A 115,343-nucleotide genomic window follows, 5' to 3' on the forward strand; every position below is an offset into this window, starting at 1 on the left:
ATTTACTATCCATTCCTTAAAGTCTATGATGAACAAATTCTTGAAGAAGAACGTTCAGGTAAGTCTAATGATGAATTGAAAGAAAAAGTTGCTGCAAACTTCAACACTGCAAAAGCAGATGCTATTCTTGAAAAAGCAGGTGTAGAAGCAGCTCAAAATACAATTACAAAGGAAACAAATGTCTTGGTTCTTTGTGCAGGTGGAGGGACAAGTGGACTTCTTGCGAATGCTTTGAATAAGGCAGCTGCAGAATACAATGTTCCTGTGAAAGCAGCAGCAGGTGGCTATGGTGCTCACCGTGAAATGTTGCCAGAGTTTGATCTTGTTATCCTTGCTCCTCAAGTGGCTTCAAACTTTGAAGATATGAAAGCAGAAACCGATAAACTCGGTATTAAACTTGCCAAGACAGAAGGCGCTCAATACATCAAATTAACCCGTGATGGAAAAGGTGCTCTTGCATTTGTACAAGCTCAATTCGATTAACGATAGGGACTGTGAAACAGTCTCCTCTCGTTACGGAAATCGCTATGGCGGATTTCCTAATCGCCTTGTTAATTCGTCGGTAAAAAGATATCGTTTTTACCTCCTCATGTCACAATTTGGTGACTCGGTACAAGAAGTGAGATGGAGAAGGATGGCTCACTGACTCCTCTCCTCTCACTTTTACTTTATTTAAATCATGAAATAGGTGAAAAAAATGACAAAAACACTTCCCAAAGACTTTATTTTTGGTGGCGCAACAGCTGCCTATCAGGCAGAAGGTGCTACACATACTGATGGTAAAGGACCAGTAGCGTGGGATAAATATCTTGAAGATAACTATTGGTACACTGCAGAACCAGCCAGTGATTTTTACAATCGATATCCAGTTGACCTCAAGCTAGCAGAAGAGTATGGTGTCAATGGTATTCGAATTTCTATTGCTTGGTCACGTATTTTCCCAACAGGCTACGGTCAAGTAAATCAAAAGGGTGTTGAGTTTTATCATAATTTATTTGCAGAGTGTCACAAACGTCATGTTGAGCCCTTTGTAACTCTTCATCACTTTGATACGCCAGAAGCTCTCCACTCAAATGGAGACTTCTTAAACCGTGAAAATATTGAACACTTTGTAGACTACGCTGCCTTCTGTTTTGAAGAATTCCCAGAAGTAAACTATTGGACAACCTTTAATGAAATTGGGCCAATTGGTGATGGTCAATACTTGGTTGGAAAATTCCCTCCAGGTATTCAGTACGACCTTGCCAAAGTTTTCCAATCGCACCACAATATGATGGTTTCTCATGCGCGTGCAGTCAAGCTATATAAAGATAAAGGCTATAAAGGTGAAATTGGTGTTGTTCATGCTTTGCTAACCAAGTATCCTTTAGATCCTAAAAATCCAGCAGATGTTCGTGCAGCTGAGTTGGAAGATATTATTCACAATAAATTTATTTTGGATGCAACTTATCTAGGTCGCTATTCAGATGAAACGATGGAAGGTGTTAACCATATCTTATCAGTCAATGGTGGTAGCTTGGATCTTCGTGAAGAAGATTTCACAGCATTAGAAGCTGCAAAAGACTTGAATGATTTCCTAGGAATCAACTACTATATGAGTGACTGGATGGAAGCATTTGATGGAGAAACTGAAATTATCCATAATGGTAAGGGTGAGAAAGGAAGCTCTAAGTACCAAATCAAAGGTGTTGGTCGTCGTGTAGCTCCTGATTATGTACCACGTACAGACTGGGATTGGATTATCTACCCTCAAGGTTTGTATGACCAAATCATGCGTGTGAAGAAAGATTATCCTAACTACAAGAAGATTTACATCACTGAAAATGGTCTAGGGTATAAAGATGAGTTCGTTGATAACACTGTTTATGATGATGGCCGTATTGATTATGTCAAACAACACTTAGAGGTCTTATCTGATGCGATTGCTGATGGTGCAAACGTCAAAGGATACTTCATCTGGTCATTGATGGATGTCTTCTCTTGGTCAAACGGTTATGAAAAACGCTACGGTCTCTTTTATGTAGACTTTGAAACTCAAGAACGTTATCCTAAGAAATCAGCTCACTGGTACAAGAAAATAGCTGAAAGTCAGATTATAGACTAGTAGAATGAGTAATTAGATATAGAATTCTAGTGAGGCAAAAGATGTTCAAAGATTTTATCCAATCAATTTATGAAAAAGTTTATATTATCAATTTTGATAAATGTTCTCAAATACCTCGTTTGACTAATGAGGAGCTGAAAAATCTTGGGAAATGGTATATCTCTACCGGTAAAGAATGGATTTGCCATTCAGACTATGAGCTAGAAGAATTTAAAAATATCTTTTTAAGTTTTATCAGTCCTGAAGAACGGGATAATATCTCCTTTGATTCAGATTTTATGCCGTTTCAACAATCATAAAGAATCTAGGAAACTCTTTGTAAAAATCTTCATCCAAAAATGCGTCATATCAAGATTCTTATTTTCTTGATATGACGCATTTTATTTTTTATCAATCCTCAGTTTTATGGTTTAGAAAGAATAATTTTTGTTTGTTTTGAAAGTTGTTCAAACGTTTCTTTGCTCAGTTTAGAATCTGAAACGATGGTATCAATATCAGAGATATTGTAGAAGGTATAGAAATCAAATTTATTGAACTTACTATGGTCAGCTAGTAAGTATTTTTTATTGGAATTATTGAGGGCGATGCGTTGAGATTCACCTTCCTCTTCACTAAAGGTCGCAATCGCATTGTCTTTAATACCATTACAGCTAACGAAAGCTTTAGAAAATTGGAGATTGGCTAGGTTTTGCAAGGTTAGTGTTCCGACAAAGGCTCCAGTGATAGAGCGGTAGTTTCCACCAATTAAAATCAAATCTGTTAGTTTTCGTTCGTTTAGAATGAGAAAGACTGGTAAACTGTTTGTTACAACACGAATATTATCAATTGGAAGTTCACGAGCAAAAGATTCCAAGGTTGTCCCTGGCCCAATAAAAATGGTTTCACCCTCATCAATTAAATGGCCTGCAAAACGGCTGATTTCTTGTTTTTCTGCGATTTGTAAGCCTTGTTTTTCAATATTGGAACGCTCATTATTTAAAATAGAACCTGTGCGAATTTTCTCAGCTCCACCGTGAACTCGAACAAGTAAATCCTTGTCTGCCAACTCTTGCAAGTAGCGTCTAGCAGTCATATCTGACACATCCAAGCGAGTCATGATTTCTTTTACAGTAATAGTTCCCTTTGTATTTACCGTTTCTAGAATATTATCTAGTTTTTCCTGCTTTAACATCGTTATCACCTCTATTTCTATTACTATTTTATCATAAAGTATTCAATCAATCAATTTAAAAAACAAAAGAAAACAAAAACAAAAATATCATGGTTGTTTTAAACAAGCCATGATATTTGTTATCAGTTCTGGGATAATTGAATTAGTCTAAACCGTAGTTATAGTCATCGTCTTGCATGGCTTCAACTTCGCCAAGAAGGTAACCATTTCCGACTTGAGAGAAGAAGTCATGGTTGGAAGTTCCTGTTGAAATACCGTTCATAACGATTGGGTTGACATCTTCAGCTGAATCTGGGAAAAGTGGATCTTGTCCCATGTTCATGAGAGCTTTATTGGCATTGTAGCGAAGGAAGGTTTTAACCTCTTCAGTCCAACCAACACCGTCATAAAGACTCTCTGTGTAGCCTTCTTCATTTTCATAAAGAGTATAGAGTAGGTCGTACATCCATTCTTTGAGTTTTTCTTGCTCTTCTTCAGGCAATTCATTGAAACCAAGTTGGAATTTGTAACCAATGTAGGTTCCGTGAACAGACTCGTCACGAATAATCAATTTAATGATTTCTGCAACGTTGGCTAGTTTGTTGTTACCGAGATAGTAGAGGGGAGTGAAGAAACCAGAGTAGAAGAGGAAGGTTTCGAGGAAGACGCTGGCAACTTTCTTTTCAAGTGGGCTGCCGTTTAGGTAGATTTCGTTGACAATCTCAGCCTTCTTTTGTAGGTAAGGATTGGTATTGGTCCATTCGAAAATTTCTTCAATCTCAGCCTTAGTATTTAAGGTAGAAAAGATTGATGAGTAAGATTTAGCGTGGACAGATTCCATAAATTGGATGTTATTGAAAACAGCTTCCTCATGTGGTGTACGGATGTCTGCGCGAAGGGCTTCAACCCCAGTTTCAGATTGCATAGTGTCAAGAAGGGTTAAACCACCAAAAACTTTTCCGACCAAGTCTTTCTCTTTGTTAGATAGCTTTCTCCAGTCATCCAAGTCGTTTGATAAGGGAATACGTGTATCGAGCCAAAATTGCTCCGTCAGTTTTTCCCAAGTTGATTTGTCGATGACATCTTCGATGGCATTCCAGTTAATGGCTTTGTAGTAAGTTTCCATTTAAAATCTCTTTCTGTGTTTAGTATTGCGAACTCACAATTATTTCTACTTTACCATAATTCTATAGGAGTATCGCACAAAAAGTCGGAAGCCCGACTTTTAAAATGTTACATAAATTATGTTATGACCTAGTAGATTTGATTTTATCAGTGCTGCTTAGGGGAAAAATAATGTTTCTATGCTAGAAACTAAATCACACAGCTTTCACATTGGTTGGCGCCGACTTCTCCACCGTCATCAGTAAAGGTACGGACGTAGTAGATAGACTTGATTCCCTTGTTAAAGGCATAGTTACGAAGGATGGACAAGTCACGTGTCGTTTGTTTATTTTCCCTCTTCCATTCGTAAAGGCCTTTTGGAATGTCACTACGCATGAAGAGGGTGAGTGAAAGTCCTTGATCCACGTGTTCAGTCGCAGCAGCGTAAACATCGATGACTTTACGCATATCCATATCGTAGGCAGAAGTGTAGTAAGGAATGGTTTCTGTAGACAAGCCAGCAGCAGGGTAGTAGATTTTACCAATTTTCTTCTCTTGGCGTTCTTCGATACGTTGCGTAATCGGGTGGATAGAAGCAGAAACGTCGTTGATATAGCTGATAGAACCATTTGGTGCTACAGCAAGGCGGTTTTGGTGGTAAAGACCATCTGCTTGAACCTTGTCGCGAAGTTCAGCCCAGTCAGCAGCACTTGGGATAAAGACATCTTTGAAGAGTTCTTTAACATGTTCTGATTTTGGAACAAACTCGCCTGTAATATACTTGTCGAAGTAGCTTCCGTTAGCATAGTCTGATTTTTCAAAATTGTGGAAGGTGATACCACGTTCACGCGCGATATTGTTTGACTCAACCAAAGTCCAGTAGTTCATAAGCATAAAGTAGATGCTTGTAAAGTCAACAGACTCAGGCGATCCATACTCAATCAGTTGTTGGGCAAGGTAGCTGTGAAGTCCCATGGCACCAAGACCAAAAGTATGAGCTTGGCTATTTCCATGGTCAATCGTAGGTACAGCCACGATGTGCGAACTATCTGTAACGAAAGTAAGGGCACGAACCATAGCACGGATTGAGCGACCAAAGTCAGGTGAAGTCATCATGTTGACTACGTTGGTTGAACCAAGGTTACATGAAACGTCCGTTCCCATTTGAAGGAATTCTTGAGCATCGTTGATCAAGCTTGGTTCTTGGACTTGAAGAATTTCAGAACACAAGTTACTCATGATAATCTTACCATCAACAGGATTTGCACGGTTAGCCGTATCAATGTTGACTACATAAGGGTAGCCAGACTCTTGTTGCAATTTAGAGATTTCAGTTTCCAAATCACGCGCCTTGATTTTTGTCTTGCGAATATTTGGATTTGCGACCAATTCATCGTATTTTTCAGTGATGTCGATGTAGTTGAATGGCACACCGTATTCTTTTTCTACAGAGTAAGGACTGAAGAGGTACATTTCTTCATTTTTACGAGCCAATTCGTAGAATTTATCTGGTACTACAACACCAAGTGATAGGGTTTTGACACGAACTTTTTCATCGGCATTTTCTTTCTTAGTTGAAAGGAAGGCGATGATGTCTGGGTGAAAGACATTGAGGTAAACCACCCCAGCACCTTGACGTTGACCCAATTGGTTAGAGTAAGAGAAACTGTCTTCGAAAAGCTTCATAACAGGAACGACACCTGAAGCAGCTCCTTCATAACCCTTGATAGGTGCACCAGCTTCACGAAGGTTGCTGAGGGTAATTCCCACACCACCACCAATACGTGAAAGTTGAAGAGCTGAGTTGATAGAACGTCCGATAGAGTTCATATCATCCGTCACTTGGATTAGGAAGCAAGATACCAACTCCCCACGACGAGCACGTCCAGCATTCAAGAAGGAAGGAGTAGCAGGTTGGTAGCGTTGGTGGATGATTTCATTGGCAATATCGATTGCAACAGCTTCATTCCCATCAGCGAAATAAAGGGCGTTAAAGAAGACACGGTCTTCCATATTTTCAAGATAGTATTCACCGTCATTAGTCTTTAAGGCATATTGATTGTAAAATTTATAAGCTGCCATGAATGACTTGAATTGGAAGTTTTGGTCTTTGATAAATTGAGCCAATTCTTCCAAGAACTCTGGACGGTATTTCTTGATAAAGGCTGTTTCGATGTAGTTGTGTTCAATGAGGTAATTGATTTTGTCTTTGATTGAATCAAAAACCATAGTGTTTGGAACTACATTTTCTTTAAAGAAGGCATCCAAGGCTTCCTTATCTTTATGAAGCATGATTTGTCCATTAACAGGACGGTTAATTTCGTTATTAAGACGGAAGTAAGTCACGTCTTCAAGATGTTTTAATCCCATAAAATTTCCCTTATCTAATTACAAAAGAAAGGCTTCTAAGTTAGCCCTAAAAGCAGTTTCTTCTGGATGATGTACTAAGATTATGCTAATTGTTTCAGTTTTCCTGGTTGGAAACCTGAAAAGACTTCAGTTGGTGTTTGAATAATAGGAGCTGCGCTAAAACCGAGTTCTTTGACTTGATCGATGTACTCAGGCTGCTCATCAAGATTGATTTCTTTATATTCAACGTTATTACTGTCCAAGAAACGCTTGGTCATTTTACATTGGACACAATTGTTTTTAGAATAAACGGTTACCATTGTGTAACTCCTCTTTAAAATTTAATTCTATCCTAGTATATCAGAAAATAAAATTTTGTCAATGATTTGAACTAAATATAGTGGTCTTTTTTTCTAGTCAAGCTCACAAAACACAATATGTAGTGTTTGTTTTATAAAACAGCAATGATTATCCTAGAAGTAGTTTTTTGGAAAACTATATCCTGTGTTTTGTTATCTAGAATAGAAGATTTTCAGCAAGTTATCTGAAAGGAAATCGAATAAATCCCATAAAATGCTTGAAAAAAATCCTAGAAGATGGTATAATACCAAATTGTAAGGGTTATCACATATAACTCAAAAAAGAAAGAACAAAAGGAGAGTCAAACTATGGCTTCTAAAGATTTCCACGTAGTGGCAGAAACAGGTATTCACGCACGTCCAGCAACATTGTTGGTACAAACTGCAAGCAAATTTGCTTCAGATATCACTCTTGAGTACAAAGGTAAATCAGTTAACCTTAAATCAATCATGGGTGTTATGAGTCTTGGTGTTGGCCAAGGTGCTGATGTAACTATCTCAGCTGAAGGTGCAGATGCAGATGACGCTATCGCTGCAATCTCAGAAACAATGGAAAAAGAAGGATTGGCATAAGGAAAATGACAGAAATGCTTAAAGGAATCGCAGCATCTGACGGTGTTGCAGTTGCAAAAGCATATCTACTCGTTCAACCGGATTTGTCATTCGAGACTGTTTCAGTCGAAGATACAAACGCAGAAGAGGCTCGTTTGGATGTAGCTCTTGAAGCTTCTCAAAACGAGCTTTCTCTTATCCGTGAGAAAGCTGTAGGTACGCTTGGTGAAGAAGCGGCTCAAGTTTTTGACGCTCATTTGATGGTTCTTGCTGACCCAGAATTGATTGGTCAGATTAAAGAAACAATCCGTGCTAAGAAAGTCAATGCAGAAGCAGGTCTTAAAGAAGTGACTGACATGTTCATCACTATCTTTGAAGGCATGGAAGATAACCCATATATGCAAGAACGTGCAGCGGATATCCGCGACGTGACAAAACGTGTATTGGCAAATCTTCTTGGTAAGAAATTGCCAAACCCAGCTTCTATCAATGAAGAAGTAATCGTGATTGCGCATGACTTGACACCATCTGATACAGCTCAATTGGACAAAAACTTTGTAAAAGCTTTTGTAACAAATATCGGTGGACGTACAAGCCACTCAGCTATCATGGCACGTACACTTGAAATTGCAGCTGTATTGGGAACAAATAACATCACTGAAGTGGTGAAAGACGGTGATATCCTTGCCGTTAACGGAATTACTGGTGAAGTGATTATCAACCCAACAGATGAACAAGCGGCAGAATTTAAAGCAGCTGGTGAAGCTTATGCTAAACAAAAAGCTGAATGGGCACTTTTGAAAGATGCTCAAACAGTGACTGCTGACGGTAAATACTTCGAGTTGGCTGCTAACATCGGTACTCCAAAAGACGTGGAAGGTGTTAACAACAACGGTGCAGAAGCGGTTGGACTTTACCGTACAGAGTTCTTGTACATGGATTCTCAAGATTTCCCAACTGAAGATGAGCAGTATGAAGCATACAAAGCTGTTCTTGAGGGAATGAATGGTAAACCAGTGGTTGTTCGTACAATGGATATCGGTGGAGATAAGGAACTTCCTTACTTCGATATGCCACATGAAATGAACCCATTCCTTGGATTCCGTGCCCTTCGTATCTCTATTTCTGAAACTGGAGATGCAATGTTCCGTACACAAATCCGTGCCCTTCTTCGTGCTTCTGTTCATGGTCAATTGCGTATCATGTTCCCAATGGTTGCCCTTTTGAAAGAATTCCGTGCAGCCAAAGCAGTTTATGAAGAAGAAAAAGCAAACCTTCTTTCTGAAGGAGTTGCAGTTGCGGATGACATCCAAGTTGGTATCATGATTGAAATCCCTGCAGCAGCAATGCTTGCAGACCAATTTGCAAAAGAAGTAGACTTCATGTCAATTGGAACAAACGACTTGATCCAATACTCAATGGCAGCAGACCGTATGAACGAGCAAGTTTCATACCTTTACCAACCATATAACCCATCAATCCTTCGCTTGATCAACAACGTTATCAAGGCAGCTCACGCTGAAGGTAAATGGGCTGGTATGTGTGGTGAGATGGCTGGTGACCAAAAAGCTGTTCCACTTCTTGTCGGAATGGGCTTGGATGAGTTCTCTATGTCAGCAACATCAGTCCTTCGTACACGTAGCTTGATGAAGAAATTGGACACTGCTAAGATGGAAGAGTACGCTAACCGTGCCCTTACAGAGTGTTCAACAATGGAAGAAGTCCTTGAACTTCAAAAAGAATACGTTAACTTCGATTAATGTCATTAACCTAGTTGCAAGGTTTTTTGATACATTTGGGAATAGTATAGTCTTGTGAAGTCCACTTTTCAATGATGAAGAGGCATGATATAATAGGAGAAACAAATAGAATAAGAGAGAAATCATGTCTAAAGAAATTGATATTGAGTATTACCACCAGCTAGCCTTGCAAAAGCAAAAGGAGCACCGTAAAATTTTAGCCAATTTAAAGAAAAAACCACCAAAAAATCTGGATAAGATAGCCCAACAGATTCACCAAGAAGTTTTTGCGGAGATTGATTGTACGGCCTGTGCTAACTGTTGCAAGACATTGGGGCCTGACTTTAAAGAAGCGGATATTACACGAATCGCCAAGTATTTTAAGATGAAATTACCTGCTTTTGAAGCGGAGTTTCTGCAGGTAGATGAAGATGGGGATAAGGTTTTTAAATCCATGCCTTGTCCCTTTCTAGGAGGAGATAATCTCTGTTCCATCTATGATGTTCGTCCAAAGGCGTGTCGTGAATTTCCCCATACAGACAGGAAAAAAATCCATCAAATCAACCATTTGACGATTAAGAATACCTTGACCTGTCCAGCAGCCTATCTCTTTGTTGAGAAATTAAAGGATAAGTTATAGAGATTTAAAGGATAAAAAATTTCTAATAATAACTAGTAATATGAAGGGAGAACTCTGTGCCTAGACCGAAAACAAAAGAGGAGCTAATGCTGGCCTCTAAGGAAAACTATGAAAAGCTCAATCGTTTCATCTCCCAACTAAGTGAAGATGAGCTACAGATTCCATTTGATTTTTCAAGAGACCCAAAGAAAAAAGAAGCTCACTGGAAAAGGGATAAAAATCTACGGGATGTCTTGATCCATCTTTATGAATGGCAGCAGTTACTTTTGACTTGGGTACATTCCAATCAAAAAGGTCACGAAAGACCTTTTCTCCCTGAATCTTATAATTGGAAAACTTATGGAGAAATGAATGTCGCTTTTTGGAAGAAGCACCAGAAAACCTCCTTAGAAGAAGCGACTAGACTCCTAGAACAATCACATAGGAAGGTTTTAGAGTTGATAGAAGTTTTTAGCAATGACGAACTCTTTACCAAAGGTGTCTATAAGTGGACTGGCGGAACAAGTCTAGGTTCCTACTTTGTCAGTAGCACGTCAAGCCACTATGATTGGGCTATGAAAAAACTCAAAGCTCATCGGAAGAATTGTAAGGGATAGATGGCCTATTTGAAATGGCAAGAATGAGTTCTTTTAAACGTAAGATAAAAGCAAAGGGCTATCAAGTGATGTAGCCCTTTTGAGTTATACAAGCAAATTACCATGCAAAAGCTGTCGTTGGAGCATTGAGCGCTTCTAACCACTGTTTATTTTTTACGGGGCAAAGAGTTACGGATATACCTGCCATATCTAGGCTGGTCATAAATGTTCCTGATTTTATAAAAGTAATAGTGACTCCTTCAATTTCTAAGAGTTGAAGGAGATCATTGATAAATATGCCCATTTCTAAGTTGCTGGTAGTGCCTAGATTATTTACAAGCAATATAAATTGATCACCCTTTTTCCAATGATAGTGCAATCTTAATTTACTTATAATTTCATTTGCAAGGATTTCCGATGATTGGAATAGGACGATACGATAGCCTTCTTCGCCATGTATCCCAATACCATAAGAAATATTTCCTTCTTCCAAGTTAAATAGTGGAAGGGTGGCTTGGGGGAGACTAGCAGCTTTCGTTGCAAAGCCAATTGTTGCGATTTCGGGAGCAAGTTCATGACCTAAATCAGTTAGTTGCTCTATGTCGGCATCATTTTGAGCTGCAAATCCTAGGATTTTATGAAGTAAGATAGTCCCTGCAAGTCCTCTCCCTCTAATTTGAAATCTATTGTGAGGTTCAATTGAAATATCGTCGTGCGCCAGACTATAGCCGACCTTAATTCCTTCTTTTCTAGCAGTATTAATGGCCCAGCTAAATTCTTTGATGTCTGCTTCGAAATTTTTTACAATGATGAAGACACCGTGACCATTGTTTAAAAAACGAATGGACTCTAAGATTTCAGTTCTTGTAGGTGGAGTAAATAATTGGCCATAGATAGCAGCGGTAAGCATTCCTTCTCCCACATATCCAATATGAGCAGGTTCGTGTCCTGAACCTCCACCCGCCAATATTGGAATCTGATGAGGATTGCGTTTTTTTTGATAGACTAATGGTAAGGTAGGGTGTTTTTCTAATTCAGGATGACTGCTGACAGTTGCCGAAATGTAACTTGAAATAATTTTCTGTTTATGATTTGAAATAAATGTCATTGTGGTCTCTTTCCAATAATGGTCATGATTAGAAAGTCTGGTTGTGGAACTGGACTTTTTTTATTGACGTAAGCCTTCACGATTTCTGCTAGAGCATGTGAATGATAGTCTAACAAAAAACAAGTATAAGCAGATGAATCGATATCAATCTGACCGTATTCACTTAAAATTTTTGATACAAGCAAGCGACAGTAGCTGATAAATTGGTCATAGAAGTTATTTTGCCCTTGAATATCAAAAAGTTGAATATAAAAGTCACGCTCTTGTTCGAAATAAAGAAATAATTCTTGTAATAGTTTTTGGCCTGAAATGAAGTCCAAGTTATTGGTGATATACTCGGTTAAGTCATTTTCAAATATCCAGTCTAGCAGTTCATATTTGTCAAGAAAGTGATTATAAAAAGTCTGTCTACGAATGCCAGCTGATTCCATGATCTCTACAATAGAGATTTTATCAAATTCTCTAGTAGCTAATAGGTCTCTAAATGCCTTGGCAATCCGTTTTTTTGTAATAAGTGATGATGCCATAGGAAGCCTTTCTGTTACTTACTTCATTTTACCAAAAAAATGTTTTAAACGGGTTTAAAAGGGGACAAATAATAGAATCTGTCCCTTATCATCCAGCAATAAAAAATATATAATGAAAGCGAAAACAAAGGTAAATGCCGAAAGGAGTTTCTCATGAAAAAAATTATAAATGAACCGACACAAGTTGTTGATGAAATGTTGCAGGGATTGTCATTCATGCATGATGACTTGGTAGAACGCATAGATGGTTTTGATGTCATTGTTAGAAAGGCAGAAAAGACAGGAAAAGTTGGACTCATTTCAGGTGGAGGTTCAGGACATGAACCAAGTCATGCTGGATTTGTAGGAGATGGAATGTTGTCTGCTGCCATTTGTGGAGCAGTCTTCACTTCACCTACTCCGGACCAAATTTTAGAAGCCATCAAGGCGGCTGATGAAGGTGCTGGAGTTTTCATGGTCATCAAGAACTATTCTGGTGACATTATGAACTTTGAAATTGCACAAGAACTTGCTGAAATGGAAGGTATTGATATAGCAAGTGTTGTAGTCGATGATGATATTGCGGTTGAAAATAGTCTCTATACCCAAGGTCGTCGAGGTGTCGCAGGTACTATATTAGTCCATAAAATTTTGGGTGCTGCAGCTCGTTCTGGTAAATCATTATCTGAAATAAAGGACTTGGCCGACAAACTTGTCTTAGAAATTAAAACAATTGGGCTAGCCTTGTCTGGAGCAACCGTTCCTGAAGTTGGGAAACCAGGTTTTGTTCTAGAAGATGATGAATTTGAATATGGAGTTGGTATCCACGGTGAGCCAGGATATAAGAAAGAGAAAATGCAACCTTCAGCACAATTGGCCTCAGAATTGATTGAAAAATTATCTGAAGGTTTCCAACTTAAGGCTGGAGAACGCTATGGCCTTCTCATTAATGGTTTAGGAAGCACTCCTCTTATGGAACAATACGTATTTGCAAATGATGTGGCTAAATTACTCCATGAAAAAGGTGTTGACTTGGCGTTTAAGAAAATTGGAAACTATATGACATCGATTGATATGGCTGGCTTGTCATTAACATTGATTCGATTGGCAGATGATGAATGGTTGGATGCTCTAAATGCACCTGTTACTACCCCAGCTTGGTAAAACTCAAGGAGGAAATGTCGCATGAATGCTGAACAAGCTCTTGAATGGATGAAGATTTTTAATGAAAAGATTCAAGAACAGAAAGATTACCTTAGTGAGCTAGACACTCCTATAGGAGATGGAGACCACGGTGGAAATATGGCGCGTGGCATGGCTGCAGTTATGGAGAACTTAGAAGGAAAGCAATTTGAGACCAGCAGTGATGTTTTTAAACTTGTCTCAATACAACTACTGAGTAAGGTAGGAGGTGCTTCTGGTCCCTTGTATGGCTCTGCTTTTATGGGCATGGCCAAGGCTGATTCTAATTCGAAAATAGAAGAAATCTTGCAAAGTGGTTTGGATATGATTGTCAAACGTGGGAAAGCAGAAGTTGGAGAAAAGACAATGGTTGATGTTTGGACTCCTGTTATTGCGGCCTTGTCTGATGGCCAGTTGACTCAAGAGGTTATTGATAAGGTAGTGAATGCTACCAAAGATTTACTTGCAACTAAAGGAAGGGCATCTTATGTAGGAGAACGTTCTCTTGGACATATTGATCCTGGATCATTTTCATCAGGTTTACTCTTTACTGCTCTTTTAGAGACTGGGGTGGTTTAATGGGAAGTATTGGTCTTGTTATCGTTTCACATTCCAAACACATTGCAGAAGGTGTTGTTGAACTGATTAGTGAAGTAGCTAAAGATGTTCCGATTACTTATGTAGGAGGAACCGAAGATGGAGGAATTGGAACAAGTTTTGATCAAGTAGATAGGGTTGTTTCCGAAAATCCAGCAGATACTTTATTAGCCTTTTTTGACCTAGGTTCTGCTAAAATGAACTTAGAAATGGTGGCTGATTTCAGTGATAAAAGTATCGTCATCAATAGGGTTCCAATTGTAGAAGGTGCCTATACTGCAGCTGCTCTTCTTCAGGCTGGTGCAGAACTGTCAGTTATTCAAACACAGTTGTCGGAGATTGAAATCAATAAATAAGGAATCTTCCTATCATTCCTTTTATAGGTGAGTTATTGATTATCTCAACTATCAAATTTTAAGTAAATGATTTCAAAATCAGAAAGGGATTGCTTGGGCAGTTCCTTTTTATTTTAACAGGAGTAAAGCTATAGTGTTTCTAAATTGTGAATCAATCAAAACTGATTGTGATGGGACTATTCTAGCTTTAGAATTCTTTAAAAATTAAAATTTAAGGCAATCAATGACTTAGAATAGTGAGAAAACATTTAGTTTATAGGAATTCTAGGCCTAGAATTGCATAAATATTTATGAAGTTAGGATGTTCGATAGATAGAATTGTTCTATTCTGAAAGATTTTGACAATCAAAAGTCTAGAAGAGTGATTTATAAGTATACTTGTAGCCTTTAGTTGTGATAATTGTATGTCAAATAGATGGAATAAATTGATATGGCTTTCTTACTTTATGCTATAATATTCATAACGCTTTTTCAGAAAGGAAAACTCTCAAATTGTCCTACAAATTTCTACTTTTCGATCTCGACCACACCTTGCTTGATTTTGATGCTGCTGAGGATGTGGCTTTAACGCAACTTCTAAAAGAAGAAGGAGTTGCAGATATTCAGGCTTATAAAGACTATTATGTTCCGATGAACAAGGCTCTCTGGAAGGACTTAGAGCAAAAGAAAATCAGTAAACAAGAGCTGGTTAACACGCGCTTTTCTCGTTTATTTTCTCATTTTGGACAGGAAAAAGACGGTAGTTTTCTAGCCCAGCGTTACCAATTTTACCTAGCACAACAGGGACAAACGATTTCAGGCGCTCATGAACTTTTGGACAGTCTCATCGATCGTGATTATGACTTGTATGCTGCGACAAATGGCATTATTGCCATTCAGACAGGTCGTTTGGGACAATCTGGTCTGGCTCCCTATTTCAACCAAGTCTTTATCTCTGAACAGTTGCAAACACAAAAGCCGGATGCTCTTTTTTATGAAAAAATTGGTCAACAGATTGCAGGTTTTAGCAAAGAAAAGACGCTGATGATTGGAGACTCTCTAACCGCCGACATTCAAGGTGGCAATAATGCTGGGATTGATACTATTTGGTACAATCCCCATCATCTGGAAAATAAGACACAAGCCCAGCCAACCTACGAAGTTCATTCTTATCAAGACTTGCTGGATTATTTAGATAAACTGTAAAAAGTGGTTTAGAAAGCCACTTTTTGCTATAATAGAGGCAGTAAAAACGAAGGAGTCGGCTATGGAACATTCGTCTTGGCATGCTTTGATTAAGGAGCAATTACCTGAGGGTTATTTCGGGAAAATCAATCAGTTTATGAATCAGGTCTATGCTCAGGGGACTATTTATCCACCCAAGGAAAAGATTTTTCAGGCTCTCTTGACCACACCCCTAGAAGACGTTAAGGTGGTGATTCTAGGGCAAGATCCCTATCACGGGCCAGGTCAAGCGCAGGGCTTGAGTTTTTCTGTACCGGACTCTATTCCAGCTCCGCCATCCCTGCAAAATATCTTGAAGGAATTGTCAGACGATATCGGGGTTAAGAAATCTCATGATTTGACAGCTTGGGCTGAGCAAGGGGTCTTGCTTCTTAATGCTTGTTTGACTGTTCCTGCTGGACGGGCCAATGGTCATGCTGGTCAGATATGGGAGCCTTTTACGGATGCTGTAATTCAGGTGGTCAATCATCTAGATAGACCAGTCGTTTTTGTACTCTGGGGAGCTTATGCACGTAAGAAGAAGGCCTTGGTTACCAATCCTCATCACTTGATTATCGAATCAGCCCATCCAAGTCCTTTGTCAGTTTATAGAGGATTTTGGGGTTCCAAGCCTTTTTCCAAGGCCAATGCATTCTTAAAAGAGACAGGACAAGAGCCAATCGATTGGCTTAGATAAGGAGAAAATATGCCTCAGTTAGCGACGATTTGCTACATTGATAACGGGAAAGAACTGCTCATGCTCCATCGTAATAAGAAGCCAAATGATGTCCATGAAGGAAAATGGATTGGTGTGGGTGGTAAGCTAGAGCGAGGAGAGACGCCTCAGGAATGCGCGGCGCGTGAAATCCTTGAAGAAACAGGGCTCAAAGCCAAGCCAGTTCTAAAAGGTGTCATCACTTTTCCTGAATTCACACCAGATTTAGACTGGTACACCTATGTTTTTAAGGTGACGGAGTTCGAGGGTGACTTGGTTGACTGCAATGAGGGAACGCTAGAATGGGTTCCCTATGATGAGGTTTTGAGTAAGCCGACTTGGGAAGGTGACCATACCTTTGTTGGGTGGCTTTTAGAAGATAAACCCTTCTTTTCAGCCAAGTTTGTTTATGATGGGGATAAATTGTTGGATACCCAAGTTGATTTCTATGAATAAAGGAGAAAGCAGATGCTACTAATCAAAAACGGTCGTGTAATGGATCCCAAGTCTGGTTTGGATCAAGTGTGCGATGTCTTAGTCCAAGATGGGAAAATTGTCAAAATTGCAACTGAGATTACGGAAGAAGGAGCAGAATCGATTGATGCTACTGGTCTTGTAGTTGCTCCTGGCTTGGTCGATATTCATGTTCATTTCCGTGAACCTGGTCAAACACATAAAGAAGACATTCATACCGGTGCCCTAGCAGCCGCTGCAGGTGGTTTTACAACTGTTGTCATGATGGCTAATACTAGTCCAACCATTTCAGACGTTGAGACTTTGAAAGATGTTCTTCAATCTGCTGCCAAGGAAAAAATCAATGTTAAGACGGTTGCGACCATTACTAAGAATTTTAATGGGCAAGATTTGACTGACTTTAAAGCACTTTTAGAAGCTGGAGCTGTTGGTTTCTCAGACGACGGTATCCCGCTTGAAAGTAGTAAAGTTGTTAAGGAAGCCATGGAGGAAGCTAAAAAGCTTAATACCTTTATTAGTCTTCATGAGGAAGATCCAGGTTTGAACGGTATTCTTGGCTTTAATGAAAATATCGCTAAAGATCATTTCCATATCTGTGGTGCAACTGGGGTAGCTGAGTATGCTATGATGGCGCGTGATGTCATGATTGCCTATGCAACTAAGGCCCATGTTCACATCCAGCATTTGTCTAAGGAAGAAAGTGTTAAAGTAGTTGAGTTTGCTCAGGGGCTAGGTGCACAAGTCACAGCAGAAGTAGCGCCACAGCATTTTTCTAAGACCGAAGCGCTCCTTTTGACACAAGGAAGCAATGCTAAGATGAATCCGCCACTTCGTTTGGAATCAGACCGTCGTGCCGTTATCGAAGGTCTCAAGTCAGGTGTTATCACAGTTATCGCAACTGATCACGCGCCTCACCATGCGGATGAAAAAAATGTCGAGGATATTACCAAAGCGCCATCTGGTATGACTGGTTTGGAAACATCTCTTTCTCTCGGTTTAACTTATTTGGTAGAAGCTGGGGAATTGACCTTGATGGAATTGCTTGAAAAGATGACCTACAACCCAGCCAAACTTTACAACTTTGAAGCAGGTTACTTGGCTGAGAATGGTCCAGCAGATATCACTATTTTTGATGCTAAGGCTGACCGCCTTGTGGACTCCCATTTTGCTTCGAAAGCAGCTAATTCACCATTCATCGGTGAAACCTTAAAAGGGCAGGTTAAATATACCATCTGTAAGGGACAAATCGTCTATCAAAACTAGGGGGAGTCTGCTCTGTAAACAAAAAGAATAGAGAGCCTATATGTACCAAACCCATCATTTCAAAGACAAGTTTATCTTATTTTTAAAGATATTTTTCCCTATCCTGATTTATCAATTTGCCAATTATTCTGCCTCCTTTGTTGATACGACTATGACAGGTCAATACAATACCATGGACTTGGCTGGTGTATCTATGGCAACCAGTATCTGGAATCCTTTCTTTACCTTCCTAACAGGGATTGTGTCAGCCTTGGTGCCCATCATTGGTCACCATCTTGGGAGAGGGAAAAAGGAAGAGGTTGCGTCTGATTTTTACCAATTCATCTATCTGGCCTTGGGGTTATCTGTGGTCTTGCTGGGACTGGTAGTTTTCCTGGCACCACCCGTTTTAAATCATATCGGACTAGAAGCACCAGTGGCAGCAGTAGCGGTTCGCTATCTCTGGTTTTTATCTATCGGGATTATCCCCTTGTTGCTCTTTAGTGTCATTCGTTCCTTGCTGGATTCGCTGGGGTTGACCAAACTGTCCATGTACCTCATGCTTTTGTTACTTCCTCTCAATAGTGGATTTAACTATCTCTTGATTTTCGGAGCCTTTGGTGTTCCAGAATTAGGGGGTGCGGGCTCTGGTTTAGGTACTTCATTGGCTTATTGGGTCTTGCTGGGAATTTCTGTTCTGGTTTTATTTAAACAGGAGAAGCTTAAAGCCTTGCATTTTGAGAAACGCATTCCGCTTAATATGGATAAAATCAGGGAAGGAGTTCGTTTAGGTCTGCCTATTGGGGGAACTGTCTTTGCGGAAGTGGCTATCTTTTCCGTGGTTGGTTTGATTATGGCTAAGTTCTCATCCTTGATTATCGCTAGTCACCAGTCAGCTATGAATTTTTCAACTCTCATGTACGCCTTTCCTATGAGTATTTCATCGGCTATGGCTATTGTCGTTTCCTATGAAGTGGGAGCCAAGCGATTTGATGATGCGAAAACCTATATTGGTCTAGGAAGATGGACAGCTCTCATTTTTGCGGCCTTCACCTTAACCTTCCTTTACATTTTTAGGGGAAATGTGGCTAGTCTTTATGGTAACGATCCAGAATTTATCGATTTGACAGCGCGCTTTTTAACTTATAGTCTTTTCTTTCAGTTAGCAGATACCTTTGCGGCACCGCTCCAGGGAATTTTACGGGGCTATAAGGATACCGTTATTCCTTTTTACCTTGGTTTGCTTGGTTATTGGGGCGTAACAATCCCAGTGGCTATGCTATTTGATTCCCTAACAGATTTTGGAGCTTATTCTTACTGGATCGGCTTGATTATTAGTTTGGTTGTGAGTGGAGTTCTCTACCGTTGGCGTTTAACTGTGATTATGAAGAGATTTGAATCTTTAGAAAAATATAAACACTAAAAAGTTTGTGAAAAAATATTCTTGATAAGGAAATCCCTTATTCCAATGGGGTTTTCTTTTTTATTTTGTGAAATTTTCTTTAGAAAAACTTTGACAGTATTTGTCAAAAACGGTAAAATAGTAAGGTAAGAAGAAACTTAGAAAGGCAAGAAGATGTCAATTTTAGATAAAAATCTTTTGCTAGAGATGTTACGTAAGATGGAAGAAATCCGTCGTATTGACTTAAAAATTGCGCAATTAGTAAAGAAAGGGAAAGTGCCAGGAATGACGCACTTTTCTGTTGGAGAAGAGGCAGCTAACGTGGGTGCTATGTTGGCTCTCAACCCAGACGATTTGATCACATCAAACCACCGTGGTCACGGGCAAGCTATTGCCAAAGGAATTGACCTCAATGGAATGATGGCTGAAATCCTCGGTAAATATACTGGAACCTGTAAAGGTAAAGGTGGATCTATGCATATTGCTGACCTTGATGCTGGTAACCTTGGTGCCAATGGTATCGTAGGTGGTGGTATGGGAATCGCTGTCGGTGCGGCCCTCAGTCAACAAATGCAAAATACTGGTAAAATCGTTGTCTGCTTCTTTGGAGATGGTGCGACCAACGAAGGTGTTTTCCACGAAGCAGTAAATATGGCTTCTATCTGGAACCTGCCAGTCATTTTCTATTGCATTAACAACGGTTACGGTATCTCTGCGGATATCAAGAAAATGACTAATGTAGAACATATCCATCAACGTAGCGCTGCTTATGGAATTCCTGGAATGTTCATCGAAGACGGTAACAATGTCATCGACGTCTATGAAGGATTTAAGAAAGCCGTAGATCATGTTCGCAGTGGTAATGGTCCAGTCTTGATTGAAAGTGTCACTTATCGTTGGCTCGGTCACTCATCATCTGACCCTGGTAAATATCGTACGCGTGAAGAAGTGGAGTTGTGGAAACAAAAAGACCCGATCGAAAACCTTCGCAAGTACCTCATTGAAAACACTATTGCAAGTGCCGAAGAATTGGAAGAAATCCAAGCGCAAGTCAAGGAAGCAGTAGAAGCTTCTGTTAAATTTGCGGAAGAAAGTCCATTCCCACCACTTGAATCAGCATTTGAAGATATTTACGCAGACTAAGGAGAAAGAGATAAAATGGAAACAAAAACAATGTCCTTCCGTGACACCATTATCCTTGCTATGTCTGAGGAAATGCGTCGCGATGAAAATGTGTTCTTGATGGGAGAAGACGTCGGTGTCTTCGGAGGAGACTTCGGAACTTCTGTTGGAATGCTTGAAGAATTTGGTCCAGAACGTGTCCGTGACTGTCCGATTTCTGAAGCTGCCATCTCTGGAGCAGCAGCAGGAGCAGCCATGACAGGCCTTCGTCCAATCGTTGATATGACCTTTATGGACTTCTCGGTCATTGCCATGGACAATATCGTCAACCAAGCTGCTAAAACACGCTATATGTTTGGTGGTAAGGGACAGGTTCCAATGACTGTTCGATGCGCTGCTGGTAATGGAGTTGGTTCTGCAGCCCAGCACTCGCAATCACTAGAGTCTTGGTTTACTCACATTCCTGGTCTTAAGGTTGTGGCACCAGGTACACCTGCGGACATGAAAGGATTGCTTAAGTCTTCTATCCGTGATAATAACCCTGTTATCATTCTTGAGTACAAGTCAGAATTTAACCAAAAAGGGGAAGTACCAGTTGATCCAGACTATACGATTCCACTTGGAGTTGGGGAAATCAAACGTGAAGGTACGGATGTAACAGTTGTTACTTATGGAAAAATGCTTCGCCGTGTGGTTCAAGCAGCTGAAGAATTAGCAGAAGAAGGAATTTCTGTTGAGATTGTTGACCCACGCACCCTTGTTCCGCTTGATAAGGAGATTATCATTAACTCAGTTAAGAAGACTGGTAAAGTTGTTCTGGTTAACGATGCCCATAAAACAAGCGGCTATATCGGAGAGATTTCAGCTATTATTTCAGAATCGGAAGCATTTGACTATCTAGATGCACCAATCCGTCGTTGCGCAGGAGAAGATGTGCCAATGCCTTATGCACAAAACCTAGAAAATGCAATGATTCCAACCGTTGAAAGCATCAAAGATGCCATCCGTAAAACATATAATAAAGAATAGAATTACATAAATTGAATTATGTAAAACCTTTGCTGTTTTTAACTTTAGTAACTTGAGATACATTTTGTATCCAAATGATTTGAAGAGTTGCGACATGAGTGAGTCGAATCGATAATATTCGACGAATGAATTAGTAAGTCTACAAGGTTGACCGCCAAATAGCGGCAACCGTAGTAACTTGAGACGCGTTTCGTGTCCAAGTTACTTGTAGAGTTGAACACGGGCTAAAAGCTCGGAAAAAAGATAAATCTCCTTGGCTTCATCGAATCCATCGTCGATTTCCTATTTTTCAGTCGCTTTTAACGCCCTTAGTATCATTTAATTGAATTCGGACGGAGGTCTTCGAAAAAAAGATAGATTTCCTTGTGTTCATCGAACACATCGTCAATCTCCTATTTTTTCATTGCCCTCTTCGTCCTTAATATCTTAGTATAGAATTGGAGAGGTCATGGCTGATGACAAGCTAAGAGCGACTCCTGCAGCTAGAAAGTTAGCGGATGATTTAGGGATCAACCTCTACGACGTTTCTGGCTCAGGTGCAAACGGTCGTGTCCACAAAGAAGACGTGGAAACTTATAAAGACACAAACGTGGTTCGCATTTCGCCACTTGCAAAACGAATTGCCCTCGAACATAATATTGCTTGGCAGGAAATCCAAGGAACCGGTCATCGTGGTAAAATCATGAAGAAGGATGTTTTGGCCTTGCTTCCTGAAAATATCGAAAACGATACCATCAAGTCTCCTGCTCAGATTGAAAAAGTGGAAGAAGTTCCTGATAACGTAACACCATACGGTGAAATCGAGCGTATTCCAATGACACCAATGCGTAAGGTTATTGCCCAACGTATGGTTGAATCTTACTTAACTGCGCCAACCTTCACCCTCAACTATGAAGTTGATATGACTGAAATGTTGGCTCTTCGTAAGAAGGTTCTTGAGCCAATCATGGAAGCAACTGGGAAGAAGACTACTGTAACAGACCTTCTTTCACTTGCAGTTGTTAAGACTCTTATGAAACACCCATACATCAACGCTTCATTGACAGAAGATGGCAAGACCATTATCACTCACAACTATGTCAATCTTGCCATGGCAGTTGGGATGGATAATGGATTGATGACACCTGTTGTTTACAATGCTGAGAAGATGAGTCTTTCAGAACTGGTTGTAGCCTTCAAGGATGTCATCGGTCGTACCTTGGATGGTAAATTGGCTCCAAGTGAACTGCAAAATTCAACCTTCACAATCAGTAATTTGGGAATGTTTGGTGTTCAGTCCTTTGGTCCTATCATTAACCAACCAAACTCAGCTATCCTTGGTGTGAGTTCGACAATCGAGAAGCCAGTTGTAGTCAATGGTGAAATTGTGATTCGCCCAATCATGAGCCTTGGTTTAACAATTGACCACCGTGTCGTAGATGGTATGGCTGGTGCTAAGTTTATGAAAGACTTGAAAGAATTGATTGAAAATCCAATCTCAATGTTGATTTAAGTACAAGAGTATTCATTTTTAAGATATAGATAAAGGAAGGAAGACATGGCCTTAGAAGTAATTATGCCAAAAGCCGGCGTGGATATGACAGAAGGACAAATCGTCCAATGGAATAAAAAAGTCGGAGAATTTGTAAAAGAAGGAGAAATCCTTTTGGAAATCATGACTGATAAAGTCAGCATGGAATTGGAAGCCGAAGAAGATGGGTACTTGATTGCTATCCTCAAAGGGGACGGTGAAACAGTCCCTGTAACGGAAGTTATCGGTTACCTTGGCGAAGAAGGGGAAAATATCCCAACAGCTGGAGCAGCAGCGCCAGAAGCTAGCCCTGTACCTACAGCAAGTGCTTCAAACGATGATGGTAAGAGCGATGATGCTTTTGATATCGTTGTGATTGGTGGAGGTCCTGCTGGTTATGTTGCAGCCATTAAAGCTGCCCAACTCGGTGGGAAGGTTGCCCTTGTTGAGAAATCTGAACTCGGTGGAACCTGCTTGAACCGTGGATGTATCCCAACTAAAACCTACCTACATAACGCTGAAATTATTGAAAATATCGGTCATGCTGCAAATCGTGGTATTGTGATTGAAAATCCTAACTTCACTGTTGATATGGACAAACTCCTTGAAACCAAGTCTAAGGTAGTCAATACTTTGGTTGGTGGAGTTGCTGGTCTTCTTCGTAGCTACGGAGTTACTGTTCATAAAGGAATTGGTACCATTACTAAAGACAAGAACGTCTTGGTAAATGGCTCTGAATTACTTGAAACCAAGAAAATCATCCTTGCTGGTGGTTCAAAAGTCAGCAAGATCAACATCCCTGGTATGGAATCTCCACTTGTCATGACCAGCGACGACATCCTTGAAATGAACGAAGTACCAGAAAGTCTTGTTATCATCGGTGGTGGTGTTGTCGGTATCGAGCTCGGTCAGGCCTTCATGACATTTGGTTCAAAAGTGACTGTTATCGAAATGATGGATCGTATCGTGCCAGCTATGGATTCAGAAGTTTCTAAGAACCTTCGCTTGATCCTTGAACGTAAAGGAATGACCATCTTGACTGGTACTAAACTGCAAGAAATCATCGAAGAAAATGGTCAACTTCGTATTAAAGTTGAAGGAAAAGACGATATCATTGCAAATAAAGCTCTTCTTTCAATCGGTCGTGTGCCAGACCTTGAAGGTATTGGAGAGGTTGAGTTTGAATTGGATCGTGGTCGTATCAAGGTCAACGAATACATGGAAACTTCTGTTCCAGGTATCTACGCACCAGGTGATATTAATGGTACTAAGATGTTGGCTCACGCAGCTTTCCGTATGGGTGAAGTTGCCGCTGAAAATGCCCTTAAAGGAAATCATGCTGTTGCCAAATTGAATTTGACTCCTGCAGCTATCTACACTCTTCCTGAAGTAGCAGCAGTAGGTTTGACAGAAGAACAAGCCCGTGAGAAATACGATGTAGCCATCGGTAAGTTCAACTTTGCTGCTAACGGTCGTGCTATTGCATCGGATGCAGCTCAAGGTTTCGTTAAAGTTATTGCGGATAAGAAATACGGAGAAATCCTTGGTGTTCATATCATCGGTCCTGCAGCTGCAGAATTGATCAATGAAGCATCGAGCATTATCGAAATGGAAATTACTGTTGAAGAAATGCTGAAGACTATCCACGGACACCCAACCTACTCTGAAGTGATGTACGAAGCATTTGCGGATGTTTTAGGAATGGCCATCCATTCACCTAAGAAAAAATAAAAGAAAGATAGATTAGACTGGAAAGGTGTTTTCCAGTCTCTATCGTATAAAGGGATATCATGAAATACATTATCAATCATTCAAACGACACTGCCTTTAATATTGCCTTGGAAGAATACGCCTTTAAACACCTTTTGGATGAGGATCAAATTTTCCTACTTTGGATTAACAAGCCATCTATCATTGTTGGTCGTCACCAGAATACCATCGAAGAAATCAACCGTGATTATGTTCGCGAAAATGGCATCGAGGTAGTTCGCCGTATCAGCGGTGGTGGAGCTGTTTACCACGATTTAAATAACCTCAACTACACGATCATCTCAAAAGAAGATGAAAACAAAGCTTTTGACTTCAAGAGTTTTTCAACTCCAGTTATCAATACTTTGGCTCAACTTGGGGTTAAAGCTGAGTTCACAGGCCGTAATGACCTTGAGATTGATGGAAAGAAATTCTGTGGCAATGCTCAAGCCTATATCAACGGTCGTATCATGCACCATGGTTGCTTGCTCTTTGACGTTGATTTGTCAGTCCTAGCAAATGCCCTTAAGGTTTCAAAAGATAAATTTGAATCAAAAGGTGTGAAATCGGTTCGTGCTCGTGTAACCAATATTATCAATGAATTACCAGAAAAAATCACAGTCGAAGAATTCCGTGACTTACTCTTGGAATACATGAAAAAAGAGTATCCAGAGATGACAGAATACGTTTTTTCTGAGGAAGAACTAGCTGAAATTAACCGTATCAAAGATACTAAGTTTGGAACTTGGGACTGGAACTATGGTAAATCACCTGAATTTAACGTCCGTCGTGGAACAAAATTCACTAGTGGTAAGGTGGAAGTCTTTGCTAATGTTCTCGAATCAAAAATCCAAGACATCAAGATTTACGGTGACTTCTTTGGTATTGAAGATGTTGCTGCAGTAGAAGATGTCCTTCGTGGGGTGAAATACGAACGCGAAGATGTCCTTAAGGCGTTAGAAACCATTGATATCACACGCTATTTCGCTGGTATTAGCCGTGAAGAAATCGCTGAAGCGGTAGTTGGATAAATCAAAAAGAAGTTGGTTGTAGGACCAGCTTCTTTTTTAAAAACCATATATTACATAATTTATTTTATGTATTTTATAAACTGTCTAGAGCATTCTTTTGTTCATCATTAACGATATGGGTATAGAGGTCAGTGACTTGTGTGCTGGCATGTCCTAGCTGGTGACTGACCAAAACTTGCGATTTAGTGGCATCATAGAGCCTGGTTGCTAGGGTATGTCGTAGTTTATGGGGTGTTACACGGACTTTGAAGTCCTCAGAGTACTTAGCAACCATTTTCTCAACGCTGGAAGCATCGATACGATTAGGAACTCCTCTGTAGAGAGTCAAAAAAAGGGCTGTATCTGTTTTTTCTGTCTTATAGCGTTGATTACGAATGGCTAGATAATTCTCTAAATAAGGCTTAGCAAAAGCAGCGACATTGACCGAGTCACGTTTGCCCCCTTTTCGAGTGACATCGATAACCATCATTTTTAGATTGAGATCTCTTAGATCCAGATTAACAGCTTCAGATAAGCGGACACCAGACGCTAAGAGAAGGGCAATAATGGCCAAATCACGTTCTTTATTTTTGTTAAAAGATGAGAGAGCACGATTTGAGAGCTGTTGCGGGTACTCTTGGTCGATATAAGTTAGAAAACCTTCTGTTTCATCACCTAGAAAGAGTTTTTGCTTGATGTTTTCAGCTCTGGCAGCGAGCGTTTCTTTCTTTTTCTTTGTTGAAACTTTCTTCATTACATTACGATAAAAATAAGGCTCTCCCTGATCGTTTTCAACCTCCTCGGTCAGATACTTGTAAAGACTAGAAAGTGCTGATAAGGTCCGATTTATAGTGGTCTGTGAAACTCCTTGTTTGGTTGTATTAGAATTCAGCAAAGGACGTTCACGTAGGTAAAGGATAAAGGATTCCATGTCTTTCTTAGACATATTTTCCAAGACAGATAAAGGAATATCAGCCATTTTATCGGCGTTTGAAATACCAGACTCCAAAACCCAGTTAAAAAATCGATCGTATTCCTTGAGGTATTCGTACAGGGTTGTAAAACTGTAGGGCACAGCCAGCTTAGATTGGTAGTATTCCAGAACATACCAGGGCATGATTTGTTTTAATTTGTCGATTCGTTCTAGTAAAATCTCACGTTTCATGTGTTTTCTCCATTAATAAGTCTACTAGTAGTATAGCATAGACTCATATATTTTTCAAGAAAATTATAGTTTTTCGGAAAGAAATTATAGAGTTTTTAAAAAAGACTTAGATAAGTCTTCGGAGTTTCTATTGTGAATCATTAGCTAGTGCTTTTTCTAGTTTCCAAATACTAAACCAGAATGAAATAGTCAACAGAATAAAGAAAATAATAAAGAACTCACCCACTAAACTTCTGTTAATACTACACAACTGAAGAGCTATATAAGGAGCTATGAGATACAAAATACATTGTATAATTGCTATTGTTTTCTTTTTCATGATTTTAATCTTACTGTACAGATTTGATACAGTAAACTCCTTTCTATCTTTATGCATTATCATTTCTAACTTAATTATAATCTTATTTTTACCAAAGTTCAGTTACTTGTACGTGAGATATCTTGTAAGTAAAAAATAACCGATCTCATTGCTGAGAATCGGTTTTCTAATATATTTAATTAATTAAGAAGTTTATTTTTTACATAACATAAATTATGTAAAAACTCCTACAACAACAAATCTTTGACTTTCCCAATTTCACTTTTTGGAATAACTAGGTGAATCATATCTCCGAGATACATTCTGGTTGAACCGTTAACGGTTTGACTTTTACCGTTATGGACTTGGGTGGTGATGAGGATATTATGTGGTAGGTTGAGTTCATGAACCTGTTTTCCAGCGATTTTGTCAGAAACAGGGATTTCAATGAGAGTGACTTCTCCTTCATCTGTCGCTTCTTCTGGCAACATTTTTTCTAGCATGGCCTCATAGACTGGAGCACCCTTGAGTAAATCCATGATGATGTAGGCAACTAGGGTCACTAGTCCGAGTGGCATGAGATTGCGAATATCTCCTACCATTTCGGTTACCAGAATCATAGCAGTTAAGGGAGCCTTGGATATTGCTCCAAAATAACCACTCATTCCTAGAATGACAAATATAGGGAATTGCTCCTGACTGACAAGTCCAAGATTGACACAAATAACACCAACTAGAGCTCCAAGTAAGGAGCCAAGCGCCAAAATTGGTAGGAAAATACCTCCTGGAAGGCCACTTCCATAACTAATCATGCTCCAAACAAAGCGAATCAAAAAGTAAACTAATAGAACTTGGAAACTAAAATCTTGCTCAGTTAAGGAAAGAACCAGCTGATTCCCACCACCAAGGATTTGTGGTAAGAAAATCCCCACTGGTATGATGAGAATGAAAGCCAGAATTGGATAATAAGCTCTATCCAAATGGATTTTTTGACCAATCCAATCATAAACACTGCCAACATTAAGTACAGCTTTCTCATAGAGAAAACCAGATAGTCCAAGAAAAACTCCCATAAGGAGGTAAATCCAATACTGGTCTAGAGTCATGAGTGGGATATTGTCTGGCATATCCAGTACGGGTGTTAGGCCAAATATGAGTAAAGAAACAAAGTTTGCTACGAGACTAGCTGCGAGAGTAGATACCCAGAAAAAGCGAGAAAAGTGATGATAGACTTCTTCTACGACAAAGAGAAGACCTGCAATTGGTGCATTAAAGGCTGCAGCTAGACCAGCGGCAGCTCCACTCGCAATTAGGGAACGTTCCTCTACTGGACTGGATTTGAGCCATTTGGCAATTCCTTTACCGCCGACCGCTCCGAGTTGAATGCTTGGTCCTTCACGCCCCAGCATAAGACCGCTAGCAATAGCAAGAATTCCTAAAATATATTTTTTCCAAAGTACGCCCCACCAGTTGAGGGTCATGAGTCCCTTTAATTCGGCTTCGACTTGAGGAATTCCTGAACCCTTGATATCTTTTTCTGATCGAGTTAATTTCGCACTGAGCCAACAAACTATTAAATAAAATAGACCAATGATAAAAAGATTGCGCACTAAGTGCGCTTGTTCTTGATAAAGTCCTTGTATCAGGTGGAAGCCTTTTTCGATTGAAAACCGAAAGGATCCGACGATGAGCCCGACAACGAGTCCCACAATGATTCCTCGTCCAACTTGGGATAGTATGGTGCTTGAGGCAAAGGCAAATTCTTTCTTGGAACTGAGTGTTTCTGACTGTTCCTCCATAATCATTCCTTCTAACTTAACTTTCTTTTTCTCCTGAAACCAGTGATTTAACTGGTTCAAAACTGATTCGGTGAATCGGGGTAACTCCTAATTTTTCAAGTCCTTCTAGGTGTTTAGCAGTTCCATATCCTGCATTAGTAGCAAAATCATAGCCAGGGAACCGCTGGTCGTATTCCTTCATCAATTCATCACGTGTCACCTTGGCTACTATTGAAGCCGCTGCAATCGAGAGGGAATTGGCATCTCCTTTGATGATAGATGTTTGTGAAATGGGCAACTCCAGTTTCATGGCATCAATTAAGAGGTGTTCAGGTTGCGGACTGAGCTGGGAGATTGCTTCCTGCATAGCCAGTTTGGTTGCTTCATAGATATTGACTTGGTCAATGACCTGATTATCCATGATACCGATTCCGATTGACAAGGCTTGGTTTTGAACGGCTTGGAAAATTTCCAGATGTTTCTTTTTAGGAATTTTCTTGCTGTCGTTGAGACCTCTAATCTTACAATTTTTAGGTAAGATGACGGCTGCAGCAACTACAGGCCCAGCTAGAGGACCGCGGCCGACTTCATCAACACCTGCTATCAAGGTCAACCCTTGATTGAAAAGTTCTTTTTCGTAGGAAAGCATGGATTCCAAACGAAGATCCTCATCCAATTCTGCCTGAATGGCTTTTTTACGCTTGCTGATTTCCTTTTGAACTCCAGAGCGATTATCCTTTTCAAGTTCTAAAAAAATAGGGCTTTCTAACTCCTTGACTGTTGCAAGGAGTTCTTTGATTTCTTTAATCGTCGCCATCGAGGTCTTCCAATGTATCTAAGGTATAGTTACCGAGTTTGCCATCGCGGACTTCCTTCACGAAGAGACTGTAAAAACGATCATAGTCGTCACGGAAACCGAGAGCACGGGTCATATCCATAATAATAACAGGCGCTTCTTCTTCAATTTTCATTTGTTTGAAGCGTTCAGCCAGCTTTTCTGGATAATGTTCTTTGAAATAATTGATACCAAAAATGGTCACCTCATCCATAGGAAGCAACTGGTCTTTGATAGCTCCAGTCAAGGCCAGTTTCAGTGCAACAGTTTCATCCTCAAATTTAGGCCAAAGAATCCCTGGCGTATCTAAGATTTCCAAGTCTTTGTTGGTTTTAAGCCATTGTTGCCCCTTGGTAACACCTGGTTTGTTGCCGACAACGGCAATCTTCTTACCAGCTAAACGGTTCATGAGAGTTGATTTACCAGCGTTTGGAATCCCAATAATCATGGTACGCAAGGTTTCAATCTTGATACCACGTTCCTTCTGACGAGCAATCTTATCAGCCATGAGCTTTTTAGCCGCGTCTGTTACAACTTTTACAGTCACTTGCTCTTTGGAGTTGATAGCCAGCGTCTGGATTCCCTGTGATTCAAAATACTGACGCCATTCCTTGGTCATTGCTGGATCAGCCAAGTCCGCCTTGTTTAAAATCAAGAGTTTTGGTTTATCACCAACAATCTTTGTCAACATAGGATTTTGACTAGATAGAGGTAAACGAGCATCCACCAAAATCGTTACAAAATCAACAAATTTTAAATTTTCCTGCACCTGTCGACGCGCTTTAGACATGTGACCAGGAAACCATTGAATAGTAGCCATAATATATCTCCTTCGGGTTGAAAAAATTGTAAAAACGTTTTCTTTCTTGCCTTATATTCTATCATAAATTACTCTTTTTTGCATAAGCTTTTGTCTAGAAAAGCTACTTTATTAAGAAAAATTGAATGCAATCTCATTTTTTGATATATTAACCTCCGACAAATAGCCATCTCTAATCCATGAGATTATTAAATATAAACTTAGTTGTATTCCCTTGTAATTAAGTTAATTATTCTGCTGATAAAATAGCTTTTAGAAGTACTATTAAAATAGCCTAGCCATAATTTTATTTATGAAACTAACGTGTGATAATCTGATAGAAATAAAATTAGAGAAGACATTCATGTCCTCTCCATCAACTTTTAATCACTCATCAAATAACTTTTCCAACTGTCTGGTTGCAGATTCGATCTCGTAGCCATTTTCATCTATTAGCTGTTTCACCTTTTCTGTATCAAGTTCCCGATTATTTCTGACTGACAAAATTTTATCCGCCCATTCTTCAAGAGAGTCTTTCAAAGACAGGCTGTTATCGTAGTTATCTAGTATTCTTGCATCTGGTAAATGATTTGCAGTTACAACAGGTAATCCATTTGCTTGTGCTTCAATGAGTACAATTGGCAATCCTTCAAAATTAGATGGGAAGAAGAACACATCTAATAAATTTAGCATTTTTCCGACATTAGTGGTCAATCCTGTAAAAATGACTTTATCTTCTACACCATATTCTTTTGCCACATTTTCTAAAAATGCAGTATCACCTCTTCCGATAAAAACTAAACGGGAATTTGGTTCTTTTTTGACGATTTCAGAAAAGACCTTAATACAGAAACTTTGATTTTTTTGTTTCTCATTTAAGCGGGAAACTTGCCCAATGACCAAACAATTTTCAGGGATCTGATACTCCTTTCGAAGTTGGGTTTGCATTTCTTGATCATATAAAAACTTCTCAACTTCAATGGCATTATGAATAACCAAGGCTTTTTTTCTTTCTTGACCATGATAAAAATGATTCAATGCTTCTGTTCCACAGGCCCAAAAATCTGTTGCATATTTTCCGACAAAAAGTCGATTAATTGGGTGAATAAAACGATAAAATTTATCTGCTGTCGCACAATGTCCATGAACGATTCTTTTTTCTATCCCATATTTCTTTGCTAATTTTAAAAATTCTAGATGAGTCAGGCCGTTTTGATTGGACCATAAAATATCATAACGATGAGCATTCTTCTTAAAAAAATCATCCCATTCTTTTAAGGCTTGCTGGATATGAGGTCTTAACTTGGGGATTCTATGAACGACTAGAGGATTGCGACAAAGCTTTTTAAAATGATCACTAAATTCAACATCTTCAGGACCTTGTAGTAAAAATTCCAGTTCAAATTCAGAGGTATCAATATGGTTATAAAAATCTAGAACAATTTTTTCCAAGCCACCAACATCTGGAACCAGACCACAAACCAATATTCTTTTCATTGATTTCTCCTTATTTTTTTAACTTTAATACTTTTTGAATCATCAGTATGATTTGTCTACCGCCTTCATGATTTCTAAATAGGAAAACGTAGACACCCAATACTATCAAATAAAGGACGATTTTGATGATCAAACCGAAAATGAAATCTAGCTGAGTTAAGAGGTAGTTATCCAGCAAACTCAAAAGTAGAAAGCTTATCCCTGCGACAGTGAAATCTTGTAACAATGTTTTAAAAAAATCCTTTGAGGAAGCTTTCAATCCATACTTAAAGGCGCTATAGGGTTCATACCATGTACAGGTCAAGACTGTTGAACAAATCGTACCCAATAAAATTCCAGATACCCCTAAATCTAAAATCACTAAAAAGTAGAGTGAAAGGGAAATATTTAATAAAATCTCGACGATAACTTTTTTATTTTGCTCATAACTTAATCCATAAACTGAAATCAACGTTAGAATCGGTCTTCTATAAAAAGTTAGGAAAAAATGAAGGACGATCAAAATCTCAATCGTATAATTAAATGAAAAACTCTCACCTAACCAGATAGTCATAAATGGATGAATGAACATTAAATAACCTAAGCTAGCAAAATAAATCAGGCTAAAAGTAATAAACTGGAATTTTTTTAGGAATTTAACCATATCTGCTACTGTCGTAGACTCCGAATGGACTAAGTTACCTACGGAAGAAACAACTGAATTAATCACAGTATTTAAAATCAGTGAAAGAAATCCTAAAACATAGGTATAATTCCCGTAAATACCTATAGCTGCTAAGCTGACAAAACTTGCCATTAGAATACTATCTGTTTGAAAAACAATCGTTTCTCCAATACTACCGACTATATTTCCTTTGATATTTCGGATAAATTTTCCTTTTTCCTCCTGATTAATGGGTGTTATCTCATTCTTAAACAAGTAACCATACAATCTGTCTACAATCCGCGACATGATGATATTCCCTATAAAATTCATGATGATACTGATCAATAGATAAAAGATATAATTTTTGGTAAAGAATAAAATTCCGATTTGCAAGCATACGCGAAGAGTATTTAATCCAAAGTCAATCAAAGTCATCATATAATTACGCTGATCGACATAAAGCAAGGTTCGTTTATAGGAGAAAAAATAGCTAGAAGCAGAATTAAAAACAAAGAGGAAAAAAATCAAATATACTTCACTGTTTACCGTATAATCCTTTATCATATAAGGAAGAAATAAAGAAAGTATAGCGCCCAGTATAAAAATAGAAAAGCCAATGATTCTATATAATTTTTTGAAGAGAATCATAAAGGCATTGATTTTTCCATGTTCTTCTCTGTCTAAGGGTCCATATAGTGCATAGCTCATGGCTCCAGCAACCCCTAATTCTGCCAAAGACAGAATGGAAACTAAGCTAGACAAATAATTGTTTAATCCTAGATAGGTTACCCCAAGTAAATTGATAAAAATAGTTCGATTGATAAAGCCAAGAAGGACTTGAAAAGGTTGCAATGCCAGAGCAATACTCGTATTTAAGGTGGCAAATTCGGTTCTACTTTTTTTCGTGTATTTCATCTATTCCTTTAATTTTCCTTGTAAAAGTTGATCGAGATAACTTCCTGGAAGGACTTCTTCTTTCTTGATTTTATAAGTCGTTTTCAAAATCGGTGTTGTTTTTAACACTTCTTCCCATTCCTTTTCATCAAAAAGATCATGAGCATGGTCTCTTAAAAACCAAACACGCTCAGCTGGTGCTAGAATAGGTAATCTATCCACTAAGTTTTCAAAATAAGGACTGCACTTATATTCGGACAAAATAAAATAATCCATCATCAGGTAATGAATAAAAACTGGATATTTACGAACATAGTAAAGATATAAATCCCGAATATGTTTAAAATAAGGCTTGCCTTTTTTTCCTGCCAGAAAGAAACCTGCCCATTTAAAGTCACCAACAGTTCGTTCTATTTGTTCAGATCGTATAGGTGGATGATTCAAACTAAAAAAGTCCCCTTCAAACATTTCTAAAGTTGCATAGGGAGATACAAATAAGGTTGTATCCATCCAAATGCCACCGTATTGGCATAAGAGACTAAAACGAATAATATCTGAATAATGCGCAGCTGATAATTCTTTTTTCTTGTATTTTTCGGTGATGTCTGCTGGAATATTGATGAAATTCGCCAGATTTTCATCTGTCAACAAATAGAATTCACAATCATTTCTTTTGGCGAAGTCTTTTATGGTCTTTATTGAAGTCTGGACTGTCTCAGGCATTTGAGCTTCTCCCTGTTGCCACATTGTCCAAATTATTTTCGGAAATTCTGTTGTTTCTTCTTCTTTTTCATTACTCGAATCAACTAGTTGTGCTTCTTTTCTTAATTTTAGTACAAAATCCAAAAGAATCTTTCTACGAAAATCATAAAACATCTTGTCAGATTTTTGTGCAAGAAAGTAAACACATGTTAGTTTAAGGCCATAATATTTTAAAATTTGACGATAGCGAGCCATTTTTTTTGTAAGATTTGTAGTTTCATAAACTCTACAAATTCCTTTCACATTTTTCTAAAGCTGTTTTTAGAAAATATCCGTTACGAAGTTTCTCTCCTACTATTTTACTATTTTTAATCAGCTCTTGAAAATCTTCTTCATCAATCGAGTTTAAACAATCTGCAATTTCAAATAATGAATCAACAAGTATTCCACAATGGTTTTTTCGTACAAACTCAGCTAAAGCAGATTGTCTCCACACGATGATTGGAAAACCTGATGCTAAATATAAAGAGGCTTTATGTGGGTTATTCATCTTTAAATATTCTCCATACATCCCACTACAAGTATGGGGGCTATCTCCATCCCAGACTAAGCCAAAACCACCATGCAAGTGATTAGAAAGTTCATCAGGAGAAAAAGCACCTTGATAATGAACGTTGTGAGGAAGATTCTCCTCTTCAAAGTTAATGCCATAAATAGAAAAATCTGGTTTTTCGGGTAATTGTCTTGCGTATTTTGTTTTCCGAATATCGAAATTTCCAGCTAACAAAATAGTTTCTTTTTCATAAGCTTTCTTCTCTTCATAATTTGGAATTAAATAATCAAATATCTCTAAGGAAACAATCTTCTCTTCCGGTATTCCCAATCGAACAAGTTCACTTTTCATCTTTTCGTTATGAGCGATAATACCATCGACTTTTTCAAGGACTGTTTTATTCTGTAAAAAATGGATAATGGAATGTTTAAAATCTGTAAATGACCTGATTTTTTTGTTTCTCAAGGACTCGATATCGTGAATCAGCAAATAAGCTTTGAATGTTCTATTTTTCAAAAATCTCGTTAAAATTTGTTTTTTTAAGGAATCCCATAATAACGGAAATTGAAGAACTAACACATCATTTTTTGTCAAAGTGATGGGATTTGAATCATTATTTAGGGAAAAAGGTTGATATCCTGCTTCTAGCATTATTTTTTCAGCATCTAATCTTGCTTTAGATCCTGCATGTTTGGCTTCTGCGTAAAATTCTTTTAAGTAATAATTCATACTACTTCAACCCTCTCCAAAATCTTTTTACAATATATTTTTCAAATCTCCATTGAATGGCTCCAACAACTCTTGAAATGAAGACAATCTTTTGAGGGAATAATCGATAGGCTCTCATTAAAAATGAGCGACTTGAACTTTTAGCGTAACGATTCAGGTACTCGACATATTTTTCTTGATAGGGATTTCCCTCAAATATACGATAGTCGACAAGGTGCATCAAAACTAAATGGAATAAGCGACGTTGTACGTATGGGAGTGAGTCAGCATTTCCTTCATATAGTTGCTCCACTTTATCACAAATCGTAAACAAATCCAAATTTTTCAAACTAAATTCGCGATTCATAATACTACCAGAACGCACGCGATAATAGTATCCTATATAATCAATTTTTACCATTTTATGTATCTGTTTTAAGATTCCCATTCCGCCATACACATCTTCATAAAATAAACCTTCTAAAAATGGAAAATTGACAATCACTTGTCTTCGAAAAAGTTTAGCAACTGCATTCAAACGGACAATATTATCTTTACATAAAGAGACTAAAGCTTCTTGGGCATTTCCTTGAAAAATAATTTTTACATTTTCTGGTGAAGGGATTGCTAATTCTTCTTGATCATTCGTATACCAACACTCTACAATATCAATATCATCTGAGGTAACCTGTTTTATCAATTGTTCCAACATATCTTCTTTAAGAACATCATCACTGTCTACAAAAGTGATCAATTCGCCTTTAGATTCAGTCATACCACGATTACGAGCGCCACTTAATCCTTTATTTTCTTGATTGATTAAGTGAAAACGAGAATCTTGTTGACAATAGCGCTCACAAATTTCTTTTGAGCCATCTCTTGAACCATCATTGACTAGGATCACTTCTATATCGGTATAAGTTTGATGTTGATATTTAAACATTCTTCCAGATACTCTTCAACATTATAAACAGGTACAATGACACTAATCATAAATAGGCTCCTATTAAATTTTCCATTTTTTTCGAATGTCTAAATATCTTAAATACAGAGGATAATATAAACTAAAAAAATATTTTGATGAATAACTATACCATCTTAATAGTTTACTAGAATTGAAAATATCTGATGATTTCTTAGCTATTTTGGCATATTTATTAATCTCATCAATATATAACTGATAATATGGATGTCCAACTCTTATGTTATACTTTTTAAAATGTCCAATACCGACTAAAAATAACATATTCCCTACATAAGGTAACCAATTATCTTCTCTAAATTCCTCTAATAATTTTTCGCCAACTTTAAAAATATCAAGATTCTTTTCTGAATATTTCTGATTCATCGTACTAGAAGTATGATATCGATAATAATAACCAATATAGTTAATTTTTCTCATTTTATGAATATATTTTAAAGAGACGATTCCAGTATAAAAATCTTCATAAATTAAATTTTCTAAAAACGGAACTTTCTCCACTATTTCACGACGATAGAGTTTTGCGACTGGACTCCAACTTACTCCATGATTAAAACATTCATATAAGGCTTCATTTGAATCTAATTCTTTAACACCAATTTCTTTTCCTTCGGAATTTAAACAATGAATATCCTCGGTTATATTACATTCTACAATATCAATTCCATCAGACATATACTTCATTAGTTGTTCTAACAGACCAAGACTTACAACATCATCACTATCGACAAACATGATGTATTCGCCAAGGGATTCTTTCACACCACGATTTCTGGCTACGCTTTGACCTTGGTTTTTTTGATTGATCAATCGGAAACGCTTATCCATTTGGCAATAACGCTCACAAATCGCTTGTGAGCCATCTGTAGAACCATCATTGACTAAAATGACTTCTATATCTTGATAGGTTTGCTTTCGAATACTTTCTAGACATTCTTCCAGATATTCTTCCACGTTATAAACTGGAACGATTATACTAATCATTTTTGTTCATAAGCTCCTTCATTTGTCTTTTGTGAGTCAACTTTCTAAATTTACTCCATCCTTTATACAGAAACTGATACACTGGATGAGTAATCGTTAAAAAATATTTTGGCGCTATGAAATACATTCTTAGTAAACGGTATTTTCGAACAACTTCTTGAGATTGCTTCGCAATAAAAGCAGACTCCTTTATAAAATTCTCATACAAACTAACACAAGGACTCTTCTTCGTAATGCCATCTCTGTAATAATGACTAACCCCTAGATAAAACATAAAGTATCCAATATACGGTAATAAATATGCATCATCTTGGAAGGATGCTATTAATTGATTTCCAACTTTAAAAATATCTAAATTTTTCTCATTAAAAGAAGTTGTCATAGTACTATTCGGACTAAATCGGTAATAATACCCAGTTAAATCAACAACTACCATTTTTCGAATATTTTTTAAAAAATTAATTCCTGTATAAACATCCTCGTAAATAACACCTTCTAAAAATGGAACTTTTTCAATAATTTCTCTTCTATATAATTTTGCACATGGGGAATAATTCACTTCTTTAAGTGCTATACATTTAATAATGGTTGCCGTTGAATTACCTTCGAAAATAACTCGAATCGGTTTATTTTTATGCAATTCTTCTTGATTGCGAACAAGACTACATTCTACTAAATCCACATCCGCCTTCATATAGGATAGTAATACGTCTAGTATATTTGCTTTAATGACATCATCACTATCGACAAACATGATATATTCACCAAGGGATTCTTTTACGCCATGATTTCTGGCTACACTTTGACCTTGATTTTTTTGATTGATCAATCGGAAACGCTTATCTGTTTGGCAAAAATACTCACAAATAGCTTGGGAGCCATCTGTTGAACCATCATTGACTAAAATGACTTCTATATCTTGATAGGTTTGCTTTCGAATACTTTCTAGACATTCTTCCAGATATTCTTCCACGTTATAAACTGGAACGATTAAGCTAATCATAAAACAGCTTCCTTCTCATTCATTTTTATTCATCTGAATTTACTTTCTAATTCCATTTTTTAGTTTCCACAAAAAATGATAAACAGGGAAAATGATCGAATTATAATATTTTGGACAAATATTATAGAGGCGAATCATACGCGAACTTTTTGCAAGCTCAGGATTTTTCTTGGTGATAGTTACATAGTCGGCTAATTTCTGATTATAGACATCTGCATATGGATTTCCTTTTTGGATATAGTCTTGATAATGCATGGTTGCTACATGAACTAGGAAGCTGCCAATGTAAGGAAGAAGTTCTTCCCTATCAGAATATAAGTCTATTAATTGGTCACTGACTGTAAAGATATCTAAATTTTTAGGAGTAAAGGTTCGATGCATGATACTAGCTTGATGTTGTCGATAATAATAACCTTTATAATCAATCTTAATGATTTTTCGAATATATTTTAACATTCCAATTCCACAATAAACATCTTCAAAAATCACCCCATCTATATAAGGAACAGCTTCAACAATTGATCTTCTATAAAGTTTTGTAACTGCATTAACATTTAAAACATGTTTAGGGAAAATTTTTACTGCTTCTTGAGAGTTCCCTTCGAATAGAATACTTGGTTCTTTAAAACTTTTAGCAAGAAATTCCTCGTTAGATACGGTAAACTGACTTTCCACAATATCTACGTCTTCACGCATATAGTGCATTAAGGTTTCTAAATAGTTCGCTAGAATCATGTCATCACTATCCACAAATACAATAAACTCTCCTCTTGAAGCTGCTACACCAGTATTTCGTGCAGCGCTCAATCCTTGATTTTCTTGATTCAACAAGTGAAAGCGACGATTCTCTTTACAATAACGTTCACAAATAGCTTTTGATCCATCTGTTGAACCATCATTGACTAAAAGGACTTCAAAGTCTGTGTAGGTTTGGTTTTGAATGCTGTCTAAACATTCTTCCAGATAAGTTTCTACATTATAAACAGGTACGATTACACTAATCATTCTTTATCCTAACCTTATTTCCTTAATCCAATTTCATCCAAAAGTGTCTTTGTAAAATCTTTTTGAATGGCATTTACCTTGTTATTGACTTTTTTTCGTTCGTCAATATAAGGATCTTCAGATTTCATGACATTCTCTAGAAAGTCTAATAAGTCATGCGAATCACGAATGACACTTCCCACCATTAAACTCTTCACATCTTCAAACACAAAGCCTCTTTTTTCCTTGTATTCCTCATAATCATTAATCGTAAATGCAACTGGCCTATTTAATAAATAATAATCTAAAAATACTGAAGAATAATCTGTAATCAATGCACTGGTTGTTCCTAAAAAGGTATATAAAGTCCCATATTGCTCACTAATGATATCTTCTGTCAATAGATGAATCGTCGAAGCATTCATTTCAAATTTCAACTGAGATTCCTCAAGAGGATGGAGTTTAATATAAAGTTGATAGCCATAGTTTGAGAGTAGTTCTTCAATGTTTTTAAAATCCTCTTCTTCTAATGAAAAAATCAATGCTGCTTGGCTATCATGATAGTTTTTAGAATTACGGTAGGTTGGCATCCAGATAATTTTCTTCTCTTCTTTCTCTTTAAAGAGTTCATCATTTCGAATATTACCAACAAGAAGCATCTGCTCGTCTTTAGCATTAAAGGCTGCTTTCATAATTGGAGTAAATAAATCTGAAGAAGAGACTAATTTTGTAAAGAAATTATAGTCAATCTTTTCCATGCCAACTTCAAGATTGCCAATTTTTTTCAAGGGCATTCCATGCCACAAGTTGACAACCATCTGCTTTGAAGCAGGCTTTACAGGATACTTGCCAAAAGAATAGAAAAAATATTTAGATGTTAAAAAATAAAAGAAACCTCGATAAATTGAAACATACTTTATATCATTCTCTTTTTCTAAATGATAAAAATCATTTGAAGCACAAACGATCTCATATGTTTCCTGATAGTCATTATCCACTAAATAGTGATAAAGTGTTCTAAGATTATCTCTGAACCCCCAATTAGAATAGAGAACAATTCTGTTCCTTTTCTTGGGAATCATTTTATTTATTTTATAAGTAAAATCACTTACTTTGAACAGTAAGGGTTTTAAATAGTTGATCATTCTCTTTTTAAACCTTGCTTATAAATTTCTTTTAAATTTTGAACATTTTCTTCAATATCAAACTGCTTTAGGTGTTCATTTAGCTGTCGTTGTTTCTTCTTGATAGGCGCCTTTTTTATGTAGTTTACCCATTTAGCCTTATCTAGAGGCATGGCTGTGCAAAGTTCACTAACGATCTGAGTTGTTGGATCAATCGTTTCATTCATGAGAATATCGACTCCAGAACACTGAGCCTCTACCAGCACGATTGGGAAACCTTCATACAAAGAAGGAAAGGCAAAGATATCAAAGGCTGAATAAAACTTATGAACATCTTCTCTTTTTCCTGTAAAGATGATATTCTTCACTTCCTTACTTTTCTCTTCTAAAATGGCACGATCTGGACCTTCACCAACAAAGACAAAGGTAACGTCAGGTAATTCTTTAGCAACTTCAATCAAAAAACTCTGATTCTTGAAAGGATTTAAAATACCAATCATCCCTACTACTTTTTGATGTTCAGCTATATGAAACTCTTTGCGAATCTCTTCTCGAAAAGTCGGAGAAAAGCGATACTTATCGATGTCAATTGCATTTGGAAGGATTTGAAAGGATTTCTTTCCAAATATCTTCAGTCCAGCTAATTGGCCACAAGAGACACGATGGGTCGCATTTTTCAAAGCCAAAAAGACCAAAAATCGATTGCGAATACTTTTCAACCAAGTATCTGAAAATTGGCTACTATGATTGTGGTAAATCCTAACTGGGACACCATTTTTTCGAGCATAGTAATTATGTATAAAAGCGGTTATAGGATTATGGACATGGAGAATGTCAATCTTATTCCTTTCATAAAATTGTCGGCACTCTCTCGCATAGGCAAATAGTTTAGAAATCTGTAGGGCAGGAAATACAATGCGTTTGATTTCTTTTTCATCTAGGTATTGATTAAATGGGAAATGAGCGTCGCCATTTGACTCGCCAACCATATATTCAAATTCTTGATCATCAGTTGGGATATGATTCTTTATAAAACTTTGTACCCCGCTCATGGTATTCCTTACACCACCTGTTACATGTATGACTTGATATTTCATCCTAGTTTCCTTGATTCAAATCATTCTTTATCTTAGAGGTTGAAATTTCTTTTGTTCGTGGTAGGTAAACAACCTCTATCCCCATATCACTTAAATAATCAAACTTGCCCTGCCAATCATCTCCAATGACAAAGACATCAGCATGATACTTTTCGATGTCTGAGATTTTTTGATCCCAATTTTCTTCTGGTATGACAAGATCCACATATCTGATAGCCTCTAATAGCGATTTTCTTTTTTCGTAATCGAAATAACATTCTTTATTTTTTTCTAGTCTATTAAATTCATTGGTGGATAATCCTACAATCAAATAATCTCCCAAAGCTTTTGCCCTTTTTAAGAGATTAATATGACCATAATGCAATAAATCAAATGTTCCGTATGTAATGACTCTCTTCATATCTTCCTAACCACCTCTACATCTTCTCTCATTTTTTTCCTATAGACCCATTTCCTAACTGAATTCGGAAGAATTCGAACCGCATTACGAAGGAAAATATTTCTAAGAAATTCTACTAGACTAATGTCTCTTCTACGATAAAAATCTAATTGGAGCATAAAGTCCGTCTTTACATACAAGAAACCGCCTCTACGCAGATAGCTAGAATCGTTAGTCTGCATGACAACCAAGGGATCCTGGATATTCAAAAAATCCTTGGTTGGATTATCGTGTAACAATCTCATTGTGAGGTCATAATCCTCTAGATAGCGGAACTTACGATAATTACCAGCCTTCAAGATATATTTTTTTTTCATCATACTCGATGGATTATTAAAGGGATTTCTCATTTTCGAATATTGACGAATTTCGGCTGTAGTTTCTGGTACTTTCTTTAAGGCGGTAAACTCTGTATTTTTCTCTAGGATATTGGAACCAACCATGATGAGGTTGGGATTTTTTTCAAAGGCTACTGCTTGCTTTTCAAACCTTGTTTCTAGAGAATAATCATCACTGTCCATTCTAGCAATGAATTCTGTTTGGCATTGATTGACTCCAAAGAGAGAGGCTGGTCCTGAGCCTAAATTTTCAGGTAAATGAAAAACTTTTAAAATCGGAATCTCTCTCTGCAACTTTTGGATTTCTATTTCTAACTCTTCAGTCAATTCGCCATCACAAACTAAAATGATTTCTGTCGGTTTAAGGGTCTGCTGATAAGAACTTAGTAAACTTTTCCTTAAATTGCTAGGAGTCTCTTTTTTTATAGACTGTCGTTAGAACTGAAAATTTCATTTTATAACTCCTAAACCTAATTTCCAAATAACCAATCTACAATAACTGAACGGTAGGTAACGACATGGTACCAGTCAGCTTTAAAATAAACAATGACTAGAAAGATTGAAGCGTAAACCAATATCATCAAATAAAATAAAATCCATTGAACTTTTTTGTCACCTATTTTAGATAAAATCATAGGGATATATAGGCAAATAAAGGGGGTAAAATAGTGTGCGAATCTGCCAAAAAGACTTGTTTGCAAAGTTGACGCAGTAAATAAAAAGGAGATAAAGAACAAAGTTCTTATAAATTCTTCTTCAGTCGATAACTTCTGTTTTCTAATCACTAATTCACCAAAGATCAGAACGATACCATACCAAATTGTTAAAAATACAGGTGCCCATTTATTGCTTTCCAAAAACCATGATGACTCCAGATAGGAAGTATACTGGGGAAAGAAAGAAATAAAGATAGTTGCAATTTGTTTGATAAAAGGTAAGATGATTAGAAATACAAGAAACACAAATTGATATATTCTTTTGTTTAAAACGATTTTTTTAAGAGGGAAAAACAAGAGGCAGACGATACCAGATGTATGAAATAAGGGAGTTAGTAAGATAAATACCCATGCTAAAATCTTCTTGTTTTTTACTACGTAGTGAAACCCTAAAAAACTTAAAGCGATTGCTAGACCTTGCCTGATATTTGATAAAGAATAAAAAAAGAGTCCTAACGAGCTGAAGTAAATCAGTAAACTCATGTAAACATTTTTAGAATGCTTATAAAGCACAAGAAACCAGGCAATTAAAGTTATAAAGGCATAAGAAAATAATAAAAATGGATAGTGCTCACTAAAGTTTCTTAGAAAAATATTACTTACTAAATAACCAAGTTCAAATCGAGAACGAAATAGATTTGATAAATCCGGAAGTTGTAAATGATTCGATTCAAAAATATGGATATAAGTTCCTAAGTCTCCTCCGACGCTAGAAGTACGAAAACCCGCAATGATTAAAAAAAAGAAAAAAGTCGGAAGAACAAGGAAACCTAATTCTTTTGCTTTATCCTCATATTTCAATGAGAAAAAGGCAAGAAAAGAGACATAGACGAACATTAAAAGATAGATTGTCATTTTTTCTCTCCTGCCTTTCAAATAGTTAGTTTAATAATAGTAATAATAGGTGTCTTTATGTGAATCCATTTTATTCATTATCACACCAAGTAGTCTAGCTCCAACATGGTCTAATCTTCTTTTTGCTTCTATTATTTGTCGTCGTTTTGATTTTTTGATATCTACTACCAGAAGGGTAGCATCCGAAATACTGGCTAAAACTTGGGCATCAGTTGCTGCTAGCAAGGGAGGTGTATCGATAATGACATAGTCATAAAAATCTTCAAATGCTTTAAGTGTTTCATCCATCGAAGAACTAGCTAACATCTCAGAAGGATTAGGCGGAACAGGTCCTGAAGTCAGTACATCTAAATTCACATCATTTATCGTTAGATGATTAATGGAATCTACACCAGATCTTTTTAATAAGAAGGTGCTGAGACCCTCGGTATTACTTACCTCTGTTAATTTATGTTGGGTTGGTTTACGCATATCTGCGTCTATGATAATCACTTTTTTCCCTTGTTGAGCCAATGAGGCAGCAAGATTGATACTGACTTCACTCTTTCCTTCATTTGGGTTGGCACTTGTAACGACAATGATTTTAATATTTTTTCCAAATTCTGAGAACTGAAGATTACTCCTTAAAGTTCTAAAGGACTCAGCTACGATGGATTTACTGTTATGAATAACTTCGATATGCATGTCACTCACCTCTTCTCTTTCTCTCTATAGTCGGAATCATCCCGAGAACAGGTGTTCCCACTAACTCTTCCAAGTCTTCGTAAGAATCAATCGAATCACTCAGTACATATTTGATGAAAATAACATTAAATCCTACAAAAGAAAATACTAGAATAGATACAAGAAGATTCTTCCATAGAACGGGATAAACTGGAGAATCACTTCCCAGTGCTTCTGTAACAACTGACAAGTTGTCGCGCCCTAATCTATCTGCTGTAAATTTCTTGTACTGAGACACATACTCTTTAATATAACGTTCAGCTAAATTTCGATCTAGTCCTCTCACTGTTATTGTGACCAACTGAGAACCTGAGTCATTTGTTAATTTAACAGACTTGATTTTTGAAATTTCATCTGGTGATAAGCTTAATGCTTTATTGGTCTCATCTTTTACAGGGGGAAGATCTGCTATCTCTAAATAAGTCTTAGCTTGTCTTTGAAAGAGGTTTATAGCTTCAATCGTTTGCGCATCATTATTTTACCCATTTGTTTGACTTGAAGTGTTCTTCATTATGAGCTTAGAGGATACACTGTATATAGGAGAAATGATAAAAACAGTATATAGACCAACTGCTGTCGTCCCTACTATAGTAAATAGAAGTAAAAATAGTAGTTTGCTTTTTATCAAAGAAAAAACTCTATTAATATTTTTATTAAAAATAGTCATATTATTGTTTGTTTCCTTTTATTTATTTTTTCTTTCTTAGAACTACCTAGATCCGTTCCCGGTAACCATCACTTTAATTGTTTTTAATAGTATAAGAAAATCTAACTTGATACTTTCGTGATTGATATAGAATAGATCGTAGACTAATTTATCTTTAGGAGTTAATTCATAACCACCATTTACTTGAGCCATCCTGTGATTCCTGGGCGGACAGCTAAACGTTCATTAAAATTAGGGATATCTTTCAAAAATTCATTGATAAACTCTGGTCGTTCTGGTCGTGGTCCAATAATGGACATCTCACCTTTAATTACATTAATGATTTGTGGTAATTCATCAATTCGTGTTTTACGAATAAAACGTCCAACTTTTGTAATGCGTGTATCATTTTTGCTCGCCCATTTATGACCATTCTTTTCAGCATCTTGATACATGGATCGGAGTTTATAAATTGAAAAACTTTGTCCATTTAAACCAATTCGTTCTTGTATATAAATAGGATTACCACTTGATTCGATTACAATAAAGATACATGCTATTAAACAAATCGGGATAATTAATAGTAATGAGGGTATAGAAATTAGAAGACCTATAATTCTCTTAATTCTCCTATACATAAGCATCATTCTCCTAGAAAAAACTAAGGCGCACACATATATATGCGTGCGCCACTCACTACGTTGATGCATATATATATAGTCCTGAGTATAAAAAGCTAGAACTAATAAAAATATGTATATTTACCAAGAATTAAATCATACAGTTCAATATAACATAAAAAAATAAGATTTTCAAGCTTACGTGATTAAAATACAGGAAATATACCTAAATTAAATGTTGCTAAATATTTTTGTTCGATATAATCAACTGAGGATTTACTAAAAATAATTCTTCTGCTCTTTCCTTTCCATACTGATGACTAATTGCGTCAAATGCTTGCTTCATATATGGTGGTCTTGAGCTTAGATTATGCATATCGCTAGCCACACAGTGAACTAGATTATGGGATAGAAAATACTGAGCTCTTTTTTTGAGTAAGCGATACTTATCCCCGAATATTTTAGGCTTAAGAACACTCGAGCTATTTATTTGAGTATAACATCCCATATTTATCAATTCTTTAACTCGTTTTTCATTATTTTCTAATTCGGCATAGCGCTCAATATGCGCAATGACGGGTCTAATACCTAACATTAAAACTTTACTTACTGCATTACGGATTTCCCAATAGGGGGTAAGAGAACTGAATTCAATTAAAGCATATTGTGTATCATTTAGAGTAGGAATCTCTTTATTATTTAATTTTTCAAGAGCATCTTGAGTGAAGTATATTTCAGCTCCATATAGAATTTTTAACTCTGGTAATGCTCTTTTAGCGAGATCCTGAACTTCTTTAAAGTTTTTCATTATACAATCTTCTGGAGTTTCAAACATATTTTTACGACGATGTGAAGTGGATACAATCGTACGAACTCCCTGTGAAAAAGCTTCTTTCAGAAGAGTTAGGCTTTCTTCTTTTGTGCTTGGTCCATCATCTACACCAAAAACAATGTGAGAGTGGATATCAATCATGTAATATTTCCTTATATAATAGAGTTTTAGGCGCTGTAATAAATAATTTAACACATATATATAAGCGTTTTGAATAACCTATAAATATTGGTTTATACAGTTTGTTTTCCTAGTGTTATTATACTACGAAATATTAAAATAATCTAGTTATTCTTATAAGATTTTAAAAGTTATCTAGTTTAATAAAGCGTATATAAATAAGCGGATTTTTGTTTTCTAATAAATCTATAGAGAATGATAATGACACTGACTATTCAAACTAACACCTACCATGGAATTTCCACGGTAGGTGTTACTCATATCAATAATCGTTCTAAAAATGGTTTAATACAGTTGATGAGGATTCCTTCTATCCAGCTTTCCTGTGCTGAGGAGAGATGCTCTGCTTGAAGGCTTTCTTTTAGAAAATCTCGAACTTGTTCTGGTGCGATTTCAAACTCAAAAGCTTTCATTTTATAGAAAAAGTCGAGCAGATGATTTGAGAGATATTGGGTTGAAAATGGCACTTCTCCACTTTTTCGATATTCTAATAAGAGCCGAGCAAATCTGGATTTTTCTTCAGGAAGCTCACGAAAATAGGAATTGAGAAGCCAGGTCTGCTTCTGCTTTCTTTCAATTGGGTCTTGAGTAGCAATTCGTTGGTCTTTTTCCAGCTCTTTTTGATATTGTTTGGCCTTGATGGCCCGTTCTGTTCTATTTTTACCAAAAAGAATTTTCTCCCATTTGCGTTCTTCTTGAGTCAGGGTTTCTGTAAAACCAAAATAATCTTGATAAGCCCGCTCTGCTGGGCCCATGGCTAGAACTAGATTGTCTGCATACTGCTTGGCTATTTTATCCCTCTTCTTGCGCTCTTTCTCTGCCTGAATACGGAGTTCTTGTTCGTAGTCAATTTTCTCCTTACCTAGCTTGACAAGGTAGAGTTGGTCATCTGGTTTTCCAAGTAAAAAGGGTTTGATACACTTTTCAAGGACTTCTTCCATCCGAGCCTTTTTCTTGGGCTCTGCCTTAGTCCAACTTCCTCCCTGAAAGACTTCTAAGAAAAGCTGGTAGTCACTCTCAGGCGCAAATTGATTGCCACGATTGGGTTTGAAAACACCTTTTTCCCAGAGCCATTTTAGAAGTCGCTCGTCAAAGTCACTTTTATTGACCTTGATTTTTTCCTTTTTCTGGGCTTTTCTGGTCAGATTTTCAACCTTTCTGAGCAGTTTTTCTTCCTCTTCCAGTTGCTGGTCAAGGGTCAATCGATGAAAATGACGAACACAGTCGCTACCAATCGGAAAGAGGCGTTGACCTGTGACACCGTTAAAGAGTTCGTAGGCGTACTTGATGGCATTTCCACAGACACAATTGCTACGGCCGATACCGTTAAAAATCAAGGAAACTTCATTCCATTCCTTGGTAGCTTGTTCCCAAGTATCAGCTTTTGAAGCCTGTAAAACCGCATCATGCAGGGATTTTCTAACTGGAAGTGTCATGAGGTCTCCTTTCTAATACTCAATGAAAATCAAAGAGCAAACTAGGAAGCTAGCCACAGGTTGCTCAAAACACAGTTTTGAGGTTGTAGATAAGACTGACGAAGTCAGCTCAAAACACAGTTTTGAGGTTGTGGATAGAACTGACGAAGTCAGTAACCATATCTACAGCAAGCTGAAGCTGACGTGGTTTGAAGAGATTTTCGAAGAGTATAAATTATACTTTTACAACTTGAACCTCGTCTTTACCGAGTAAAATCAAGTATTTTTCAATATTTTCAATCGAATAGGATCGTGATAAAGCTTCTCCGTATAGGGATAACTGACCACGATAGCGGTCTACGAGTTGACTCGGTTCATCATAGCGGTCTGTCTTATAGTCAAACAGAACAATTTTATCTTCGTAAAGTAGATAGCCATCAAGGATACCACGGACAACGAAGTCTTCCTGACTCTTTTGGTCTCGTTTGAGCATGGAAAAAGGTTGCTCGCGATAAAGATGGTTGGTATTAGCGAGAATTTCCTGACCGAGTGCTGTGTCAAAGAATGCAAGAATTTTAGCAAGATTGATCTTGTCTCTGACAGCTTGGCTAGTTTGAACTTGTTTGAGAGTTTCTGTCAGGCTAGCAAGAGTTGGTCGCTGACTGAGATCCATTCTCTGCATGAGTTCGTGGGTGGCACTACCAATCTCAGCTCCTGTTACCTTTTCTTTGGTTGAAAAATCTGGCAAATCAAAGTTGATTTTCTTGTCTACTGACTGTCCTTGACTTGCAATCTCAACACCTTCCATATCCATAACAGGTTCGTAGAATTTCTTGATTTGACTTGGGGTTTGAACACTAGGAAGTTCAATGGCTGCGCGGTGAAGAGTATTATAAACTTCAACTTCTTTCAGCATTTCAAGAGCTTCTTTAATGGTATTTGACTGACGATTGTCTGCTTGGGAGCTATCTTGGAGAGGACTTTTGTTTTCCAACTCTCCGATAGATTCTCTAGTCAGCTGATCTTCACCAACAAAACGATAGCTAAAATTGAGATGATCCTTTGCAAACACTTTGCTGATAGCCCAAATCCAATCTTGGAAATTCCTTGCTTGAAGTCTAGTGTTGCTGTTTAGTTTTCCATTTTTAGCTGCTGGGTATTCCTTAGCTTCCAGCTTTTCACGAGAACCTTTACCGACAAGATAGAGCTTTTTCTCAGCCCTTGTCATAGCAACATAAAGAAGGCGCATCTGTTCTGAATAGCTTGCTAGCTGTAATTCCTCTTCATTCTGTCTATAAGTCAGACTAGGAATGGAGAGTTTGATGGTTTTAGGATAGTAGTCTTCTACTGCCCCTGTCTCCATTTTGGCAATATATTTGACACCAAGACCATTCTGACGGCTGAGAATGACTTCTGACATAGAGTCTTGCTTGTTGAAATCTTGATCCATATTGAGAATAAAGACGTAAGGAAACTCTAGCCCTTTACTCTTGTGAATAGTCATAAGTTCTACAGCATCCTTGGGCGGTGCGACAGCCACGCTTGCCAAATCGTGCTGAGCTTCTAAAACTTGGTTAATCATACCAATAAAACGCGACAAGCCTTTGAAATTGCTCTTTTCAAATTGATCAGCACGCAGAGCTAGTGCATAGAGATTAGCCTGTCTAGCAAGACCATTTGGTAAAGCCCCCACATAATCATAATAAAAACGGTCGTTATAAATCTTCCAAATCAAGTCATATAGGGAGTGGGTTTTGGCATACAGGCGCCAAGAAACCAAGATATCCATGAATTGCTTTAGTTTCTCAGCTAGAGCTGAGTGAATCAAGACTTTTTGGCTACTTACCATTTTTTGTGCATTGACCAGTTTCTCATAGAGATTTTCTTGGACTTTATCCTCCGCTTTCTGAAGAGATAAACGTGCTAACTCGTCCTCATCAAAGCCAAACATTGGAGACTTCATAAGGGCAACCAAGGCATAGTCTTGCAGGGGATTATGAATGACACGAAGAGTGTCTAGCATGACTTGCACTTCTAGGGATTGGAGATAATTGTTTTGCTCTCCGTCAGTTTTGACAGGAATTCCATACTCAGACAGGGCGAGAAGAATCTGGTCATTACGACTGCGACTTGAGGTCAGAAGGGCAATTTCTTTAAAGGTAACACCTTGTTCCTTATGGAGTTTCAGAATCTCCTTGATGACTAAGCGCATTTCGCCTGTTAGTTTCGTTTCTGCCTGCCCCTCTTCTTCCTCATCTGTGTCGTCCTTGTCATAGAGGAGAAATTCTGCCTTGTTGTCTGTATTGGGAGTCAGTTTGGTATTGGCAAAGACAAGCTGGTGCATGTTATCATAGTTGATTTCGCCGACTTCTTGGTCCATAAGACGCTCAAAAACATCATTGGTTGCTGACAGCACTTCTGAACCGCTACGGAAATTTTCCTTGAGGAGAATGAGCTTGCCCTCTTTTGGATTTTGCACATAGCGTTGGAATTTCTCATTGAAAATCTGCGGGTCTGCCTGACGGAAACGATAGATAGATTGCTTGATATCTCCCACCATAAAGCGATTGTGGCTATTAGACAACAATTCCAGCATCCGTTCTTGAATGTGATTGGTATCCTGATACTCATCGACCATGACTTCGTGGAAACGTTCCTGATAAGCTTCACGAACTTGCGGGAATTTCTCTAAAATCTCAATGGTGTAATGGCTGATATCAGCGAATTCAAAGGCATTTTCCTGACGTTTACGCTGACGATAAGATTCTACAAAATCACTCATGAAGGCTTGGAAGGTTTTAGCTAGTTCCCAGGAGTCTTCATGGTAACGTTCTTGATAGTCGAGAATCGTTATCTGGTCTGCTAGTTGTCCTAGTTTAGCAAACTGGGTCTTTCTCTCTTCGTTATAGGCATCAGCTAGTGGCTTCAAATCAGCCTTACGACTGGCATTGGTCAGAGCTCGGCCGTTTTTCTCTTTTGAAATGGCGACAACACGTGCAAGTACTGCCTGATATGCCTGATTATCGGACTCCTGATTCAATGAGCCAATTTCATCCAGAACTAACTGAACATTTTCTAAATAGGCAGCCTTGGGAAACTCCTTGGCATCGTTATCCAAATGGTAACGGAAAAAGCTTTCCAAATCCCAAAGGGCTTGCTGGATTTGCTCAGTCAGTTTTTCTTTTACACTGCTAAAATCAGCTTTCTCAAAGCCTTTGAGGAAAGATTCACTTAACCATTTCTGAGGATTGCTGGTGGATTGGAGGAAGTCATAGATTTTATAGACTTGCTGACGTAGCCCCCGTTCGTCCTTGCCACGCCCTGCAAAATTTTTCAGCAAATGACTAAAGGTCTCTTTCTGTTTTCCTTGGTAATGGGCTTCAAAGACCTCATGAAAGACTTCGTTTTTTAGAAGGAGTTGCTCGCTCTGGTTTTGTAAAATACGGAAATTAGGCGCAATATCAATCAGATAGCCATGTTTGCCAAGGAATTTTTGTGTGAAAGAGTCCATGGTTCCGATGGCTGCGTTGGGTAGGTCTGCCAACTGGCGGCCCAAGTGTTGTTTGAGCTCGACATCATCCGTTTCTTGGATTTGTTGGCTGATTTTTTTCTCTAAACGTTCCTTAAGCTCAGTCGCAGCCTTGACGGTAAAGGTTGAGATAAAGAGTTGAGAAATTTCGACACCACGCGCCAATTGGTCCAGAATACGCTCGGCCATGACAAAAGTCTTCCCAGAACCAGCAGACGCTGAAACGAGGATATTCTGACCAGAAGTATAGATAGCTTCAATTTGCTCGGCAGTTTTCTTTTGTTCCTTGCTCGAATTTGCTTCTGCTTCTTGCATTTTTTGAATTTCTTCCTCAGTTAAAAAGGGAATAGGCTTCATCGATTCAACTCCTCTCTTATTTTTTCAAACCAAGCTTGCTTGAGTTTTTCTCCGACCAGACGTTTACCGTCAGCTAAGTCCAACTTTTCTAGGAAACGAGCTTGGCCTAAGTGGTAATTGGCTTCAAATCCTGTGATGGCTTGATGTTGCTGAACATACGGTGCAATACTTCTGCCATTTTCAGTATAAGGGTTAATGGCGAACTGACCTTCTAAAATTTTCTCAGCTGCTTGCTTGTAAAGATGGGCATTGTAGTCCAGTAGGAGCTGGAATTCCTCATCCGTCAGCTGATTGGTCTTGTTTTTATTGTAAAATTCACCCAAATGACTGCTTTCTTTTTCTAAAAAGAGCCCTTGGTATTTCATTGACTTGCTGGCTTCTACTACTGCTCCTGCCATACTTTTAACGGTCAACAGAGATTGGACAGGCTCAGCCATTTCCAAGTACATAGCGCCGAAAAAGTTCTGCTCCCCTTCTCTTTTTAAGGCAGCTAGATAGGTTGGCAGCTGGGAATTGAGCCCATTAAAGAAATGAGGAAATTGAAACTGAGTCAAACTGGATTTGTAGTCTACAACTCCGATCGCCCCATCAGCTTTCAAACGGTCAATCCGGTCAACCTTACCTCGTACAAAGACACTGCGACCATTACCCAATTGAACAAATGCCTGCTCTTTCCCACCGAAATTCGCCTCTTCTTTGATGGTTTCAATGGCTGGATTGTGACGGAGAATATGGCCAGTCGTCCTCGCCACATCAAGTAGAACTTCCTTGGTAAACTGGGCTTCTAAACTTTCCTGATAAATAGCCTCAAATTCGCGTTCTTGACTGGTTTCTTGAATAGCTTGTTCTAGACGTTGGTCAAAGGAATCTTCGTCAGGCAACTGCAAGGCGCGTTCAAAAATGCGGTGTAAGAAATTCCCATGACTACGAGCATCTGGACGCAGGCGCAATTCTTCCTGCAAGCCTAGAACATAACGGAGGAAATAACTGTATTGGTTACGGTAAAACTCCGTCAAACCAGAGGTAGACAGGTAAAATTCCTTGTCAGCTGGATAGAGAGCCTGTAAGGTATCCTTGGTCAACTGCTTACTGCTTGGACTGGTTGGGAGGGCTGGATTTTCCAGACCTTGCTGTTCTAGTTTTTTACCCATGACACGCGCCAGAACCTTGACAAAAGTCAAATCTTGCTCAGTATCACTCGTCTCGCTCTGCTGGTGATAGGCAACTAGACTGGACAAAAGACTGTGATATGACCCCATATCTTCCTTAGACAGCCCTTTGTGATTCATCCTCTTCTCTTTTCGACTAAATCCAAAATGGACCAACTCTTGAAGATAGGCAGACTCCTTGCTTTCACTTTCGTTAAAAAGGCTTGGAGCCGACAAGACCAACTCTTTACGAGCAGAATTGACCAAGGAAAGCATGGTATAGCGATTTTTCTTGAGATTTTCACTGCTGGCAATCAGCAATTGCGCCCCATCTTCTGTCGCTTTGTTTAGGTTTTGCCTTTCTTCATCTGTCAAAAGACTGGTGTTTTGCGCAATTTTTGGTAAATTGTCCTGGGTCATACCAATGGCGTAGACAAAGTCAGCTGTCAGAGGGGCAATCAAATCGTAACTCTGCACCAGAACAGTGTTCACTGTCGCTGGAATGGTACGGTATTGAGATAGACTCATACCGGAATGAAGCAAGGCTAAGAAGTCCTCCAGACTAACTTGTGAACCAGCAAAAACGGTCGCAAATTGTTCTAAAACATGGCAGAAGGCTTTCCAAACTTCTACTTGTCTTTCCTGCTCTACAGCTTCCATAGTGGCTGTCAAATCTTGTAACTGCTTGGTCACAGCTCCTTCTTTTAGAAAAGAGATCCACTTTTTTAAGAGATTTTCAGCCTTTTGTTTTCGACTGGCAAAGAGGGTTTCAAGAGGGGTTATAATACGCAAACGAAGGGCATTTAAACGAACCAAATCAAATTTTCCGTGGTGGGATTTGGTAAATGTTTGCTGAAAGGCTGGCAAGCCATTGATACCAAGATAGCGGAGATATTGCTCAAAAGTATCGATATCAGCCTGACTAAGGTCGGTATAGAGACCTGTTCTAAGAAGGTTAATCAAATCCTCCTGACGGAAACGATAGCGTTTTAAAGCCAAAATAGACTCAACAAACTGAGTTAAAGGGTGGTGCGCCATGGACTCGCTTCTACCAAGATAGAAAGGAATCTGATACTGGTCAAAAATCGTTTTTAGAGATAATTGATAAGACGCTACATCCCCCAAAAGAATACGGAAATGCTTGTAGCTCAGGTCTGAGTTCTCATGCAATTTCTGACGGATGCTACGGGCTACCAACTCTAACTCTTCTTTTTGCGTCAAGCAAGACCAGATTTGTAAGTTTTCACGGTCTTTCTCATCGACATCCAAAGCGAGTTCTGAAAAGTCATAAGAAGACTCCAACAAACGAGATGCCTTGTCAAAACTATCCATCTGCTCATGAGTTTGAGAACAATCCAGAGCAGGAGTTTGATATTTAGCAGCTAAATGATGGAGAAACTCTACACTAGCTTGGTAGAGATTACCCTCAGCGAATGGACTGGTATAAGCTTTCTTACTAGCATAAGCCCCAATGACAATCTCAACACCCTTGCCATGAAGTAAGTCCACAATCCGCTCTTCCTCAGCAGAAAAACGGGTAAATCCATCAATAACCAAGGCGATTTGAGTAAAATCACTACTTACCTTGTCATTCTCAATAGCTTCAATCAAATGGGATAACTGACTTCCTTGAGACAACTGACCCTGATTGAGATAAGCCGTTACTTTCTCAAAAATCAAGAGCAAGTCTGCTCGCTTGTCCTCATCTGCCAAACTCTCCAAGTCTAAAAAGCTCATCTGAGCAGTCGTCATCTCGTGATACAGTTCAATCAACTGCTGAATAAATTGAGGATCCTGCTTAATCGCACCATAAACACGCAAGTCCTTGGGGTCAAGTTCCGCAAGGCATTTATAAAAGGCCATCCCAAGACCGATATCATCAAGACTGGTCTTGGCAGGCAGGTCATTCAAGACCAGATAACGAGCCATTTGAGCAAAGCGCGTAACGGTAATCGCAAAAGAAGCCTTCTGGGACAAGCATTCCAGCACGGCGCGTTCCTTTTCAAAAGAAAGAGAGTTGGGGGCGATGTAGAAGACCCGCTTGCCCACAGCAACTAGCTCCTCCGCCTCTCTGGTTAGAGTTTCAGTCAAAGAAGTCCGAATATCAGTATAAAGTAATTTCATCTCAGCCTCGTTGGAATTTTTCATTACCCTTTATTATACCATGATTAGCCCGAAGATTCCTCCTCCTTTCCTCTAAAATATGCTATAATAATACCAAAAGATAAAGAAGGAAGTCTTATGATTAAACTACTAGCCTTGGATATGGACGGAACCCTCCTCAATGAAGCCAAGGAAATCCCACAAGCTCATATTACTGCTATTCACCAAGCTATTGAAAAAGGTGTCAAACTGGTTCTCTGTACGGGTCGCCCCCTTTTCGGTGTTCTCCCCTACTATCAAAAACTGGGGCTTGATCTCCAGAATGAGTATGTGATTGTTAACAACGGTTGTTCAACTCACCAGACAAGTGACTGGGGACTAGTTGACTGGCAAGAACTTAGTCCAGCTGATATCGAATACCTCTATGACCTAGCAGAAAAAAGCGATGTCCAGTTGACCCTTTTTGATGAGGAACATTATTTTGTCCTCGGTGGCAAGCCCAATCAAGTCATCCAAAATGATGCCGACCTAGTCTTTTCAGACCTGACTGAAATTTCCCTTGAGGAAGCGACTAGTGGCAAGTACCGTATGTTCCAAGGTATGTTTTTGGGTACAAAAGAGCAAACAGATGATTTTGAAGAGCGTTTTTCTGAAGAGCTTTGCCAACGTTTTAGTGGAGTTCGTTCGCAGCCTGTCATTTATGAAGCTATGCCACTTGGAACGACAAAGGCTACTGCTCTTTCACGACTAGCTGAGATTTTGAAGATTGATTCCTCAGAAATTATGGCCATGGGCGATGCTAATAATGATATCGAAATGCTCCAGTTTGCAGGACTTGGCATTGCAATGGGAAATGCCAGCGATTATGTCAAATCCCTTGCGGATGCCGTTACAGCCAGCAACGAAGAAGACGGTGTTGCGCGTGCGATTGAGAAATATATTTTATAATTAAGAAGCCCAGTTCATATCAACTGGGTTTTGATATTTAAGAATTCCTAAAACTTTAGAAACTCTTTAGAAATGCTTGAGCTTTCTTTGATTTCTATGCTTTATACTAAAATTATCAAAATCAATCAAAAGGAGAGAATCATGAAAACAGTACTTGACATTCATGGATTGTCCAAAAACTTTGACAAACAAGCTATCCTTCAGGATCTTCATCTAACGATAAGAGAGGGAGATATTTATGGACTTATCGGAAAGAACGGAGCTGGGAAGACCACCTTAATAAAAATTATTACGCAACTACTGTTTGCGGATAAAGGGACTGTTTCCCTCTTCTCTAGCCAAACGGAAAATGAGTGGACCAAGGCTCTATCTCGAGTAGGTTCAGTGATAGAATCACCTGTAGCTCATAATCACTTAACAGCCTATCAAAACCTGAAATATTACTGTATGATTCGTCATATTCCAAATGCTGATCAAGTCATTCGAGAAACCCTGGATTATGTAGGTTTGCCAGATACAGGTAAGAAAGTCTTTCGTGATTTCTCGCTAGGAATGAAACAAAGACTTGGTATCGCCATTGCCCTCCTATCCAAACCAGACTTCCTTATTTTAGATGAACCTATCAACGGTCTCGACCCAATTGGTATCAAAGAATTTCGTCTGATGATTCAACGACTCAATCAAGAAAAAGGAATCACCATTCTCATCTCTAGCCATATCTTGTCAGAACTCTATCTCGTAGCAAATCGCTTTGGTATTTTAGATCAAGGCAAGATTATCCGTGAAATCAGCAAAGCTGAATTTGAAACACTAAGTGAGGATTATATTGTCCTTAAGACAGCTGACCAAGAGAAAGCTTGTCAAGTATTAAAAGAACAAATCCAGCTCCAGTTCAAGGTTGTTAATCCAGAAAATGAAATTCACATCTTTGGTCAGGAACAAGATGTCAAACAGATTCTTAAGGAATTAATCTTGGCAGATGTTGCCATTGACGAGATTTACTATGCCCGTCAAAACCTAGAAGAATACTTCACTCAATTGGTCCAATAGGAGGAAAATCATGATACATACCATTCAAGCAGACTTTTACCGTCTTTTCCGCTCCAAAGGATTCTGGATTACAGAATTCATTCTCTTTGTCCTCTTGCTACTGGGTGCCACTATCGGGGCTACTGGCCATCTGATGGCAATCCAGACAGAAGAACCAGAAATTCCAACCCATGGTTGGGACGGTATTCAAGCTCTTATCAATGCGTCTAGCAATGATTCAAACCTTGTTTTTCTCTGCATTATTCTAACATGTTTAGTTCTTGGGGTCGATCTAATCGGCAAGCTTTATAAAAATAGTTTGACAGTTGGCGTTTCTCGTACAGAGTTTTTCTTCGCTAAATCCTTTGTACTAGCAAGCATCGCTCTCTTGCAACTCATCGCCAGCCTTGTGATTGCTTTTGTTCCCTCAACTCTACTGAACGGACTTGGTACGATGCCTGATGGTTTTATTGCCAATCTCCTCTTAATGATTTTCCTTCAATTTCTATGCCTACTCGCTTGGCTTTCCATTATTTCCTTTATTCTCTACCTGACTCATTCTTATCTTGCCGTATTTATTGGTTATCTGATTAGCTCTATCATCCTTTCTATGCCAATGATCATTTTTCCAAATATCAAATTTTTACCATATTTGTCCTTGCATTTTTCCTATGCTATGACTGCTAATAGTGAATCCATTTTCTATACCCTTATAGTTACTTTAGTTGTTATTGTAATCTTTAATCTAAGTGGACTGGCAGTTTTCAAAAAGAAAAGTCTATAAAAAAATGATCTCCTCTAGCTACAGAGGAGGTTTCTTTTGTTAAAAGTAAATAAAAACTGATAACCACTGTCCATCTGTGCTTAGTTTCATCTCTGCACCGAGAAGATGGCATAATTCCTCAGTGATATAAAGTCCTAAACCAGAGGATTCTTCAGTATCTGATAGATTTTCAGAATAAAAACGGTTGCTGAGCTTTTCTATTCTTTTGATGGGCTGTTTGACAAGGTTTGCAATCTCTAAGACAAGCTGTCCCTTTTCCTTCCTAAAAGATAGCCGCGCTTCCTCCTTGCCATGCTTGAGGACATTTCCAAGCAAATTTTGTAAAATCCGATCCAGCAAGTTTTCATCAGTCCTCATTTTTAAATCATCTTCAACCTTAAAATCAAGCGTGATATTTGCTGCCTGAAAAACATCATAATAAGCCAGAGTTTTTTTGGTGATAAAAGTTGAAAAATCCACTTCTTCCAGTTTCGGTTTGACAGCTCCTTCCATCAAACGACGGTATTCTAGGAGTGCCTCCAAACGTTTGGAAACTAAATCAAGATGCTGGGCTATTTTTTGTAAGGTTTCTGCTTTGTTTTCAGGAGTTTTTATCAATTGTTGGGTGTAGCCTGAAGCGATAGTCAGAGGCGTCCGAATATCATGGGCGATATTGCTGATGGCCATATCCAGAGTCTGCTTTTCTCTTTTCATCACCAATCGAGATTGTTCTACTTCCTGAAATAGATTCTCAATCTGCTGGTAGAGATGTAAAAAATGTTTGGAAAAAATGCTGACTCCGACTCTTTTTATACTACCTGTGAGAATCTTGTCTTCAATCTGTTGACTCAAGTTTTTAAGTGCTAGATGGTAGCGAATCAATGCAATCGATAAAATAATTAGGAGTACCAGTAGGACAACGATTATCATGTAGGTCATTGCTTATCTCCTTTTAATCTTACCCCAACTCCCCAAATGGTTTCAATATATTCTTGATTTGGGTCAAGCTGGTTTAATTTTTTACGAAGATTACTCAAATGCGTATTGAGAGTGTTATCTCCAGGTAGGTAGTTCTCCTCCCAGACAAATTCATAAAGTTCTTCCTTGGTAAAAATTTTCTTAGGGTGTTTAAGGAGAGTTTGGAGAATCAAGCATTCTTTCTTAGCAAGACGAATCGTTTCCTGACTATTTTTGATTTCAAAACTTTCGGCATCAAACTGGATATTTTTCAATTTTTGTGGCAGATTTTCAGTTTTTTCTATTTCCATAGGCTGTTTTTCTACGCTTTGACGTAATTGAACAGTAACTCTGGCAAAGACTTCGTCCAAATCAAAAGGCTTGACTATGTAATCATTGGCACCGTCTAAGAGGTATTGACTGATTAGCTTCTTATCGCTCAAAGCCGTTAGCATAATGACTGGAATTTGACTTTGTTCCCTTATGGCTTTTAAAACCTGATCCCCATTTTTCCCAGGAAGCATGATATCTAGCAAAACGAGGTCAATCCCACCTTGGTCAAAACGCATGATTCCTTCTGTACCAGAAAAGGCTTGAACCACCTCATGCTCCTCAGTAAGAAGTGCTCGTAAAATCTCTTGAATGTCACTATTGTCTTCAATAACCAATATCCTAGCCATAAATACCAACCTTTCTGCAACTATTATAGCATGTTTTATTGATAAAGCTTAAACAGAAAAGCTCCTCGCATAAAAGCGCAAGAAAGCCTTTGAGGGTTAAAATATAAAATCCACTTGTTAGATGACCTAGTACCTTATAGTTGCTAATAAGAAGTTAGTCTAGCAGAATAGATCTCTCATTTCTCCCCTACTAGTCCGTAATTCGTTGATACATTTCGGGTCTTCTATCTCGAAACAAGCCCCAGTTTAGGCGTTCGCTTGCTCCCTTGTCTAGGTCATAAGTAGCTAACAGAACAGCTTCAGCTTGTCTTTCAGCTTGCTCTAGAATAGCTCCTGTTTCATCCGTCATAAAGGATGAACCGTAAAAGTCAAGACTGGAACTCTGTCCACCATTTTCCTCACTTGGAGTGACTTCCTCTAATCCATAACGATTGGCTGCGATGACTGGAACAATATTTGCTGCTGCGTGTCCTTGCATGGTACGTTGCCAGTGACCACAACTATCTGTATCCAAAATTGGCTCTGAACCGATGGCTGTAGGATAAAAGAGCAATTCAGCACCATTCAATGCAAGACAGCGCGCTGTTTCAGGGAACCATTGATCCCAACAGATACCGATCCCAATCTTGGCATAGCGAGTATCCCAGACCTTGAAACCTGTGTTGCCAGGTGTGAAATAGAATTTCTCTTGATAGTAATGGTCATCTGGTATGTGGGTCTTTCGATAAACACCCAGCACTTCCCCATCTGCATCAATAACGGCAATAGAGTTATACAAGACATTGCAATCTTTTTCATAGAAACTGATTGGTAAAACGACCTTTAGCTCCTTGGCAATGGTTTTAAAATGCTGAATAGCTGTATTGTCTGTCACCGATTGGGCATGCTGATAGTAGTCATACTGACGTTCCTGACAGAAATAGGGACGTTCAAACAACTCGGGTAAGAGAATGATTTGTGCACCTTGTTCTGCAGCCTGACGTACTAAACGCTCTGCGGTTTGGATATTTGTTGCCACATCCTTGGCACATTGCATCTGAATGGCTGCAACTCTTACATTTCTCATCTTTTTCTCCTATTCTGGGATTTGTTGGGTGATACAGTGAATATTGCCACCACCTAAGAGAATATCTCTGGCTGGTATTCCGATAACTTTACGGTCTGGAAAACGCTTGCTGAGGATATCTAAGGCCACTTGGTCGTTTTTATCCTGAAACTGAGGAACTAGGACAGCCTTGTTGGCGATATAAAAGTTTACGTAGGAAGCTGCTAGTCGTTCACCTGCGTATCGCTCTTCTTCTCCTTCTTCATAGATGTAGCCTGGCAAATCCTCTTTGGTTACAACTTGATGAAGAGCTGGGACAGGAAGTTTATGAATGGTGAAGGGACGACCTTTTGCATCTGTCTCTTGCTCTAAGAGTTCGAGATCTGCTTTTGACATGGCATACTGAGCATCACTTTCGTCGTCCGTCCAAGCTAAGACAAGCTCTGCAGGACCAACAAAGGCAGCAACATTATCAACGTGTTCATTGGTTTCATCCTGATAAATACCATAAGGAAGCCAAATAACTTTTTCAGCGCCAAGGCTCTCTAATAAGGTATTCTTAATTTCCTCTTTAGTCAGATGAGGATTACGACCCGGACTGAGCAAGCAACTTTCAGTTACGAGAATGGTTCCTTGACCATCGCTATGGATTGCGCCGCCTTCTAGGACAAAAGGTTTGGCATCATAAACAGGCATTTCCAAGGCCTCGGCGAAATGACTAGCTACTTGGTCATCATCTTCATAATCTTGATAAAGACCATCAACAGCACCACCCCAAGCATTGAAAGACCAATCCACGGCTAATTTCTGGAGTTTATCATTGACAAGAATAGTCGGACCTGTATCACGGGCCCAGGCATCATTGGTGGGAATGTCTAAATAAACAACGCTATCTCCAAGGTAGTCTTGGGCTTCAGATAGATAATCTTGCTCCACCAAAAGATAGACTCTCTCCCCTTCTGCTATGGTCTTAATAATCTGGCTGAAAGCTCTTTTGGCAGCCTTTCCTTGAAAGGGCCATGAACCTGGTCGAGTCGGCCATATCATGAGGGTACCATGATGGGGTTCGTACTCTGCTGGCATGCGATAGCCTAATTTTTTGGGACTGTCCATCATGATAATCTCCCTTTAAAATCTTGATAGCCAAAGGCTTTGACTAAGCTACAGTCACCCTGATCGTCCATGAGATAAAGACTTGGTAATCCAATACCGTTAAAGGTATTATTTTTGACAAATGAGTAAATAGCCATATCTTCGAAATAGAGTCTATCTCCGGTTTGGACTGGATTTTCAAAACTATAATCACCAATCACATCACCCGTCAGACAGGTATTGGAAGAAAGTCTATAAGTATGGGCTTTTTCCTGAGCGGCAAATCCATTTCTCAAAGGTGGACGATAGGGCATCTCAAGTACATCAGGCATATGGCAGGTCGCAGAGGCGTCTAAAACCAAGATTTCCATACCGTTTTCGACAATATCCAATACTTCAGTTGCTAGATAACCTGCATTGAGCGCAATGGCTTCACCAGGCTCGATATAGATTTCAAGATTGTAAGTTTCTCGGATACGCTTGATCTCAGAAATCAGCAAATCTACATCATAGTCCTCTCTTGTGATGTGGTGTCCGCCCCCCATATTGAGCCATTTGACCTGATGCAAATAGGCTCCAAATTGCTCTTCTACTGCTTTCAAAGTTGTCTCTAAATCATCTGCTCCCTGCTCGCAAAGGGTGTGAAAATGAAGACCATCCACCAAATCCAGCAAATCACTCGGTATCTTGTCTGAAGTTACTCCAAAACGGGAGCCAGGTGCACAAGGGTCATAGAGCGCGTGGTCACCTTGAGTTGAACACTGAGGGTTAAGTCGCAAACCCACGCTTACACCAGCATCCCGACAACGGGCCCCATGTTTACGCAACTGTCTCTCTGAGTTAAAGACGATATGATTTGTTATCTCCAGCAATTCCTCCAAGTCCGCATCCTTAAAGGCTGGCGCAAATACATGGACTTCTCCTGGAAATTCTTCCCTAGCTAGCTTAGCTTCATAGAGTCCACTGGCTGTCGTACCTGATAGATACTGGCTAATCAAGGGATAGGTTTTGTAGAGGGAATAAGCCTTCTGGGCAAGCAAAACCTTGCAACCAGCCTCTTCTTGTACATATTGTAGAATGCGGCAGTTTGCTTCTAACTTGGCCAAGTCAATGACATAGGCTGGCGTTGGTACTTGTTCTAACTTCATCAGTCCACCATTTGTGGATTTTCAACCACAATCCAAGGCAAACCATACTCATTCAAAGCTTCCATGAATGGATCTGGATCCAACTCTTCAAGGTTGTAAACTCCAGCTTGTTTCCAAGTACCGTTCATAACCAATTTTGTACCAATCATGGCTGGAACTCCTGTTGTATATGAAATAGCTTGTGAACCAACTTCTGCATAACATTCCTGATGGTCGCAGACATTGTAGATGTAGATGGTCTTTTCAACGCCATCTTTGACACCTGTAAAGATACATCCAATATTGGTTTTACCTACAGTGCGTGGCCCAAGGCTTGCTGGATCTGGAAGCAAGGCTTTCAAAAATTGAATCGGAACGATGTCTTGTCCATTGAAGTTAATGGTATCCGTACGAAGGAGTCCAACATTTTCCAAGCATTTCATATGCGTTAGATAAGATTGACCAAAGGTCATAAAGAAGCGAATACGTTTAACACCTGGAATGTTCTTGGCCAATGATTCGATTTCTTCATGGTGAAGGAGATACATGTCTTTTTGTCCAACTTGAGGGAAATCGTACTCGCGCTTGATAGACATGGCTTCAACTTCGACCCATTTTCCATCTTCCCAGTAAGAACCTGGAGCAGAAACCTCACGGAGATTAATTTCTGGGTTAAAGTTGGTTGCAAATGGATAACCGTGGTCACCACCATTACAGTCTAAAATGTCGATATAATGGATTTCATCAAAATAGTGTTTGAGGGCATAGGCTGAAAAGACACTAGTCACACCTGGGTCAAAACCAGAACCAAGAAGAGCGGTCAAGCCAGCCTCTTTGAATTTCTCCTGATAAGCCCATTGCCATGAGTAGTCAAAGTAAGCTGTAAAACCAAGTTTTTTACAACGTTTCTCATAGATGGCACGCCATTCAGGGTCTTCTGTATCCTCTGCTTCGTAGTTGGCTGTATCGATATAGTGAACACCTGTTGCCAAACAAGCATCCATAATGGTTAAATCTTGATAAGGCAGAGCTACGTTCAAAACAGCTTCTGGTTTATAGCTTTCAATCAGGGCAATCACTTCTTCTACCTTGTCAGCATCAAGAGCAGCTGTCTCAATCTTTGTACTTGTTTTGCCTTCCAGTTTAGCCTTCAAGTCATCACATTTTGACTTGGTACGGCTAGCAATCATAATCTCTGCAAAGGTTTCGCTATCTTGACAAATCTTTGAAATAGCAACTTGGGCAACTCCCCCACATCCAATAACTAGTAAACGACTCATTTTTTTCCTTCCTCTTCTTCTAAAATGTCCTCAACATACTTGGGCAACATAAAGGCTCCCACGTGTAAGTTTGCAGTGTAATATTCTGTGAAAAGCTGGCGTTTTTTCCAGCCTTCCTTGTCAAAATCCTTGACAGGGTGGTATTTTTTCGATGCAAATCCAAACAACCAATAACCAGCAGGGCTAGTTGGGATGTGGGCCTGATAGACCCGACTGATTGGAAAGGCTTGATTGACCTTGCGGTGCATGCTTCGACAAGCTGACTCATCTTCGTCAAAGAAGGGACTACCATGCTGGTAAATCATGATGCCGTCTTCTTTCAAGGCTCTATAACTGTTGCCGTAGAATTCCTTGGTAAAGAGCCCTTCCGTATGGCCAAACGGATCTGTCGCATCGTTGATGATAATATCGTAATCATCTTCGCAGTTTCGCAAAAAGCGTAGCCCATTTTGGTAGTAAATGGTAACACGAGGATCATCTAGCCCTGCAGCAAAGTCTGGGAAATACTCACGACAGACTTCAACCAACATCTCATCTGGTTCCACAATATCGATTTGTTCCAGCTCAGGATAGAGTGTTAATACTTGGGCGACACCGCCATCACCACCCCCAATAACCAATACTTTCTTGGGATTTGGGTGGACAGCCATGGGAACGTGGACGGTCATTTCATTGTAGACAAAATCATCCGCATCTGAAAACAAGACATGCCCATTTAAAATCAGTATTTTCCCAAAAGCTGGTGTATCCAAGACTTCGATATCCTGCCATTCACTTTTACCAGCGTAGAGTTGCTTGGCTGTTCTCAGGGACAATTTCACATCTGGAGTATGAACTTCAGAAAACCATAAATCCATCTAGTTCTCCTTTCTCTTAATGACGTTGATGTGATTGACCTCAGGATCTTCCGTCCCTTGGAGGGAGCAACCACGTTCCTTGGCAAATTGGATATAGTCTACAATTTCACGTATAATGCGTTCACCAGGAGCCAAGATAGGGATTCCTGGAGGGTAACACATAACAAATTCTCCACAGACTTGTCCAACAGAATCATCCAAGGTTAAACTTTTTCTTTCTGAATAGAAGGCTTCTTGTGGAGACAGCACTAACTCGGGCTGAATATATTCTCCAGCTATCAAGTCTTTTCCATCTCTCGAGTAAAGTCTCTTGATATCAGCCAAAGCACCGACCAAACGCTCGATGTCTTGGATACGATCACCAATCGAAATATAGGCCAAGATATTGCCAATATCACCAAACTCAATCTGAATGTCGTATTCGTCTCGTAGGAGGTCATAAACCTCGATACCTGTTAAACCAATACCCTGAGTGTAAACTGACAGCTTGGTCACGTCAAAATCGCAAACCGAAACACCGTCTATTAACTCTTTTGAGTAGGCATAGTATCCACCGATAGCATTGATTTCACGACGAGCATACTCTGATAACTCAATGACCTTCTCAAAAGACTCTTTACCACGAAGAGCCAAGTTGCGACGCGAAATATCCAGACTAGCCATCAACAAATAAGAGGCGGATGTTGACTGGGTAAGATTGATAATCTGACGTACGTATTCAGGATTCATCTGCTCCCCGATTAAAAGAAGCGAACTTTGGGTCAAACTTCCACCAGACTTATGCATGGAGACTGCTGCCATATCCGCTCCAGCGTCCATAGCAGAAATTGGAAGTTTATCTGTAAAATGCAAATGCGCTCCGTGGGCTTCATCTACTAAAACCATCATACCAGCTTCATGAGCCATTTTTGTCAATCCCCTTAGGTCTGAACAGATTCCGTAGTAAGTAGGATTGTTAATCAAAATGGCCTTGGCATCTGGATGGTCCTTTATGGCCTTGGCTACTCGATCATTTTCAAGACCTAAAGCGATACCAATTTTAGGATCTACACTCATCTCGATATAGATGGGAATGGCACCACATAGAACCAACGCATTAATAGCAGATTTATGGACATTACGTGGCAGAATAATCTTATCTCCAGCCTTGCAGGTTGACAGAATCATAGTCTGCACCGATGAAGTTGTTCCCCCAATCATGAGAAAGGCATGGGCTGCTCCAAAAGCATCAGCTGCCAGCTCCTCTGCATCCCGAATAATCGAAATGGGGTGACCAAGATTATCCAAGGGTTTCATCGAATTAACATCAATGCCTACACATTTTTCACCTAGCAGTTCGACAAGTTCTGGATTTCCCCGTCCACGCTTGTGACCTGGAACATCAAAGGGAACAATCCTTTTCTTGCGCAACTTCACCATGGCCTCATAAATTGGGGCTTGGTTTTGATCTAACTCTTTCAAGACATACTCCTTTACCGTATTTGTAGCGCCTCAAGAAGACGAAGGCGACTAAAGGTTGACTCATGAAAAAAGAGCAGGTTTTCACCTGCTCTGCAATCTTCTGACGTTTTTATGTTTGTTTCTGTTGAGTATGTCTGTTCCCGATGTTTCCTAACTCTCTAGTAGCAAATATTACGTACTTTATTGATCGTTTCACAAGATGACGTGTGCTTTCACCACACTAAAAATTTATGAATTAGGACAAGCGTCCTAACATCAACTTATAAAAGTAGGCTTTTAACCCTATCAATAATGTGGCTTTTAAACCACGCTTCGGCATTCAACCCTGCCTGTCCGTAGGCATTTTTTACTCGGGTTTATATTTGCTAGAAAACACCATCTCATTTTCTAAGCTTTATTAATATAACATACTTCTAACACTCTGTAAAGTACTTTTTTGAAAAAATATCTATTTTTGTTCGGAAAAATAATATTTTATATAGATTTGTATAAGTTGTATAATGTGAAAGCGAATATAAAAAGAACTAGTCCACTAGTTCTTTTAAATGTATCTTAACGAATCTTGTGCTTATTTAATGGTAACAGAAAAACGATAGCCATTTAATTGTATAAATTTCACCAAAACGAATAAAGCAGTTCGTTTATTAGCATTGGCAAAAACATGCTTTTTTCAAGCAATACAAGTAGCTCATTGAGAATAAGAGAGCCACTCATTAATCATACTAGCGATTTCTTTGGGTACTTCAGTGTAAAGCTCATGACCAAAGTTCTCTAGAAAAATAGTATCAAAATAGTCTGGCAATTCTTTTAGGGTTTCCTCTCTCCATGTAGCTCCATTAGAATAGCGAGGACTGATAAACAAAGTATCTCCCACTTCTCTCTTAAAAGCTTGTATTTTCCTCCGTAGGCTGAGTATCGCTTCTATATTTTCATAATTTATAGATAACTCATATCTATTATACTCAGAATTCCAGTGATAGGACTGTCTTACGGCTTTCTCGATATTTTCTGACCAATGCTTTGCTTCGGATTTTTCTTTAGAAATAAGAAGATTTAAGTCCGAAACGACTTGAGATTCAATATAGTTTTTAGTTTCCTCTAACTCTGTATCTAAAGGTAAAATCTTATCTAAATCTAGATAGCCACCATCCAAAAGAATCAGTTTTGTCACTTCATAAAATTCCGATGCAAGATAACGCGCCAAATCTCCTCCAAGAGAATGACCTATCAGACATATAGATTCTTCCTCTACAATCTCATTTTTAAACCATGATTTCAATTCTGTTTCATCTCGAAGATGCTTTTCATATGGATTTAGAAAATAAATCTGCGAATCTAGTTCTTGAAGAAAATCCTTGCTATGATAGAAATTGCTTCCCAGACCTCCAATAAAATATTTTTTCATTCTCTACTTAATACTATGCTTATTCATCTTTTGTTCAAAGATAGTCGTGATAATTTGCTGCAATTCTTCGCGTTCTTTTTCTGGAATTTCACCACTTGTTTGAGCTGCTGCGTAGAGCTCAGGGTGTTCAATAGAAATTCGTTTGATCGTACGTGTCGTAGCATGTTTTCTGACGAAAAATGGGATTCTCTTAATCAAGTCTTGTGGTACTAGTGCAAGAATCTTCTCAGCAGTTTCCTTGTCACTAATCTTAGACGTCGTCAGCCCCTTCTTAATCATTTCCTGTTCTTTTTCTGTAAAATCTTTTAATTCCATTCAATTAGTCCTCCTATTTTCACTAAGTTAAATTATATACCAATCCAAATAAAACTACAAATGGACTGTTTGGAAATACGAGCAATACTTTAAAGAGTGGTTTCTGGCTATTAACGATTGAAATAACCCACCAACTCATCAAAAATATAAATGTCCTAGGATTACTGTCATATCTTACCACTATTAAAGCTTAACCCACTTATCATTATCCATGATGAAAGGTTTAGCCAGTCCGTCACCTGTGTAATCTGCATACTTGGTTCCTAAATACTTGTAGCAATCTTCCTTACTGGCAAATTTAATCGCTTGGTAGGGCTCTTCGAAAGTCAATTTCTCTACAAATAAGAAGCCATCATCAGCAGGCACTAAGACCCCAACGTGGCCTACAAACAGATACTCACCATCCAGATTGTCGTGTAAGACTACAGATAGCATTCGAGCTTTATCGTTAAATTGAAACTGGGAGAAGAATGTTTCCATCTTTTCAGCGTGGACCTTGACATCTGTAGTTGCTTCAGTTGGAACTCTCGAAAATAGAATATCAAATTCTTCCTTATCTTGGGAATCAAAGACCTTTCCCTTATCAATCGCATCGTTATCTAGGAAAAGCAATTGGTCATTTTTTTCAAGTTTTGGAATGGTGACTGAATTTTTCAAAAGACAATAACTATTGATACGACAGTTTGTACCAACGAAATCGCCCTTCTTTTGATTCCAAAGGTTGCTAATTTTCTCAACATCGTATTCGGTGTGAGTAAAGGAAGTGAAATCTCCTGATAGGCCTGTCGAGCCGACAATAGTATTATAATCATTTACAAGATTAAAAAAGGCATCAACACCATTTGGATCCAAGTGAGCTGATAAGAGAGATTTGACCTCTTCTGTACTTACCTGATTGTTTAGGTTGGTGTATGAAGCTTTCCATGGAACTTTCGCTGAACTGGTTTGCCTTTGATTCGTCCCTTCAAAAGTAGTATTTTGTTGTTGACAAGCAGCCAAGCCTAAAAACAAGAAGGAACATATTCCTAATGTGGCTAACTTTCTTGATACCTTCATCTCTTTCTCCTTTGACAGGTGTAGTCACTAGCCTTATTATACTACATAAGTTGAGAAAAAGAGCATAATCTTCATCAACTACTCTTTATAAAATCACAAATCCTTTTTGAGAGATGACAAGCTGATTCTCTAATTCTTGGCAATCGCTTGCTAGTGCTACTGCTTCCTTTTCTAAAAGATAATCTTCTTTGGACTGGTTAAAAATGGCTTTGATGACTTGGTTATCGTAATTCCATTGCAAGGTTAGTACATCAGCTTTGATTTCTTGGAGTCTATACTTGCCGTGCTGAATGGTTGCTGACGCATGTTTGCGAATCTTGATTAGCTTCTTCATGAAATTCAGCATATCATTGTCACTTGATACACGTTCCCAAGGCATACAACGACGACAATCTGGGTCTGGACCGCCAGTCAAGGATAACTCGGTTCCGTAATAAATGCAGGGTGTTCCTTTTTGTAAAAAGAGAAAGGCTAGGGCTGATTTAACTAGTTGAACGTCTTCATTTGCCGTCCACAAGATTCGCTCTGTATCATGCGAATCCAAGAGATTAAACATAACCTCTGAAATCTGTTGCTTGTAATACATAGACTGACCACTAATTTCATAGATGAATTGGTCAGTCTTCTTAACATCTCGTAAGAAATAGTCCTTGATACTATCAGATAAAGGATAATTCATGACGGCATGGAACTCATCGCCATTTAGCCAAGGCTGAGCCGTATGCCAGACTTCTCCAAGGATATAAAGATCGGGCTTTTTAGCTAAAACTGCTTTTCGAAAATCCTTCCAAAACTGATGATCAATCTCATTAGCCACATCCAAACGCCAAGCATCAATATCAAACTCTTCAATCCAATAAGTCGCAACCTTTAAAAGATAATCCTTGACCTCTGGATTGGCCGTATTTAGCTTAGGCATATAGTCCTCGAAACCAAAAGCATGATAGGGTAAGTCTCTCTTATTAGCTAGCTTTTCAGTCGTCACTGGGAATTGTTGAATATGAAACCAATCTTTGTAAGCAGACCCCACCCCATTTTTGACAACATCTTGCCATTGAGGCGATTGCGAACCAATATGATTAAATACAGCATCCAGCATGATTTTCATACCTCGCTGATGAGCTTGCTTGACCAGCTCCCGAAAGGTCTCCTTGTCTCCAAAATGACGGTCAATTTCAAAGTAGTCTGTCGTATTGTACTTATGATTGCTCGTAGATTCAAAGATCGGACAAAGATAAAGTCCAGTAATGCCCAAGTCTTGCAAGTAATCCAGATGGTCAATAATCCCCTGTAAATCACCACCGAAGAAATCATCACTATTAGGTGTGACAGATGAATCCCAGTCTAAAGTCCCTTCTGGGTTTAATCGCGCATTTCCATTAGCAAATCTCTCAGGAAATATCTGATACCATACCGTATCTGAAACCCAATCAGGAATCTTGCAGGCATCAATTTCATGAAGATAAGGCAACTTAAATCCATTTCCAATAGCATGAAGATTTTCTAGAGAATTTTCCACACACCCTTTATCGCCATACAAAATACTTTGGCCTTCTGTATCCTTGAGTTCAAAGAGATACTGGATACGTGCAAAATCAACTGAGACTTCAACCTGCCAATAATCAAAGATGGCGTCAGAAGTCAGCTTGGACATTTCCTTTGTATCCTGATAAAACTCCTCCATAAAGATAAAAGGGTCACCATAATGCAAGTTGATGCTTTCAATATCCCCTTTCTTAGTTCGAATCCGAATATGAAGTTTCTTATCCTTATAAAGATAGGCATACTCCGACTCAGTCCTATGGTAAATAGCGCTTAATTCCATCAATTTGTCTCCTTAGTTTTAATTCAAATTTTACGCAAACGTTTTCATAATTATGATTCTAGTATACTACTTTCGTATTTTATTTTCAAGGCTTGTCCGTAGATTCTAGTGATTTGGTTCTATAAATAAAAAAAGCAGCCAGTCTTACAACTTGCTACTTTTCAAATGATGATTTACAAATGTCTTTCCAGCCACTCTATTTTTTTAAAATCCTTATTGTTATTGTGATCATTTCGATAGGAATCTTGGGAAGAAGCCTTGTAAATACTTAAAAACTGTTCCAAACTTGGAACGTGAAAAGTGATGTTTTCGAGATGAATCAGCTCTATATCCGATTCCGAAACTCCTGCAAAATCAGGTAAAGAATCGATACTTCCAAACTCAACACTCAGACCATCTTTTTGGAATTCATGCTCATGAATATCTATTAAGGCGTATCCTAAGTGTTTCATCACTTTCATTATCTTGTCCCACTCATAAATTCTGAGATGATCAGGTGCTTCCCAACCTCTAGGATCACCAGGCACATGAATGTCAATGTCAGACGGCCTCCATTCTTCATTTGAACGGTATTCAAAACCCAAGGACCCCATGAGCGTCGGAGTGATTCCGATTTGGTTTAAATGAGAACAAATTGTTCGAAATTCATCAAATAGAGAATTCATTCCTCCTCCAATCGTTGATACAGAACTTGATTTCATTGTAAAAAATAAACTATTTTTTATCTTCTACTCTTTCGGTTTTGAAAATACTTCTACTCGTTGAGCTAGAACTTTGATTTCTACAGGTAGGTTATCCGATTTATCGCCGTCAACATCTGACTCCAATTCACTATCTGAAGAGATCTTAATATTACGCGCTCTGATGTACTCAATATTATCATTGCCGACAACATCTCCTTTTAGTAAATCAGGAATAACGGATAATTTAGAGAATATTGAAGCATCTTTCAGAATCAAAATGTTGGCATAGCCATCTTTGTTTTCTTCAAAGATTTTTTTGTCAGCGAAGTAATTTGTCAAGAGAACCAAAACATGGCTAGCTTCACCAACATAATTTTCATTCTCTGTCTCAACCTTAATGTTAAAGACCTGATCCGTCATAACGGACTTCATGGTATTTACAGCATAGGCAAGAATACCAAATTTTGTCTTATCTTCAATTTCAACATTGTGAATCGCTTCTGGCAGAGAACCGATACTAAAGATATAACCAAAATAATTGTCATTCGCTTTTCCGATATCAATCTTATTGGTTAAGTTAAAATCGAGTTCATCAATTGCGCCATCGATGTCTTGATTGATTTCCAACAGTTTCGTAATGAGGTTACCTGTACCGCCTGGGATAATCCCTAACTTAGGAATGTAGTCTCTCTCAGCAATACCCGAAATAACTTCATTGACAGTCCCGTCTCCACCGAAAACAACCACTGCATCGTACTGCTCACGAGAGGCTTCCTCAGCAAAGTGTGTTGCATCCAGCGCTTTTTCAGTAATTTTGGTTTCCACGTGCTCAAAATAATCTTTGGCCTTATTCTCCAGCTTGACCTTATAATCCAAAGCCTTTTCCCCACCAGAGGTAGGGTTTATAATTAACATTGCTTTTTTCATTGATAATACTCCTTAATTTTTAAATAGAAATGTTTACATTTCGTCGTATGCAAGTAAATGTAATCCTATTATACAATGAAAATACAGAAAAGAGAAATATGACGTACTGGAGATTAATTTGCTTTTATTCTATTGTCCCATCGTCTAACTACATCCTTTAAGGGTTCATCCAAGTAAGAATAGGCCTTATCCTTTATCCAGTCAGGAATACCATAAGCTGCCTCTGCTATGCTGCCAGTGATTGCTGCGAGTGTATCACTGTCGCCACCAAGTGAGATGGCATTTCTTATCGCATCTTCGAAGTCTGTACTTTCAAGAAAGGCAATAATGGCTTGAGGGACAGTTTCCTGACATGTTTCGTTGAAACGATAGTTAGGACGGATTTCATCTAAAGTTTGAGATAGATTGTAGCTGTATTCCTTCTCTATATAATCCTTAATCCGTCTTTTACACTCCGTAGGATTGTCGTTGATTGGTTGCTCGTATTCTCTACAATGACCACCAAAGTAAAAACGACACAGAAAGATAGCATCAGCTGTAGCCATTGCACCTTTAATACCTTCTGGATGATTATGAGTTACCTCTGCAGAAAGACTCGCAAGTCCTCTAGATGATGGCCACATACCAGTTCTCGCATAAAAACCACAGTCCATGTCCCAAGCACATGGAGAAACACGCATAGCTGATCCATTCCCAAAGCTACTATAAGGCTCACGGTTATCGCTATTTAGCCATGCATTAAACCGAGCACCATAATCAGCATCCGGATACATTCTGCCATATTTCTTCATAGCGTCAATAAAGTCATCCTTTTGCCCACCATTCATGATTGCTTCAGCGACAGCACAGGTCATAACCGTATCATCCGTGAAAAAACAATCCTCACGAAATAAAGGAAAATCCTTCGTTTTGATGTTGTTCCATTCGTAAACTGAACCTACAATGTCTCCAACAATTGCTCCTAGCATGGTATTCCTCCTTACAAACTATTGGTTGAGACTGACATTTCTACTTTTCATACTCGTCTATTCTATCAGCATATTCAGTCAAAAGTTTCTTTGAATAAATTTTTTCATTACTTGAATTTCTAACTTCTTTCCAAAGAATGGAAGCTACTTTTAGTTTATTCGAGCAGTTACGATTATTTTCGTCTGCACAGAAGTCCTTTAAAAATTGGTTCCATTGACAAACCGAATGGTCATACTTGGCATAATTTGAATCTCCATAATAAACTTTTAGCATATCTTGGATTGTAAAACTCAAATCATTTTCTCTTTTTACTTTTCTCCAAGCTGTCGCCATATCAGCAGTAAATTTAAAGGGCGAAACATCTGTTAAAGTTGAGAAATATTCTCTAAAGTGTGCATTAAAGGAGAATCCACATTCAAGCAAGGGTGTGTCCAAGGTAACGACTTCTACTCGTTTCTTTTTATTTTTTATTGATGATTTTTTAATCAAATTCCCCTTAAAGTACTGCTCAATAATATCATTGAGTTCCTGTTTTGTACCTCTATATTCAAGCCCTAATGACTTGCATATCTGTGAAAGTTCACTACGATACCAATAGTATTTATTAAACTCATCAAAGGATGCAATTTTATCAAACTCAGGTCTGCTTTTTATCAAAAAAACACCACCTTAAAACAAATTTAGATTGTCATATCGAAATAATGGAGTTTTAGTTTCATTGTTTTGACGTTTAACTTCGTTTCACTAACAAACTCACACAATCAGCTTCGGACTTACCGTATCATCAGTGAAAAAACAATCTTCACTAAATAAAGGAAAGTCCTTCGTTTTGATATTGTTCCATTCGTAAACTGAACCTACAATATCTACAATAATTGCTCCTAGCATCCGTTTCCTCCTTATGGCATTTCAGATTCGTTACACATTTCTAATGAATCACTCTTTAAAAATGGCACCACCAAATCAATCCACTCATAAGGCAGGTAAGCTGATAAATAACCGTGGTTATAACCCTTTGCTTCATACCAAATTGTATTTGAATGTAGCTGATGAAATAATTTCGCTGATTTTTTCACACAGTTCAATTCTTTTTCACCATAGATATACAGAACTTGAGCTTTGCTAGCAGAAATCATATCTTTCAGCTTGTAATACCCCATATAGGTTTTGTAAATGGTCACCAATGTTTTAACAGGTGTCCTTGGCAGATCCTCCAAATAATAAGCTTTTATTTCCTCTGGATAAGCCAGTTTAGGATAGAGTTTGTTCATCATGCTTAACTGAAGTTTGCAAGAGAATTTATTGAACATCAGTTTACCGAATAGAGACACTAGAAAGCTGCTGATTTTAGCTAACCTTGGTTGAGGAATACAGAGACTTCCGTCTATAATGGCCTTCTCAGCAATTTCACTATCTAAAGACAAAAGCTCCATGGCAATTTGACCACCAAGTGAAACACCACCGATTGCAAACAATTTCCCACCACAGTTTGCTTTGATATAGTCTAGAATCTCCAAAGCCGAATCTTCAGTAGAAACATAATCAAGTTGATATTCTTCACCATGACCATTCAAAGTAGGTAAAATAACACGGTATTTTTCTGACAAGATACGTGCTTGACGAAGATAATTCCACCAAGAACTGCCACCACCATGTATTAGTAAAATAGGAGGCAAATTCTTCTTACCAAATTCATGGAATTTCATGTTTAAACTCCTTACTGTAGGACTTTCACTAGCTACATCCTTGTTTAATCAGCTTGAACAAGCAGTGATAGCACCCGAACATGTGGTGCTAGTTAACTTATATATTATAGAACGAAAGTATATACTGTCTTGTACCAAATGCCTATTTCAAATAAATGTGTAAAATGATTTATTACTACAATAGTTAATCATTTACTCCAATAACACTACACTCTGTAAAACTAAAAACACAAAGTCACCAGTAGTACCTTTTCTCACTTAGATATTGTTCTTTTTGTTCTCTAGAAATTTCATGATTTCTAATTCCTAGTAATTCGTCTGTTGAAGAAACTATTGGGTCGATCCAGTCTGCTTTGGATCTAATCCAATCAATTTCGTCTTTACTAAGCTTCCCTGCCATCTCCAATTTATCAGCCATCAATCTTAAATCATTTGCTGTTTGAAAATCTTCTAGCATATTAAGAAGAGACATTGTCTGCTTCTTCTCTTCTTCGATTCTATTTTGTAATTTTCTTTTTCGCTCCTGTTCCTCTTTGTATAGTCTTTCTCTCTCTTCTCGTTCAAGTCGTAAGTTCTTAACTTTATAATACTCTTGGTAAATTAAAACAATTATTTCTGGGAGTGATTGTTCAATCGAGAATTCATTAGTATCTTTAATGTATTTACCATCTATTATCTTAAATCGAAATTTTCCATTTGGTATATAGTCATACTTCCTTATTCTTGGTTTATAAGCATATCCATTAAACTTTACGCTATCATTGTACTTCGCTAATTCTTTAGCTTCTTCTTTCGTTAATTCATGACTTACTTTGTCTGTTGATTCTATAACATCAAAACGAACAATATCCTTATCAATTTGAATATCCAATTTTGAAGTTACATTATCACCGATTCTTTCAATTACAGTAAACAGTATATCTAAAAAGCGATATAAACGAGGAAGTGAATTTAGTGAAATATTTTTTACAAATTTAGGTTCTTTTAAATCATTATATCTGTGTCTAGGATCAAAGTAAGGATAAGAAGCAGCTTTTTCCCTCTTATTCCACTCTACAATTTTATCTCTTAGATCAGCTACAGATTTATGTAACCTCTTATTTGGAGACTGGTTTAGATTTGAAACTGTTTCAATAATACGCTCTATTTTATCGTCCTCTAAAAATGATAATGAACTTCTTATACTAGTTGTATCAAGTTTAAAAATATCTTTATTTTTATCTTCCGAACTCACCTCTTTATGTTTAGCAGGTTTTATTCTATTATTCTTTAGACTTCTTCTATCAATATTAACTTCATTTACGACATTTTGTGGTAATGGCACAATAAGTTCACTTAAATCTTGTCCAGTATTCTTACGATACCAATAACTACCATTTGGAATTGGGATTTCAAATTCTTTGCATTTCTTGAGTAAGTCTGAATAGCTTAAATCATATTTCAATGAAACTTGTTTTGCACTTATTTCCCAGATTTCTTCATAGAGTTCTTCTCTAGAAAAGGTCTTTATCATCTTCATTTGAAACACCTTTACCCTTATATTTTACATCACCGTTTTTATATTTACCAAGCGAAAACGCAAATTCAAAAACCTCTAATTCTTCACTTCTGCATTTTCGCTTAATATAAAAAGTAAATCTTGTTTTAAACCGTTAAATTCCTCTATAATTTTATCTAAACTAGTTTCAATATTTTCAACACGGATCTCAGATAGCTTACCGTGATTGTATGAAATCATTCTTTCAGCAATAATATGATATGACCAACTCTCAGTGAAACGTCTGTCTCTTTCTTCGTTATGAATAGCAAAACCAATTGGGAGAAAATTATTTCTAAGACCTATAGCAACTGCCTGTGAACTTATACCTAAATAATCACCAGCAATTTTTAATGTGATTTTATTTAATTTTCTAATATCTTCGTCGGTATATTTCGGCATGTTAGTACTCCTTTTTTTATAATTCAAGTTGATGATTTAATAATCATGTCGATTGTTTTCATACTTTCTACTTTCTAAACAATTTTCAAATATATAGCGTTTTCATTATTTTCTTAACCTATTATATCATTATTCCAAACAAAAAACTGCAACTTACTCGTTGCAGTTACACAGATTTATTTCTGTTCCTTTTAGAAACTTATATTTTCATTTTCAGGCATAGTAAAGACATCATTTTTTTCAAAATAAGGTTTTACCATTTCTTTCCATCTAGCTTTATGAAAATTGATTGAGTTTAAAGGAGATAGTCCATAATTTCCCAATGCATAACCATCATTCACTTCAACTACAAGTGTTCTGCCATCACGAGTGACACCGATATCTAGTCCATAAGCTATTGGAGCATCTTTCCAACATGATATGGCTTCATCAATTACACTAGGATCAAATTGTGCATGATAATCACCTGTATAGGGGCGAACATCTAATACGCTACCATCTAACACAAAACAACGCCATTCTGCTATGAATTCTACAACCTCACTAATCCATATAGGATAGTCGAAAGGTAGACCAATACCTATCAAATCACGGGTTCCATTAACAACTCTTCCTGTAAAGACTTTTGATCCAGCTTTAGGTTTAATAAATTTTCCCCAATTATCAGGTATATTTACAATCTCTCCTAAAACACCTGCATAAATCTTTCGACCATAAAACTCTTTAAGCTCAATAGGATAGTCGTAAACCGGAACGTTTAACCCCATCATTTTTAGTAATGCTCTGGTCTCCGTTATATAATCTATAACTGCATCATCGCTTGTTAACTGTTTTATTTCAGAAAAAGATTGATATAAAACAACTTCTTCTCCTTGTAAGTAGGCACCTACTTGAGCATTGTATTTATTAATTGAAACCTCATTTGGTAATTTACTTTGTCTAATATAAACAACCATTTTATCACTCCTATATCACTAGTGTTGCACCTATTTGTAAAAAAAATAATAGCATTTTCGCTCTTATTTTTTTGAGTAAATAGCTCCCATAATATCATCGAAATAATCAACGGTATTTAGGAGTAATTCAATAACTTGGGACTTTGTTAGTCGCATTCCTCTTCTATCTCTAGCATCTTCTACTAAATTTTCAAGTTTCTCTAAATTTTTATCATCCAAGCTAATCATTATTCTATTTTTATCTGTTGCCATTTTCTTCACCTCAAGTCAATTCTATCACAGGTGTAACACTTATGTCAACTGATTTTTATAATACATTAGTTTAAAAGTGGGGAGGTTTTTTAACACAGTAACTTTAAATCTTTGGTATTAAAAAATTTCCACAGTATTTATAGAAATAAAATCTATCTCAAATAAGTTATCAGGTCTAGTATAAATTATGAGCGGATACTCTAATACGTCCCCTCTAAACAAGAAAACGGCTTACACTCAAGGGTTCTCTTAACCCCCTTTGTTACAAGGATTTGACGATTTTACTAGCAAATCTACATGCTGATAAGGAACTTTGGTTGACTATTGAATTTCTCCAACCTCTTCTTTAACATATCCCTCTACATCTTCAATCTCTAAAAATATTGGGTCTAAGTAACACAAGAAATGCCAATCTTCTGCACCTTTTTTTCTGTAGAGAATCGCTTCACCGTCTTCACTTCTGAAAAAGCTTCTGTCTACTTCATATCCACTGCATTCTAGAAAGTCTTTTGCCTGCCGATAGTTCGCTTCTCTTGCTTCCACTTAGGTTTTAACTTCATCGTTGTTAACAACATAGGCATCGATTTTGGAATAGCCTTCAATTACTTTTTCGTTTGGTTCGGATAGATTCGATATTTCTTTCCAAATAATGTCAACATTTTCCTCAGGATCAAACATAAATTTAGACAAAGGTACAATGTTTCCGTTATAGATAATTTCCAGATAGTCTGGTAGATTTGTAGGATTAAAAAACTCTACTTCAAATCCATCTTCTGTTTCTAAAGTATATCCAGGGATTTGAGCTACAAAAGTTTTCCCCTCTTTTATTGAATCAAACGCGACTATATCTTTAGAATAATCATTTTGGTACAATTCCAATATAACCATCGATAATCTTTCTATTTTCATCATTAGGCTAATGTAAATAAGCACGTCACCTGATCAGTTCAGGCTTTCTGTATCATCTCATCATATTCCCTCCTCATTCTCCGAGTCCTATCCCATGGGCGGAGCATCTGCTTCTACTTCGCTGATGCTTCAGCTCGTACAAGCAGTGATACCGCCTCAACGTGATGCGTTTGTGGGACTCAAAAGGTTTGGGTGAACCTTTTGAGGATTAGCTACGTTTCACTAACAAGCTTACACACTCGACATGTGCTGAGAGCTTTCTTCTATACTAATAGACGAAAGGGTGTGAAAATGATTTTTAAATGATACTGTGGAACGGAACAGTAGCCCTAGTATTGACTACTGTCGTTTCTATTCATATTGGCTATTCTAGGACTGAGATGAAAAAATCTATAAATGCTCAGAATAAAATTGAACCCGCAAATCTCCCCAAAACAATGGTGAGTCATGTACTTGTATTATTCCGAAAAAATACACCTCTGGTGCAGTGAGACAAATTGGTGTATCTTATAGTGGCTTCGTAGATGAAAGCTATACTCTACTATCACTCTTTGATGATGTAGAACAAATTGAAAAAGATAATAGACTTCAGACAGCTATTGATGTTGTCAGAGAACAGTTTGGTTTTTTAGCCATACAAAAAGGAACCGTCCTAACTGAAGGTTCCAGAAATATTGAACGCAGTAAACTTATCGGTGGTCATTCCGCGGGTGGATTGGAGGGATTAAAATGAAACAAGAAAAAAATACAGTACAATTTTCAGAAATCCGTAGCAAAGGATGTAATGATATTGAAATGCTTGAAAGATTTTTACATGGAATCGTTGAAACAGCAACTTCAAAACTTCGTCAGAGAAAACTCAAAACAACTGAAATATCGATACGACTAGTACATGCTAAATCTGAAAACCGATTACCATTGGAATTTACATTTAGCATTAAGACAACAAGCTCATCTGTGATAATCTATACTGAGGTAATCAATCGCTTTAAAGAATGTTACACAGGTGGGGGAATTCAAGGTTTTACGATTCAATTTGATAAAAATACCCTTGCCTCTGCATAGAAAGGATTTGATATGATTGACCGTTCATATTTACCATTTCAATCAGCAAGAGAGTACCAGGATACAAAGATGCAAAAATGGATGGGCTTTTTCCTATCTGAACATGCATCAGCACTCTCTGATGATACAAACAAAGTAACGTACATGTCTGACTTATCACTAGAGAAGAAATTATTACTCCTCAGTCAAGTATACGCCGGGCAGCTACGCACACGCATTCAAGTGATTGAAAAAAACAAGCGTGTTTCCTACACTGGAACAATACCAAGTCTGACCAAAGATTTCATTTTGATAAAAACTACAACAGGTCACATCAATTTGAAATTAAAAGACATTATTAGTATTGAACTTGTCGAGGAGGTGCTCTATGAATCAGCTTGAGTTTCAGCGTAATCACCTACAAATGGACTATTATAGCGAGAGCTACCAAGATTTTGAACGTGACTTCTACCGCTACTCTAACATGAATATTCCATTGACCTTCCTAACTGATGATATCCTAAAAACAATGGCGACTTCACGTAAGAATTACTTTGTCCTCAATAAGGAAAAGTCCAGAGATAACCGCGATCACTTCTTCATATTTGAAGTAAGTACCGTAGATGAGAATCCGCTAATCTATCATTATACATATAAGAAAACTACAATATATTTAGCAGAAAAATAGGAGCAGTTCAATTGACTGTTCCTATTTTTAATATTCATAAAATCTAAAGTCTTTATACTCTTTAACAATGGAGTCGCCAACCAGAACAGACTATACTGACCAGCGACTACCTTAAATTTAATGTTTCAGATTTATTTTCTTATCTCTAATTTCATAAACTACATCTGCTACATTTTCGAGTAATCGTTTATCGTGGGTGATAAACACGATAGTTCCGGTGTACTCCTTCATTAGTATTTCCAAAGCCTCTAAACTTGGTATGTCAAGGAAGTTACTGGGTTCATCCATTATTAGGATGTTATATCTACCCATGAGCATTTTAGCAAGCAACAATTTTATAATTTCTCCACCGCTTAAAACAGATAAACTTTTTCCAATATCGTTCTGTTTGAACCCCATAGATGCTAGCACTGAACGAATTTCTGATATATTGTAGTCACAATCCTTCTGCATAAACTCCATAACATTCTGATTACTGTTGTACTTGTAACCATTCTGTGCAAAGTAACCTATTTTTGCCTTAGGCGAAATAGAAATTCCTTCTTCATGGTTTAAGATCATTTGGATTAAAGTTGTTTTTCCGATTCCATTACCACCAGTTAACGCCACTTTTGCTCCTAACGGAATTTGAAAAGATGCATTTTCAAACAGAGCCTTATCCCCAAATACTTTATTAATTTCTGCACCGACTATAGGGTATGGATTATGGAGCTCCAATGCTTTACTTTGCCTGAAACGAATTCTGCGAATGCCTTCCGGAGCTTCTACTTTTCCTAAGGCCGCAATCCTGTGCTCTAGGGTTTTAGCAGCATTATACATCTTTTTTTCCTTACTTCCTATTGATTTTTGATGAGCTAAACGCCCTCCGTCTTCAGTACTTTTTTTCTTTGAAGAACCTTTTGCCTTCTGTTCTATTTTACGAGCCTGTTTTCGCTTTTCCTCCGCAGCCCTTTCCAATCGGGCACGTTCCGCAATAAATTGTTCGTATTCTGCAGCTTGGCTCTTACGTTCTTCCTCTTTCTGACGAAGATAATCAGAATAGTTTCCCCAATACTCAGTGATTTTGCCATCTTTCAGTTCCCATATTTTATCTACTATTTCATCAAGAAAATAGCGGTCATGGCTAATAACTAACAGTGCACCTGTAAAATATTTTAGCTGTCCTATTAGAAAATCAATTCCTTCACGGTCTAAATGGCTCGTAGGTTCATCCGCTAAAATACCATGAACCTGTGCCGATAAGGCCTGTGCTATTTTAAGCCTTGTTTCTTCACCACCGCTCATAGTCTGTATATTTAATTGCTCAACACCTAGCTTGCCTACAAGTGCAAAATCTTTTTCCTCCTGCAGAGTTACTTCGTCCAACTGGGGAATATAGGCAAGTTCACCCAGACGATTCATTTTACATCCTGGGGGAGTTAATTCTCCTAAAAGTACCCTGAGTAAAGTGCTTTTTCCAGCACCATTTGCTCCTACTAAACCAATACGGTCATAATCATATACTTCTAATTCATTTATATCTAAAACATCGCGTCCTTTGAATTCCACACGAATGTCTTTTGCTTTTAATATTAATTCCATAACATTTCCTCCTGTCTATAATCGCATGCTTTCATTTGCTTGTATGCAGGGAAAACCCTGCGATTTTAGCAGGAAGAGTTACATGAAAATAAGATACATAAATATTCCTCCAATATTGTTTATTTTAAATCTAATTTTCTAACCTCAGTTATCATTTGGCAAACTATAGCAATGCCAATAATTAAAATACCTGATAGTAAAAACCAATGATTTACACCGATTTTATCAGCAAAGAATCCAGAAAGAATTAACCCAATTGGCATAGCAAGTGACATGATACTTCCGATCAAAGAAAATACACGTCCTAAATATTCAGGCTTAATTTTCTCCTGAAAAAGAGCTGTTTGCACACCGCTATAAAATGGCACCGAAAGCCCCATTATTGCACAGCAAACTACGAATATTACAAATCCATTTGGAGGAAGTATTCCCGAAACGGCTAAACTGGTCCCCATTATAAAAAATGAACTTGTTATTAGTAATACATGCTTTTCGAAGCCCCCTAATCTTCCTAATAATAAGCCTCCTGCTAGCATCCCAAATGCAAAGGAAATTTCCGTAATAGAAATATGCACAGGCGTTCCATTAAAGTGTTCCATGCTTATTAAAGGAAATAGTGCATTGATTGGCATATAAACAAAAGTATATAGTGTTCCTAAGAGTAATAAGGCAAACAATCCTTTGTTTTGTCTCAGAACCACAACTCCTTCTTTCATCTCCCTTATGAAATTTGGTTCTAAACTTTGCACTTGATTACCCAGCTTAGGTATACGTACAATTGCTACCGTAATAGATGCAATCACAGCACCCAATACGTCAATGGCAATAATAGCATTTAAATCCCAAACGGAGTATAAGAGTGCTGCAACTGCCGGACTAACAATATAGCTTATAGACTGCAAAGACTGACTATAGCCTGCGCATTTCGTTAGCTGTTCTTCTGGTACTAAAAGTGGTGTAACCGCATTGAGTGCTGGGGTATGAAAAGCTGTTCCAATGCTACGGATAAACAATACTATCATAATCATCCAGACAGGTAGCTCCATACAGAATGCAACAATAGCAAGCACTGCACCAGCTGCTACGATAATTAAATCGGCACCAATCATTATCTTCTTCCTATCATGACGATCCACTAGCACACCAATGGCAGGTCCCAAAATCGCATAGGGTAAAAAACCTACTAATGAAGCCATAGACAAGACCATCGCAGATCCTGTTTTTTCTGTAAGGTAAAAAATAATCGCCATTTGCAGGATGGCACTAGTGATTAATGATACTGCTTGCCCTGCCCATATTGCATAAAATTTTCGTTTCCAATTGTTGTATTTTTCCATTTATATTATCTCCTGCATATTATTTTGCTTGAATTTCTATTTTGAATAGCATTCTAGGCAATAAAAAATGCAGGCCAAACCCCACAATGTGGCTTTTGGTCTGCATACATACAATTTGGAAACATTCATATTAAAGACATAGTTAAATAAAGGTATAGTTAAATAACCAATATCCTCACCGTAACTAATGAATGCTCAATATCGTATAAATAAGCACAACAAAAAAGCCTATCATCGGGTATGTACTGACCCCAAAAAGTTAGACAATTAATTTATCCAAAGGATTTAGTTCTGTATTGCACAGGGCTAAGTCCTTTTAGTTTTACCTTAATTCGTTTATTGTTGTAGTAATCAATATAGTCTACAATGGCTTGTTCCAATTGCTTAAGCGACTGAAATGACTTCTCATAACCATAAAACATCTCCGATTTCAGAATGCCAAAGAAAGATTCCATCATGCCGTTGTCTGGGCTGTTACCTTTACGTGACATGGATGCTTGAATTCCCTTACCCTCTAGAAACTGATGATAAGAATCGTGTTGATATTGCCAGCCTTGGTCACTATGGAGAATCGTATTCTCGTAGCGCTTCTCTGTGAATGCTTGTTCCAACATTGTTTTTACTTGTTCTAAGTTGGGTGAAGTTGAAAGATTATAGGCGATAATTTCGCTATTAAAGCCATCTAAAACTGGTGATAAGTAAAGCTTTTGAGCGCTTGCTGGAATGGCAAATTCTGTCACGTCCGTATAACACTTTTCCATTGGTTTAGCTGCTTCAAATTGGCGTTGAATAAGGTTGTCTGCTTTCTTGCCAACATCTCCTTTATGAGAAGAATACTTGCGTTTCTTGCGGATTCTAGCTTGTAAATTGAGCACTTTCATCAAGCGTTGAACTCTTTTATGATTGACCACATAACCACGATTTCTTAATTCTAAATGGATTCGACGATATCCGTAATTTCCTTTTTGTTCGGTAAAAATAGCTTGAATTTCAGCTTTAAGCTTTTGATCCTTATCTGGTTTGTCTAGCTGTTTCAAATGATAGTAGTAGGTCGAACGAGCGAGTTTAATGGTTTTTAGAAGAATATCTAACGAAAAATCAGTGATTAATTCTTGAACAATTTCTGTCTTTCTTCTTTCTCTTTTTCCTCCTTCAAGCGGAGTTCTCTCAACTTTTTTAGGACAGCATTCTCCGCTCTCAGATACTCGTTTTCTGCTTGAAGTCGTTCTAACTCTGTCATCTCTTCGGGTTTCTTCTTTGGTTTACGTCCCATTTTAGATGGTCTCCCTTTTGTTTTCTCAACAATAGTATACCCGTTTTTCTTGTATTGTGCCATCCAATTTGGAAGCATACCACGATTTGGGAGAGCATATTCGAGAGAAACTCTATCTTTAGTCCAGCCTTCATGTAAGACTTTATGAATCATTTCTTGTTTTAAATCAGGAGAATAGTAACGATTTTTCCCTTTTTTGACGAACTCTATTCCGTAACGATCAATCAATTTAATCATGTACCTAATATTAGAATTGTTTATCCCAAATTTATTTGAAAGCTTCTCCAAGCTATAGCCTTGTTTTCTAAGTTCATAGATCTGAACTTTATCATCATAAGTTAATTTCATAATAAAAACACCCCAAAAGTTAGATTTTTTCTGTCTAACTTTTGGGGTGCAGTTCAGTATAGATTCTGCTTTTTTTATTGCCAGCTTATCTTAAACGCATTGAGGCTGTCATAGTTTCGGTTCCTCCTACATCTTTGTTTATATCAATTTATAGTATAACACAACAAGATGATATGTTCAATATAAAAGTTATGGAATGAGACTCATACTTCCAATTCGATGCCAGATTTAAAGGATATGACGAAGTTTTCTTCATAGACTGTAACGCTCTGGATTATCTTCCTTAGTAGCAAGCGATTAGCTTTCACAAAATCTTCTGTTTGTAGTTTTAAAAATTCATCAGGATTTTCTAACTCAACCTCAAAATATTTCATTTTACATTCCCTCATTTCATTTATTGATAAATTGAGTTTGCAAAAAAGAGTGGACAATTTTTGTCTACTCTTAACCTTTAAAATAGTTTTTTTTAATCGATTTGAAGTTGCCTAAATTATTACTTATTCGGTAAAATGAAGTATTGCTTTCAACAGATTTCCTTCAACTACACTTCACTTGATTCAAACAAGGTGGGTACATTTCTATTCCCACAAACTCCTTGTCAATGGAAACAAACACGTACCCACAGGGTAAATGGAAATAGAAACTGATAATTTCTAGCTATCACTTCTACTCATTCCAAAAATTTTCTCACTCTGATACTTACCCACCATAAAGCAAAAAGCCTTGCAATCAAGGCTTTCATTATCCCTTTCGTTCAAAGGTTTCTAAGCTTTTACGAGCAGAGCGACACACTCAGCGGTTCGCTATCTCCGTTCTGTCTGCGTGCTAGCACTTGTCAATCACGGACAGCTATCGCATGGGCGGAAGTAAATGCTAATCTTCGTCGTTTTACTCCTTGACTAGCAAACTTACCGCCTCGACATGATGCGTTTGCGGAAATAAGTCAACCGGCTGGACTTTCTTCAACTCATATCCCAACTCTTGGTAGAGTTTGATATCACGCGCCATGGTTGCGACATTGCATGAAATATAGGCTATGCGGTCAGCTCCTGTTTGGGCGCTTGCTTTGATAAAGCTTTCTGTGAGTCCTTTTCTTGGTGGGTCCACTAGGATAAGACTTGGTTGAATTCCATCATTCAGCCAATTTTTCATTGCATTTTCAGCTGTGTCACAGACATAGTTGGCATTTGAAATATTGTTCAGCCGAGCATTCTTCTTGCTATTATCAACTGCTTCTGGAATTACTTCAACACCATAAACCTCTTTGACATGTTTCGCAACAGAAAGACCAATCGTCCCGATACCAGAATAGGCATCAATAACCACATCATCTTCTTTTAATTCAGCAAAGTCAATGGCTGTTTGATAAAGTTTTTCAGCCATTTCAGTATTGACTTGGTAAAAAGCGGGTCCAGCGATTTGGTAGACATTTCCCAACATCTGGTCAGTAATAAAGTCTTGTCCATAAAGTGTGCGCCATTCCTTACCAAAAATCGCATTGGTATTCTGGTCGTTGATATTTTGCATGACAGACACAATCTCTGGGAACTGCTTGATGATTTGTTCAATCAATTGGTCGACACGAAAAATTTTGGGACGAGTTGTTACCAAAATAACCATAACTTGACCTGAATAGTGTCCGCGACGCACTACAAGATTACGAATCAAACCAGCTTGTTCCTTTTCATCATAAGGTTTCAAATCATAACGGCGGAGCAAGTCACGTAGACCTACTACTACCTCATCAATCACAGGATCTTGGATAAAGAAATCTTCCAAAGGCATGAGATCGTGGGAATTCTTACGGAAAAATCCAGTTTCTAAGACACCATTAACACGACGAACAGGCACCTGTGCCTTGTTGCGGTACTTGACTGGATTTTCCATACCTAAAGTTTCAGCAACTTCTACATTTGTAATTCCAGCAATCTTGTAGAGGCTGTCCTTGACTTGCTTGGTTTTAAATTTGAGCTGTTCTGGATAGGCAAGATGACCCAAATCCGCGATTCCTGAACGCAGGTAATCCAAATCTAGATCTTGATTACGGTGTGGCGACTGGACAAGGTATTCTTCAACCTTCCCAAAGCCAATCTTTTTATTGACCTTGAGAACTCGCATGAGGATTTTTTCACTCGGTAAAGCATTCTCTACAAAAAAGACCAAACCATCTACCTTGGCAACTCCTGCCCCTTCATGGGTCAAGTCAACAATTTCAACTTCTACAATATCATTTTTCTTTAACATTCTCTTCTCTTTCTATTGGCCGACAAAAAAGACGGCAACGTTACGGTTACCATCTATTATACCATGAAATTTCTTAAGAACCAAAACTCTTGAAGAAGTTGACAATGGCTTGCCAGAGGGAGCTTAGGAAATTACCACCGTCCTCTAGCGCCTTATCAGCATCAAAGTTAAGGTTAATATTTTTAAAACTGTCGCCAGCTTGTGATACGATGCTTTGTTTAAGATCATTCAAGGTTTTAGTGAAGTCTGCATTGCTCAGGATATCACTCTTTGAGAGATTCAAAGCAAAATTGATGATAATATTGATCTGGTTTCCTGTTATAACCTGATCAAGTTTGTAATTTTTTAAGGTATCTTCAACAATTTTACGGACATCTTCCTCTGTCAGATTTCCCTTACTTTCTTTAGCTTTGGCGAGTGCTGACTTGATATCAGCTAGGGCAACATTTAATTTATTAGCATCATAGCCTGACTTGTCCTTGTTTTCAGCATTGATATCAGACAAAGCCTTCAACTCTTCTTGAGCCAAATCTTTGTTGGCTTGTGGCACCTTGGCTCCATTAGCTTCTAGCGAATAATAAATCCCTGCTAAAGCACTTTCTCCTGTAACGGGAATAGGTGCTGCTACAGTGATTTTGGCGTGTTCCACACCCAAAGTTACGGCTGCATTTCGGTACATATCCTGCGTCACCTTAGTGATGTTTTCTGGTGTTTCAATCTTGACCTCAAGTGGCGACTTGTCACCTAGTTTTTGAATCTTGGCTGATGAATACAACTGTAAACTTGAGTCATTGGCCACATTCATGATTTTAGAATAGACATCAGGTGTCATGGTCTTGAGTTCTTTGGTGTCTGTTGAGGCATTGTAGCCTAGTTTTTTAAGGGTTTGATTTTTTTGATCTTCAGATAGAGAAGAACCTAGGACATATTCAGGTTGAACATAGGTTTCGTCGATGACTTTTTGAACATCTGTTGCTGCATGGGCACTATTCATAGCTGTTACTGCCCACAAGACCGCAGCACTAGTCAGAAAGAGTTTCTTTCTCATAGGGATTTTCCTCCTTTACCTTTCTAGAGTAATATATCTATCTTAAAGAAAACTTATAACAAAAACACCTAGACTAGCCAGATGTCGAAAAGAGAGTGAAACATTTGATGATATAAAGGTTGAGTTGCACCTGTCTAGAGTAGTAATAGTTTCCTCCATTTACATAGAGTTCGGCTCCATGAAAAATGGAAATGGGATGAATATAACTATAAGTCTTTCCAGTGGTATTACCAAGCAAGGGAGCAACAGTCTCACGAGAGTACTGTTTGGCCAGAGCCAAGGTGTTTTCCTTACCATTTTGGGCGATAAAATCGATATAGGCAGGTCCAAAATTATAGGCTTGAACAGCTGTCCAGACATCAACACCCTTCTTCTGAGCCAGATAGAGATTATCTGTCAGAGTTTGAACTCCTTGCCGAATACTAGAGGCATTATCATTGATGGTGTTGGTGGAACCACTTGCAGACTCACTAGACTGCATAACATCGCCTTCTTTTCCTTTTGTTTCAGTATAAATCATAGCGAGCACAAGCTCTTCGTTTGCTGGGGTGTCTTTTTCACTCAAGATCTCTCGCACCATGGGTTGGTAGGTCATGACTTGCTTGACATCTTGGTGAACGCGGTAAGCTTTATAGCCAGCAAAAAGGAAGACTGCTAGTACAAGCACTCTTCGAATTCGTTTAAACATTATTTACTTTGAATATCCTCGATATTTTTGATTAAGATAGAATAGGTTCCATTGTCGTTTTGGATAAACTCAACAGACTCGGCGTCTTGATAGACGTTATTAGGAACAATGAGCTCAATTCCATTTGACAAGGAGAGTTTTTGGTTTTCAAATTTCTTTAATTGGCGACTGGCATCAATTTCATCAAATTGAACAGGCTCTGGTACGGCTTCTTTGACTTGATCAATAAAGCTCAAACGAGCTGTCAGGTTGTTATCAAAAAGGTCATTGGCCAATTTTTCAGGTGACAACTCATTGCTTTCTTCTAAGTTGTTGAAAATCGCTGATTTGACCTTAGATTGAAATTGAAAATCATCTGTGTTAAAAGTCTCAGCAATTCTCTGGGCCGTTTTTTCCAGTTCTTTGATAGATTTCTTAGGAGAAATCTTAGGAGCGACAGCAAGAAGATTATCTGAAAAATAGTTCAAAAAAGTCCCGTTGTACTTAATTCGTTTTTCAATCAGATGGTACTTGCGACTCTGAAGATTGACCACCAAGGCCTCGTCAGCTCCCGTTCCAAATCCAGGCAGGTTATTCTGGGTCAGCTTGATTGGATTATCAACTTCTCCACCGAGGTGGGTCAAGGTCTCCCGCAGGGCAATTCGCAAGAAAGCGAAATGTTCTACACCTTCTTTAGAAAATTGCACAAAAATCAAGTCATTGGTTTTTAGATTTTCAGAAATACTGAACTCCTCTTTCCAGAGATTAGCCAGTGTTACTGATGTCTCCAACAAATCATCTGTGATGTGATTGAAGAAGGGATTTTCTTCTTCGAAAATCCCAGTCTTAGCTTCATCTGAATACACACGTTCAATTTTCTTGCGCAAGTATTCTTCGATTTTTGGAGTGATATTGAGAAACTTATCCGCTAGGAACAGCTCGGTATCGTCCGGACTGAACTGATGGATAATGGCTTTCTTAATATAAATGTCCATAAACGTTTTAGTCCTCGTATAATGGGAAGGCATCTGTCAATTCTTTGACTGCACTTCTCACTTCTTCTAAGACAGCCTCATTTTCTGCATTTTTAAGGGTTTTAATGATGAGTTCAGCCACTTTGCGACTTTCTTCTTCACCAAATCCACGCGCAGTAATGGCTGCTGCTCCGATACGAATCCCACTTGTTTTGAATGGGGACAAGGTTTCGTAAGGGATTGAGTTTTTATTTAGGGTAATATTGACCTCATCCAGCAAGTTTTGAGCAACTTTTCCGTTTTCTACAACCTTAGTCACATCCACTAGGAAGAGATGGTTTTCAGTCCCGCCAGAAATAATACGGAAATCAGAGTCTTGTAAGAAGACATCTGCCATAGCCTTGCTATTTTTGATAACATTAGTAGCATATTCCTTGAAGGCTTGATCCAAAACTTCTTTGAAAGAAACAGCTTTAGCTGCCACAACGTGCTCCAAAGGACCACCCTGAATACCAGGGAAAATAGCTGAATTGATTTTCTTAGCTAAGTCTTCATCATTGGTCAAAATCAAACCACCACGAGGCCCACGAAGGGTTTTGTGGGTCGTTGTTGTCGTGATGTGAGCGTATGGCACTGGGCTAGGATGTAGACCAGCTGCAACCAAACCAGCGATATGAGCCATATCTACCATGAGCTTAGCTCCAACAGCATCAGCAATTTCACGGAATTTTGAAAAGTCGATAATTTGAGAATAGGCTGAAGCACCTGCTACAATCAGTTTTGGCTTGACTTCTTGGGCTTGTTTCAAAATAGCATCAAAGTCCAAGAGTTCAGTCTCAGGATCCACACTATAAGAAACAAAGTTGTAGGTTTGACCAGAGAAGCTAACAGGAGCCCCGTGAGTCAAGTGCCCACCTGCGGCCAAATCCATCCCCATAACCGTATCACCCGGATCAATCAAGGCCATGTAAGCCGCACAGTTAGCTTGACTTCCTGAGTGTGGTTGTACATTAGCAAATTTTGCACCGAAAATTTCTTTTGCGCGTTCAATGGCTAGAGATTCTACTACGTCCACCACATCAGTTCCACCATAATAACGGCGTCCTGGGTAACCTTCGGCGTATTTATTCGTCAAGATAGACCCTTGAGCTGCCATAACAGCCTTGGAAACTACGTTTTCCGAAGCAATCAACTCAATATTGTTTTGTTGGCGTTCCTCTTCTTTGGCAATAGCATTCCAGAGATCAGCATCATATGCTTTAAAATCATCTTTGTCAAAAATCATAGGTCTTCTCCTTTATTGTGTGACTAGTCCATTAGTTTCATTTTCTTATTAGAAAATCAAACTAAAAGATGCGAATAAACCGTTTCTGCATTTTATCACAAGTATAACCAACTTTTTCATAAAATGCATGAGCACCCAGACGATGATCGGCAGAGTTTAAGCGGATAAACCCATAACCACGTCTTTTTGCTTCTTCTTCCAACCCTTGTAATAAGATTTTACCAATACCTTGACCTTGCGCTTGAGGTGAAACTGCTAAGGCTAAGATATTAAATCCTGCTTTGGAATAGAGTGATTCGTAAACTTCAGCGTGGACATAACCAAGTAAGACACGACTGACTGCATCCTCATAGCCAAGTAGGAAATGATATTCATCTTGAGATAATCTAGTTAGTTGACTAGCTGTCTCCTCTAGACTAAAAGAATAGCCCAAAGCTTCTTGGTTAATGTCACATATAGCTTTCACGTCAGTTTCTCTTAAATCTCTTAGCATCTCATTCCTCCTCAAAAGAAATCTCTGGCAACCGAGCAAGAATATCTTCTCGCTTAATCGCCCCTTGGCGTAAGATTTTCACCTTGTCTCCAGACAAGTCCAAAATAGTTGAATCCTGTCCAGTTAGAAAAGCATCGTCTTCCAAACCCAAAACCTCTTGGTCAAAATCCTTCAGAATTTGTTCAAAGGTTACTCCACTTGCCTGACCTGAGATATTGGCAGACGGCCCAATCAAGGGACCTGTCTCTCGAATCAAATCAAGGGTAATGGGATGACTAGTCATCCGAAATCCAACAGTTGCAAGATCAGAATTGACCCAATAGGGAACTCGGTCATTGGCTTCGAGAATGATGGTTAAGGGACCTGGTAAAAAGGTCTCTACAAGTTTTTGTAGATAAGTTGGCTGATTCTTTGAAAAGTGCAAGATATCTTCTAAAGAGGCAATATTGAGATTGAGTGCCTTGTCTCTGGGACGACGTTTGAGTTGGTATACATGATCAACTGCTTTTTCGTTTAGAGCCTTGGCAAAGAGACCGTAAACCGTCTCTGTAGGTAGAACGACAGCTCCACCATTTTCCAACTCTTGTCTAATCCTGTCCATCATCAATCACTACCATCCTATCTTGACCAAATTGGTCCTTGAGTGTTCGAACTCGCTGTTCAGGAAGATGTTTCCTAAAAAGTTCAGGAACACTTTGACCTTGCTTGTATCCAATTTCAAGGTAAATCTTACCACCATCTTTGAGATAGTCTTTTGCATCTTCCGCAATTCTACGGTAAATAGCTAGGCCATCCTCGTCTGCAAAGAGAGCTAGATGAGGCTCCGAATGCAAGACATTCAAGCCGACCTCTGACTCATCTTCACGAGAGATATAGGGTGGATTGGAAACAATTATATCATATTTTTCAGAAATTTCTGTAAAACAGTCAGATTTTTTTAAAAATATTTGAAGATTTTGATTTTTAGCATTTTCGCTAGCTACATCTAAAGCATCTTGGGAAATATCTGCTGCTGTCACTGACCAATCTTGTTTGTTTTTTGCTAATGCAAGGGCTATGGCTCCACTACCTGTTCCAATATCCAGAACTGAAAGATTCGTCTCAGGATTTTCAGCTAGGATAAGCTCTACCAACTCCTCTGTTTCTGGACGAGGAATCAATACTCGCTCATCAACTTTTAACTGCATTCCATAAAAATCTGCCTGTCCAATGATGTACTGTGCCGGTTTATGAGCTGCTAACTGTTGGAAAATTCCTTTTACAAATACTTCTTCCTCTTCCGTCACTTCCTGCTGGAGGGCAAAAACGAAATCTGTAAAAGATAGATTTTTCAGGCTACGATAGACAAAAGAGAGGCTTTCAGCTTCCTCTCCTTGTCTTATCAACTCTTCTTCAAAATCTGAAAATAATTGCGCTAATTTCATTATTTGTTTAATTCTTCTAATTTTTGTGTTTGGTCATAGAGCACCAAAGCATCCACAACTTCATCCAATTTACCAGATAAAATTGTGTCTAGTTTTTGGAGGGTTAAGCCGATACGGTGATCTGTGACACGGTTTTGTGGGAAGTTATAAGTGCGTATACGTTCTGAACGATCTCCAGTACCGATTGTCGACTTACGCTCAGCGTCTTGTTCATCTTGGGCAATCTGAGCAAAGTGGTCAGCCACACGCGCACGGATGATTTTCATTGCCTTCTCACGGTTTTTCTGCTGGGTACGTTCTTCCTGCATTTCAACCTTGATATTGGTTGGCAAGTGAACGATACGAACAGCAGTCGCAACCTTGTTGACGTTCTGTCCACCAGCACCTGATGCGTGGTAGATGTCAACACGAAGGTCTTTTGGATCAATATCGTATTCTACTTCTTCGACTTCAGGCATGACAAGAACTGTGGCAGTTGATGTATGGACACGACCTTGGCTTTCTGTCACAGGGACACGTTGCACACGATGGGCACCTGATTCGTACTTGAGTTTAGAGTAAACAGATTGACCTGAAACCATGGCAACCACTTCTTTGAAACCACCGACACCATTCATAGAGGCTTCCATAACTTCAAAGCGCCAGCCTTGGGCTTCTGCATACTTTTGGTACATGGTTAGCAAATCCCCAGCGAAAAGTGCTGCTTCATCTCCACCAGCTGCTCCACGGATTTCAAGGATAATATTCTTGTCATCGTTTGGATCTTTAGGAAGGAGCAAGATTTTCAGTTTTTCTTCGTATTCTTCTTTTTCAGACTTGGCATCTTTGAGCTCTTGCTTGGCCATTTCTTCCAAGTCCGCATCTCCACCTGATTCCTTAATCATCTCTTCGGCATCAACGATGTTTTGAAGGACTTGTTTGTACTCACGGTAAGCCGTCACTGTATCACGGCTTGAAGCCTCTTCTTTTGAGAGCTCCATGAAACGCTTGGTGTCCGAAACCACATCTGGGTCACTGAGCAACTCTCCTAATTCTTCATAACGGTCTTCTACAGCTTGTAGTTGATCATAGATGTTCATTTTTCTTCATTCTCCTTATTGATTTCAGGGGCAAAATAATGTTTACGGCAAACCGAGATATAGGTTTCATTGCCACCGATCTGAATCTGCTCACCATCATAAACGGGCAGTCCATCCTGTGTTCGCAAAACCATAGTCGCCTTTTTCTTACAATACTGGCAAATGGTCTTAATCTCATCAATCTTGTCTGCTAAGAGCAAGAGATACTTGGAACCTTCGAACAGTTCATTGCGAAAATCATTTTTCAAACCAAAAGCCATGACGGGTATATCTAACTCATCAACAACACGAGCTAGGTCATAAACATGATGACGTTTGAGAAACTGGGCTTCATCGACCAAAACACAGTATGGTTTCTCCGGTAAATCTCGGATAAATCCAAAGATATCCGTTGACTCCTCAATCGCAATGGCAGGGCGTTTCATACCAATCCGACTCGACACATAGCCAACACCATCACGCGTATCCAGAGCTGAGGTCATAATCACAACACCTTTTCCTTGCTCCTCATAGTTATAGGCCACCTTGAGAATCTCGATTGTCTTTCCAGAGTTCATGGTCCCATAACGATAATACAACTGTGCCATGTTTCTTGCTTCACGTCCGTTTCTAAATTTTTGCTACATTCTAGTATATCATAATTTTCTTAAGCTTTAAACGGCAAAATGTGGTAAAATAGAAGAAATCAAAAACTAGTGGAGGAAGCTATTATGCCATTTGTACGCATCGATTTATTTGAAGGACGCACGCTCGAGCAAAAGAAAGCTCTTGCTAAGGAAGTAACGGAAGCTGTTGTCCGTAACACTGGAGCCCCTCAATCAGCTGTCCATGTCATCATCAACGACATGCCAGAAGGAACTTACTTCCCACAAGGTGAAATGCGCACCAAATAAGCTAGCTTAAGCAGAATTGCTTAGGCTTTTTCAATCTCCAAGTAGCATCCATTGAAGAAATAGTTCAAATTTGTTACAATTTGAAAGGATACTTGGGAAAATTTCCAAGAAAAGAGCTATTTATTAAAGGAAACATTATGATTACACGTGAATTTGATACCATCGCTGCTATCTCTACTCCACTAGGTGAAGGGGCTATTGGTATTGTCCGCCTGAGCGGAACAGAAAGTTTTGCTATTGTGCAAAAGATTTTTAAAGGAAAAGACTTGAGTCAGGTTGCTAGCCATACACTCAACTACGGTCACATTATTGATCCTCTGACTGGTAAAGTCATGGACGAGGTTATGGTTGGGGCTATGAAGTCTCCAAAAACCTTCACTCGTGAGGATATTATCGAGATTAACACCCACGGTGGGATTGCGGTTACCAATGAGATTCTCCAGCTAGCCATCCGTGAAGGAGCTCGATTGGCTGAACCTGGTGAATTTACCAAACGTGCCTTTCTAAATGGACGTGTGGACTTGACTCAGGCTGAGGCGGTCATGGATATCATCCGCGCTAAGACAGACAAGGCCATGAACATTGCGGTCAAACAACTTGATGGTTCCCTTTCTGATCTTATCAATAATACCCGTCAAGAAATCCTCAATACACTTGCCCAAGTCGAGGTCAATATTGATTATCCTGAGTACGACGATGTTGAGGAAGCCACTACTGCTGTTGTCCGTGAGAAGACTATGGAGTTTGAGCAATTGCTAACTAATCTCCTTAAGACAGCCCGTCGCGGCAAAATCCTCCGTGAGGGAATTTCAACAGCTATCATCGGCCGTCCTAACGTTGGAAAATCCAGCCTCCTCAACAACCTCTTACGTGAGGACAAGGCAATCGTCACTGATATCGCTGGTACGACACGTGATGTCATCGAAGAATACGTCAACATTAACGGTGTTCCACTTAAATTGATTGATACAGCTGGAATCCGTGAAACAGATGATATCGTTGAACAAATCGGTGTTGAGCGTTCGAAAAAAGCTCTTAAGGAAGCTGACTTGGTTCTACTGGTGCTAAATGCCAGTGAACCACTAACCGCCCAAGACCGCCAACTCCTAGAAATCAGTCGGGAGACTAATCGCATTATTCTTCTTAACAAAACCGACCTGCCTGAAGCGATTGAAACTTCGGAACTACCTGAAGACGTTATTCGTATTTCAGTCCTTAAAAACCAAAATATTGATAAGATTGAAGAGAGAATCAACAACCTCTTCTTTGAAAATGCTGGTTTGGTTGAACAAGATGCTACTTACTTGTCAAATGCCCGTCACATTTCCTTGATTGAGAAGGCTGTTGAAAGCCTACAGGCTGTTAATGAAGGGCTGGAACTAGGTATGCCAGTTGACTTGCTTCAAGTTGACTTGACTCGTACTTGGGAAATCCTCGGAGAAATCACTGGAGATGCTACTCCAGATGAACTCATTACCCAGCTCTTTAGCCAATTCTGTTTAGGAAAATAAGAAAAATCCATGATCGTTCTTGCGGTCATGGATTTTATTGTCTTTATTAGTAATCTGGTCTTAAGACCCCTGTTACAGTTGCCTTGGTCGCTTCGTAGTCGCCATCTACGACAACCTTGATAATACGTTTGGCATCTTCTTCTGGTGCTGGAACTAGAGGTAATCGAGTTGGTCCAGCTTCAAATCCCATATAGTTAAGAACGGCCTTAACAGGAGCAGGACTTGGATAAGAGAAGAGGGCATTGACTTTAGGAATGAATTTACGCTGAATAGCCGCTGCTTTTTTCATATCGCTTTCCGCAATGGCAGTAAACATCTCGTGCATTTCATCCCCATTTGTATGGGATACAACAGAAATAACCCCATCCGCACCAAGGTTCATGGCATGGAAAGCATCTCCATCCTCACCAGTATAGACCAAGAACTCTTCTGGCTTATGCTCAATCAAGTAAGCCATATTGGCCAAGCTAGTACATTCTTTGACACCAATGATATTTGGATGGTCAGCCAAACGAAGCATGGTTTCTGGAGTTAATTCAACAACCACACGCCCTGGAATGTTATAGATGATAATAGGCAAATCTGATGCATCTGCAATAGCCTTAAAGTGCTGATACATTCCTTCTTGAGAAGGTTTGTTGTAGTAAGGAACAATAGCAAGACCAGCAGCAAAACCGCCAAATTCCGCTACTTCTTTGACAAACTCGATAGAGTCACGCGTATCATTGGTACCCACACCCGCAATCAAAGGCACACGTCCATTGACAATCTTTTGTACAGCTGCAAACAGTTCCAACTCTTCATCGTGGGTCAAGGTTGGACTCTCAGCAGTGGTACCTGCGAGAAGAATTCCATCCGTATGATGCGCCAACAGATGCTCAATCAAGGCTGGAATGGCATCAAAGTTGATGGAACCATCCTCGTGGAAGGGAGTAATAAAGGCTGTGATGATTTTACACTCTTTTAAATCTTGATAGGACATGAAAACACCTCTCTCTATTTCAAAGAAGGAGTTCATCTGAACTCCTAAACAATATGACTATTTTAATTCAAATTTCAATTCAGCTGTTGGACGAACCAAGCCACGTTCGTGCAAAGTTTCAGCAATCTGAACTGAGTTCCAAGCAGCACCTTTGAGCAGGTTATCAGAAACAACCCACATGTGGATTCCTTTTTCTGCATCCAAGTCTTTACGGATACGACCAACAAAGGTATCACGAGAACCCACTGCATTAATGGCTTGAGGATAAATTTGATGAGCCACATCATCTTCAAGAACAGCACCTGGGAAGGCTGCGATAGCTGCTTTCACTTCTTCGATTGGAGCCACTTCTTTTGTTTCGATGTAAACTGACTCAGAGTGAGCTGACAAGACTGGAATACGCACACATGTTGCAGATACTGCAATGCTGTCATCTTCCATAATTTTCTTAGTTTCCTTAGTCATCTTCATCTCTTCGTAAGTGTAATCATTGTCAGTGAAGACATCAATTTGTGGAAGAGCATTGAAAGCGATAGGATAGTGTTTCTTGTCACCACCTGAAGGCAAGATTTCGGCATGCAAATCACGTGGGTTTACACCATCATTCAAGACTTCACGAAGTTCACGTTGTGTCTCAAGAATTGCTCCCATACCAGCACCTGAAACTGCTTGGTAAGTTGAAACAATGATACGGTCCAAGCCCCATTTCTGGCGAACTGGCTCAAGAGCTACCATCATTTGGATTGTTGAACAGTTAGGGCAGGCAATAATCCCGTGGTGGGCATCAAGTGCATGAGCATTGACCTCTGGAACAACCAAAGGAACATCTGGATTTTGACGGAAGTAAGATGTATTATCTACTACTACCGCGCCAGCTTTTACTGCGTATGGTGCATACTTAGCTGATGTAGAACCACCTGCTGAAAAGAGAGCAATGTCAATTCCTTCAAAAGCTGTTTCAGTCGTTCCTTCAATCGTAATATCTTGATCTTTAAATTTCAAAGTCTTGCCTGCTGAACGTGCAGAAGCAAGGTAACGAATTTTATCGATTGGAAGTGTTGATTCTTCCAACATTTTTATCATCTGAGCTCCGACAGCACCTGTCGCGCCGACTACAGCAACTGTATATCCCATAAATAACCTCTTTCGGAATTTTCTAAAAATTTCTATAATAGAAGTATTATACTACTTTTTCCATGAATTGCAAAGCTTTTTCATCATTTTTTGGAAAATAAAAATCCCCAGTCGCTAAACTAGGGACTAAGAGGCATCTTCATGTGATGAGCAGGTTCACACAACTCATCAAGGTCCGCTCCTGCGTTATGACCTCCTTATGCTCAATAGTAGTCCGAAGACTACCTATCGACTCATCGCATCTACTATTCTACTAAAGAGAATGACTTTTGTCAACAGACGAAACTTTTTAGTTTCATTTACACAGCTGAATAGAAATATCTTTGAAACATTTGATGCATACATAACAAATACATAACAAAAACCCTTGTAAATCAAGGGCTTTTCTGTCTATTTTATGCTAATTGCCGGGATTGAACCGGCGACCTCATCCTTACCATGGATGCGCTCTGCCAACTGAGCTAAATCAGCTTACCTCAAAAGTATACTATAGTTAGAAAAGCTTGTCAAGTTTCCTTAGATATTTTCCATAAGAAAAAGCCAGGTAATTGTACTGACCCCAAAAAGTTAGACAATTAATTTATCCAAAGGATTTAGTTCTGTATTGCACAGGGCTAAGTCCTTTTAGTTTTACCTTAATTCGTTTATTGTTGTAGTAATCAATATAGTCTACAATGGCTTGTTCCAATTGCTTAAGCGACTGAAATGACTTCTCATAACCATAAAACATCTCCGATTTCAGAATGCCAAAGAAAGATTCCATCATGCCGTTGTCTGGGCTGTTACCTTTACGTGACATGGATGCTTGAATTCCCTTACCCTCTAGAAACTGATGATAAGAATCGTGTTGATATTGCCAGCCTTGGTCACTATGGAGAATCGTATTCTCGTAGCGCTTCTCTGTGAATGCTTGTTCCAACATTGTTTTTACTTGTTCTAAGTTGGGTGAAGTTGAAAGATTATAGGCGATAATTTCGCTATTAAAGCCATCTAAAACTGGTGATAAGTAAAGCTTTTGAGCGCTTGCTGGAATGGCAAATTCTGTCACGTCCGTATAACACTTTTCCATTGGTTTAGCTGCTTCAAATTGGCGTTGAATAAGGTTGTCTGCTTTCTTGCCAACATCTCCTTTATGAGAAGAATACTTGCGTTTCTTGCGGATTCTAGCTTGTAAATTGAGCACTTTCATCAAGCGTTGAACTCTTTTATGATTGACCACATAACCACGATTTCTTAATTCTAAATGGATTCGACGATATCCGTAATTTCCTTTTTGTTCGGTAAAAATAGCTTGAATTTCAGCTTTAAGCTTTTGATCCTTATCTGGTTTGTCTAGCTGTTTCAAATGATAGTAGTAGGTCGAACGAGCGAGTTTAATGGTTTTTAGAAGAATATCTAACGAAAAATCAGTGATTAATTCTTGAACAATTTCTGTCTTTCTTCTTTCTCTTTTTCCTCCTTCAAGCGGAGTTCTCTCAACTTTTTTAGGACAGCATTCTCCGCTCTCAGATACTCGTTTTCTGCTTGAAGTCGTTCTAACTCTGTCATCTCTTCGGGTTTCTTCTTTGGTTTACGTCCCATTTTAGATGGTCTCCCTTTTGTTTTCTCAACAATAGTATACCCGTTTTTCTTGTATTGTGCCATCCAATTTGGAAGCATACCACGATTTGGGAGAGCATATTCGAGAGAAACTCTATCTTGAGACCAGTTTTCATGTAGAACTTTATCAATCATTTCTTGTTTTAATTCAGGAGAATAGTAACGATTTTTTTCTTTTTTGACGAACTCTATTCCATAACGATCAATCAATTTAATCATGTACCTAATATTAGAATTGTTTATCCCAAATTTATTTGAAAGCTTCTCCAAGCTATAGCCTTGTTTTCTAAGTTCATAGATCTGAACTTTATCATCATAAGTTAATTTCATAATAAAAACACCCCAAAAGTTAGATTTTTTCTGTCTAACTTTTGGGGTGCAGTTCATAATAGCTACCTAGCTTTTCTGGTTCTATTTAGTTAAATCGATTCGACGACCAATTTTACCAATGATAATTGCACCAATAATTAATGAGGCAAATTCACCGATTCCTGTTGTGAACCAAGTAAGGAAAAATGGTAATTGCGCTACGATATTCAACTCGGCAGCGATAGTAAACATGGAAATTGAAAAGAGGATTGAGAAGAAGAAATGATCTTTTCGAATCAATCCGTTAAAAAGATAATCCTTGCTGTATTTTGCAAAAAGCCAAACACCTAGACTGAGGAATACTAAGGTTGATCCACCACCAACAAAGACATCTAGCAGTCCGAAGCTAAAGAAATTAGCAATCATACAACCGATAGTAACTCCGATGATATACTTAGGATTGTAAAAAGCCATAAAGTTCATCATTTCTGAAATGCGAAACTGATAAGCACCATAGCTAATAGCATTTAAGGGTGGTGTGACAGTTAAAACGACATAGATAGCAGCAACAATTGCAATATCTGCAACATCACGAATAGTTAATTTTTTCATCTTTTCTCCTTTGGCGGTTGCCCGCGTGTAATATGCTTGGTGAAAGAAGCTAAGCACCAAGGGTTGATTCAATCAACCTTACTAGTATAGCACAATAACTTGCTTTATGCTATACTAAAAGTATGAAAAAATGCATTCAAAGTCTCTTCGAGCATGAGCTCTTAGCCTATCTCCTTTTTGGAATAGCAACTACTCTTGTCTCCATTCTATCCAGATTAGTCATTTATCAACTAACACACAAAGAACTTCTCGCTACTGGACTAGCAAATATTATCGGTATCCTCTTTGCCTTTATCACAAATGATACAATCGTGTTTAAGCAAGCTAGACAGAATTGGTCAATCCGTTTAGTAAAATTTACTATAGCACGTCTTTCTACTTTTCTGTTAGACTTGTTTTTAACTTTTCTCTTTGTAAGCCAATTTCCTAATATTATCGGACAATTTGTAAATGATAATATTGACAAAGTTAATAGTATTGAAACAGTTATTTCACAATTCTTAATAATTATCCTCAATTACATTTTTAGTAAGGTATTTATTTTTAAAAAATAAGAAAAAATTTAAGCATATACCTTGCAAGAGCTTCTTAATTAATATATAATTAAGAGTAAAAATTTTTTGAAAGGGAAAATGAAAATGTTAAAAGATCTTAAAGCATTTTTGCTTCGTGGTAATGTTGTTGACCTTGCTGTCGGTGTGATCATTGCCTCTGCTTTTGGTGCAATCGTTACATCACTTGTTAACGATATCATCACTCCACTTATTTTGAATCCAGCCTTGGAAGCTGCGAAAGTACAAAACATCGCTGATCTTGCTTGGAATGGTGTTACATATGGTAAATTCTTGAGTGCTGTTATCAACTTCCTAGTTATCGGTACTGTTCTCTTCTTCGTTATTAAAGGTATTGAAAAAGCTCAAAGCCTTACTAAGAAAGAAGAAGCTGCTGAGGAAGCTCCAGCTGGTCCAACTGAGTTGGAAGTCCTTCAAGAAATAAAAGCACTTTTGGAGAAAAAATAATCGATTAAAAGGATCTAGCACAAAGCTAAATCCTTTTTTCTTTACTCTTTGGGTAACTTGCCTGCTTTTTCTAACATTTTCTTGATAAGATAAGGCATCTTGACATTCTCCCGACCTTTTTTCTCAATCAATTTTTTCACAAATTCTGGCATTTGTAAATCTTCAGATTCAGCCAAAATGTTTTTCGTCTCGTCTGAAGGGACTAACTCATCAAAGGTCTCTTCTTCTGGGAGTAATTCCTTAAACTCTTGATCTTCATTGGCTCTGACTGTATTGACCAAGGCATCAATCAAGCGAGAATCCGTATTGGGCATTGGTGGACGATGGTAGTTTACCCCAAATTCCTGACACAAGTCATAACATTCCACATCATTGTCAAACAAGACTTCAATGTGCTCACTGATAAAGCTGATTGGTACAAAAATATAATGGTCTGGATGTTCTGTCTGTTCTCTGAGGTACTCTAATACATCTGGCTTAATCCAAGGAATACCGATATCACTCTCACTCTGCCAAGTATTGGTATATTGCTCGGAACTCAAACCCAGTTTTTCAGCAACTAACTTGCTATTTTCAAAAATTTGGTCGATATAAGGATCACCAAAATCCAAGGCAAAAATAGGCACACTATGGGCAGAAAAGATGATTTTAAAGCTATCCTGCTTTACTTCATATTTTAAAATCTTAGCAATTTCATCAGCCCAATAGTTTAAGAGCGCTTCTTCTTGATACCAATCCTTAATAACCAAAAATTGAATTTGTTTGCTTTCTAAAAATTTCTCGTATCCCATGACAGAGTAAAAAGAATAATGGGGCTCCAAAATCAAGCAAATACACTGCTCAATGCCGTCTGCTTCCATCTGACCGATCACATCTGGAATAAAGGGACTGGAAAACTTGTTGGCAAAATAAACACTATACTCATTCCCCAGCCTAGCTTCTACCAAGGCAACCTCTTCACGGGTAATTTTTTGCAGAGGCGTACCTCCAATACGTACATAATTATCATAGAGTGTTTGAATCTCGTGGTCTTGAGGTCTCACTCCACGACGAATATTTGTGAAAAAATCAGCCACACCTTCAAAGGTAATCTCTTCTGGCGAACCGAAAGTCATCATTAAAATTGCTTTTTTCATAATTGCTTCCTTGTGATGTTTTTATCAAGTTTATTTTATCATTAATTCGTTGATAAGTAAACGCTAACACAAAGAATTTCCCTAACTTCTGTCTTTTGTTTTTCTTTTCTTTATATGATACAATGGAAAAAATGAATTCAAAAGGAGTTTTTTATGACTTACCCCAATCTCTTGGACCGCTTCTTGACCTACGTTAAGGTCAACACGCGCTCTGATGAACACTCTACTACTACTCCAAGTACACAGAGTCAGGTTGACTTCGCAACCAATGTTCTTATCCCTGAAATGAAACGTGTTGGATTACAAAATGTTTATTATCTACCAAATGGTTTTGCAATTGGAACCTTGCCAGCCAATGATCCATCTTTAACACGTAAGATTGGCTTCATCTCCCACATGGATACTGCTGATTTTAATGCCGAAGGAGTCAAGCCACAGGTAATTGAAAACTACGATGGTGGTGTGATTGAACTTGGAAATTCTGGTTTCAAACTCGATCCAGCTGACTTTAAGAGTCTAGAGAAATATCCAGGACAAACGCTCATCACAACCGATGGAACAACCTTACTAGGTGCTGATGACAAGTCAGGGATTGCTGAAATTATGACTGCTATTGAATATCTGACTGCCCATCCTGAAATCAAGCACTGTGAGATTCGTGTTGGTTTTGGTCCAGATGAAGAAATCGGTGTTGGTGCCAATAAATTTGATGCAGAAGATTTCGATGTAGATTTTGCCTATACTGTAGATGGCGGACCTCTCGGAGAACTTCAGTACGAGACCTTCTCAGCCGCTGGTGCTGAATTGCATTTCCAAGGACGCAATGTCCACCCTGGTACTGCCAAAGGGCAGATGGTCAATGCCCTTCAGCTAGCAATTGATTTTCATAATCAACTTCCAGAGAATGACCGACCCGAGTTAACAGAAGGTTACCAAGGCTTCTACCACCTAATGGATGTGATAGGTAGTGTCGAAGAGGCGCGTGCAAGCTACATCATTCGTGATTTTGAAAAAGATGCCTTTGAAGCTCGTAAAGCAGCAATGCAGTCTATCGCTGATAAGATGAATCAAGAACTTGGTAGCGACCGTGTCACCCTAAACTTGACAGACCAGTACTACAATATGAAAGAAGTCATTGAGAAAGATATGACTCCAATTACCATTGCCAAAGCCGTTATGGAAGATTTGGGTATTACTCCTATTATCGAACCAATTCGTGGAGGGACAGACGGCTCTAAGATTTCCTTTATGGGAATCCCAACTCCTAATATCTTTGCGGGAGGAGAAAATATGCATGGACGTTTTGAATACGTCAGCCTTCAGACTATGGAACGTGCAGTTGATACCATCATTGGTATCGTAGCTTATGAAGACTAAAAAGACGAGGTAGCTTAGCTACTTCGCCTTTCTTTTTATTCTGCTGGTTTTTCTTGATTTCCAGTACTTGTTGTAGATTCTGTTGTTTCCTTTTCTGAAGCTGGTTCAGCAGGTTTAGAATCTGTTGTATTGCTTGGTTTGTTTTCGTCCCTTGCAGTTTCACTGTTAGATTCTGCAGCCACTGATGTTTCAGTTTCGGAACTTGTGTTCTCACCATTTGACTCGGCATTTGTCGCTGGAGTTGCTTCTTCACTTGAGCTTGATTTTGACTTGATTTCTTGATTCAAGACTAGAATAGCTTTTGTCAATTCAAGTAAAGCAGCTTTATCTTTACTCTTAGCAGAAAGTTGATCTAGTAAAGCATCTACCTTATCAAAGTCCGCATCAGAACCCTTGTTGTTTTCTAAATAAGAGTGAAGCGACATGAGAATATCGTAGAGTTTTTGATAGAGTACTAGTGTCTGAGGGTCTTGCTCAGCATTTTCCTTTTCTTGTTGAAGGGCGCTAGCGATACGAGTCAAGACATCTTTTACCTGACTGTTTACTTCATCCAAGTCCGCATCAGCCTTGTTTGTGGCAGCTTTGAGATTTTCTACTTCTTCTGCCAAGGATTGTCTGATTCCTTCTTCTTGGATTTGTTCTAAGAGTTGATTTGCCTTGCTCAAGAGGCTTTCTACTTCTTCCTTGCTAACATGATTGACATGTTCTTCAGGCATAAAGTCTCCGTACAATTCTTTCAAGAAGCCATAAATAGCTGTCTTGGCAGTTTGGTTATCAACTTTTTCAGTATCTAGAACTGTCTGAGTCGATTTAGCAGTAGTTGGTTGAGCTTTCAAAGCTTCTTCCACTTCTTGTTTTGCCTGATAGATGCTTGGGAATAGTCTGTTCAATTCTGCTGCCTTAAGGAAAGATTGAGATTGATACAAGGTCCAAGTCAACTGAGCTACTTTGTTCCGAAGTTCATCATTTAAACGACCGTCATTTACGTGTTCGTAGAAATACTTGATGTATTCCACTGTTGTAACACCTGTTCGGTCATTAAAGTCTTGAAGAGCTTGAAGTTGTGATTCAACCGCTGCTAAACCAGCCTCATCTTTTGCCAATTTAGCTTCTTGAAGTCGAACAAGAAGGTCTTTCTTAGGAAGTCCATAAGAGTCTGTATCCAGTGTATTGATTTTATCAATCAAGGCTTGGTATTTCTTATCTAGAGCGCTTGTTTCAGTAGATTTGACACTTTCATCAATATGGATATATTGCTTATCAAAGAGATCAAGGGTTGCAAGATAACCTGCTGTAGAGTTAGTTGCCAGTTTCTTCATGTTTTCAGTAAACTGACCTAAAGCTAACTCAATCTGTCTTTGTTCGATAGGCTTGTCTTTGTAGATACTTCTGCTATCAGCTAGAAGTTGATCCACTTTTTCCAAGACTGCCTTCTCATCAAAAGCTCCAGGTTGATAATTGGATTGTAGGGCCGGAATCTTGTTTTTCAAAGCCACTTCATATCCCTTAGTTTGAACCTTGATGTAGTGATTGTGGTCGCCATGAGGAATCACAAAACTACCATTTTCTACCTGTAAACTATAAGGAGACACACCATCTCGCAAAGCAGTCGTGTAAAGTTCATTTAGGAAATCAAGTTCTGGATTGCCAGTTTGTAGTGGAAGACGCACATGTTCCTTACGAACAGCATATGGGTGGATATGAGTTGGATCGTAGGCTTGGTCTGGATTTCCAAAGACAAAGAAGCCGTTTGAAATTCTAATCGCTTCAAGTGGAACCCCATAGGTCTTAGAAATGTAAGCAATTTTTTCTTCATCGCTAGCATCTCTTGAGAAAGACTCTACTGTTTTAGCAAGAGGTTTTACAGGCTCTGCATCATGATGGGTTTTCAAATGGTCTTGTGCACCCTTAATTTGCTCTGCTGTCAAATCTTTCTTGAAGAAATAATGATTGTGATCGCCGTGACTCATGACAAAACCTTGCTCATCCTCACTGATGACACGATTAGCATCAAAACCATGATCATGCTCTTCATCATGATGGTGTCCATGATGATCTTCATCGTGATCGTCATCATGAGCTGGATTTGGTGTTGCTGTATTTGCCCCTTTCAAGTGGTCTTGCGCTGCCTTGATTTGATCAGCAGTCAAATCCTTCTTGAAGAAGTAATGGTTATGATCACCATGACTCATAATAAAGCCTTGATCATCCTCACTTATGACACGATTAGCATCAAAACCGTGATCATGGTCTTCACCATGATGGTGATCGTGATTATCTTTATCGTGTTCATCATCATGAGCTGGATTTGGTGTTGCTGTATTTGCCCCTTTCAAGTGGTCTTGTGCGGCCTTGATTTGATCAGCAGTCAAATCCTTCTTGAAGAAGTAATGATTGTGGTCACCATGACTCATGATAAATCCTGATTCATCTTCCGCAATAATACGATTGGCATCAAAGCCGTGTCCACCTTCTTCATGTTCCTCATGTGAAACACCAGGATTGACTGGAAGAGATGGCGAAGGTGTTGTTAGGCCATTGTTTGGAAGAGTCGGTTGACCAATTTGGTTCGCCTTAGGAATGTAATGGAAATGATCGCCATGTCTTACAATATAAGCTGTAGCAGTTTCTTCGACAATATCTTTAGGATTAAAGATATAACCATCAGATGTTGAAGGAATTTCCTTATTTAACGTTGAAGAAGCATTATTCAATATAGATGGATTACTTGGAAGACTTCCTAGACTAGACGCTACTTCATGAGGTTTTTCATTTGTAGAGACCGTAGAACCAGTTCCACCGATAGGCACCATTCTAGCAATCTTTTCTTCTAAAGCAGAGAGTTTGCTGTAAGGAATAAAATGATAATGGTCGCCATGCGGAATCGCAACTCCATTAGGTGTACGACTGATAATCTTAGCAGGGTCAAAGACTAAGCCATCTGATTCACTGTAACGTTTGTCGCTAGGTGAATCGTAGAGTTCTTTCAATAGACTTTGGAGATTTTCAACTTTGCTTTCTGGCTTGCTAGTTAATCCTTGCACTGTAGATTGAGTATTATTCTCACTAGCTGTTGAAGAATAGCTTAGCTGACTTGGTTGCGTATTTTTGCCAGCTAAATGAGCTTTAGCAGCAGCTAACTCACTAGCAGACAAGTCACTTTTTGGAATATAGTGATAGTGACCTCCGTGAGGAACGATATAAGCATCACCAGTATCTTCGATAATGTCAGCTGGATTAAAGACATAACCATCATCTGTCGTATAGCGTCCCTGAGACCTTGCTACAGCAACATCAGAGCCGACCTTCTCATTATCTTTGACATGTTCTTGTTTTTGACGATTAATTTCATCCTTGGTTCGAACATTATCAGCATGAGCTGTATCTTTCAGGTAGACATAATATTTTCCATCGACCTTGATGATATAACCACCCTTGACTTCATTGACAATATCAGCATCTTTAAGTTGATAGTTTGGATCCTTCATCAAGAGTTCTTCACTAAAGAGGGCATCATAAGGAACTTTCCCATTATAGTAATGATAGTGGTCACCGTGTGACGTCACATAGCCCTGATCTGTAATTTTGATGACAATTTGCTCAGCCTGAATTCCTTCTTTCTGGCTAACCTGATCTGGTGTCAGGTTTTCAGTTTTCTGACTTGACTGACTACCATCCACATAAGAGACACGATTATTGTCCTTATTTTCCTGTGAACGATGCTGGTTCAATGCATAGGCGCAAAGACTCAAGGATACGATAACAGCTGATCCAGCTGCAATATACTTTTTACTGAATTTCATAAATCCCTCATTTCAATAAATGATGAAGCTTTTCTTAACTTCTTTTCTCGGTTAAACAGTTTTTCTCAAATGGTTATTTAACCAATTAATTAACCAGTAAATAGTTTACCTTTTTTAAGTTTATCTGTCAAGATTTTTATGTCATTTAAAAAATAAAAGCCAGTATTGCTACTGACTCTTACATCATATTGATTTAATAGGATAAACTTATGCTTCTGGTTTCGTCGTAACTGACTCACTACCTTTTAACAACGCAAGTAATTTTTCTGCTTCTGCCATGATACCATTATTATCCATGGTTTGGAGACTCAGATTATTTCGTAAACCAGATAGGCTCTCTGTCACATTGTCTTTCAAACTAGCATCCGTTACTTTAGCAAGTAGAGCTTCTACTTCTTTGAGTTTGGCTTCTACTTTTTCGGTTTCTACTTGAGGTACTTCAGCTTCGTCTGTTGTATCTTTAGGTACTTCTTCTGTCTCGTCTTCATCAGTGCTCGGTTTATAAAGATTATCTACTGAAGGGGTTGAACCTGTATGATTTTCTTTTTCATTGGATTCAGGACGGGTTGACTCGACTGATTCATGATGATCTTCCTTATCTTCATCAGATTTACTGTCTTTGTCTGCCTTATTTTTACGAACATGGTCGCTGGCATTTCCCCAACCATTATCTGAGTGAGGACGTTCTTCAGGATGTTCAACATAATATTTTACAGTCGCAAAGAGATCCTCAAGGCTATAACCCTTAGGTGCTTCATAGAGTCCTTCGTCAAACCAACCAAATTTAATGTTATGGTAATGGTCGTAATGAGGTATAATTAAGCTACCATTTTTAACTTCAACAGTATGTTGTAGATTGTAAGGAATATGATCAAGTGGGACCTTCTTAGCTGCTTCCACTTTATTATAGATTGCTTCTACTCCTTTAACCTCAGTATTTCCTGAACCCTGATTCTCTGTTGAAGGAGGTATCAAACCTTTCTCTTTAGCATAAGCCTGGGCTGCCACTCTTTCAGCTTCAGACAAGCTCTCTTTCTTAATCCAATGACTATGGGACATATGTGGAGTTACATAAGCATCTCCCTCATCACTGGTAATATCACGAGTGTCAAAGATATAGCCATCTTCTGTTGTATACTTACCTGCTAATTTCGCTAATTTAATTTCATCGTCTGTATAAGCAATTTGAGAATTTGGTTTACCAAGACGTTCTGGATGAGTAATTGGTGCTAGGAATGACAATAAATCATCTACCAATTTTCCTTTATTAGAAGATTCATCATTCAAGCGTTCTGCTAATTTGTCTAAGGCTTGGAAATCAGAAGTACGACCCTTATTTTCAGACAAGGCTTTATGAGCCTCGGCCAATAAATTATATGCTTTATCATAAAATTCTTGGTCACGAGGAACGACATTTTCTTTCTTCGCAACTAGGGCATGTGTCTCTTGAGTTTTCTTAGACAAGAGATTTTCAATGGCGTCAATCTTATCCTTGGCCAGGTCTTTAGCTAGAACATAACGACTGACTCCCTTATCCTCGAAAATATAACCGTCGCCAACTTTTCTAACAACCTGGTTGACATCAAATTCTGTCGGTTTATTTCCCACTGGTGCTTGAGGTTTGGTAGTAGGGGCTGGCTTCAGAGGAGTAACACTTGGCAAGACACTGCCATTTTGTCCCTTGACAGCTATCATACGAGCCAATTTTTCTTCCAGCGGTGACATTTGGGAATAAGGGATAAAGTGATAATGGTCTCCGTGAGGAACTGCGACACCGTTAGCTGTACGTTTGATGATTTGTGCCGGATCAAAGACTAGACCATCCGATTCAACATGGCGTTCTGATAAAGGTTTGGCATACAATTCACTTAAAAGTGTTGGGATATCTTCCCCTTGATTTTGATGATATGTTGGGGTGACAGTCAGGTTTGGAGTCTCTGTCAAACTTGGTTGGGCTGGTTTAGCATTATCACTACTTGGTTTACTTGAACTTGTAGCAGAATGAGACTGTTTACCATTCCAATAAGCTTGGGCAGCAGCCAATTCTCCTGCAGACAAATCACTCTTAGGTATATAGTGGAAATGATTGCCGTGCGGTACAACAAAAGCGTCACCTGTATCTTCAATCACATCTGTCGGACTAAAGACATACCCATCATCCGTTGTATAGGCACCTCCAGTTGCTCGATTCGGTGCCGGCGTATTGAGATTAAAGTTTGGTTTAATGGTTGAACTTGGTGTTGAACTTGTTTTCTCAGGACTGCTTGGTTTCGTATTATTAGAATGACTTTGAACTGGCTGACCTCCAATTGGTAGATTTCGAGCCAATTTTTCTTCCAAGGCAGACATTTGCGAATAAGGAATGAAATGGAAATGATCTCCGTGAGGAACTGCCACACCATTGGCAGTACGTTTTGTAATCTGTGCTGGGTCAAATACTAATCCATCAGACTCCACATGACGTTGGCTAAGTGGCAAAGCGTATAATTCTTGAAGGAGACTAGCTAAATCCTCACTTTGACTTTCAGGAGCTTTGGCAGAATCTTGAGGAGCTTCAGATTGACTCATTCTCACACTAGATCTTGTTTCAGCTCTACTTGAACGATATTCAACCGTACTTAATTGGCCACCTTTCCCAGATAAGAAGGCTTGGGCAGCAGCTAATTCACTGGCAGACAAATCACTCTTCGGAATATAGTGGAAGTGATTGCCATGAGGAACGATATAGGCATCACCCGTGTCCTCAATGATATCAGATGCATTGAAGATATACCCATCATCCGTTGTGTAGCGTCCTTGGGCTCTGGCTGCAACAACTGCCTGATCGTTAGAACCACCCCCGTGATTACTACTATGTTCCTGCTTCTGACGTTTAATCTCTTCTTTTGTACGAATATTGTCCGCATGGGCGGCATCCTTGAGGTAAACATAGTATTTACCGTCTACCTTAATTACATAACCACCCTTGATTTCATTGACAATGTCTGAATCCTTCAACTGATAATTTGGATCTTTCATCAGCAGTTCTTCACTGATGATAGCGTCATAAGGAACCTTGCCATTATAGTAATGATAATGATCTCCATGAGAGGTCACATAACCTTGATCCGTAATCTTGATAACAATTTGTTCGGCGTTGATTCCCTCTCTCTTACTAACTTCATCTGGTGTCAAGTTCTCTGCTTTTTGACCAGCCTGATCACCATCTATATAAGCTACTCGATTAGAATCTTTCTTAACTTGACCAGCTTGGTAACGACCAAGTTCATAGGAACAAACACTTAGGGCAAGAACTGCCACCGAACCCGCCACATATTTTTTATTGATTTTCATAATCTCCTCATTTCAATTCTTCTGCTAAAACACTCATATTTTCTTCAAGATTTTCTAGATAAGTCTTGTCATTTTGTGGGTCTGCCTCTAAAGGATTCAGAGTTTTAAGACCCACACCTGTTGATTTGACAAGAGTTTCAGCTACTTTTGAAGAAGCGTTACTTTCTGTAAAAATCGTTTTAACTTTATAGGTTTTAACAAATTCCTGAATTTCTGTTAGTTGTCTTGGACTTGGTTCTTGTTCTGGAGAGATACCTGCAATACCAAGTTGATTGAGTCCAAATCGCTTCGCTAGATAAGAAAAGGCTGTATGTTGTGTTACAAAGGTTTTCTGAGTCGCCTTTTCAAATTTAGGTTGGAATTTCTTAGTTAGTTCCTGAGCTTTTTTGATAAAGGTTTCCGCATTTTTTTGATAAGTTTCTTTATGTTCACTATCCACCTCTGAAAGTTTATCAGCGATAATCTGGGCTTCTTCACCAGCTTTTTCAGGATCTAGCCAAGTGTGAGGGTCATAGAGCGTTTTTTCATCAACTCCATCCCCTGCTTCCACATCTTCTAGCCCTGGGACTCGGTCTAAGGTCATTCCTTCAGAAGCCTCTAAAACCTTCACTTTAGATTTTTTAAGATTGGGGTCCAGACTTCCCGCCCAAGATTCAAGAGTATGCGAATGGTAAACAAAGACATCTGCATCATAGATGGCTGCGATATCATTTGCCGAAGGTTCAAAGGAGTGAATTCCACTACTTGACTGAATCATCCGAACATCATTCAAGTCACCAGATACTTCCTTGACCATAGCATAGACAGGATAAAAACTGGTTACAATTTTCATCCCTTTCCCAGTCTGACTTTCCTTTTGGCCACAAGCCCCTAAACACAAAAGAAAGACACTTAACAATACTAAAAATAAACTTTGTTTCTTCATAAACAACTCCTTAACTATTTAATTAACTGGTAAACATTCTACTCTTAAAAATTTAATCTGTCAAGATATTTTTAGAAAAAATTTGAAATTTCTTTCACATATAAAAATCTGCTGAGTTTCAATAACTCAACAGATTCTCACTTTATTCTTCTATGGTAGAATGCTTATAGCCATAAGAAAAGTAAATGATACTTCCTATCAACAATGCAACTAGGAAAGCAATCCAGGTTTCCATATTATACTGCAACATAAAGGATAAACAAATGATGATTGATAAAATCGGTAATAAGGGTACTAATGGTGTTTTAAATTCTCCAGCTTTGGGCATTCCTTTTTCTTTCCGTAAGCGAATCAAGCCGTAAGCCAGCATAATCAAGTAGGCCAAGGTACAAATGTTTAAGAAGGCTGCGATACTGGCTAGTGGGAATATTCCTGCAGCTACTGCTGAAGCTAGACCGGTCAAGATAGTAGCATTCTTTGGTACCTTGCTAGTCTTTGTTAATTCTTTAAAGGCGGCAGGCATCAATCCGTCACGCGCTAAACTGTAAATCATACGCGATAGGGCATAAGTCATTGAGATACAAACCGTAATCAAGGTTAAGATAGCCACTAATGACACATAGTTGGCTGCCCAACTAATCCCAATGCTACGAAGAGCAAAGGCAACGGCATCGTCGACATTTAGATGGCTATAATGGACCACACCAGTTAAGACAAGCGTCACCAAGGCATAAAGAATGGTTACGATAGAGAGCGATAAGACAATCCCTCTAGGAATATTTTTTTGAGGAGTCTTGACCTCATCTACGGCCATAGAGATGGATTCAAATCCCAAAAAACCGAAGAACATCAAGGACGCACCAGCCATAATACCAGTACTAGCACCATAGATTTGTCCAAAACCATAAGGAGCAAAATTGCTCCAGTTCTCAAGTTTGATATGCCAAATTCCTACTAAAACAAAGAGAGCTAAAGCGGAAAATTTCAAAATAACTAGAATAGAATTAAAGCGTAAGGCTGCTTTAGCATTAAGTAAAACAAGCGAGGTCACCAATACCAAGACAAGAATAGGCAATAAATCAATAAATGTTCCTGCTTGAGGATTAAAGGTACCATTTAAAGCCTGAGGAAGGGCTATCCCGTATTGAGAGAGAAGCCCTTTAAAATACGCTGCCCAACCAGAAGCCACACCCGATATGGCTGTCATGAACTCCATCATGGTTAACCAACCAGCCAACCAGGCTGGGAATTCTCCTAAGATGGCATAGAGATAACTGTAGGCACCACCTGTAGCGGGTACTCGCGAAGCAAATTCTG

General features: G+C 38.4%; 107 protein-coding genes, 1 tRNA gene, 3 pseudogenes and 1 riboswitch (2 of these 112 only partly in view). Of the genes and pseudogenes, 33 read left to right on the top strand and 78 right to left on the bottom strand.

What is annotated here, in order from left to right; all coding sequences use genetic code 11:
- The 3 genes from STYK_RS05080 to STYK_RS05090 all read left to right on the top strand — a co-directional run.
- On the top strand, positions 1–483 hold the final stretch of the coding sequence (locus STYK_RS05080; RefSeq protein ID WP_261805358.1) for a lactose-specific PTS transporter subunit EIIC. 1,209 nt of this gene lie to the left of the window's left edge; only the last 483 of its 1,692 coding nucleotides appear in the window; its start codon lies off the left edge, out of view; it ends in the stop codon at positions 481–483.
- A gap of 214 nt (positions 484–697) precedes the next feature.
- The gene (lacG, locus tag STYK_RS05085) at positions 698–2,104 is read left to right on the top strand and encodes a 6-phospho-beta-galactosidase (protein ID WP_261805359.1); all 1,407 of its coding nucleotides are present in this window, start codon (positions 698–700) and stop codon (positions 2,102–2,104) included.
- A gap of 41 nt (positions 2,105–2,145) precedes the next feature.
- Entirely contained in the window at positions 2,146–2,403 is a 258-nt protein-coding gene (locus tag STYK_RS05090) for a DUF3884 family protein (protein ID WP_084819641.1), read from the top strand.
- A 104-nt stretch (positions 2,404–2,507) separates the two neighbouring features.
- Here STYK_RS05090 and STYK_RS05095 read toward each other — a convergent pair whose 3' ends face one another.
- From STYK_RS05095 to nrdH, 4 genes are all read right to left on the bottom strand, one after another.
- A complete protein-coding gene (locus STYK_RS05095) occupies positions 2,508–3,275 on the bottom strand; it encodes a DeoR/GlpR family DNA-binding transcription regulator (protein WP_261104572.1) in 768 nt (255 codons plus the stop codon).
- A gap of 142 nt (positions 3,276–3,417) precedes the next feature.
- Positions 3,418–4,380 (bottom strand): class 1b ribonucleoside-diphosphate reductase subunit beta, encoded by a 963-nt coding sequence (gene nrdF, locus STYK_RS05100; RefSeq protein ID WP_023939068.1) that lies wholly within the window; start codon positions 4,378–4,380, stop codon positions 3,418–3,420.
- Between the two features lie 188 nt (positions 4,381–4,568).
- Entirely contained in the window at positions 4,569–6,728 is a 2,160-nt protein-coding gene (gene nrdE / locus STYK_RS05105) for a class 1b ribonucleoside-diphosphate reductase subunit alpha (protein WP_261805360.1), read from the bottom strand.
- Positions 6,729–6,808: 80 nt separating this feature from the next.
- Positions 6,809–7,027 carry a glutaredoxin-like protein NrdH gene (nrdH, locus tag STYK_RS05110; protein WP_000259242.1) on the bottom strand — a complete coding sequence of 73 codons (219 nt, stop codon included), beginning with the start codon at positions 7,025–7,027 and terminating at the stop codon, positions 6,809–6,811.
- Positions 7,028–7,375: 348 nt separating this feature from the next.
- Here nrdH and STYK_RS05115 point away from each other — a divergent pair, with 348 nt between their 5' ends.
- The 4 genes from STYK_RS05115 to STYK_RS05130 all read left to right on the top strand — a co-directional run bounded on the left by STYK_RS05115 (position 7,376) and on the right by STYK_RS05130 (position 10,593).
- On the top strand, positions 7,376–7,639 hold the full coding sequence (locus STYK_RS05115; RefSeq protein ID WP_000146947.1) for a phosphocarrier protein HPr: 264 nt from the start codon (positions 7,376–7,378) through the stop codon (positions 7,637–7,639).
- Between the two features lie 5 nt (positions 7,640–7,644).
- The gene (gene ptsP / locus STYK_RS05120) at positions 7,645–9,378 is read left to right on the top strand and encodes a phosphoenolpyruvate--protein phosphotransferase (RefSeq protein WP_261805361.1); all 1,734 of its coding nucleotides are present in this window, start codon (positions 7,645–7,647) and stop codon (positions 9,376–9,378) included.
- A gap of 124 nt (positions 9,379–9,502) precedes the next feature.
- Entirely contained in the window at positions 9,503–9,997 is a 495-nt protein-coding gene (locus STYK_RS05125; protein WP_070482622.1) for a YkgJ family cysteine cluster protein, read from the top strand.
- Between the two features lie 56 nt (positions 9,998–10,053).
- Positions 10,054–10,593, top strand: a complete 540-nt coding sequence (locus tag STYK_RS05130; RefSeq protein WP_261805362.1) for a ClbS/DfsB family four-helix bundle protein — start codon at positions 10,054–10,056, stop codon at positions 10,591–10,593.
- A gap of 97 nt (positions 10,594–10,690) precedes the next feature.
- Here the strand turns inward: STYK_RS05130 and dhaQ are convergent, their stop codons facing one another.
- Together dhaQ and dhaS are read right to left on the bottom strand one after the other, a co-directional pair.
- Positions 10,691–11,680 carry a DhaKLM operon coactivator DhaQ gene (gene dhaQ, locus STYK_RS05135; protein WP_261805363.1) on the bottom strand — a complete coding sequence of 330 codons (990 nt, stop codon included), beginning with the start codon at positions 11,678–11,680 and terminating at the stop codon, positions 10,691–10,693.
- Positions 11,677–12,207: a dihydroxyacetone kinase transcriptional activator DhaS gene (dhaS, locus tag STYK_RS05140; RefSeq protein ID WP_261805364.1), complete on the bottom strand. Its 531-nt coding sequence runs from the start codon at positions 12,205–12,207 to the stop codon at positions 11,677–11,679. Before dhaS ends, dhaQ begins: the two co-directional genes overlap by 4 nt.
- Positions 12,208–12,360: 153 nt before the next feature.
- On the opposite strand from dhaS, the gene dhaK reads away from it, so the two are divergent.
- The 13 genes from dhaK to STYK_RS05205 all read left to right on the top strand — a co-directional run bounded on the left by dhaK (position 12,361) and on the right by STYK_RS05205 (position 25,798).
- Positions 12,361–13,350, top strand: a complete 990-nt coding sequence (dhaK, locus tag STYK_RS05145) for a dihydroxyacetone kinase subunit DhaK (protein ID WP_261805365.1) — start codon at positions 12,361–12,363, stop codon at positions 13,348–13,350.
- Positions 13,351–13,371: 21 nt separating this feature from the next.
- Positions 13,372–13,947, top strand: a complete 576-nt coding sequence (gene dhaL, locus STYK_RS05150) for a dihydroxyacetone kinase subunit DhaL (RefSeq protein ID WP_261805366.1) — start codon at positions 13,372–13,374, stop codon at positions 13,945–13,947.
- Complete coding sequence (gene dhaM / locus STYK_RS05155; RefSeq protein WP_125393864.1) at positions 13,947–14,321, top strand: dihydroxyacetone kinase phosphoryl donor subunit DhaM; 375 nt, start codon at positions 13,947–13,949, stop codon at positions 14,319–14,321. Before dhaL ends, dhaM begins: the two co-directional genes overlap by 1 nt.
- A gap of 492 nt (positions 14,322–14,813) precedes the next feature.
- Positions 14,814–15,506: a pyrimidine 5'-nucleotidase PynA gene (gene pynA / locus STYK_RS05160; RefSeq protein WP_261805367.1), complete on the top strand. Its 693-nt coding sequence runs from the start codon at positions 14,814–14,816 to the stop codon at positions 15,504–15,506.
- 61 nt (positions 15,507–15,567) lie between these two features.
- Positions 15,568–16,221 carry a uracil-DNA glycosylase gene (locus STYK_RS05165; protein WP_261805368.1) on the top strand — a complete coding sequence of 218 codons (654 nt, stop codon included), beginning with the start codon at positions 15,568–15,570 and terminating at the stop codon, positions 16,219–16,221.
- Positions 16,222–16,230: 9 nt separating this feature from the next.
- Positions 16,231–16,695 carry an NUDIX hydrolase gene (locus STYK_RS05170; protein WP_001135774.1) on the top strand — a complete coding sequence of 155 codons (465 nt, stop codon included), beginning with the start codon at positions 16,231–16,233 and terminating at the stop codon, positions 16,693–16,695.
- Between the two features lie 12 nt (positions 16,696–16,707).
- Complete coding sequence (locus STYK_RS05175; protein ID WP_261805369.1) at positions 16,708–17,976, top strand: dihydroorotase; 1,269 nt, start codon at positions 16,708–16,710, stop codon at positions 17,974–17,976.
- A 40-nt stretch (positions 17,977–18,016) separates the two neighbouring features.
- Positions 18,017–19,378, top strand: coding sequence for an MATE family efflux transporter (locus tag STYK_RS05180; RefSeq protein ID WP_261805370.1), 1,362 nt, complete (start codon positions 18,017–18,019; stop codon positions 19,376–19,378).
- 153 nt (positions 19,379–19,531) lie between these two features.
- Entirely contained in the window at positions 19,532–20,500 is a 969-nt protein-coding gene (locus tag STYK_RS05185; RefSeq protein WP_261805371.1) for a thiamine pyrophosphate-dependent dehydrogenase E1 component subunit alpha, read from the top strand.
- 15 nt (positions 20,501–20,515) lie between these two features.
- Positions 20,516–21,508, top strand: coding sequence for an alpha-ketoacid dehydrogenase subunit beta (locus STYK_RS05190; RefSeq protein ID WP_000448715.1), 993 nt, complete (start codon positions 20,516–20,518; stop codon positions 21,506–21,508).
- Positions 21,509–21,956: 448 nt separating this feature from the next.
- Positions 21,957–23,000 carry a dihydrolipoamide acetyltransferase gene (locus STYK_RS05195; RefSeq protein WP_000752716.1) on the top strand — a complete coding sequence of 348 codons (1,044 nt, stop codon included), beginning with the start codon at positions 21,957–21,959 and terminating at the stop codon, positions 22,998–23,000.
- 45 nt (positions 23,001–23,045) lie between these two features.
- Positions 23,046–24,749: a dihydrolipoyl dehydrogenase gene (gene lpdA / locus STYK_RS05200; RefSeq protein ID WP_001162878.1), complete on the top strand. Its 1,704-nt coding sequence runs from the start codon at positions 23,046–23,048 to the stop codon at positions 24,747–24,749.
- 59 nt (positions 24,750–24,808) lie between these two features.
- Entirely contained in the window at positions 24,809–25,798 is a 990-nt protein-coding gene (locus STYK_RS05205) for a lipoate--protein ligase (RefSeq protein ID WP_000873983.1), read from the top strand.
- A 73-nt stretch (positions 25,799–25,871) separates the two neighbouring features.
- On the opposite strand, the gene xerS is transcribed toward STYK_RS05205, so the two are convergent.
- From xerS to STYK_RS05320, 22 genes and pseudogenes are all read right to left on the bottom strand, one after another.
- Positions 25,872–26,942 carry a tyrosine recombinase XerS gene (xerS, locus tag STYK_RS05210; protein WP_261805372.1) on the bottom strand — a complete coding sequence of 357 codons (1,071 nt, stop codon included), beginning with the start codon at positions 26,940–26,942 and terminating at the stop codon, positions 25,872–25,874.
- Positions 26,943–27,488: 546 nt separating this feature from the next.
- Positions 27,489–29,039, bottom strand: coding sequence for a ClC family H(+)/Cl(-) exchange transporter (locus tag STYK_RS05215; RefSeq protein ID WP_261008728.1), 1,551 nt, complete (start codon positions 29,037–29,039; stop codon positions 27,489–27,491).
- A gap of 16 nt (positions 29,040–29,055) precedes the next feature.
- A complete protein-coding gene (locus STYK_RS05220) occupies positions 29,056–29,835 on the bottom strand; it encodes a ribonuclease HII (RefSeq protein ID WP_238095903.1) in 780 nt (259 codons plus the stop codon).
- Positions 29,822–30,673: a ribosome biogenesis GTPase YlqF gene (gene ylqF, locus STYK_RS05225; protein ID WP_020901132.1), complete on the bottom strand. Its 852-nt coding sequence runs from the start codon at positions 30,671–30,673 to the stop codon at positions 29,822–29,824. The genes STYK_RS05220 and ylqF overlap by 14 nt, the downstream gene beginning before the upstream one ends.
- 366 nt (positions 30,674–31,039) lie before the next feature.
- Positions 31,040–32,149, bottom strand: a complete 1,110-nt coding sequence (locus tag STYK_RS05230; RefSeq protein WP_227325412.1) for a glycosyltransferase — start codon at positions 32,147–32,149, stop codon at positions 31,040–31,042.
- Positions 32,150–32,159: 10 nt separating this feature from the next.
- On the bottom strand, positions 32,160–33,710 hold the full coding sequence (locus STYK_RS05235) for a lipopolysaccharide biosynthesis protein (protein ID WP_261052417.1): 1,551 nt from the start codon (positions 33,708–33,710) through the stop codon (positions 32,160–32,162).
- Entirely contained in the window at positions 33,711–34,646 is a 936-nt protein-coding gene (locus STYK_RS05240) for a capsular polysaccharide synthesis protein (RefSeq protein WP_261804621.1), read from the bottom strand.
- A 31-nt stretch (positions 34,647–34,677) separates the two neighbouring features.
- Positions 34,678–35,673, bottom strand: a complete 996-nt coding sequence (locus STYK_RS05245) for a glycosyltransferase (RefSeq protein ID WP_261804622.1) — start codon at positions 35,671–35,673, stop codon at positions 34,678–34,680.
- A gap of 1 nt (position 35,674) precedes the next feature.
- Positions 35,675–36,595, bottom strand: a complete 921-nt coding sequence (locus tag STYK_RS05250; protein WP_261804623.1) for a glycosyltransferase family 2 protein — start codon at positions 36,593–36,595, stop codon at positions 35,675–35,677.
- A 63-nt stretch (positions 36,596–36,658) separates the two neighbouring features.
- Positions 36,659–37,618 (bottom strand): glycosyltransferase family 2 protein, encoded by a 960-nt coding sequence (locus STYK_RS05255; RefSeq protein WP_084926358.1) that lies wholly within the window; start codon positions 37,616–37,618, stop codon positions 36,659–36,661.
- Positions 37,611–38,621 (bottom strand): glycosyltransferase family 2 protein, encoded by a 1,011-nt coding sequence (locus STYK_RS05260; protein ID WP_261804624.1) that lies wholly within the window; start codon positions 38,619–38,621, stop codon positions 37,611–37,613. Before STYK_RS05260 ends, STYK_RS05255 begins: the two co-directional genes overlap by 8 nt.
- 39 nt (positions 38,622–38,660) lie before the next feature.
- Positions 38,661–39,626 (bottom strand): glycosyltransferase family 2 protein, encoded by a 966-nt coding sequence (locus STYK_RS05265; protein ID WP_060628360.1) that lies wholly within the window; start codon positions 39,624–39,626, stop codon positions 38,661–38,663.
- Between the two features lie 14 nt (positions 39,627–39,640).
- Positions 39,641–40,750 carry a CDP-glycerol glycerophosphotransferase family protein gene (locus STYK_RS05270; protein WP_125455027.1) on the bottom strand — a complete coding sequence of 370 codons (1,110 nt, stop codon included), beginning with the start codon at positions 40,748–40,750 and terminating at the stop codon, positions 39,641–39,643.
- Complete coding sequence (locus STYK_RS05275; RefSeq protein WP_049544611.1) at positions 40,747–41,826, bottom strand: glycosyltransferase; 1,080 nt, start codon at positions 41,824–41,826, stop codon at positions 40,747–40,749. The genes STYK_RS05270 and STYK_RS05275 overlap by 4 nt, the downstream gene beginning before the upstream one ends.
- Position 41,827: 1 nt before the next feature.
- On the bottom strand, positions 41,828–42,226 hold the full coding sequence (tagD, locus tag STYK_RS05280; protein WP_049544612.1) for a glycerol-3-phosphate cytidylyltransferase: 399 nt from the start codon (positions 42,224–42,226) through the stop codon (positions 41,828–41,830).
- The gene (locus tag STYK_RS05285) at positions 42,223–43,029 is read right to left on the bottom strand and encodes a glycosyltransferase (protein WP_315972290.1); all 807 of its coding nucleotides are present in this window, start codon (positions 43,027–43,029) and stop codon (positions 42,223–42,225) included. Before STYK_RS05285 ends, tagD begins: the two co-directional genes overlap by 4 nt.
- A 44-nt stretch (positions 43,030–43,073) precedes the next feature.
- Positions 43,074–44,174: an EpsG family protein gene (locus STYK_RS05290; RefSeq protein ID WP_261804625.1), complete on the bottom strand. Its 1,101-nt coding sequence runs from the start codon at positions 44,172–44,174 to the stop codon at positions 43,074–43,076.
- 30 nt (positions 44,175–44,204) lie between these two features.
- Entirely contained in the window at positions 44,205–44,858 is a 654-nt protein-coding gene (locus STYK_RS05295) for a CpsD/CapB family tyrosine-protein kinase (RefSeq protein ID WP_203213488.1), read from the bottom strand.
- A 1-nt stretch (position 44,859) separates the two neighbouring features.
- Complete coding sequence (locus tag STYK_RS05300; protein ID WP_261804626.1) at positions 44,860–45,198, bottom strand: YveK family protein; 339 nt, start codon at positions 45,196–45,198, stop codon at positions 44,860–44,862.
- A 408-nt stretch (positions 45,199–45,606) separates the two neighbouring features.
- Positions 45,607–46,253: pseudogene (locus STYK_RS05310) on the bottom strand (sugar transferase).
- Positions 46,254–46,404: 151 nt separating this feature from the next.
- Positions 46,405–47,136 (bottom strand): capsular polysaccharide biosynthesis protein Cps4B, encoded by a 732-nt coding sequence (gene cps4B / locus STYK_RS05315; RefSeq protein WP_261804629.1) that lies wholly within the window; start codon positions 47,134–47,136, stop codon positions 46,405–46,407.
- A 296-nt stretch (positions 47,137–47,432) separates the two neighbouring features.
- Complete coding sequence (locus STYK_RS05320) at positions 47,433–48,611, bottom strand: hypothetical protein (protein ID WP_261016229.1); 1,179 nt, start codon at positions 48,609–48,611, stop codon at positions 47,433–47,435.
- A 22-nt stretch (positions 48,612–48,633) separates the two neighbouring features.
- Here STYK_RS05320 and STYK_RS05325 point away from each other — a divergent pair, with 22 nt between their 5' ends.
- Positions 48,634–48,864 carry a hypothetical protein gene (locus STYK_RS05325; protein WP_080998518.1) on the top strand — a complete coding sequence of 77 codons (231 nt, stop codon included), beginning with the start codon at positions 48,634–48,636 and terminating at the stop codon, positions 48,862–48,864.
- On the opposite strand, the gene addA is transcribed toward STYK_RS05325, so the two are convergent.
- Together addA and rexB are read right to left on the bottom strand one after the other, a co-directional pair.
- Positions 48,826–52,476 carry a helicase-exonuclease AddAB subunit AddA gene (gene addA, locus STYK_RS05330; RefSeq protein ID WP_261804630.1) on the bottom strand — a complete coding sequence of 1,217 codons (3,651 nt, stop codon included), beginning with the start codon at positions 52,474–52,476 and terminating at the stop codon, positions 48,826–48,828. The genes STYK_RS05325 and addA overlap by 39 nt on opposite strands.
- Positions 52,473–55,748, bottom strand: coding sequence for an ATP-dependent nuclease subunit B (rexB, locus tag STYK_RS05335; protein WP_261804631.1), 3,276 nt, complete (start codon positions 55,746–55,748; stop codon positions 52,473–52,475). Before rexB ends, addA begins: the two co-directional genes overlap by 4 nt.
- A 117-nt stretch (positions 55,749–55,865) precedes the next feature.
- Between rexB and STYK_RS05340 the strand changes: the two genes are divergently transcribed.
- The 3 genes from STYK_RS05340 (at position 55,866) to STYK_RS05350 (ending at position 58,488) form a co-directional block, all read left to right on the top strand.
- Positions 55,866–56,675 (top strand): Cof-type HAD-IIB family hydrolase, encoded by an 810-nt coding sequence (locus STYK_RS05340; RefSeq protein ID WP_261804632.1) that lies wholly within the window; start codon positions 55,866–55,868, stop codon positions 56,673–56,675.
- A 141-nt stretch (positions 56,676–56,816) separates the two neighbouring features.
- On the top strand, positions 56,817–57,725 hold the full coding sequence (locus STYK_RS05345) for an ATP-binding cassette domain-containing protein (protein WP_261086345.1): 909 nt from the start codon (positions 56,817–56,819) through the stop codon (positions 57,723–57,725).
- Between the two features lie 10 nt (positions 57,726–57,735).
- Positions 57,736–58,488 (top strand): ABC-2 family transporter permease, encoded by a 753-nt coding sequence (locus STYK_RS05350; protein WP_261086344.1) that lies wholly within the window; start codon positions 57,736–57,738, stop codon positions 58,486–58,488.
- A 39-nt stretch (positions 58,489–58,527) separates the two neighbouring features.
- Here STYK_RS05350 and STYK_RS05355 read toward each other — a convergent pair whose 3' ends face one another.
- The 24 genes and pseudogenes from STYK_RS05355 to STYK_RS05470 form a co-directional block, all read right to left on the bottom strand.
- Entirely contained in the window at positions 58,528–59,406 is an 879-nt protein-coding gene (locus tag STYK_RS05355) for a sensor histidine kinase (RefSeq protein WP_261033706.1), read from the bottom strand.
- Positions 59,403–60,104, bottom strand: a complete 702-nt coding sequence (locus STYK_RS05360) for a response regulator transcription factor (RefSeq protein ID WP_261033700.1) — start codon at positions 60,102–60,104, stop codon at positions 59,403–59,405. The genes STYK_RS05355 and STYK_RS05360 overlap by 4 nt, the downstream gene beginning before the upstream one ends.
- A gap of 190 nt (positions 60,105–60,294) precedes the next feature.
- Positions 60,295–61,170 (bottom strand): N-carbamoylputrescine amidase, encoded by an 876-nt coding sequence (gene aguB / locus STYK_RS05365; protein ID WP_261804633.1) that lies wholly within the window; start codon positions 61,168–61,170, stop codon positions 60,295–60,297.
- Positions 61,171–61,179: 9 nt separating this feature from the next.
- Entirely contained in the window at positions 61,180–62,265 is a 1,086-nt protein-coding gene (aguA, locus tag STYK_RS05370) for an agmatine deiminase (protein ID WP_261804634.1), read from the bottom strand.
- A complete protein-coding gene (gene nspC / locus STYK_RS05375; RefSeq protein ID WP_261804635.1) occupies positions 62,262–63,389 on the bottom strand; it encodes a carboxynorspermidine decarboxylase in 1,128 nt (375 codons plus the stop codon). Before nspC ends, aguA begins: the two co-directional genes overlap by 4 nt.
- Positions 63,389–64,648, bottom strand: a complete 1,260-nt coding sequence (locus tag STYK_RS05380) for a saccharopine dehydrogenase family protein (protein ID WP_261804636.1) — start codon at positions 64,646–64,648, stop codon at positions 63,389–63,391. The genes nspC and STYK_RS05380 overlap by 1 nt, the downstream gene beginning before the upstream one ends.
- A complete protein-coding gene (gene speE, locus STYK_RS05385) occupies positions 64,645–65,505 on the bottom strand; it encodes a polyamine aminopropyltransferase (RefSeq protein ID WP_000366713.1) in 861 nt (286 codons plus the stop codon). The genes STYK_RS05380 and speE overlap by 4 nt, the downstream gene beginning before the upstream one ends.
- Complete coding sequence (locus STYK_RS05390) at positions 65,506–66,966, bottom strand: aminotransferase class I/II-fold pyridoxal phosphate-dependent enzyme (RefSeq protein ID WP_049515253.1); 1,461 nt, start codon at positions 66,964–66,966, stop codon at positions 65,506–65,508. It lies immediately after the preceding gene.
- Between the two features lie 571 nt (positions 66,967–67,537).
- Positions 67,538–67,636 (bottom strand): annotated as a pseudogene (locus STYK_RS05395) (type II toxin-antitoxin system death-on-curing family toxin); the annotation flags it as partial.
- Between the two features lie 18 nt (positions 67,637–67,654).
- Positions 67,655–68,371 (bottom strand): alpha/beta hydrolase, encoded by a 717-nt coding sequence (locus STYK_RS05400; protein WP_084924422.1) that lies wholly within the window; start codon positions 68,369–68,371, stop codon positions 67,655–67,657.
- A 3-nt stretch (positions 68,372–68,374) separates the two neighbouring features.
- Complete coding sequence (locus STYK_RS05405) at positions 68,375–68,686, bottom strand: hypothetical protein (protein ID WP_045611677.1); 312 nt, start codon at positions 68,684–68,686, stop codon at positions 68,375–68,377.
- Between the two features lie 183 nt (positions 68,687–68,869).
- Positions 68,870–69,742, bottom strand: a complete 873-nt coding sequence (locus STYK_RS05410; protein WP_261804637.1) for a DUF4300 family protein — start codon at positions 69,740–69,742, stop codon at positions 68,870–68,872.
- 85 nt (positions 69,743–69,827) lie between these two features.
- Complete coding sequence (locus tag STYK_RS05415; RefSeq protein ID WP_084924419.1) at positions 69,828–71,567, bottom strand: glycoside hydrolase family 13 protein; 1,740 nt, start codon at positions 71,565–71,567, stop codon at positions 69,828–69,830.
- Positions 71,568–71,740: 173 nt separating this feature from the next.
- Positions 71,741–72,232 carry a phosphoribosylanthranilate isomerase gene (locus STYK_RS05420; RefSeq protein ID WP_049487251.1) on the bottom strand — a complete coding sequence of 164 codons (492 nt, stop codon included), beginning with the start codon at positions 72,230–72,232 and terminating at the stop codon, positions 71,741–71,743.
- Between the two features lie 63 nt (positions 72,233–72,295).
- Complete coding sequence (locus STYK_RS05425) at positions 72,296–73,177, bottom strand: diacylglycerol/lipid kinase family protein (RefSeq protein ID WP_261804638.1); 882 nt, start codon at positions 73,175–73,177, stop codon at positions 72,296–72,298.
- A 113-nt stretch (positions 73,178–73,290) separates the two neighbouring features.
- Positions 73,291–74,145 (bottom strand): ADP-ribosylglycohydrolase family protein, encoded by an 855-nt coding sequence (locus STYK_RS05430; protein ID WP_049487166.1) that lies wholly within the window; start codon positions 74,143–74,145, stop codon positions 73,291–73,293.
- Positions 74,146–74,185: 40 nt separating this feature from the next.
- Positions 74,186–74,803: an SAP domain-containing protein gene (locus STYK_RS05435; protein ID WP_049487165.1), complete on the bottom strand. Its 618-nt coding sequence runs from the start codon at positions 74,801–74,803 to the stop codon at positions 74,186–74,188.
- A gap of 96 nt (positions 74,804–74,899) precedes the next feature.
- Positions 74,900–75,034 carry an ADP-ribosylglycohydrolase gene (locus STYK_RS05440; RefSeq protein WP_080976061.1) on the bottom strand — a complete coding sequence of 45 codons (135 nt, stop codon included), beginning with the start codon at positions 75,032–75,034 and terminating at the stop codon, positions 74,900–74,902.
- A gap of 11 nt (positions 75,035–75,045) precedes the next feature.
- Complete coding sequence (locus tag STYK_RS05445; RefSeq protein ID WP_049487164.1) at positions 75,046–75,852, bottom strand: alpha/beta hydrolase; 807 nt, start codon at positions 75,850–75,852, stop codon at positions 75,046–75,048.
- 235 nt (positions 75,853–76,087) lie between these two features.
- Positions 76,088–77,371: a hypothetical protein gene (locus STYK_RS05450; protein ID WP_049487163.1), complete on the bottom strand. Its 1,284-nt coding sequence runs from the start codon at positions 77,369–77,371 to the stop codon at positions 76,088–76,090.
- Between the two features lie 75 nt (positions 77,372–77,446).
- Entirely contained in the window at positions 77,447–77,791 is a 345-nt protein-coding gene (locus STYK_RS05455; RefSeq protein ID WP_049487162.1) for a hypothetical protein, read from the bottom strand.
- A 191-nt stretch (positions 77,792–77,982) separates the two neighbouring features.
- Positions 77,983–78,747: an ATP-grasp domain-containing protein gene (locus tag STYK_RS05460; RefSeq protein WP_049487161.1), complete on the bottom strand. Its 765-nt coding sequence runs from the start codon at positions 78,745–78,747 to the stop codon at positions 77,983–77,985.
- A 63-nt stretch (positions 78,748–78,810) separates the two neighbouring features.
- On the bottom strand, positions 78,811–78,999 hold the full coding sequence (locus STYK_RS05465; RefSeq protein ID WP_000179769.1) for a hypothetical protein: 189 nt from the start codon (positions 78,997–78,999) through the stop codon (positions 78,811–78,813).
- 321 nt (positions 79,000–79,320) lie between these two features.
- Positions 79,321–79,887, bottom strand: a pseudogene (locus STYK_RS05470) (hypothetical protein).
- A gap of 508 nt (positions 79,888–80,395) precedes the next feature.
- Between STYK_RS05470 and STYK_RS05475 the strand changes: the two are divergent.
- From STYK_RS05475 to STYK_RS05490, 4 genes are read left to right on the top strand one after another with little or no spacing between them, the layout of a single operon-like run.
- Positions 80,396–80,641 (top strand): hypothetical protein, encoded by a 246-nt coding sequence (locus STYK_RS05475; protein ID WP_001813542.1) that lies wholly within the window; start codon positions 80,396–80,398, stop codon positions 80,639–80,641.
- Entirely contained in the window at positions 80,638–80,973 is a 336-nt protein-coding gene (locus STYK_RS05480; RefSeq protein WP_261804639.1) for a DinB/UmuC family translesion DNA polymerase, read from the top strand. Before STYK_RS05475 ends, STYK_RS05480 begins: the two co-directional genes overlap by 4 nt.
- 12 nt (positions 80,974–80,985) lie before the next feature.
- Complete coding sequence (locus STYK_RS05485; RefSeq protein WP_000567222.1) at positions 80,986–81,354, top strand: hypothetical protein; 369 nt, start codon at positions 80,986–80,988, stop codon at positions 81,352–81,354.
- Positions 81,341–81,640, top strand: a complete 300-nt coding sequence (locus tag STYK_RS05490; RefSeq protein WP_001072467.1) for a DUF5960 family protein — start codon at positions 81,341–81,343, stop codon at positions 81,638–81,640. The genes STYK_RS05485 and STYK_RS05490 overlap by 14 nt, the downstream gene beginning before the upstream one ends.
- A 117-nt stretch (positions 81,641–81,757) precedes the next feature.
- On the opposite strand, the gene msr(D) is transcribed toward STYK_RS05490, so the two are convergent.
- From msr(D) to STYK_RS05560, 14 genes are all read right to left on the bottom strand, one after another.
- The gene (gene msr(D), locus STYK_RS05495; RefSeq protein WP_000420313.1) at positions 81,758–83,221 is read right to left on the bottom strand and encodes an ABC-F type ribosomal protection protein Msr(D); all 1,464 of its coding nucleotides are present in this window, start codon (positions 83,219–83,221) and stop codon (positions 81,758–81,760) included.
- 119 nt (positions 83,222–83,340) lie between these two features.
- A complete protein-coding gene (gene mef(A), locus STYK_RS05500) occupies positions 83,341–84,558 on the bottom strand; it encodes a macrolide efflux MFS transporter Mef(A) (RefSeq protein ID WP_075227417.1) in 1,218 nt (405 codons plus the stop codon).
- A gap of 272 nt (positions 84,559–84,830) precedes the next feature.
- A protein-coding gene (locus STYK_RS05505; protein ID WP_261804640.1) for an IS3 family transposase occupies positions 84,831–86,179 on the bottom strand; the annotation gives its coding sequence in 2 pieces (ribosomal slippage) (positions 84,831–85,738 and positions 85,738–86,179; 1,350 coding nt in all).
- A gap of 203 nt (positions 86,180–86,382) precedes the next feature.
- Entirely contained in the window at positions 86,383–86,553 is a 171-nt protein-coding gene (locus tag STYK_RS05510; RefSeq protein ID WP_000873143.1) for a hypothetical protein, read from the bottom strand.
- 514 nt (positions 86,554–87,067) lie between these two features.
- Positions 87,068–88,423, bottom strand: a complete 1,356-nt coding sequence (gene rlmD / locus STYK_RS05515; protein ID WP_261804641.1) for a 23S rRNA (uracil(1939)-C(5))-methyltransferase RlmD — start codon at positions 88,421–88,423, stop codon at positions 87,068–87,070.
- A gap of 73 nt (positions 88,424–88,496) precedes the next feature.
- Complete coding sequence (locus STYK_RS05520) at positions 88,497–89,471, bottom strand: DUF1002 domain-containing protein (protein ID WP_261804642.1); 975 nt, start codon at positions 89,469–89,471, stop codon at positions 88,497–88,499.
- A 73-nt stretch (positions 89,472–89,544) separates the two neighbouring features.
- Positions 89,545–90,159 carry a cell wall hydrolase Pmp23 gene (pmp23, locus tag STYK_RS05525; RefSeq protein WP_000476378.1) on the bottom strand — a complete coding sequence of 205 codons (615 nt, stop codon included), beginning with the start codon at positions 90,157–90,159 and terminating at the stop codon, positions 89,545–89,547.
- On the bottom strand, positions 90,159–91,133 hold the full coding sequence (locus STYK_RS05530; RefSeq protein WP_049495770.1) for a nucleoid-associated protein: 975 nt from the start codon (positions 91,131–91,133) through the stop codon (positions 90,159–90,161). The genes pmp23 and STYK_RS05530 overlap by 1 nt, the downstream gene beginning before the upstream one ends.
- 7 nt (positions 91,134–91,140) lie before the next feature.
- Positions 91,141–92,397, bottom strand: coding sequence for a serine hydroxymethyltransferase (gene glyA, locus STYK_RS05535; RefSeq protein WP_261804643.1), 1,257 nt, complete (start codon positions 92,395–92,397; stop codon positions 91,141–91,143).
- Between the two features lie 61 nt (positions 92,398–92,458).
- Positions 92,459–92,890 carry a GNAT family N-acetyltransferase gene (locus tag STYK_RS05540; RefSeq protein WP_261804644.1) on the bottom strand — a complete coding sequence of 144 codons (432 nt, stop codon included), beginning with the start codon at positions 92,888–92,890 and terminating at the stop codon, positions 92,459–92,461.
- 1 nt (position 92,891) lies between these two features.
- Positions 92,892–93,494, bottom strand: coding sequence for an L-threonylcarbamoyladenylate synthase (locus STYK_RS05545; protein WP_261804645.1), 603 nt, complete (start codon positions 93,492–93,494; stop codon positions 92,892–92,894).
- Positions 93,478–94,314 (bottom strand): peptide chain release factor N(5)-glutamine methyltransferase, encoded by an 837-nt coding sequence (gene prmC, locus STYK_RS05550; RefSeq protein WP_261042856.1) that lies wholly within the window; start codon positions 94,312–94,314, stop codon positions 93,478–93,480. The genes STYK_RS05545 and prmC overlap by 17 nt, the downstream gene beginning before the upstream one ends.
- The gene (gene prfA / locus STYK_RS05555) at positions 94,314–95,393 is read right to left on the bottom strand and encodes a peptide chain release factor 1 (protein ID WP_084927276.1); all 1,080 of its coding nucleotides are present in this window, start codon (positions 95,391–95,393) and stop codon (positions 94,314–94,316) included. The genes prmC and prfA overlap by 1 nt, the downstream gene beginning before the upstream one ends.
- Positions 95,390–95,980 carry a thymidine kinase gene (locus tag STYK_RS05560; protein ID WP_084927277.1) on the bottom strand — a complete coding sequence of 197 codons (591 nt, stop codon included), beginning with the start codon at positions 95,978–95,980 and terminating at the stop codon, positions 95,390–95,392. The genes prfA and STYK_RS05560 overlap by 4 nt, the downstream gene beginning before the upstream one ends.
- A 123-nt stretch (positions 95,981–96,103) precedes the next feature.
- Here STYK_RS05560 and STYK_RS05565 point away from each other — a divergent pair, with 123 nt between their 5' ends.
- Both STYK_RS05565 and mnmE read left to right on the top strand, forming a co-directional pair.
- A complete protein-coding gene (locus tag STYK_RS05565; RefSeq protein ID WP_001117401.1) occupies positions 96,104–96,286 on the top strand; it encodes a 4-oxalocrotonate tautomerase in 183 nt (60 codons plus the stop codon).
- 137 nt (positions 96,287–96,423) lie between these two features.
- Entirely contained in the window at positions 96,424–97,797 is a 1,374-nt protein-coding gene (mnmE, locus tag STYK_RS05570; RefSeq protein WP_261804646.1) for a tRNA uridine-5-carboxymethylaminomethyl(34) synthesis GTPase MnmE, read from the top strand.
- 46 nt (positions 97,798–97,843) lie between these two features.
- Here the strand turns inward: mnmE and dapA are convergent, their stop codons facing one another.
- From dapA to STYK_RS05595, 5 genes are all read right to left on the bottom strand, one after another.
- Positions 97,844–98,779: a 4-hydroxy-tetrahydrodipicolinate synthase gene (gene dapA / locus STYK_RS05575; protein WP_173233991.1), complete on the bottom strand. Its 936-nt coding sequence runs from the start codon at positions 98,777–98,779 to the stop codon at positions 97,844–97,846.
- Between the two features lie 57 nt (positions 98,780–98,836).
- Complete coding sequence (locus STYK_RS05580) at positions 98,837–99,913, bottom strand: aspartate-semialdehyde dehydrogenase (protein WP_261804647.1); 1,077 nt, start codon at positions 99,911–99,913, stop codon at positions 98,837–98,839.
- 398 nt (positions 99,914–100,311) lie between these two features.
- A tRNA-Thr gene (locus STYK_RS05585) sits at positions 100,312–100,384 on the bottom strand.
- A 109-nt stretch (positions 100,385–100,493) separates the two neighbouring features.
- A protein-coding gene (locus STYK_RS05590) for an IS3 family transposase (RefSeq protein ID WP_261804648.1) occupies positions 100,494–101,842 on the bottom strand; the annotation gives its coding sequence in 2 pieces (ribosomal slippage) (positions 100,494–101,401 and positions 101,401–101,842; 1,350 coding nt in all).
- Positions 101,843–101,923: 81 nt separating this feature from the next.
- Positions 101,924–102,433, bottom strand: a complete 510-nt coding sequence (locus STYK_RS05595) for a QueT transporter family protein (protein ID WP_078228402.1) — start codon at positions 102,431–102,433, stop codon at positions 101,924–101,926.
- A riboswitch (PreQ1 riboswitch) is annotated at positions 102,431–102,527 on the bottom strand. It overlaps the preceding gene by 3 nt.
- Before the next feature lie 28 nt (positions 102,528–102,555).
- Here STYK_RS05595 and STYK_RS05600 point away from each other — a divergent pair.
- Both STYK_RS05600 and mscL read left to right on the top strand, forming a co-directional pair.
- Positions 102,556–102,987 carry a GtrA family protein gene (locus STYK_RS05600; RefSeq protein ID WP_261804649.1) on the top strand — a complete coding sequence of 144 codons (432 nt, stop codon included), beginning with the start codon at positions 102,556–102,558 and terminating at the stop codon, positions 102,985–102,987.
- Between the two features lie 84 nt (positions 102,988–103,071).
- A complete protein-coding gene (gene mscL, locus STYK_RS05605; RefSeq protein ID WP_004254306.1) occupies positions 103,072–103,452 on the top strand; it encodes a large conductance mechanosensitive channel protein MscL in 381 nt (126 codons plus the stop codon).
- Between the two features lie 41 nt (positions 103,453–103,493).
- On the opposite strand, the gene hemH is transcribed toward mscL, so the two are convergent.
- Entirely contained in the window at positions 103,494–104,588 is a 1,095-nt protein-coding gene (gene hemH, locus STYK_RS05610) for a ferrochelatase (RefSeq protein ID WP_261804650.1), read from the bottom strand.
- A 153-nt stretch (positions 104,589–104,741) separates the two neighbouring features.
- Between hemH and pepT the strand changes: the two genes are divergently transcribed.
- A complete protein-coding gene (gene pepT, locus STYK_RS05615; RefSeq protein WP_049501749.1) occupies positions 104,742–105,965 on the top strand; it encodes a peptidase T in 1,224 nt (407 codons plus the stop codon).
- Between the two features lie 35 nt (positions 105,966–106,000).
- On the opposite strand, the gene STYK_RS05620 is transcribed toward pepT, so the two are convergent.
- From STYK_RS05620 to STYK_RS05635, 4 genes are all read right to left on the bottom strand, one after another.
- Positions 106,001–109,768, bottom strand: a complete 3,768-nt coding sequence (locus STYK_RS05620) for a pneumococcal-type histidine triad protein (RefSeq protein WP_261804651.1) — start codon at positions 109,766–109,768, stop codon at positions 106,001–106,003.
- 207 nt (positions 109,769–109,975) lie between these two features.
- Positions 109,976–113,101, bottom strand: a complete 3,126-nt coding sequence (locus STYK_RS05625) for a pneumococcal-type histidine triad protein (RefSeq protein WP_261804652.1) — start codon at positions 113,099–113,101, stop codon at positions 109,976–109,978.
- 7 nt (positions 113,102–113,108) lie between these two features.
- Positions 113,109–114,026 carry a zinc-binding lipoprotein AdcAII gene (adcAII, locus tag STYK_RS05630; RefSeq protein WP_261804653.1) on the bottom strand — a complete coding sequence of 306 codons (918 nt, stop codon included), beginning with the start codon at positions 114,024–114,026 and terminating at the stop codon, positions 113,109–113,111.
- Between the two features lie 142 nt (positions 114,027–114,168).
- A protein-coding gene (locus tag STYK_RS05635) for an APC family permease (RefSeq protein ID WP_261804654.1) crosses the window boundary here: on the bottom strand, positions 114,169–115,343 show its 3' portion. 217 nt of this gene lie beyond the right edge of the window; the window shows 1,175 of its 1,392 coding nt (coding positions 218–1,392); the start codon falls outside the window, past its right edge; it ends in the stop codon at positions 114,169–114,171.

This window comes from Streptococcus toyakuensis (assembly GCF_024346585.1).
Taxonomy (GTDB): domain Bacteria; phylum Bacillota; class Bacilli; order Lactobacillales; family Streptococcaceae; genus Streptococcus; species Streptococcus toyakuensis.

Excerpts from the sequence above, each read along its gene's own strand:
- lacG (WP_261805359.1), top strand. The coding sequence starts at position 698 with ATGACAAAAACACTTCCCAAAGACTTTATTTTTGGTGGCGCAACAGCT.
- STYK_RS05090 (WP_084819641.1), top strand. The coding sequence starts at position 2,146 with ATGTTCAAAGATTTTATCCAATCAATTTATGAAAAAGTTTATATTATC.
- STYK_RS05095 (WP_261104572.1), bottom strand. The coding sequence starts at position 3,275 with ATGTTAAAGCAGGAAAAACTAGATAATATTCTAGAAACGGTAAATACA.
- nrdF (WP_023939068.1), bottom strand. The coding sequence starts at position 4,380 with ATGGAAACTTACTACAAAGCCATTAACTGGAATGCCATCGAAGATGTC.
- nrdE (WP_261805360.1), bottom strand. The coding sequence starts at position 6,728 with ATGGGATTAAAACATCTTGAAGACGTGACTTACTTCCGTCTTAATAAC.
- nrdH (WP_000259242.1), bottom strand. The coding sequence starts at position 7,027 with ATGGTAACCGTTTATTCTAAAAACAATTGTGTCCAATGTAAAATGACC.
- STYK_RS05115 (WP_000146947.1), top strand. The coding sequence starts at position 7,376 with ATGGCTTCTAAAGATTTCCACGTAGTGGCAGAAACAGGTATTCACGCA.
- ptsP (WP_261805361.1), top strand. The coding sequence starts at position 7,645 with ATGACAGAAATGCTTAAAGGAATCGCAGCATCTGACGGTGTTGCAGTT.
- STYK_RS05125 (WP_070482622.1), top strand. The coding sequence starts at position 9,503 with ATGTCTAAAGAAATTGATATTGAGTATTACCACCAGCTAGCCTTGCAA.
- dhaQ (WP_261805363.1), bottom strand. The coding sequence starts at position 11,680 with ATGACATTTATTTCAAATCATAAACAGAAAATTATTTCAAGTTACATT.
- dhaS (WP_261805364.1), bottom strand. The coding sequence starts at position 12,207 with ATGGCATCATCACTTATTACAAAAAAACGGATTGCCAAGGCATTTAGA.
- dhaK (WP_261805365.1), top strand. The coding sequence starts at position 12,361 with ATGAAAAAAATTATAAATGAACCGACACAAGTTGTTGATGAAATGTTG.
- dhaL (WP_261805366.1), top strand. The coding sequence starts at position 13,372 with ATGAATGCTGAACAAGCTCTTGAATGGATGAAGATTTTTAATGAAAAG.
- dhaM (WP_125393864.1), top strand. The coding sequence starts at position 13,947 with ATGGGAAGTATTGGTCTTGTTATCGTTTCACATTCCAAACACATTGCA.
- STYK_RS05165 (WP_261805368.1), top strand. The coding sequence starts at position 15,568 with ATGGAACATTCGTCTTGGCATGCTTTGATTAAGGAGCAATTACCTGAG.
- STYK_RS05170 (WP_001135774.1), top strand. The coding sequence starts at position 16,231 with ATGCCTCAGTTAGCGACGATTTGCTACATTGATAACGGGAAAGAACTG.
- STYK_RS05175 (WP_261805369.1), top strand. The coding sequence starts at position 16,708 with ATGCTACTAATCAAAAACGGTCGTGTAATGGATCCCAAGTCTGGTTTG.
- STYK_RS05180 (WP_261805370.1), top strand. The coding sequence starts at position 18,017 with ATGTACCAAACCCATCATTTCAAAGACAAGTTTATCTTATTTTTAAAG.
- STYK_RS05185 (WP_261805371.1), top strand. The coding sequence starts at position 19,532 with ATGTCAATTTTAGATAAAAATCTTTTGCTAGAGATGTTACGTAAGATG.
- STYK_RS05190 (WP_000448715.1), top strand. The coding sequence starts at position 20,516 with ATGGAAACAAAAACAATGTCCTTCCGTGACACCATTATCCTTGCTATG.
- STYK_RS05195 (WP_000752716.1), top strand. The coding sequence starts at position 21,957 with ATGGCTGATGACAAGCTAAGAGCGACTCCTGCAGCTAGAAAGTTAGCG.
- lpdA (WP_001162878.1), top strand. The coding sequence starts at position 23,046 with ATGGCCTTAGAAGTAATTATGCCAAAAGCCGGCGTGGATATGACAGAA.
- STYK_RS05205 (WP_000873983.1), top strand. The coding sequence starts at position 24,809 with ATGAAATACATTATCAATCATTCAAACGACACTGCCTTTAATATTGCC.
- xerS (WP_261805372.1), bottom strand. The coding sequence starts at position 26,942 with ATGAAACGTGAGATTTTACTAGAACGAATCGACAAATTAAAACAAATC.
- STYK_RS05215 (WP_261008728.1), bottom strand. The coding sequence starts at position 29,039 with ATGGAGGAACAGTCAGAAACACTCAGTTCCAAGAAAGAATTTGCCTTT.
- STYK_RS05220 (WP_238095903.1), bottom strand. The coding sequence starts at position 29,835 with ATGGCGACGATTAAAGAAATCAAAGAACTCCTTGCAACAGTCAAGGAG.
- ylqF (WP_020901132.1), bottom strand. The coding sequence starts at position 30,673 with ATGGCTACTATTCAATGGTTTCCTGGTCACATGTCTAAAGCGCGTCGA.
- STYK_RS05230 (WP_227325412.1), bottom strand. The coding sequence starts at position 32,149 with ATGAAAAGAATATTGGTTTGTGGTCTGGTTCCAGATGTTGGTGGCTTG.
- STYK_RS05235 (WP_261052417.1), bottom strand. The coding sequence starts at position 33,710 with ATGAAATACACGAAAAAAAGTAGAACCGAATTTGCCACCTTAAATACG.
- STYK_RS05240 (WP_261804621.1), bottom strand. The coding sequence starts at position 34,646 with ATGGCTCGCTATCGTCAAATTTTAAAATATTATGGCCTTAAACTAACA.
- STYK_RS05245 (WP_261804622.1), bottom strand. The coding sequence starts at position 35,673 with ATGAATTATTACTTAAAAGAATTTTACGCAGAAGCCAAACATGCAGGA.
- STYK_RS05250 (WP_261804623.1), bottom strand. The coding sequence starts at position 36,595 with ATGTTTAAATATCAACATCAAACTTATACCGATATAGAAGTGATCCTA.
- STYK_RS05255 (WP_084926358.1), bottom strand. The coding sequence starts at position 37,618 with ATGATTAGTATAATCGTTCCAGTTTATAACGTGGAAGAATATCTGGAA.
- STYK_RS05260 (WP_261804624.1), bottom strand. The coding sequence starts at position 38,621 with ATGATTAGCTTAATCGTTCCAGTTTATAACGTGGAAGAATATCTGGAA.
- STYK_RS05265 (WP_060628360.1), bottom strand. The coding sequence starts at position 39,626 with ATGATTAGTGTAATCGTACCTGTTTATAATGTAGAAACTTATCTGGAA.
- STYK_RS05270 (WP_125455027.1), bottom strand. The coding sequence starts at position 40,750 with ATGATCAACTATTTAAAACCCTTACTGTTCAAAGTAAGTGATTTTACT.
- STYK_RS05275 (WP_049544611.1), bottom strand. The coding sequence starts at position 41,826 with ATGAAATATCAAGTCATACATGTAACAGGTGGTGTAAGGAATACCATG.
- tagD (WP_049544612.1), bottom strand. The coding sequence starts at position 42,226 with ATGAAGAGAGTCATTACATACGGAACATTTGATTTATTGCATTATGGT.
- STYK_RS05290 (WP_261804625.1), bottom strand. The coding sequence starts at position 44,174 with ATGACAATCTATCTTTTAATGTTCGTCTATGTCTCTTTTCTTGCCTTT.
- STYK_RS05295 (WP_203213488.1), bottom strand. The coding sequence starts at position 44,858 with ATGCATATCGAAGTTATTCATAACAGTAAATCCATCGTAGCTGAGTCC.
- cps4B (WP_261804629.1), bottom strand. The coding sequence starts at position 47,136 with ATGATTGATATCCACTCTCACATTGTTTTTGGTGTAGATGATGGACCA.
- STYK_RS05320 (WP_261016229.1), bottom strand. The coding sequence starts at position 48,611 with ATGACACTTCCAGTTAGAAAATCCCTGCATGATGCGGTTTTACAGGCT.
- STYK_RS05325 (WP_080998518.1), top strand. The coding sequence starts at position 48,634 with ATGAAAATCAAAGAGCAAACTAGGAAGCTAGCCACAGGTTGCTCAAAA.
- addA (WP_261804630.1), bottom strand. The coding sequence starts at position 52,476 with ATGAAGCCTATTCCCTTTTTAACTGAGGAAGAAATTCAAAAAATGCAA.
- rexB (WP_261804631.1), bottom strand. The coding sequence starts at position 55,748 with ATGAAATTACTTTATACTGATATTCGGACTTCTTTGACTGAAACTCTA.
- STYK_RS05340 (WP_261804632.1), top strand. The coding sequence starts at position 55,866 with ATGATTAAACTACTAGCCTTGGATATGGACGGAACCCTCCTCAATGAA.
- STYK_RS05345 (WP_261086345.1), top strand. The coding sequence starts at position 56,817 with ATGAAAACAGTACTTGACATTCATGGATTGTCCAAAAACTTTGACAAA.
- STYK_RS05350 (WP_261086344.1), top strand. The coding sequence starts at position 57,736 with ATGATACATACCATTCAAGCAGACTTTTACCGTCTTTTCCGCTCCAAA.
- STYK_RS05355 (WP_261033706.1), bottom strand. The coding sequence starts at position 59,406 with ATGACCTACATGATAATCGTTGTCCTACTGGTACTCCTAATTATTTTA.
- STYK_RS05360 (WP_261033700.1), bottom strand. The coding sequence starts at position 60,104 with ATGGCTAGGATATTGGTTATTGAAGACAATAGTGACATTCAAGAGATT.
- aguB (WP_261804633.1), bottom strand. The coding sequence starts at position 61,170 with ATGAGAAATGTAAGAGTTGCAGCCATTCAGATGCAATGTGCCAAGGAT.
- aguA (WP_261804634.1), bottom strand. The coding sequence starts at position 62,265 with ATGATGGACAGTCCCAAAAAATTAGGCTATCGCATGCCAGCAGAGTAC.
- nspC (WP_261804635.1), bottom strand. The coding sequence starts at position 63,389 with ATGAAGTTAGAACAAGTACCAACGCCAGCCTATGTCATTGACTTGGCC.
- STYK_RS05380 (WP_261804636.1), bottom strand. The coding sequence starts at position 64,648 with ATGAGTCGTTTACTAGTTATTGGATGTGGGGGAGTTGCCCAAGTTGCT.
- speE (WP_000366713.1), bottom strand. The coding sequence starts at position 65,505 with ATGGATTTATGGTTTTCTGAAGTTCATACTCCAGATGTGAAATTGTCC.
- STYK_RS05400 (WP_084924422.1), bottom strand. The coding sequence starts at position 68,371 with ATGAAAAAATATTTTATTGGAGGTCTGGGAAGCAATTTCTATCATAGC.
- STYK_RS05405 (WP_045611677.1), bottom strand. The coding sequence starts at position 68,686 with ATGGAATTAAAAGATTTTACAGAAAAAGAACAGGAAATGATTAAGAAG.
- STYK_RS05410 (WP_261804637.1), bottom strand. The coding sequence starts at position 69,742 with ATGAAGGTATCAAGAAAGTTAGCCACATTAGGAATATGTTCCTTCTTG.
- STYK_RS05415 (WP_084924419.1), bottom strand. The coding sequence starts at position 71,567 with ATGGAATTAAGCGCTATTTACCATAGGACTGAGTCGGAGTATGCCTAT.
- STYK_RS05420 (WP_049487251.1), bottom strand. The coding sequence starts at position 72,232 with ATGAATTCTCTATTTGATGAATTTCGAACAATTTGTTCTCATTTAAAC.
- STYK_RS05425 (WP_261804638.1), bottom strand. The coding sequence starts at position 73,177 with ATGAAAAAAGCAATGTTAATTATAAACCCTACCTCTGGTGGGGAAAAG.
- STYK_RS05430 (WP_049487166.1), bottom strand. The coding sequence starts at position 74,145 with ATGCTAGGAGCAATTGTTGGAGACATTGTAGGTTCAGTTTACGAATGG.
- STYK_RS05440 (WP_080976061.1), bottom strand. The coding sequence starts at position 75,034 with ATGCTAGGAGCAATTATTGTAGATATTGTAGGTTCAGTTTACGAATGG.
- STYK_RS05445 (WP_049487164.1), bottom strand. The coding sequence starts at position 75,852 with ATGAAATTCCATGAATTTGGTAAGAAGAATTTGCCTCCTATTTTACTA.
- STYK_RS05450 (WP_049487163.1), bottom strand. The coding sequence starts at position 77,371 with ATGAAGATGATAAAGACCTTTTCTAGAGAAGAACTCTATGAAGAAATC.
- STYK_RS05455 (WP_049487162.1), bottom strand. The coding sequence starts at position 77,791 with ATGCCGAAATATACCGACGAAGATATTAGAAAATTAAATAAAATCACA.
- STYK_RS05460 (WP_049487161.1), bottom strand. The coding sequence starts at position 78,747 with ATGGTTGTTTATATTAGACAAAGTAAATTACCAAATGAGGTTTCAATT.
- STYK_RS05465 (WP_000179769.1), bottom strand. The coding sequence starts at position 78,999 with ATGGCAACAGATAAAAATAGAATAATGATTAGCTTGGATGATAAAAAT.
- STYK_RS05480 (WP_261804639.1), top strand. The coding sequence starts at position 80,638 with ATGAAACAAGAAAAAAATACAGTACAATTTTCAGAAATCCGTAGCAAA.
- STYK_RS05485 (WP_000567222.1), top strand. The coding sequence starts at position 80,986 with ATGATTGACCGTTCATATTTACCATTTCAATCAGCAAGAGAGTACCAG.
- STYK_RS05490 (WP_001072467.1), top strand. The coding sequence starts at position 81,341 with ATGAATCAGCTTGAGTTTCAGCGTAATCACCTACAAATGGACTATTAT.
- STYK_RS05510 (WP_000873143.1), bottom strand. The coding sequence starts at position 86,553 with ATGAAATATTTTGAGGTTGAGTTAGAAAATCCTGATGAATTTTTAAAA.
- rlmD (WP_261804641.1), bottom strand. The coding sequence starts at position 88,423 with ATGTTAAAGAAAAATGATATTGTAGAAGTTGAAATTGTTGACTTGACC.
- STYK_RS05520 (WP_261804642.1), bottom strand. The coding sequence starts at position 89,471 with ATGAGAAAGAAACTCTTTCTGACTAGTGCTGCGGTCTTGTGGGCAGTA.
- pmp23 (WP_000476378.1), bottom strand. The coding sequence starts at position 90,159 with ATGTTTAAACGAATTCGAAGAGTGCTTGTACTAGCAGTCTTCCTTTTT.
- STYK_RS05530 (WP_049495770.1), bottom strand. The coding sequence starts at position 91,133 with ATGGACATTTATATTAAGAAAGCCATTATCCATCAGTTCAGTCCGGAC.
- glyA (WP_261804643.1), bottom strand. The coding sequence starts at position 92,397 with ATGATTTTTGACAAAGATGATTTTAAAGCATATGATGCTGATCTCTGG.
- STYK_RS05540 (WP_261804644.1), bottom strand. The coding sequence starts at position 92,890 with ATGCTAAGAGATTTAAGAGAAACTGACGTGAAAGCTATATGTGACATT.
- STYK_RS05545 (WP_261804645.1), bottom strand. The coding sequence starts at position 93,494 with ATGATGGACAGGATTAGACAAGAGTTGGAAAATGGTGGAGCTGTCGTT.
- prmC (WP_261042856.1), bottom strand. The coding sequence starts at position 94,314 with ATGAAATTAGCGCAATTATTTTCAGATTTTGAAGAAGAGTTGATAAGA.
- prfA (WP_084927276.1), bottom strand. The coding sequence starts at position 95,393 with ATGAACATCTATGATCAACTACAAGCTGTAGAAGACCGTTATGAAGAA.
- STYK_RS05560 (WP_084927277.1), bottom strand. The coding sequence starts at position 95,980 with ATGGCACAGTTGTATTATCGTTATGGGACCATGAACTCTGGAAAGACA.
- STYK_RS05565 (WP_001117401.1), top strand. The coding sequence starts at position 96,104 with ATGCCATTTGTACGCATCGATTTATTTGAAGGACGCACGCTCGAGCAA.
- mnmE (WP_261804646.1), top strand. The coding sequence starts at position 96,424 with ATGATTACACGTGAATTTGATACCATCGCTGCTATCTCTACTCCACTA.
- dapA (WP_173233991.1), bottom strand. The coding sequence starts at position 98,779 with ATGTCCTATCAAGATTTAAAAGAGTGTAAAATCATCACAGCCTTTATT.
- STYK_RS05580 (WP_261804647.1), bottom strand. The coding sequence starts at position 99,913 with ATGGGATATACAGTTGCTGTAGTCGGCGCGACAGGTGCTGTCGGAGCT.
- STYK_RS05595 (WP_078228402.1), bottom strand. The coding sequence starts at position 102,433 with ATGAAAAAATTAACTATTCGTGATGTTGCAGATATTGCAATTGTTGCT.
- STYK_RS05600 (WP_261804649.1), top strand. The coding sequence starts at position 102,556 with ATGAAAAAATGCATTCAAAGTCTCTTCGAGCATGAGCTCTTAGCCTAT.
- mscL (WP_004254306.1), top strand. The coding sequence starts at position 103,072 with ATGTTAAAAGATCTTAAAGCATTTTTGCTTCGTGGTAATGTTGTTGAC.
- hemH (WP_261804650.1), bottom strand. The coding sequence starts at position 104,588 with ATGAAAAAAGCAATTTTAATGATGACTTTCGGTTCGCCAGAAGAGATT.
- pepT (WP_049501749.1), top strand. The coding sequence starts at position 104,742 with ATGACTTACCCCAATCTCTTGGACCGCTTCTTGACCTACGTTAAGGTC.
- STYK_RS05620 (WP_261804651.1), bottom strand. The coding sequence starts at position 109,768 with ATGAAATTCAGTAAAAAGTATATTGCAGCTGGATCAGCTGTTATCGTA.
- STYK_RS05625 (WP_261804652.1), bottom strand. The coding sequence starts at position 113,101 with ATGAAAATCAATAAAAAATATGTGGCGGGTTCGGTGGCAGTTCTTGCC.
- adcAII (WP_261804653.1), bottom strand. The coding sequence starts at position 114,026 with ATGAAGAAACAAAGTTTATTTTTAGTATTGTTAAGTGTCTTTCTTTTG.